Raw genomic sequence first — 106053 nt, 5'->3', positions numbered from 1 at the left:
CGACCTACAAAAACATCATCGAGCCTGAAATTGTAGGTTCGCTTTGAGCTGCAGGGATGCAGTGAATGCCCTTTATGTCGGGAACATTTAAGCGACGAGTCGGACAACAGTGGTTGAATGAAAATCCGCTGTCGACATAAATGTCGACCTACAAAAACATCATCGAGCCTGAAATTGTAGGTTCGCTTTGAGCTGCAGGGATGCAGTGAATGCCCTTTATGTCGGGAACATTTAAACGGCGATGCGGACAACAGTGGTTGAATGAAAATCCGCTGTCGACATAAATGTCGACCTACAAAAACATCATCGAGCCTGAAATTGTAGGTTCGGCTTTAGCCGGACAAGGATGCTCGAATGACAAAAACAAAAAAGCCCGAATCTTTCGATTCGGGCTTTTCCGATATGGCGCGTGTGGAAGGATTCGAACCTCCGACCGCCTGGTTCGTAGCCAGGTACTCTATCCAGCTGAGCTACACACGCTTTAAACTTGTTCAGGCCAATGCCTTCATTGCTCAATTATAATGGGTGAGCGAAATACTTCAAATATCGGGATTCAATAACTGAATGGCGCGTGTGGAAGGATTCGAACCTCCGACCGCCTGGTTCGTAGCCAGGTACTCTATCCAGCTGAGCTACACACGCGCAGATATTTAATATTCAGCATTTCAATGTATCGATTTAACGACTCAATGAAATGGCGGAGAGGGAGGGATTCGAACCCTCGATACCAGTAATAGGTATGGTTCCTTAGCAGGGAACTGGTTTCAGCCACTCACCCACCTCTCCTAAACTTTGGATTTCAACTGTCCTTTCAGACCAGTGTCAGCCCCAAAATGTGGATGCGAAGTTTAATGATTAGTACCGCGAAGTCAAACAATTTTTTGAGGAATTGATTTAGATGCTGGCAATTTAATCAATGCAGTCATTTATTGACCAACTGGTTAATAAACAAACCGTGCGAATTCGAGGGCTATAAGCCCTGAAAATGCAAAAGGCTGGAAGACCAGCCCGCGATGAAGATTATTCTTCGCCCTTGTCAGCGCCCGACTCGTGAGCAGCCAACTGAGCGTTTTTCTCCGCCTGAATGCGCATGTAAATCTCTTCACGATGCACTGATACTTCTTTTGGTGCATTCACACCGATACGTACCTGATTTCCTTTCACTCCTAGTACAGTAACTGTCACTTCGTCACCGATCATCAGAGTTTCACCAACACGTCTGGTTAAAATTAGCATTCTCTTGCTCCCGTTTCCGTTATTCCAATGGAAAATCCGTTTAGCGTTTTCAAAATCACAGCCTCGTCCAGACCGTGATTTTTCCTACCATTCCTTATTTTTTTGTCACTAAAAATCGGTAGTTAATTTGGATTATAGACTATCTTCTAACCATGTCGAGATAGACTTTAGTCCAACAGCCAGATTTTCGGGTTGAGTTCCACCAGCCTGCGCCATATCAGGACGACCACCGCCTTTACCACCAACTTGCTGAGCCACGAAGTTAACCAACTCGCCCGCTTTCACTTGCGCCGTTAAGTCTTTAGTGACGCCTGCGATCAAATTAACTTTGGCATCGCCTTTAACGGCCAGGAAGATGATCCCTGAACCAATTTGGTTTTTCAGATCGTCCACCATGCCACGCAATGCTTTGGGTTCAACCCCCTCTAATTCAGAGACCAGTACTTTGGTACCTTTTATTTCAATTATTTTTGAAATAAGGTCATTACCTGCCTGACTGGCCAACTTTTGCTTCAACTGGTCAATTTCTTTTTCCAGTGATTTTTGCTGCTGGGTTAAGCCTTCTATACGGTCTGCAACCTGAGCAGGATCGGTTTTTAGTTTATCCGCCACTTTGGCGACGGTATCCAAGGCTGCCTGAGTATAGTCCAGAGCTGCTTGTCCGGTGATGGCCTCAATTCGGCGTACACCAGCGGCAATACCGCCTTCTGAGATAATTTTAAACAAGCCGATGTCGCCGGTGCGACTTACGTGGGTGCCACCACATAGCTCTACAGAGAAGTCCCCCATAGACACCACGCGGACTTTTTCGTCATACTTTTCACCGAATAGCGCCATTGCGCCTGAGGCTTTTGCTTCTTCCAAATCCATTAGCTTTGTGTCTAGTGGATTGTTAGCGCGAATTTGCTGGTTAACAATGGCTTCGATTTCTCGTAGCTCTTGTTTGCTCACCGCTTCTAAATGAGAAAAGTCGAAACGGAATTTATCTGGTTCCACCAATGAACCTTTCTGGTTCACGTGGCTTCCTAAAACCTGACGCAAGGCAGCGTGCACCAGGTGAGTGGCACTGTGATTGAGTTTGATGCGCTGGCGACGCTCACTGTCCACCTGAGTAGACACGCTATCCCCTAATTTAAGCCCTGCTTCTGCAATGCCTTTGTGAGCCACCGCTTTCCCCAGTTTAACTGTGTCTTGCACAACAAACTGGCCGTCTTGCAGTTGCAATACCCCCTGGTCGCCTACCTGACCACCCGATTCAGCGTAAAACGGGGTTTCATCCAGGATCACAATACCTTCGTCCCCTGCACTCAAAGATTCAACGGCACTGCCTTCTTTGAACAGCTCAACGATTTTGGCGTTGCCTTGCTCATGGTCGTAACCGGTAAAGTCGGAAACCTGATCCGACTTCAACATGGCGTTGTAATCGGCACCAAAGTTACTGGCCTGCTGCGAGCGTTTTTGCTGCTCAGCCATAGCTTGTTCAAAACCGGCTTCATCTATCTTTAAGGATTTTTCTCGCAATACGTCATTGGTGAGATCTAACGGGAAGCCATAGGTGTCGTATAACTTAAAGGCCAAATCGCCGGGCAAAGTATCCCCTTGCATTTGAGCGATGGCTTCGTTAAGGATATTCATACCGCGATCCAGGGTGCGAGAAAACTGCTCTTCTTCCACCTTGAGTACTTTTTCCACCACCGCTTGCTGTTCTTTCAGCTCCGGGTAAGCTTCGCCCATTTGTGCCACCAGTGACGCCACCAGCTTGTGGAAGAACACGTCTTTAGCACCCAGTTTATTACCGTGGCGCACAGCACGACGAATAATACGACGCAATACATAACCACGCCCTTCATTGGAAGGCATTACGCCATCGCAGATCAAGAAACCACAAGAGCGGATATGGTCAGCGATAACCCGCAAAGACTTGTCTTCCAAATCGCTGGTGCCAACAATTTTGGCAGCATCAACAATCAGATTCTGGAAGATATCAATCTCATAGTTGCTGTGCACATTTTGCAAAATGGCAGAGATACGCTCCAGCCCCATACCGGTATCGATAGAAGGCTTAGGTAATGGCTCCATGGTGCCATCGGCCTGGCGATTGAACTGCATGAATACCAGATTCCAGATCTCGATAAAGCGGTCGCCGTCTTCTTCTGGTGAGCCCGGAGGTCCTCCCCAGATGTGCTCGCCGTGGTCGTAAAAAATTTCAGAACAAGGGCCACAAGGTCCGGTATCACCCATGGACCAGAAGTTATCGGAGGTGGAAATGCGAATGATTTTTTCAGCCGGAATACCGATTTCTTTGTTCCAGATATCAAAAGCTTCGTCGTCTTCCGAGTAAACCGTTACCAGTAACTTTTCTTTGGGCAAACCCAGCTCTTCGGTTAGAAAGGTCCAGGCGAAACGAATGGCATCGGTCTTAAAATAATCACCGAAACTAAAATTACCCAGCATCTCAAAGAAAGTATGGTGTCTGGCGGTGTAACCGACGTTCTCCAGGTCGTTGTGCTTGCCACCGGCACGCACACAGCGCTGAGAGCTAACCGCGCGACTATAACTGCGCTGATCAGAGCCTAAAAAGACATCTTTAAACTGGTTCATACCCGCGTTTGTGAACAATAGTGTCGGATCGTCGTGAGGCACCAAAGAAGAACTGGAAACCAGTTGGTGATTGTGACGTTGGAAATATTCAAAAAAAGCGTTTCTGATCTCAGCCGTGGTTTTGCTCATCGGGCATCCTGTATTAAGTTCGCAAAGTGTATTCGAAATAGGGCGCAAGATAGCATGATTTTAATATTGAATCACCGCCACAAGTGCGGATTTTTAGCTATCCGGGCTGGAATTATTCATCCTCGCTCAAGGCATACTGGATTTGCTCTTCGCTAAAACCCCGTTGCCAGAGGTAGCGCTTTTGCTTTTGACGGGCCTGCCAGTCTTCGCTAGTCCCATTGCGAAACTTGCGCAGCAAGGCGTCTTTGCACAGCTCAAACCAATCGATATCCGCCTCCTGCATGGCTTTGTGACTGTCGCTACTGGCCACCTGGTGTTGGCGCAATTCATCTGTGATACGTCCGGGACCATAAAATTTTGCTACTCTGGAGCGAATGAACATCTGGGCAAAACGCAGGTCAGACTGATACCCTTGAGCTTGAAGGTCAGCAAGCGCAGTTTCACACAACTGAGTTGCAAAACCTTTTTGCAGGAGTTTGCGTAACAACTCCTGCTGGCTGTGCTCTCGACGCGCCAATAAACGGATGGCCGCTTCTCGGATCTGGCTTAACTGTTTGTCGGGAGAATCATCTATTAACAAGCAAAGTAACCTGTTCATGTCATTAAAATTGCAATTTTGTCCTGAAATAGCGCAAATTAACAGGGCGCAGTGGAACAAACTCACCTCTGTCCACTACCCTTTTCTGCGCCATGAGTTTCTGTCGGCGCTGGAATCTTCAGGCTCAGTGGCCGCAGAAACAGGATGGCAACCCTATCACCTTTGGGTAACCGAACAAGAATCTCCCGTTGCCTGTATGCCGTTATATATTAAAACCCACAGCTACGGCGAGTACGTATTCGACTGGGCCTGGGCAGATGCCTACCAGCGCTATCAGTTAAATTACTATCCCAAATTAGTGGCAGCTATTCCCTTTACCCCGGTAACCGGCCCTCGCCTTATCTTTGACTCCCGTGAGGTAAGCGCAGCCCTGACCGAGAACATTATTTGTGCAGTACAACAGGAGTCTCAAAAACTGGGCCTGTCGTCGCTGCACATTTTGTTTCCCGAGGAACGCCACACGCAAGACGACCAATGGTGCCAGCGACAAAGCGTGCAATTTCAATGGCACAATCAGGGCTATCAAGAGTTTGATGATTTTCTGAGCCGCTTTGCCTCGCGCAAACGCAAAAACCTGAATAAAGAGCGCCGCAAAGTACGGGAACAAGGCATAGAGGTTAAGCGTTTTTTTGGTACAACGTTGCAAGCGCAGCACCTGGACTTCTTTTATCAGTGCTACCAGCAAACCTATTTAAAACGCAGTGGTCACGGCGGTTACCTGAACAAAGCCTTTTTTGACAGCTTGTTCACCGATATGGCCGACAACATCATGATTGTGCAAGCCCGGCGCGATGGCGAGGCGATTGCTGCAGCCCTGTATTTTTATGATCAAAACGGTTTGTATGGCCGCTATTGGGGGGCGCTGCAAGAATTCGACTGTTTGCACTTTGAATGTTGTTACTACCAGGGCATTGAGTTTGCCATTGAACAACAATTGCCGTTGTTTAACCCCGGCACTCAGGGAGAGCACAAAATTCAGCGGGGCTTCGAGCCCATTTATTGTCAATCGGAACATTGGCTGGCCAACCCCGATTTTAATCGCGCCATACAAGATTTCGTACGACGGGAACAATTGCAGATTGCACACTACAAAAAAGAAGCGGCGAGTCTACTGCCTTTCAAACAAACACAGTGCAATAAAGCGCAAGCCTGAATGCTCTTTTAAAAAGGGCTACCCATCAAACCAGGTTTCTCGTCTCCAAAGCCCGTCTTAATGAAACTGACCAAGCCATTTTTACAAGCACAAAAATGGCTTAAAACACACAATTGGGTTTGTTTCTGTTTTGTTTCTTTGCGTGAAAATTAACATACCCGCAAATGAACTTAAGATCACTCAATGCAATTCTTCAGCAAAAAAAAACCTAATTATGGAGCATTATTCGCCACATTAAGTGCAATATAGGTAATATTTTAGACCAAAGTCGTATTGTGCATCCTGATTACAAATTGCACTATTTTGTGGGAGCCGATTCACATAAGCAAAACCTTGTGCTAAAGTTCAGGAATCGGTAAATAAACAACTCAACAAATGTCTTAATTGTAGTAAATGTCATGCGCGTAAAAAGTAACAATCCAAAACATCTGGCAAAATCAAAATTGCTACGTCAAATGCGTAAGGACGCGGGACTCACCCAGCAGGAGATGGCGGAGCGACTTTTTATCTCTCGGGAAACGGTAGTGGCTATTGAAAATTGCCACCAGAATACCATTGAAACCATTGAATCTGATCTTCAGGAGAAGTGGTGGGAAATCTGTCGCCCCAGAGCGACCCCCAACACCTATCAAGCCTTTAAAGACTTCGTGCTTAAATCCTTTAGGCTTTAATGCTATTAGCATTCGCTGAAAAAACCCTGTCAGGGCTGGTATTTTCCGCCCTGGTAGTGGGTATTGCTTCCTATTTTGGTCAACCCTTTATATTTGACCCCATTGTCCTGATCGCGATTATCGCGATTGCTTTCTTCTTCAGACGCAATATAGACATACTTACAATCTGTGGCGTATTGATTTTTATCAAAGTTCTTGAAGAACTTATGTGGCGTTTCATAGAAAACACCATTTGGTTCAAAATTCCGTCCTATCTGATATTGGTAATATGTTGTTTAACACTCGGAAGAGGAGCACTTCGAGTTTATGCCTTATCTTTTATCGGTATTGCTATTGCAAGTGAATTGTGGTGGTACGTAACAGATTATAAAGCCCCTTACATTCTGTGGCATTGCTACATGGTCACGGTCTGTGTATTTGTAATTAGATACATTAAAATGCGAACCTTTTGGTTAATAGAAATAAACCCTAAATGGGAAACAAGGCCCATTTTCTTGGACAACCAAGTAATGTTGGTGCAAAGGCTATATTTGGCTTTATACTCACTTGTCACGTTCGAGTACTATATTAGGCACATTCTTGGTTTCAAAGAATTAGTCACTGTTTACAAACTTTATCCTTTCATAGGCTCATGTTTGGCTATTTACACGCTGTACATGATCATCTTACAAAGTGCTATGCACCTTAAAAATATAGAGCTCGACGCTTAATCTGATTCAAAATTGCTCAATCAGCAATAAATCTTCATAATCGCCTTGTGGATCATCTACCACACCTATTGATGTGGGACCTGTCCCACAATTTATTAATTCATTAATATTATGAGGATTTAACGATGAAAAAACTTATCTTAACTGCAATTATTTCTGTATCTCTTTTCTCAGTTAACGCAATGGCCAATGGTACAAAAGGTGGCGACCCTAGGACAATGAGTACTCTTGCGAGCTTTAATGGAACTAAAGGTGGCGATCCTAAGAATGATATTTTCATTATTAGTAGCAACGGTACGAAAGGTGGGGATCCTTTATCTTCTGACAATGGAACCAAGGGTGGTGATCCTGAAACTTCAGACAATGGAACTAAAGGCGGCGATCCTGAGCGTCAAGTTATCACTATGGATTCAGGCTACCCAACACTGTCGGCCTTACTTAGCAAATACTTCTCGTTTTAAGTTTATGATTAGTGCACAGCGAATAAGGCCAGTACGAGCCTGGCACTTATTCCCCGTAGCGAGACAACTCAACTAAATGGCCATTTTATGCAAGAAAAAAATGGGCAAGGACGCCCCCATTTTGGGGCAAAATCAATGTAACACTTAAACGACACTTGAGATAAAACACACAAAAAAGCAGATAATAAAAACAATAACCGCTGCTGTACCTGTCACTTAAGCTTTTCCCACAAAGCCAACACCGCTTTGTCTGGCAAATAGAAGCCCACCTTCGCACCGAGGGTGGCTGTGTTTCCCCTCGCCCGCTGTAGGTTCGACTTGAGCTGCCTTGTAGGTTCGGCTTTAGCTACTATGTAGGTTCGGCTTTAGCCGGACAACAGTGGTTGATTTAAACGCCGTTGTCGACATAAATGTCGACCTACAAAAAAGACATTCACGCCATCCATGGCGCTCAAGCAGGACCTACACTACAGGCATGCAGTGAATGCCGTTTATGTCGGGAACATTTAAACGGCCAGCCGGACAACAGTGGTTGATTTAAACGCCGTTGTCGACATAAACGTCGACCTACAAAAATAGACATTCACGCCATCCATGGTGCTCAATGTCGACCTACAATGGTAAATGCCGTTTATGTCGGGAACATTTAAACGGCGAGCCGGACAACAGTGGTTGATTTAAACGCCGTTGTCGACATAAATGTCGACCTACAAATAAATAGATATTCACGCCATCCATGGTGCTCAAGTCCGCCCCAAAAAAAAAGCAAAGGACCAATGCTATTGGCCCCTCGCTTTTTACTGACTGGAAATTATATTCTAGTACTCTTTGATGCTGATACTGCCGCCAGAGGTATGTAATTTCAGACGCGGACCACCGCCGTTAACCTCACCGCGAATAGATTTTTTCGATACCCGACCATCTACGCTAAAGTCGCTTCTTACCCGGCCACCACTGGTGGAAGCATGTAAGTCCACCTGCATGTCTTCAATCATGCGCACTGTGATGGAGCCACCACTGGTATCAAGCGTAGCGTCGTCCGTTAACTGTTTGGCAAAGGTCGCTGAAATGCTACCGCCTGAAGTATGAGCGTTTAAATCACCGTTAACCGAACCTGTGGTAATAGAGCCACCACTGGTATGCAACTCGACATTGCCATCAATGTCGCCAATCTCAATGCTGCCACCGGACGTATTGGCATCCACCTGCCCTTTTAGATCGGCAATATCAATAGAGCCACCAGAGGTACGCAAGTCCAGGTCATATTCTTTGGGCACGGTAATAATGAACTTAGCGCGAATATTGCGCCCCCAATAATTATCGCCGCGGTCAAAAGTACCGACTACCGATACATCACCGCCAGAAACACTGTGGCTGACTTTAAACTCATCAGCATTTTTACCATCCACTTCTACTTCAATTTCAACCGTGTCACTGTTGTGAGTGCGAATATCTAAGGAGCCGACATCGGTTTTTAACTCTAGCTTTCCGCCCTTGCTCACCTCGTAAGTGTGCTCAACATCCGCAGCAATACTCAAACCTGCAAATAACATTGCACCACATAACGCCAATGCGCCTTTACCCATTCCAGTTACCTTGTTCATCATGGCTGATTTCCCCTTGTTAAATAGCTCATTTGTGATTGTATTAACTTTGTCGCAGGGTAAATCGAAAAAGTTTAAATGGGGATAAAAATTTTTTGAATAAGCGGTTTGTTATTTGCTCGTAACAACCAGGGTAGAAAAAAGATACTGTTTTGCACAGCATTTTTACAACGCATAAAGCCCGGATAAAGCATTGTTTAGTTGAGCAAACGAGTGCGCTAAAACCGGAGTATTTACCGTATTAACAACGACACGTTCAAAGAAATAGATCGCATCGTTTACAACGCGGCGAACTTCCCCGGTAAACCAAAACGGGCCAGATTGGCGTTTTTGTAGTCCTGATCGGTTGTGACCTCTTGCTCGGTAAAATCAGGTGGTAGAAACTCCTGGCTGGCTTCTTCAGAGTTAAACTCCACTTCCAGGGTCATCAGTGGTTCCAGCTCGCCGTAATACAAATCCAGAGATAAAACGTGGCTGAGGAATTTAATATCGTAGCGGCGCTTTTCCACTCGCATGCCCATGGTTAGTGGCCACAAGGTATCAAACTGCTCCTGGCTCAGCGCTATTTGTGTTTCCAGGCGCTTTAAGCCTTTGCCTTGTTTGATGGTCATGGTGTATTTGCCGCCTTTGTCGCGAATGCGGATTTCTTTCTCGCTTTCCAAAGACAAATAGCCCTGTCGAATTTCTTTTGGGGTGCGCGGCTCCAGCAGGCCCTCGGGTATTTCACGGACAATAAACTTTCGTTCTATTTCCCATTCTGAATGCATACTCATAGTACTTACTCCAAGGAAGCCTTAACTTCGTTCCAAAGATTGCGATAGCTGATAAAAGCCGGTCGGTTTTTTGCGAACTCCCCCACAGGGGCGCGATGTTCTCCCATTTTTTCAATATCTGCGGAAAACGGGATACGGCTTTTCAACAGCCGCTTATACTGCTTTTTCAAACGCCCTGCGGCATCACTGTGCATGTGCTTTTGACGCTGCATCATTGATAAAAAAGGTACCAGTCGTTTGGCGGGTAAATTGTTGTCGTTAAAAAAGCTTTCTACCTGAGCCAAGGTTCTCTCCGAAAGTGTCGTGGGGATGACAGGCACTAATATGACATCTGCTGCCCGAAACACATTCTCAGACAACATACTGATAGTGGGCGGACAATCGAGGATCACCAGGTCGTATTCTTTTTTAAAGCCTTTGAGGATCTTAGCCAGACGTTGCTGGGCTTTTGACATGTTACTTAAGTTCACGTCAAAATGGCGAAACGAAAGATGGGCCGGCAAAACGTCCAGGTTGTTATAGTCTGAGCCTTTGATATGCGACAAAAGGTTTTTATAGGTTTCGAAAAAGCGTAAGTTCCAGTCTTTCTTTTTCGCTTTTACCCGAAAATAAAAAGACGACGCCCCTTGCGGATCCATATCCACCAGCAACGTTCTCAACCCTGCCTGACTGGCAAACCAGGCCATGTTAACTGCGGTCGCGGTTTTACCAACGCCGCCTTTCATGCTGTAACAGGCTAATACTTTCATGCGCTTATCTCCTTTTTATTGTTTGATTTGGAGGTGGCAAATAAGGACTGCACCAAATCCGATGTACCAGGCTGGGCAAACTCTGCAAATTTCTTTTCTACCTGTTGCCGCTGCTCCGTTTGTTTTTGTGCTAAAACAAGAATTAATGCCCCCACCGACATGTGTAACTGCTTGTTGGGGCGTGCGGAATGTAAATAGTCATGCAGAGCTTCTTGCTGCACCGAATAATCGTTGAACGCGCCCAAGGTATTTTGCATTTTCTTTAACTTTTTCATGAGTTTGGACAACTCGGCTGAAGGGTAAAGCGGTGCAAAAAAGTCCAGCAAATAACGAAACGTCTTACATTCCAGTCGAAGGTCGTGCACCTGTTCGTCTGGCGTTTCGGGATGAATAATGTCACCTAGTTTCAGAATTTTGCGGTACTTCTTAAGCACGCTCTTATTCACCAGAGCTAACACTGGCTGTTGCGCTTGTGGTGTTGGATTGCTTTCCAGCATGTGGGCAAACCAGGCCTGGCAATTTGCGATTTCTTTACTGTAGGCGCTACTGGACAACCAGGCTTTGAGCTCTTTATAAGTCTTACTGTGTTGCTTGCGGAAGTCATCGAACATGACTGGCAAACCGGCACGCAGCTCCTCGGGTAACATTTGCTCGTAGTCCGCCTGCTGCAATAGGTAAACGTCCAGGTCGCGTGCCGTATTGGTAGGCCGCATAATATCCGCCAGTTGTTGTTTTATTACCTGATGTGCCTCTGCCGGGAAGATGGCTTTCATTAAACTCACCAGAGAACGGGTCTTACGCAATGACACCCGATAATCATGCAGAAACTCAGTGTCTTCCGATTTAGTTAGCACCCCATTTTCATGATTGCGGGCAGTATCAATCATGTTGTTGCACATATTACATACCACCTCTCCCACCGGAGCTTGAGGTGCGATGTTGATTGCAGGTGATGTCGGTATTTGGGGGAGTTGCTCTTTAAAGCACTGCACCAGACAAGCAGTAAAGTACTTGTCGGTTGCTGAAAAGCCAATTTTGGCCAGGGCTTTACGCAAAAGTTTGTGGGCTTTGGCGTAGCCGCGCACTGGTGTTATGCTGACATAAATACCCTTCTCGGTTTGGATAAAAACAGCGCGTACCACACATTTGTGCTCATCATCTCGCAGTTCAAGTTGCTGAATATCGGTTTTAATACGCAGCTGAGTTTCTAGTTTTCTCAGCCCGATCAAACCACTCATCGCAGTTCGCCAGTGGTCCTGCTCAAATTCAGCGGCGAACCCCGGAACAGGCTTATTCGACTGTTTCAAAATTTGGTTGTGAGAAGTGAGCAGTGTTTGCCCGGCAATGCGCACCAGACAGTGCTTAGCCTGGCGAAGGTGTTGATCAAAGTCGTCGTAGAACAACATTAATGAAGGTGATGGTGCAGTCCAATCTTGGCTTAGTTTGGCAACTTTGAGTGACGCAGGTAAATCCACCTCAAGCTCCGTTGGCCAAAACAAACAATCTGTATCGGAATTAAAGTTTAATTTTGATATCACCGTGCAAATACCCCTCCACTAGCTTTTCCAGGATTTTTTGAACTGACGTATCTTGCTCAATAGCTTTTATTTTTAATGCTTTTAAGGTTTTACTGCCCAGACGAAGCGATGTGTTCTTTTTGCCGTCATCGGTTTTATCCTGAGTGACTTTTACTTTCGCCATAAAACTTCCAATTGATAAATTGACAGATCTTGCAATGAGGTGCTTAGTTAACTCGCTGCTGTTGGATGATTTTTGCTCACATTAAACCTATCATGAAATAATGACGTCATTATGTCAATACGTCATCTTTTAACATTCTCATATCGCCCCAAAATAGGTGAAATGACTGGCCGATAGCTGTGATAAACTTGCGTAATTAGGCCAAACCATAATAACTATTCAGGAGATCCGCGTGTCAGAATGGGTGAAACAGGCGATCAACAAAATCGAATCCGATTATCAGCGCTCCGCTGATACCCACTTGATTAAGTATCCATTGCCAAACATCGATGGCATCCAGCTGTATTTAAAAGATGAATCTACGCACCCTACCGGCAGTTTAAAACACCGCCTGGCGCGGTCATTATTTTTGTATGGATTGTGCAATGGCAACATTCGGGAAGGCACCACCATAGTGGAATCTTCGTCTGGCAGCACCGCAGTATCCGAAGCCTATTTCGCACAAATTCTGGGACTGCCTTTTATCGCCGTGGTACCGCAAGGCACATCCGAAGAAAAAGTGGCTCAGATTGAGTTTTATGGTGGACGTTGCCACTTTGTACCGCCTGCGGAAATTTATTCCGCCGCTGCCAAGCTCGCGGAGCAAAATGATGGTCATTACATGGACCAGTTCACTTACGCAGAACGTGCCACAGACTGGCGAGGCAATAACAATATTGCCGAAAGTATCTTTATGCAGATGCAGCGCGAGCCTAATCCTATCCCCGCCTGGGTGGTTGTTAGTGCCGGTACTGGTGGGACATCCGCCACCATTGGGCGCTATATTCGCTTTCAGGGCTACAACACCAAGATGTTAGTGGCCGATCCCAGTAACTCGGTGTTTTACGATTATTTTAAAACCGGAGATGCCTCGCTCACCGCCTACAAGGCCACCAACATTGAAGGTATTGGGCGCCCCAGAGTGGAGCCATCCTTTATCCGTACCGTAGTGGACGACATGAGCAAGGTCAATGACGTCGCTTCCATCGCCACCATGCGCTACGTCAACAAGGTATTAAACAAGGAAGTCGGTGGTTCCACCGGTACCAATCTGTATGCGGCCTTTGCCCTGATTGCTAAAATGCGCGCTGCTGGTGAAACAGGTAGTGTAGTGAGCATGATCTGCGACTCTGGCAGCCGCTACAAAAACACTTATTACAACTCCAACTGGTTAGTGCAAAAAGGCTTGCTTACCGATATAGAAAGCTTTGAGCAACAGCTAGCGGAATTCCACCAAAGCGGACAGTGGAGAGAATTACCATGCTGAGCTATCAACACCACTATCACGTAGGTAACCACGCCGATGTACTGAAACACTGGGTGCTGTTCGAATGCCTGACTTACCTGCAAAAAAAGGACAAACCCTTTGATTACATCGATACGCATTCCGGAGCAGGTATTTATGATCTCAAGGATAGCAAGACCCAAAAATTAAAAGAGTTCGAAACCGGTATCACGCGCTTGCTTGCAAAGCCACTTCTGGCCCTCGCAGACTTTACCCATCTCATGGAGCAATTCGTTGATAATGGTCAATATCCGGGTTCACCTGCCATTGTGGATGCGTTGTTGCGCCGAGGTGACAAAAGCTGGTTGTTTGAACTGCACCCGCAAACCTTTACTGAACTGGAGCAACACTGTGCCCGCAAACGGCAGTGCTTTGTGCGCCAGGAAGATGGCTTTAAAGGGTTAACCGCGCTGTTACCCGTCGCCAGTAAACGGGCCTTAGTGCTGATTGACCCTTCTTATGAACTTAAAGAAGATTATCGCAATGTGGTAATTGCAGCCGAAAAAGCCATTCAGCGCATGCCGCAAACCACAGTATTGATCTGGTATCCGGTGGTACAACGACACTATGTTGATACCCTTGTTACTGGCATACAGGATTCGTCGCTGCGCAATGTAGTGCAAATTGAATTGCGCATTGCCGCAGACTCAGATGCAAAAGGCATGACTGGCTCAGGCATGATTGTCATCAATCCGCCTTGGACATTGGCCAAACAAGCTGAAACCCTATTGCCGGAATTAACTGAAGTACTATCCCCGGGTGAAGGCGACTATGACGTAATTATCTTGGTGGAGGAATAATTCTACCTGAAACTCATTTTCACTTTGGGTGATGCTGATTAAATATTGCACTTTTTCAGCATTGCTCACACAATAACAACAACCTTCATTTCACAAGGATTATGCAGTGTTAGGTAAGTTATTCGCATTCCTCAACCCGGCCCCCAAAAAAGCAGGCCCCCAATATCTGAACCTGTCTGACGATACCGCAGGCCAAGCCGCCACGCCAACAAAAAAGAAAACCACTAAAGCGCAATTAAGTGCCATCGAAATCCTGGAGCGCAAATACGGTGAAATGACCCAAGCGGAGATTTCCGAGACCAGTGAATTCATGGATAAAAAGGATTTTCGCTTTTACGACTATTTGTTGGGTGCATCTGCAAGTACCCGAGAAGTAAATGCCCTGGAAAAGAAAATCCTTGTTGATACCAATAAAATGTTAAGTCGACCAGAGGTGATGGTGCAGCATTTGCCACAATTGCCGCAATCCATTACCCAGCTAAAATCGATGTTGGACAACCAGGATTTTAAACTGGAAGAATTTTCTGAAATTGTAAAGCGCGAACCCGCCCTCGCCAGCCACATGGTCAAGGTGGCAAACAGCCCTATGTACAATCATTCGGGTAAAGAAATCGCCAACCTGGGCCATGCGTTTATGTTGATTGGCGCAGAGGGTGTGAAAGAACACATACTGATGCGTTTTTTCAAACAGCTGCTCAACATTCGCCCCATTTATTTTAAAATGTTTGGCGCTAAAATTTGGGATCACAGTCTGAGTACCGCCATGTTGGCCAAAAAAATCGCTGCGGCTAAAGGACTCAATCAAGAGACAGCCTATCTCAATGGCTTGGTGCACGATATTGGCAAAATCATGATTTTCCAACTCATGGTGAATGCCTTTCGCTCAGCTAATCCTGATGAATCCCCCAATTCCCTGGTGTTTAAAAAACTGCTCAACGACAAGTCCATGCAGATTAGTGTTATGGTGGTGAAAGAGTGGCAAATGCCTGAAGCGATAATTAATAGTGTCACTGATCTGGCATTAAGCCTGAAACGCCCGGTAAAAACCAAAATGGGGCGCGTATTGTACGAAGCCAATCTGGTGAGTGAATTGGTCATGATGCACGAAACCCAGCCTTTGTCGCCAGAGCAGTACCTGGAAATCGCCAAAACCGCTCACTTGAGTGATGCGGCCACCGAGACCCTGTTTAAAAGCGTGGTGGCAGAAGGAAATTAAGTAACAACAGGTAATAATGACCTGTTCAGACTTTGAATTGACGAGCCACTTCGTCTAATGAACCCGAGATATGGGACAATGAAGTAGCCGCATCCTTGGTTTCTTTGCTGCTTTCAGTGACCTGTGTACTCGCTTCCTGGATCGCATCGATGCTATTGCGCATCGCACTTGCATTGCTTTTTACTTCTTGTCCCAAGGAGGCCAGCGCACTGTTTTCATCACTTAATTGAACCACGGTTTGTTGTATCTCATCCAGGGATGACACGGTGTTTTCTGCCAACTCCACCGCCTCAGTAGCCTTGATTTTGTTGGAATCCATAGAGGTTACGGTGGAAGTGATGGAGGAGACAATGGTTTCCAGTATTTTATTGATTTCATGGGTGGAGTCGTGGGTTCTACTGGCAAGTGTTCGTACTTCATCCGCCACCACAGCAAAGCCCCGGCCAGACTCTCCAGCTCTGGCAGCTTCGATGGCTGCATTGAGTGCCAGTAAATTAGTTTGTTCCGCGATTTCAGCGATGGTTTTCACTACTGAACTCACTTGATCGCCAGCATTTTTCAAGCTCAGCAGCATTTCGGCTGATTTTTCTATATCTTGCGCCAAAGCACTGATACTGGTGGAAGTATTGCTTACGCTATTAGCACCGGCATTCACCTGCTCAGCTCCCTTAAGCGCCACATCAGAAGCGGCCTCTGAGCGTCTTGCCGATTCATCAATGCAGGTTTCCAGGCTGCTGATTTTATCTAACAATTCTCGGATGTGTCGGGTGAACAATTGCACCTGTTGTTCCGATACTTCAGCGGAGTGATTTAACTGCTCCACGGAGCCCAGGAGCACGCCTGCCGAGGTCTGAATTTCTTTGTTACCCAAACGAAACGCCACCAGCAATTCGTTAACGCTGTTAGCCGCATCAGCCACTTCATCATCGCTGGTCATAGAAACGTCTGTCGATAAATCGTGTTCTGCCACAATGCGATCCAGCTGAGTGGACAGTGACTTCACAGGTTTGGCTATTTTCTTTTGCGCCATAGTAAAAGAGCCCAGGGTTATGGCCATAATCACCACCACTGAGACAATGATCAAAGTGCGCATAAAGGCAATTTCTGCACTTATACCTTCAGAGGCAAGTTCGGCGTTTTGTTCCGCCTTGCTCTTAACCTGCTCAAGTATGCGTTGTAAATCTTGCATGTTGCTTTGAATGTCACCAAGTGCATCACGCGCGGCATCCCAGTCGGTATTCGATGCGCCCATGATATTTTGCAATCGGGTAACATCAGTCCATATTTTTTGTTTTTCCGCTTGCAACTGATTTAAGTTGGCAAGCCCTGCTCGGCTGATCTCTTTGAGCTTGTCATCAAGAGTTACTTTGAGTTCATCAATTTGACTATTAAAGGTGTTGAGCTCGATGGTCAAGCCGTATAAACCAAAGGAGGCCACTTGCACTTTATTCAATGCGCCGGATGCCGCCTCTGCCGCACTTAAGGTTGGCAAGGTCTGCTGAACAAAGGTTTCCTTTTGGGCAAAGATAATGGAGGATTCACGGTACATGATAAACGCAGTGATCAGTACTACCACTGCAATCCCAATGTAACCTAACATGACCTTTTTACTGATAGAGTTAAATAAATTCATATGCACTTCCGTATATGTCCTGCCATTTTTGGTTTTCCAACTATCTGAAGCTATTCAAGACACAATGAGATAGCAGTTTATCTTATCGCTTAGCTTAAAACTTTCTTGAGCCTTTGTTGCTAGACCCGAGTTTTGGCTTATTCATTGCGTCCTTGTTCTAACAAGGGCATGTCGTTATCAATGATCCGCTCGATAACTGCCATCATGGCATCTTTGTTAAAGGGCTTACTCAGATGATATGTCATACCGGCGTCCCAAGAGGCTTGTTTGTCGGATTCGTAAGCATTGGCCGTCAGGGCAACAATAGGGATAGCCATGCCCATTTCAAAACGGATGATTTTACTGGCGGTTAAGCCATCCATTTCTGGCATATTGATGTCCATAAAAACCATGTCGTATTTGTGATTTTCTACCTGGATAACCGCTTTTTTGCCGTTCTCGACATGGGTGACTGAATGCCCCTCAGATTCCAAAATATGGGCCGCGATCTGAGCGTTGATTTCATTGTCCTCCGCCAATAATATTTTAAGCGCCTGCTTACTTTGCTGCTCTTTGCCACATAATCTGCCCATGGTGGATACAAACATCTGTTCGTTAATAGGCTTGTTGAAAACGGCGGCAAACTCACAGGAAATCTGATCTTTATAACGTCTCAGGTCAGATGCGGCTGAGACCAAAACCACAGGAGGACATTGCTCATGATTGGCTTTAAGTTTATGCACCAGCTGGATGCCATCCAACCCCGGCATGTGCAAATCCACCAAAATAACATTGTATTCCGACAGCTTGTGTTCCTGCTCTAAAAACGCCTCTGCTGAGTCAAAGCAATCACATACGATACTGCTCTGCTGTAACAATAACGACAGGTAGCAGCGACTGCTTTCAAGGTCGTCAATCACCGCAACTTTAGAGCTATTGGCAATCGGTTTTTGCCGCTTTAAGCTGTGTTGGTGTGTGGATTTACTGAGTGGTAAACTCACGGTAAATGTCGTGCCCTGCCCCGGCTCACTTTCTAATTCGATAGTGCCTTCCATTAGCGTAATTAGCTCTTTGCTGATAGCCAGTCCCAGTCCAGTGCCGCCAAACATGCGCGTGGTGGAGCTATCAGCCTGCACGAACTTATCAAATACCTTATCCTGCTGGCTTTTGGTCATACCAATGCCCGTATCGGTTACCACCAGCTCCAGCAGATAGCGTCCTTTAATCACGGATACTTTAGCAGTGACGGTAATTTTACCGCTTTCAGTGAACTTGATGGCGTTGCTGATAAGATTGTTGAGAATTTGCGTAACCCTAACCCCGTCACCGCACACCCAGTCTGGCATAGCCGAAAGTGGAGCGTACTCAAAATCCAGGCCCTTTTTCCCACAGTGAATAACGGCCGGAGCCAGGCAGGTATCCAGCACCCGTGGCAACTCAAAATCATTGCTTTCCAGCTCGATTTTATTGGCTTCAATTTTTGAAATATCGAGAATATCGTTGATCAGGTGCAATAACTGATCACCAGAGGCTCGTGCTTTTGATAGAAAATCCAGACGTTTATTTTTGTCTTCTTCACTACTGGCAAGCTCTATCATGCCAAAGATACCGTTGATCGGAGTGCGTAACTCGTGACTCATGGTGGCCAAAAATTGCGACTTCGCCTTACTGGCCTGTTCTGCCATGAGTTGCAGGCGCTCGGCCTTTTGCTTTTCTTGTTCAATTTCTTGTACCGCACGGATCACTCTTTTTTCCATGGGTTTAAAGATATAAAATAGCTCCAGGGCCAGAATGAACAAGGTAAGCAACCACAACAGTAATTCAATGCGTGTTATCAGGAGCAGCTTTTCATTGGATTCCAGTTCAAATTGACTCACCACGCCATTGAGACGCGCCAACAATAACTCCGTCTTTTCCGATTGAAAAACTTGCGCATTATAGCTTTGCCCATTGGCTGCTTTGCGGGCCTGAATGATGTAGTCCAGAACCGTTTCATGCAGCGAAAACTCCGGCTCTTGTGCAAAATACAGCGCATACAGTTCAGAACTAAAATCCTTACCGGGCTTGGGTTCGTCTTCCTGTCCTAACAAAAACCAGTGATTTTGTTCAAAGCGATCAACGGCCGCCAACAGCTTGGCTTTGGAATCATTTCGCATCTTCTCACTGGCATTTTCATAGACAAATGCTTGATTGATATGCAAGGCAATTTTTTGCGAAAGCATCCGCTGCATACCCGCAATGTTGATGATCTCGGCATCGCCTTTTTGATTCGCCAACAATAACTGAATACCCGCCGCAGAAAGGGTCACCAACAAGGCTATCGCCGACAGCGCTAACAAGTAGCGTTTGCGAATACCCTGTTGTATTTTTTGGTTAAACTGCATCTTCCATATCCCTGTTCGCGGCACATGCGTTTCGCTAATGGCTGCCAGTATTGTGTCAATAATTATCGGGCGGTAACTTTAAATCTATGTGAAAAGCTGAAAAGTGCCAAATCTGTTTACGTGTTTTAACCGCTTCGGATCTGCCTGTTGATTAGCTTTGTCTTGACGAATAGTTAATAATACCTCTGGGGTAAATATCTTTCGGTACTTTCGGAAATACACTTCCTACTTTTCGTCAATTTAACTTATCGCTATTCAGGAATATTCATGATTCGACTTTTTACTGCATTCTTCACCAGCCTGGTACTATCCGCTTGTGTTATTCACGTAGGTCCTGGCAGTTATCGCAACCCCAATGTTGGCGAGGATACGGTGTTTGGTGATATTCAGGTACCCAGTGGTCAAACCGTGGGGAGTTTATCCAGTGTTAACGGCAGTATCAGCGTCAGTTTTGGTGCCAAAGCAGGCCATGTCAGCACAGTTAATGGCAGTATTGAGCTAGATGAAAAAGTAGAAGTAGGCAGCATTACCTCGGTGAACGGTAGTATCAATGGCGGCAAAAATTTGCGTGTTCTGGGGGAAATAGAAACCGTAAACGGCACAATTTCTTTGGCTCGAGACAGCAGCGTTCTGGGAGAGATAAACTCCACCAATGGTGATATCAAGCTTACCGGGGTAAAATTACAAAGTAACCTTGTAACCATGAACGGTAATGTTTCAGTAAAAGCCGGTAGTGTGATTGCCGGTAACATCGTGGTCAAAAGCAATAAAGGTTCAGAGAATAACAATAATAAGCCGCCGGTTATCACTTTGGCACAGGAGGTTAACTTGATGGGCGCCATTCTGCTGGAAAAACCAGCCACCCTCGAATTAGCCAATCCCGAACATCAGGCCAAAGTACAACGTTTGTACTTAAAATAATCGAGCTTTTATCAATATGCGTGGGGTTGGATTACAAAACAAAATTTTTGTGCTGGTGACCGGGTTATTCAGCTTGGTACTGGTGGTAACCTTGTTTAGTATTTACAACGCAGCAAGAAATCAGGCAGAACAACAACTGCAACGTCAGTTTGATGTGGGTGAACGGGTCTTCAGTGAAAAATTACAACTGATACAAGAGCACCTGGATAGCAGCCTGAATACCATTGCCAAAGACTGGGCACTGCGCAAGGCCATAGGGGAAAAGCAAGATACTCGCTCTCTGGAAGCTATCATTGAAAACCATGCCCAAAGAGTGGATGCCAGTCTCATCTGGTTGTTTAAGCCAGATCTGACTTTGGTTGCGCAAACGGGAACGGTCACTGGTCTGGGCTTTCAGCGCGAACAAGCTCAGTTTTTGCGTCAACAACAGGGACTGCGATTAATGTCCTTTGGCGACACCCATTACATGATGGCGATGGCTCCAGTTCGGGCGCCAAAACTAACAGGCTGGTTGGTCACAGGCAAACAGATAGATTCGCAGTTACTGCAGGATTTGCGCACACTGACGTCGCTGCAAATGACCTTGGTCGCCATCGAGGATGATGAGCTTTCCGGATTACTTTCCGCCAGTGATCACGAAGCGCAACTAACAGAGAATCTGATGTTATCCCACATCAGGGCCCAAAAATCTGTATCTGAAAGCTTACTTATTCAAACTATCGGTACGGTTAAGCTGGCCAGTCACCCTATCCCTTTAGGGCAAGCATTAAATCGCCACTATTATTTGCTGCTGCACGATGACGCCGATGCGCTGTTAAAGCCACTAAATGCTTTTTTTGTGGATGTTATTCCTTGGTTTGTTATCGGTATCTTATTGGCGGTATTAGGTTCACTGGCTATTGCCCGAGGTATTACCAGACCCGTGGCCACCCTGTTGGCTTTAGTGAAGAAAGTAGCAGGCGGTCAATATCACCAAAAAATATCTATTTCAGATAGTGGTGAATTGGGCGAACTGGCTAAAGAGTTTTCTCACATGCAAGTGGCCGTGATGGACCGAGAAAAAAAGATTACTGCCCAGGCACAAGAGCTGGCTCGTGCCAGTCAAGCTAAGTATGAAGCCGCTATTGCACGCCAGGAACAGCAAGTGGCAGAAGCGGCCAATCAGGCCAAAAGTCAATTTTTAGCCAATATGAGTCATGAGATTCGCACTCCTTTGAATTCCATCATCGGTTACTCTGAAATGCTTAACGATGAGCAATTGCAGCCGCAACAAAAAAACAGTGCGGCGCGCACAATCAATGTCTGTGGGCAACACCTGTTGAGCATCATTAACAATGTTTTGGATGTGTCTAAAATTGAAGCCAATAAGGTTGAACTGGAATGGTTGAGCATTGACCTTGTAGCTTTTACCGAAGAAATTAAAACCATCGTAATGCAAGCCGCCAGTGCCAAAAACATTGAGGTTCAACTGCTCTATGAATTGCCGTTACCCAAAGTATTTGTAGCCGATCCCACGCGACTGAAGCAAAGCCTTGTGAACCTCAGCAACAACGCCATCAAGTTCACTGAACAAGGCAGCGTAACCCTTAAAACAAGCTGGTTAAAAGACCAACAACAAATAAGGTTTGATGTCATAGATACCGGCATTGGTATGACCGAGGAGCAGCAAAGCCGTTTGTTTTCCGCTTTTTCTCAAGCAGATCAAAGCACCACCCGACAACATGGTGGTACCGGGCTGGGTTTATACATTAGTAAAGAGTTTACTGAACTAATGGGCGGAGAAATCCAGGTGAACAGCTCTCCGGGCAAAGGCAGTACCTTTAGTATTACTCTGCCCTGTCGTGACACCGAAAAAGCCGAGCTTATAGAGCAGGAATCAGAGTTAATGGCACTGCAAGGCAGTGATAGCGTGAATCAGATTCAAGTACCGCAATTGCAAGGCGAGATATTATGTGCCGATGACAATGCCGACAATCTCCGCCTGGCTGAGTATCTAATCGGTAAGACTGGAGCGAATCTCAGTACCGCAGTGAATGGCGAAGAGGCATTCAATAGCGCAATGGTGGAAGACTTTGATTTGATCCTGATGGATATGCAAATGCCTGTGATGTCTGGCGTTGAGGCCACTGAAATTCTGAAAAGTGCTGGCTGTGTGGCGCCCATCGTGATGCTAACCGCCAACGTAGATGCACAAAGCAAACAACAGATAGACGAATGTGGCGCCGATGATTACTTCCCAAAACCCATTGATACAAACAAGTTTTATCAAATGCTGTCACGCTACCTCAAACCTGGTGATAGCGCCGCAGAAGCCATAAACCAAATTGATGAAACCGAGTTACAACAGCTGCGCATGCAATTTATTGCCAGCCTGGCGGACTATAAAGCCCAATTGCGTGCGGCACTGGCTCAATCAGACAATTCAACACTAGCTTCCTTGTGTCATCAAATTAAGGGCAATGCCCCTATTTATGGTTTACAAAAACTTGCCGACTTAGCCAAACAAGCAGAAACTACGCTATTGCAATCCGAGGATGCTCACACAACTGAGCAACTTGTTGCGCAGCTCATAAAGGAAATAGAGGTAATAGATGGATAAATACAAGTCACTATCTGTGTTAATTGTGGATGATGTTGCCAATATGCGCAGCTTTCTCACCAGCTCCCTGCGATCTATTGAGGTGCAAAACGTGCGCGACGCATCAAGCGCTAAAGCAGGCATGCAGATGTACGAAGAAAAGCGTCCTGATATCTTATTTTTGGATTTGGATATGCCGGGTATCAGTGGCATGACGGCATTGCGTTCGTTGAAACAAAAAGATCCTTCGGCCTTTGTGGTGATAGTCAGTGGTGAGAGCCAGGTGGACAACGTTAAAGAGGCCCTGAAGTTAGGTGCAAAAGGCTTTGTTGTTAAACCTTATTCCATGCAAAAAATCATGGGGATGTTAGATAAAGCGCTGGACGCAAAACAGAAAAGAATGAAACGATAAGAAACACTTTACTGTGGTGTTAGCCGTAGCATCGGAGTAGCATAAGCACAATCATTGTGGCAATGTTCCAACTGATATTCTCACGACAGCTGCAATCAATATTTGGACACAGAAAAAGGCATTTTTTTTATCTTATGAAGTACCCTCACTTTTTCCTGGCATCATTGTTTTTCGTCGCTCCAATGACAACTTATGCCTCCCCAGACTTAACCAAGCAGTACCCGGAAGTCACTGAAACGGTATTCGCTAAATGCAAAGCTGATTTTGCTCAAAAAGCACTGGCAACCGGGGTTACCAAGCAAACGGTGGATAGCGCTCTCGCTGCAGCGCAATTGCAGCCCAATGTGATTAAATACGACCGTAACCAACCGGAATTTGTGCGAACCTTCCCAGACTATTTGAGTAAGCGAGTGAATGACTGGCGTATCAACAAAGGTCGGGAGATGCTCAAACAACACAATGCACTACTGCAAAAACTAGCAGCCCAATACGGTATTCCCGCCCATTACCTGGTGGCTTTTTGGGGGCTGGAAACCAACTTTGGCCAGTACAAAGGCAAAATGCCCATCATAGGTTCACTGGCAACCTTAGCCTGCGACGAGAGACGCGCCGAATTTTTTACTAAAGAATTGCTTAAAGCCCTGCAACTGATAGACAAAGAAAGTATCGATCATCAACAAATGGTGGGCTCCTGGGCTGGTGCAATGGGCCATACTCAATTTATGCCCAGTGCCTACCTGCAGTACGCGTTAGATGGTGACAACGATGGTAAAGCCGACTTGTGGAATAGTGTGCCCGACGCCCTGACATCGGCGGCTAACTTTCTCAATAACCTGGGTTGGCAACCGGGCTTTCGTTGGGGACGTGAGGTTCAACTACCAGCAGAATTTGATTACACCTTAATCGGTCGTAGCACCAAAAAAACGCTGACTCAGTGGCAAGAGATGGGCATAGCAAAGGCCGATGGCAGTGCCTTAGGCAGTGCCGACATCATGGCCTCGTTGCTGTTACCCGCCGGTCATGAGGGACCTGCGTTCATTGTTTACGATAACTTTGCAGTCATCATGCGTTGGAACTTTTCAGAATTTTACGCCATTGCGGTAGGTCACCTGGCGGATCGCCTTATCGGCGCTGGTGACCTTGTTCAGCCTCTACCTGAGCTCCCCGTATACTCCATCAAGGATATGCAAGTTTTGCAAACCAACCTCAATAGTCTGGGTTTCGATGTTGGCAAGCCCGATGGCATCTTGGGTCCTGCCACCCGAAGCGGTATTCAGAGCTTCCAACATGCTCACAACTTAGTAGCAGATGGTTTCCCCTCTCCAGGTGTTGTTGAAAAAGTTCAGCAAATGGCTGGGGCACAAGTTCTGAACTAGGCTGCGATCTCGACCAAAGTATTAAGGATTGTCACTGGATATCAGCGCCGGATGCCATTAAGCTGGTATCAGTAGTTTTAATGGTTGCCAATATCGCGTGTACAAACTTTTCTGCTGGGTACTACTTTGTTGCTGTCAGGCGAGCCTGGCAGCACAACAGAACATTGAACTGGCGTTTGGCCAGACAGGCTATGATTTCACCCCATTAATCGAACAATTCCAGCGTGAGACAGGGATTAAAATCACCACGGCCCCGCAGGAAAATTATGATTTAAAGGCTGAACTGATAAAGCGTAGTGGGAAAAAACGCTTACCCGATGCCTTTATCGCACCAGCTGATTACACAACCATACAATCCATCAACCTGATCACCCTAAACGAAGATTGGCTGATACCTGAAATTTCCGCAGAATCTTTGCAAACCGTTAGCCAAAACGGTGATATCGTGGCGGTACCCATAATCGCAGGCAACCACCTGGTGATGTATTACAACCGCGGCGCAGTGGAAGCTCCCGCCAGGACCATGTCGGAATTATTGCAGCAACGTCAAACATTGCCCGACAATATGCGCTTAATTAGCTGGTCATTTAATGGCATGTATTTTCTCATTCCCTTTTTAAGTAGTTTTGACGCATTACCTATTCAAGATGGTCAACTGCGTATGGGGACACCCATGATGGCCAAAGCGATTAAATACTATTGGCAGTTGCCAGAAAGCGGCCTGGCGCAGCCCACTTGTAGCCATGACTGTTATCCCCAGCAATTTAAAGAAGGCAAATTTGCTTACGTGATTGATGGAGTGTGGAATTTTCAGCAATACCAGCAAGCCTTGGGAAATGACCTGGGCATCGCTCTACTACCTGCGATCAATGGTCAAGCCATGCGCCCCTATTTTAGTGCTCATGTATTGGCAATCATCGCCAAACAATATTCCAACGCGCAATTACAAGCGCTGCAACAATTTGCCAGATTCTTACAATCAGTAGACGCGCAGAAATTTATGTGGGATTCCGCCAGAGCTATTCCCTCTAACAATGAGGCTTTAAAGCGAATCGTTGCCACTGCTGACGATAATACCCGGATGTTGATTAGGCAACTGCAGAATGCCAATCCAATTCCCAATTCGCCGCATATGTCGGTGGTTTGGGAAGCGATGTCGAAAGGATTTAACCGCTATGGTGCGCAAATAATGAGTGCAGAGGAATCTGCGCAACTCATGCAGCACCTGGCAGAACGAACCATAGCACATCAGCGATGAATCAAACGCAGCTGCCATCCTATCACCACACCTTGTTGCGCTATGTCGCAGTCTTTATCTGTATCCCGGTGCTGGTTTTGTTTAGCTTTATTTACATTAATCTGTTTAATGAGAACCTGGAGAACGCGCAAACCAAAATAGCGCAACACGGTGGCGCAATAACCTCAGAGATCCGCGCTAAACTCTCAGAATTGCGCAATCAGCTATACAAAGTGGCTGGTAATCGCGCGGTATCAGAAGTCCCCGTCAACATTCTCTATTCACAAAACGCACAATATACGCTAGAGCAATTAGTAGAAAACAACTCACTAGTGAGTGCAGCATTTATTCAGGATGATGAAGGCTTTATCATCGAAGGTTGGCCTATTACTTCGTTGGGCATGCGCTCTGGAGCACTGAAAACCAATACCAGGTCAGCGATGCTAAGTTCCAGACAACGAGCAGAAGCGCAGCTTTTTTGGCTGCTTCCCGAACAATATTCTACCGGCCCCAGCAAAAAGAATAGCGACTCAAAAGCAGAACGGAATGCGCATTTGCTGATTTATGCGATGCCACTGTTTGCTGAAACAGACTCAATTATTACACCTTACATAGCCACAGGAACGCTTAATGTGGTGCTTGATTTAGCGCAACTCAGTCGGCATCAATCACATACGGTCGAGACGGATAAACACAACCTGGAGTTAGTTGCCAACGGCTTTGTTTTATTCGAACAGGCAGCCTTGGCCATTAAAGATACTATGGCACAAACCTTTGATACCCAATTGCTGGTACAGCATAATACCGGGCAGATCCCATTGGAAATGACCCTGCAGTACGACCGCGAAAAGCTAACGGCTGATTTCTGGTGGCAAACTTCCGTTCAGGTTGCACCTTTGCTGCTATTTATTCCAATCATGGTGTGGGGCCTGTATCGTTTTACCCGAAACTTTAATCAACCCGTTAACCAGATGGTTGAGATGTGCCGGCAGCTGGTGTCAGGCAATTATAACGTCGCTCCGCAATCAGCCAATTACAGAGAGTTTGACCTGCTGTTTCGTCGTCTGGACAACATGGCGCAGACCATATCAGAACAAATTAAATCATTAGAGTCTGCCAGAAGTCGTGCAGAGCAGTCTGAACGCGTAAAAACCCAGTTTCTCGCCAACATGAGCCATGAAATAAGAACCCCGATGAATGGCGTATTGGGCATGTTGCAGCTCATGGAAGCGGGACAGCTTTCTGATGAACAAAAAGAGCGCCTGAATATTGCCAAAACTTCAGCGCAAAATTTACTTCAAATTATCAATGACATTTTAGATATTTCAAAAATTGAAGCCAACAAGATCACCATTGAACAAATCCCATGCAATGTCGCTCAATTAGTTCAAGTTCAAACCGATAGCATGCAAGCCCAAGCTGAAAAGCAGAACAATGTATTAAGAGCTTTGATTAAGCCGCCTTTTCACTGCGACTGGCTGACAGATCCCACACGGCTCGGCCAAATATTAACGAACTTGCTATCCAATGCGCTGAAGTTTACCCGAGATGGCAAAGTGATGATTATTCTGGCGCAACCAGACGATAATTGCTTTGAAATCACGGTGAAGGACACAGGCATAGGCATCAGTCAGGAAAAACTCGGCACCTTATTTCAACCCTTCCAACAAGCAGATAGCTCCACCACCCGCGAGTACGGTGGAACCGGGCTAGGTCTGAGTATTAGTAAAAACTTGTGTGAGTTAATGGGCGGTGAGCTAAAGGTAACTAGCGAACCCGGTAAAGGCTCAACATTTACTGCCACCATTGTTGCTGAACCTATTTTAGATAACGGTGAACAGCAAGATACCAATGTCAGTGAAGTTCACAATACGGCTATTACAAATGACAACCCGCTTAACGCTGCAAAAAAGGTAGCCGTGATTGCTGAAGACAACGAGATCAATCAGGAAGTATTAAAGGCGATGCTGCAAAGCTTTGATTTGGAATTACATCTCGCCAGTAACGGCCGGGATGCCGTCGCGCTTGTGGAGTTTTTAAACCCAGATATTGTATTGATGGATGTCCACATGCCCCACATGGATGGTGTAACCGCAACGAAAACCATCCGCGAACGTGGACATACCATGCCGATTATCATGCAAACCGCTAACGTTATGACTGAAGATGTGAAAGATTATCTTGCAATGGGGGCAAACGATGTCGTAGCTAAGCCGATTGTGCAGAAAGAACTCGCAGATACATTAAATAAGTGGCTGTAAACCGTGTCCTGAAAACCATTCTTTATCAGGGTGTGATTAGCTTCTCACTTTGAGCCTCAGCGGTGCTAAGCACGCGTATATGGACCACCTCTTCTTCCTGGCTACCAACATCAAATTCTATTTGATTGTTAAACCTGATACTCACTGGTGCGGCCAGCGGCATATCCTCGCTATTCAGGCCAAATTTGACTCTTTCGATTTCCAGATCTGATGAACGCAACACATACTGCATTTGATTGCCAGGACGACGTACCGCAACATCTGCTTTGCCATCGCCATCATAGTCTGCCACGATGGGGATATCATATTGATTGAGTCCAAAACGAACTTGCACTATTTTTCCATCGGTGGAGCGCAATATATACCACTTAAACTCCGACGGACGCCTTACCGCCAAATCAGTTATGCCATCGCCATCATAATCAGCAGGCACCGCGATATCTTCATCTTGTAATCCGAACTGATAACGCAATATGTCTCCAGAAAGACTGCTCAAGATATACCAGAATTTATTGGCATTTCTTCTCACTGCAATATCTGCTTTGCCATCGCCATCGTAGTCTGCCGGGATTGGTATGTCTTCAGCCTGTAAGCCAAAATTGTAACGCACCACCTTATGATCTGATGATTGTCGGATAAACCACTCTTGCGAAGACGGTCTGCGTACAGCGAAATCGGTGACACCATCGCCATCAAAATCCGCCGGTACAGGAATATCCTGTTCCTGCAATCCAAAATTAACCCGCATTAATTCTGCACCTGATGAAGGACGCACATACCAGATTTTATTAGACGCACGTCGCACCGCCACATCAGCGATACCATCACCATCAAAATCGCCGCTGACAGACACATCATCGGGATCGCGCCCTAGCTCAATACGCTGTATTTCGCCATCAGATGAGTTTTTAATATACTGCAGCGCATTGCTGCTGCGTCGCACACCAATATCGGCCTTGCCGTCACCATCGTAATCATAAGCCACAAAGTTGCGAGCTGGGGTGCAACCGGAAGAGATTGTGCTATCCAAAGGCGCACAATCAAATTCGTTTAAGACACCATCGTTATCATTGTCAGGATCCTGATTGTTACCAATTGTATCGTTGTCGGAATCCTCGTATTCAGCAGCATCATAAGGAAAGGCATCTTGTTCGTCAGGCACGCCATCAGCATCAATATCGCCAGCATTTGAGGCATCGAAAGGCAACGCATCGGCAATATCGTCAATACCGTCGTTATCATCATCGGTATCAAGCAAATTACTCAGTCCGTCTGCGTCAAAGTCCTGCAGATCACTGTCCAGCTCAACACAGTCGCCGTGCAGAAACAGTTGCTCAATTTGCCAACTCTCCAGCACCGCTTCATCCTGACAGCTTAAATTGGTCACAAAAAACTGTAAAAACACCAGTTGCTCGCTTAAATGAGCGATATCTGTTACATCCTCGATTTCTGAGTAGCGAAAATCCAATGCAACCACCTCTCGCAGATTGTTAAATCCTGCCAGGGAAGGATCCTCAGTATTGTTGACGGAAATAAACTGTAATCTTGGGAAGTTTTGCAGCCCCTGCAAATTTTCTACATCAGCCCCAGGACAATTTATCTGTTCAATCTCTTCATTGCTGGTCCACCCAAGACTTTCTTCTTCGTCTTCCTCGAGGCATTCCTGAATCGCGTCGTCCAGCATCTCCACCGCATCATTAGCTGGCAGGGTAACCGCTTCGTTGTGAATTAACGACACGCGTCTGGCAACATTATTCAAGGCACTGACGGCATCCGCCCCCGACTCTCCATCTCCGGTTTCGCCACAGGCATAAGTTTCCAGACAAATCAGTTCTGGTGAGGAAAAATAGGGTACCGCAACCGCGTCGCCAAATGCTTGAGGATAAGCCATCACCGTGCTAAATCCGTCATCAACGCCATAACCACGCCCCCAAGTATATACAGTGCCCTCGCCATCTTGCTCGACAGCGTGATCCAGGCCCAGGTTGTGACCGATTTCATGGCCTAAAGTATCCGAGCTACAAAGTTGGGTATTACCGCTGTCAAAGCGAGTATTGGCAGCAACGACATTAACGGCAAAACGATAGTTAAATACCTGTTGAGGATCGCCATTCAACCAACTTTTGCCACACAAACCAGAGGGTAATTCATGGACCAAAACACTGACGATATCCGCGCCAGAGTCCAGGCGCGCTTCCCAAACCTCTTCCAATAGCGCTTCATCAATCTCGCCATAAGTGCTGTCGTCCGCAGTGCTTTTTGCTAGATTATCCAGGATTTCATCGGCGCTGTATTGCTCAAGAGGCACAGCAATTTGGTCGGCAACTTGCAGCTCAATGTTGATACCACTGGCACTGTAGATTTCATTGTTGATGGTCACGAGTTGCTGAATATATTCATCAACGGAAATTTGATTATCTTCCAGTTCATCACTGGTAACGAACAGCACCTTTAATACAGCAGGACTTGCAGTGTCTTCGCTGTTCTGCGGCTTTACAGCAACAGGATTTTTGCGCGGTATAAACAAGGGCAAGTCAGACGCTTGCGAGCTGTGTTTGGTGTCTGAAATATCCGCTGCCCAGCGCATTTCTTTTTGTAAGGTGTTGTTGTGCAATCGCCACAGGCCATTTGGCGTAGGCAACCATGCAGAAATCCCTGATGCAGAGACAAATAGTTTGCCATCGGGTAAGGTTTGCGCCGTGTCTTGAGTCAGTGTCCAGGTACTGCCGGAAACGGATGCTTCTTTATGGGAAATCCGCACCCTATGCTCACCTTGTGGCGTAACAATTTGGACCTGTTGACCTTCGGTAATGTTGGCCAACACCTCAACATTCAATGCCACACTGGCGGCTAAGGGAGCCGTTTTCTTCTGCACGTCAGATTCAGACGGATTGGAAAGGCGAGATTGATTATCCTGCCCCGGGTGCGGCTTAAGCGCAATAATTCGCCACAGGCTATAGGGTTCACCTTGCAGTGCCCATGCACTACTACTGCAAACTGCGCAAATCCAGATTGTGACGAATACGTATTTAACGGACATTACCTATTTTTTCATGGGCTTTTAAATGGAACGCTTAGCTTAGAGGATTTATTCCCGCTGATTTGCAGCTACTAAGCGGACAAGCGGCTATTATAGCCTTATCGGCTGGAATTTTGGCCAAAAATTATGTTCTGTTAGTTATCTCTGACAATACAGGTAGTTGGTCCTGACCTGATTTCCCGGTTTTGCGCTGGCTAGCCCCCGCCATATTTACAGTCACCGGGAATAAAACATCGCGTTGATTCACTTTTCCTCATAAGGTCTCAGTTAACGTCACATTTATAACAACCTTCTTAACCAAAAAAAATAACCCTACTACCTATAATGTTTTTATTAGAAAACATATAGGTGTGGAACAAGGTGAAACTGCAATCAAAATTGGCCATAGTACTTGCGGAGCTGTTACTCATAGGCGATGTGTGCGCAACAAACTACGACTATGACGGTGATGGCATAGCCGATGTGGCAGTGCGCAGAGCGGCGACTTCGTACTGGTATGTAAAAAACACCGGTGATGACAATTTTAACTCCGATGCACAAGACGGTATCCAACGGGTGCAATTTGGCCTGCAAAGCACTGACATTCCGGTTCCGGCTGATTATGATGGAGATGGCATTACTGATTTTGCGGTACGCCGTCCCTCAAACTACACCTGGTATGTGGTAAATTCTTCCGGTGACAATACCAACTCCTCAAAAGGAGATGGCATACAACGACAGGTTTTCGGTAAAAGTGAAGAGGATATCCCTGTTCCTGCAGACTATACCGGTGATGGCATTGCAGACTTTGCTGTTTGGCGAGAATCCAATAACACCTTGTATGTGCTTAATTCCGACGATAGCAATTACAACTCCACCCGCGAAGATGGTGTGCAGCGCATTAGTTTGGGCCAGGCAGGTGACGTTCCGGTGGTGGGTGACTTTGATGGTGATGGTATTGCAGACCCTGCCGTCTGGCGCCCTTCAACACTGACATGGTACATCATTAAGAGTACCGATGGTGTAACCGATACCATTGTCTATGGCGAAGATGAGAACGATATACCAGTCCCTGCCGATTATGACGGTGACGGAATAACCGACATTGCTTACCGCCATCCGGCTGATTACACCTGGCACATTCTGCGTTCCAATGACGGCGGTGAAGCCACACGAACCTTTGGCAGAAATGAGAATGATATCCCGGTACCCGCGGATTACGATGGTGATGGCCGCGCCGATGTGGCGGTGCGACGCGCTTCTAATCAATACTTTTACATTCGCAATAGTAGCGACAACGACATTCAACGCATTAACTTTGGTAGACAAGAAGATGATATCCCGGTTAATGCGCCGATTAATGAAGTCATTAAAAAACTAGAAGAGGTGTTGGGTACCGATTCTAGTGACGATGACTCCGATGACGATAGTGGTGATAATGGCGATTCTGGCAACAGCAATAACGCGCCAACAGCCAACGCTGGAGACGATCAAACCGTATTAGTTGGCAGCACGGTATTGTTAGACGGCTCTGCCAGTTCCGATGCCGACAATGATACCTTGAGCTACTCCTGGAGTTTCACATTACGCCCGGTCGATAGCAGTGCATCACTGGATAATGATGCAATCGCTGAACCTTCATTTATTGCCGATGTAAGCGGTGTTTACACCTTGTCACTGGTGGTTAATGATGGCACCACCGACAGTAACACAGATACAGTCACCATTACGGTTCAAGAAGCACAGAGCAATGCACCAGTGGCTGACGCAGGCGACGACCAAACCGGCACAGTTGGCGATACCATAACACTAGACGGTAGTGACAGTTATGATGCCGATGGTGATTCTCTTTCCTACGCCTGGTCATTCGATTCTCGTCCTTCTGGCAGTAGCGCGCAGCTGAGCAGCACCAGCAATGTATCGCCGAGTTTTGAAGCCGATGTTGCAGGAAACTACGTGCTCTCTCTTGTGGTCAATGATGGCTCGCAAGACAGTGACGCAGATTCGGTTACCATCACTGTCGCCGAAGCCAGTAGTAACGTCATTGATATGAGTTTGTTTTCCAATGTCGAAAGTGAACTGGTGGACTGTACACTTGAAGATCAAACTCGCACCACCTGCTATCAAATCACCGTAAGTTCTGCCGACAGTAATTTTGATACCGAAGGCCCTTATTGCCCTGAAACCACCGATGATGTGGGTGGACTAGGTGTCTACGACGGTGATACCGAACCCGGCTTTCAGCAAATGAATGGCACCCTGTTCACCAATATGGAAGCTGACGGCTACGATATCGTGCGTAACAATGGACGAATTCGCATACAGACCAGCATTGGTGCCGGTAAAAACAGCGCTTTCTCCTATTGCCTGGCGATGGAAGAAGCGGACGACTTAACCATGACTTACACCATCCCGGCAGAGCCCGTGTTACTGGACAGCGGCACTAATGAGATATCGTCAATTGAGTGGGTGGGTATTTCACTGGCTGGCGCCCCCATTGTGGGTGAGCCACCTTCCGTTGTGGAAAACCGCGGTAACATTCCATCACTCAGTCCTTGTGGTGGCCATCCTGACCCTTCAGGCTACTACCACTGGCACATGGTGCCACAATCGGTGAATACCGTACTGGAAGCCTATGACATTAACGAAAATACCTGCGTGAATGTGTCACAAGACAACAGTGCACTGCACGGATTCGCCAAAGATGGCTTCCCCATTTATGCCTCACATGACGAAGACGGTGAGTTGCCGGGCGATCTTGATGAATGTAATGGTCACACTAGTACCACGGCAGAATACCCATCTGGTGTTTACCACTACCACGCCTCCCCTGAAACGGCACCTAACATCCCAACTTGTTTGAAAGGCGTTGCCGCCTCTAACAGTTATCAGGTGGAATAAGATAGTGAAGCAAGGAAGCATAAAAACTGCGCTGAACTCCCGTTGGAGTTCACTGGCGGTATTGGGATTATTGTTATTGTTCTGCACGAATGCGACAGCACATAATGCCAATCTTTCTACCTTTCGCTTCGTTCAAGGTGAACAAGGTTGGACGCTGGAGGCCCACGTTGCCAGGCACACGCTTGATTATGGTTTTGCGCAAGCGCATCCTGACAATAGAGCGGCTTCAGCACACTCGCTAAAGCAATGGTTTATTGCTCAGTTACAAAATTCAATAACCATCAGCGATTCGTTAGCTAACCTGGTTCATTTGCAATTGGAAGAGGTTTCAATGGGTGGTCATCAATGTGTGGCTCTTTTTAAGCTCAGTGGCTTAATCCCCTCCCCTGAAGAGTTACATGTGCGTATTGACAGTTTTTCAGATAACCCTGATCACACCAATATTGTGCGAGTGTTTCACCAGTCCGAAAAATTTGATGGCAAGCTCAGAAAAATGAAAAAGGCGCTGAGTCAGCGCAACAGCTACCAGCACGTATTCGTGCTGGCGGAGAATTAACTCATCTTGCGTATTACACTATCTGGTGCGATACGCATAATGCGCTGTAGTATTGCCCAAGGCCATGAAGGCACATAACTGTTCGCTTTTTCTTGATTGATGGCTTTAACCATAGCCCGGCAACCCGTTTCGGTATCCACGATAAAGGGCACCTTCTCCACCTTTTCGTTGATTTCACTGCGAATAAAACCTGGATGTACGCAACTCACTTTGATGGGAGTATTGAGCAAATCCAGCCGGATTCCTTCAGACAAGGAGGTAATAGCGGCTTTAGTCGCGGCATAAACCGTCATGGCACGACGGAAGCCGCGCACCGCACTGATAGAAGATATGGTCACCAGATGGCCACTGTTTTGCTCTCTGAATATTTCTACCGCCGCTTCACATTGCGCGATTGCTGCCACAAAGTTGGTTTCTGCCGTTTGTTTGTTGGCGTAGAAATAACCCGTACCAATGGATGCGCCTTTGCCCATTCCAGCATTCACGATAACGCGATCCAGACTGCCCATGTCAGCTTTGAATGCTTTAAATGTCTCAAATACGGCATCGTGATCGTTCACATCTAACGGACGCAAAAATACCTGAATATCCGGATTAATTTTCAGGAGTTCCATTTTTAACTCTTCCATGCGCTCCACTCGGCGAGCACACAGCGCCAGATTGCAACCCTGTTTGGCAAATTCAACGGCCATGCCTTTGCCCAAGCCGGAACTTGCGCCAGTGATCAGGATGTTTTTTCTATTGTTCATGGATGGTATCTCTTATTATTTGTAGGTGATCATGTGGCGCAGCGCAGACGTCTCAAAATGACTGTGCTCGTTTAGTGTCGACAGGATAACCCGATTCGGGGTTTTTACCACCTTGCTAATGCCGCAATTGGCCAACGTCCAGTTCAGGTTGAGCATCTGTGCATCAGGTAAGTTCAGCAGGTGCTGTGCGATAGCCGAAATGGGCCCACCAGAGGTAAACACCACCAGTTGTTGACTATTTTCGCACTGTGCCAACGCCGATTGCAGTGCATTTTTAACCCGGATTTTAAACTGTGACCAGGTTTCCGGGTAGTCATCGTTGTGCAGCTCGCTTTGCCAGCGAGCAATAGCTTTTGCAAACAAGCTGGCAAATTCTTTTTTGGGATCCTCAGACTGCGCCAGGAATTGGCGAGTACCACTGGCTGTGGCCAGTTGTGGCTCTAGTGCCGCAAGCACCGCCTGATGATCGTATTCGTTCCAGTCTGAGGATTCGATGCATTCTATTTGGGCGAAGTTACCCGCAGCCAACCCCTGATCCCGGGTTTGCTTGTGCCTGAGCATAGTACCACTTAGCACAGAATCGGGTTTTCCGATTCGCCCAAACAAAGCTTTTCCCATTACACCCGCCTGCTGCTCACCCAAGGAAGATAAGGCATCGTAATCTTCTTTGCCGAAACTGGCCTGGCCGTGTCTTATCAGGTAAATGCTGGCCATTAGCGTTTTTGCCTTTTAATGGCTTTTTTACAGCGCCACAATAGATAATGTACGAATATCCAGAATTGTTTATAGGCCGGATTGCGGGTTTGTTTGTGGTGATAGCGATAATAGATTTGCTGCACTATGCCCGCCAGGCGAAACAAACCATACACCTCGTAAAAGATGAAATCGTCGATTTCGATTTCCATTTTCTGGCAGTAATAGCTCACCACTTCATCGCGACTTAGCATGCCAGCTAAATGGGTGGGTTGACGGCGAGTTTGCTGCGCCAGAAAGTCATCATCTTCCTGCACCCAATATGCCAGTGTATTGCCTAAATCCATCAGAGGGTCGCCCAAGGTAGCTAACTCCCAGTCAAGCACGCCCAGAATGTTGGTTGGGTCGTTTTCGTCTAATACTACGTTGTCAAAACGAAAGTCATTGTGGGTGATACAGATGTGCTCTTTTTCCGGCATGTTGTCCTTAAGCCACTGCATGACAAATTTTCCCGAAGGCACATTCCAGGTTTTTGCCTTTTTATAGCGATGGCTCCAACCTTCGATCTGTCGTTGCGTATATCCTGCCCCTTTACCTAAATGCTCCAGGTCCGCGGCTTTGTAGTCCACCTTGTGTAATTCAATCATGCAGTCCAGTACGTTCTTGCACAGGGTTTGCGTGGTGGCTGCGTCGAGATTCAGGCCTCGAGGCAAATTCTTACGAGGGATAATTCCGGTGAGTTTTTCCATGACGTAAAAATCAGTGCCAATGACTTCTTCGTCTTCGCAGTAACCCAACATCTCGGGAACATAGTGATAAACTGGCTTTAACGCTTTTTGCAGGCGATATTCACGCCCCATATCATGAGCACCTTTAGCCTTGGTGCCCGCCGGAGCACGGCGCAAAATAAGTTCGCGGTTGTCATAGCTCAAACAATAGGTCCAGTTGGATGCACCACCGGAATATTGAGTGATACCCGGCGTGCCTTGCAGCCCATCGATGTGGGCTTTAAGCCAGGCATCCACTCTAGCTACATCGAGTTCTTCACCCGGTCGTACTTCATTGGCTTTATCCAACAAAGACGCCGCCGTTGACGCTGTGTTACTTGTCATTTTTTTTGCCCTGCAGTACGTCGGAATTTTTGCGTGCCTTTGGCCATCATTTTCAGGTAATAGCCTGGAAACAGACGCTTCAATAAATTAGCCTTGCGCCCTTCTGGATGAGTCAAAATCATAAACTGTTGTTTTTGTACCGCCTTGAAAGCCGCGTCTGCCACATCATCGGCGCTGATATTAGAGCGGTCCAACAATTTAGTCACTACGGCTTTCATGGCTGGATTACCGCTGCGCACCGACTCATCTAAATTGGTTTTGAAAAAGCCGGGGCAAAGTACACTGACACCAATGTTATCGTCTGCCAGTTCCAGGCGCATGGTTTCCGAAAAACTCACCATGGCAGCTTTGCTGGCGGCGTAGGAGCCTAGCAAAGGTACAGTGGTAATACCTGCCTGAGAGGCTACATTCAAAATGTAGCCCTGACTTTCCTGTAACAAGGGCACAAAGCTTTGCAGCATTCGTACCGCTCCAAATACGTTGATGTCCATCACCCACTGCCATTGCTCTATGCTTTCCTCGTGCAATGCACCTGCGGTCGCAACACCGGCATTATTGACTACCAGATCCAGCCCACCAAACTGCGTAACGATGGCCTGTTTGGCACTGTCAATATCAGATTCTGAGGTGATATCGCAATGCTGATAAAAGGCTTTAACCCCAATAGTTTGTAATTCAGCGACCACGGCTTCACCACGCTCCTGATGAATATCGGCAACACAAATATTGGCTCCTGCGTTGGCCCAGCGCAGTGCAATGGCCCTACCCAAACCGGATGCGGCCCCGGTGACTAAAACACGTTTTTGCATGTTAACCCCTACTTATACTTTGCCAACTCCAGACGAGACACCATGCCCATGTGGACTTCATCGGGGCCGTCAGCCAGGCGTAAACTGCGCGCCATTACCGAGAAACCGTACAATGGTGTATCACCAGAAACCCCCATCCCGCCGTGCATTTGGATGGCCATATCCACAACCGTTTGCAACATATTGGGCACCACCACTTTAATGGCAGAGATTTCGGTCATGGCTTTTTTAACACCCAGATTATCAATTTTCCAGGCAGCGTTAAGGGTTAATAATCGCGCTTGTTCTATCAGCATCCTGGCCTGAGCCACACGCTCCAGATTACCACCCAATTTGATTAACGGTTTGCCAAAAGCTTCGCGACTGGCACCGCGTTTTATCATCAGCTCCAGCGAGCGCTCTGCAGCTCCAATAGCGCGCATACAATGATGAATACGCCCCGGCCCCAATCGTCCTTGCGCAATGGCAAAACCTTTACCTAAGCCCATGATGATATTGGCTTTAGGCACTCGCACATCCGTAAAAGACATCTCGCCATGACCATAAGGAGCGTCGTAATCCCCACAAGCCGTTAACATACGTTCTATTTTTACTCCCGGCGCATCCAGGGGCACTAAAACCATGCTGTGTTGGCTGTGCTTTTCAGCACTCGCATCTGTCAGTCCCATCACGATAGCGATTTTTGCATCCGGATGACCAAGTCCTGTGGTCCACCATTTTCGACCGTTGATCACCACTTCATCGCCGTCTTGGGTAATACTGGCTTGCATATTTGTGGCGTCGGAAGAAGCCACATCCGGCTCCGTCATACCGAATACCGAGCGGATTTCGGCAGCTAATAAAGGCGTTAACCATTGGGCTTTTTGGGCCGCACTGCCAAAGTGATAGAGCACTTCCATATTGCCGGTATCAGGTGCATTGCAGTTAAAAATCTCTGCACCGAATAAACACTTGCCCATCTCTTCTGCCAGCGGAGCATAATCAACACAGCTCAAACCTTGTCCCAGTTCAGCATCAGGCAAAAACAGATTCCACAGACCTTGTTCTTTGGCTTTTTGTTTGAGTGCCTTAATCTCACCGGGCACCTGCCAGCGTGTCCAATCGCCGTGGCCATTGATTTCATGGTTTTCACGCATAATTTGCGCTTCCACTGGAAAGACATGCTCCTGCATAAAAGCACGCACACGTTCTAAATATTGCTGACAAAGTTCACTGTGTTCAAAGTTCATGATGATTACCCGATTAAGCATTTGATAAGGCCAGTGTATACAGCTCAAAAAATTGAATGAAGTGAATATTTTTAAGCTCTCACTATGAATATTATTCACAACACTTATACTCAATTTGAACTAAATCACTTTGGATTTGTATGTCAGACAAACGCATTCATAAGCTAGACCTTAATCTTCTGCGCATCTTTGAAGCCATGTATTTCGAGCGCAATATGACCCGCACAGCAGAAACCTTATATCTGACGCCTTCTGCGGTAAGCCATGCCATGAAACGCTTGCGTGAAGCTTTGCAGGACCCCTTATTTGAGCGCCAGGGCAGTAAAATGGAGCCTACTTCGGCCTGCCTGAGAATCGCCCCGCAAATTCTGGAAAACCTGAATAGCCTGAGAAAATCATTACAACAGTTCAGCGCTTTTGACCCTTACAAGGCGGAGCAACAGTTTACTTTGGCAGTGCACGATGCGCTTGAGCCATTGTACGTTCCTGCCTTGTTTCAGTTATTGGCTGAAACCTCAGAGGGGTTGGGTTTGTCTTGTATCAAGCTTGAGCGACAGCAACTGCAGCGTCAACTGGGCAGTGGCCAGGCAGATTTGGCAATAGATGTGGCCATGCCACTGCAACGCCCTATTAACCACTGTCGACTGGCGTCAGACCGATTTGTGATTTTGATGAAAAAAAGCAGTCAGTTTAATGGGCAGCTTACACGCCAAGACTACACCACTGCGCGGCACCTGACTGTTTCGAATCGCCCTACCGGACGGGTAATTGAAGATATTACCCTACAACAACAAAGTATTAACCGTAAAATTGCTATCCGCTGCCAGAGCTATCACACTGCGAAGGCGATTTTGAAAGACCAGGATTTTTTATTAACGGTACCGGAACTCATCGGGCGCTCGTTACTGGACGAAGAACTGCAGATTCAGGCCATGCCCTTTGATGTGCCGAACATCGACATACATCTTTACTGGCACGAAAACGCGGCAAACGACAGCGCTATTAACTGGTTAAAAGATAAAATAATCGGATTGAGTAGTAGTTGATATTTAATTTAAAGCCGACAACTTTAATTACCTCCCAAAAGCGATTGGAGAATGACTGCTTTGATGGCTCACTGAGTAACCAATTATGACCAAGAAAAATGGACCTTCAGGCAGCATTACAATGTATATGTTTCTTAATACCAAAATGACAGGCCGTAAGTAATGACTTCCTTTGCTCTGAAAATGAACGAAAGAATACTACTGCATACTTGTAAATACTCTAATTCACCAGTCCCACAATTGATTGCATATTAATGTAAATATAAATCACAAAAAGTAATATCAGTGAAACATTTACAGCACAAAATGGTTAAAATTAAACACCAATAGTGTAATGTAATCATGTGTAGGACAAAATATTTAAAGTTGATGAGTTTGGTTTTACTGTGGACTTTGAGTGGGACAACGTTAGCATCAAATGCTATTGATGATATTTTACAGTCCGGACTAGTCGATGACGCTTTAAAAGAATATCTACTTAGAAATACTCTCAAGAAGGACGAAACTATCGATGTGTTAGTTGGCATCGAGATAGATAATGACGAACCAAGCTTCACAGATACAACTGAAGAATACGAATTATAAAATCATGTAGTCAAATACAAGGTAAAGCGCAACAACAAATACCTTAGCGAAAATGAAATAAACGACTACCTGGTCAGCAAAAACCAATCAAGAAAGCTTGTTCGGGAAAAAAGATTAAAACGACTGCAATCCACTGCCGATAGATTCAACCAAAAAATGAACTGGTTGCACGATGAAACCATCAACCAACAAATAAGCGAAGGTAAAAGAACCCTTCAACTCTCTCTAACAACCAAAGAAATAAGTAAAATCTTACAAAAAGCAGATAGTTATCTGCTGGGTATAGAATTGTATGCTCAAAACCGGGACACCATAGCCAGTGCTATGACTTCGACGGACACTATAAATGCCTACGACACCAATGCTTATCCGAATGCACTTGGTCAAAATGTCGGAGTGTATATGACCGAGTCAGGTTGTGCAGAAGAAGGTTTTAACAACAACTTTTTGCAAGGGTATTCTCGGCTCTCCGGAAATCGCACTGATCATGCAGAGAACGTTGCTTCTATATTCCGGCATGTTTCACAACATAGCTATTTGTATTGCAGGGGCAGCGCTGTTCTGCCATTTCACTCAGATCTGGATGGCGTGGGCGGAAACCCTCACATATATGTGGCCACCAGATCCAATGGTGTATCGGGAAGCTTCTCATACTCACTACTAGACAGAGACTGGGACAATTTGGTATTTGAAGACAATGTAATAACTTTTCTTTCTGCAGGTAATGAAGGTTTGGGGACAGATGAAGTTTTATCACCTGCAAAAGCGTACAACGTAATTACGGTCGGAAACTACGATGACAGCAACGATATTATCGCCGCCAACTCAAGTGCTGGAAATTCCATATTAGGAAATCAAAAAACCGAAGTGGCCACTCCAGGAGTCAGTATTTCTGCTGGAGGACACACTCTCTCTGGCACTTCAATGGCGGCACCACATGTAGCAGGTATGACCGCAAACTTGCTTTCTTATATCAATAAGCTTTCGAGTATTAAGCCAGCAATGTATAAATCCTGGATTTTATCTGGTGCGACGAAAATTATTGGAGGGGGCTACAATGCAACGGGTGTAGGGGGGATTGATTTTGTCGATACAATCAACGATGTTGACTTAGGAACAGCAAGCTATCCTTCATCACACTTTCCTCGAAACGGTACTTTCAGTTTGCCTCAAACTATTAAAAATACCACTCCCAAAAATAACAGAAGGGCGGTAAGAGTCTCAGTAGTAGTTTCATGGCTCAATGATGGCGACCATGCCTATGCAAATAGAAACAATGGCAACGCACTTGGAAAAGATTTTGATGTTTTTATTTACAAAGGAACAAGTGTGGAACATAACAGTCAAGATAGGCTCAATTCATTCGAATCGATTCAATTCACTATTCCTGCCACTTCAAGCAACAGCTATCGCGTAGAATTAAGAGCTATTTCTGATAGTGATGTGAATACAACAGTTGATATCGGCTACGCAATCAACTACGAAACATTGTAAGGAATGAGTGCGGTATGAAAATCATGAAGACTGGCTCACTATATTTTGGTTTATTTTTACTTTCTGCTTGTAGCAGTGACATTGAACTCAATGAGCCGCTACCTCCTACAGGAGATAATTCTCAAACGGAGGCTGTCGTTTTCAATAATATTCACTGTCCGGAGGTGGCCTCTCAATCAGGAATTGAAGAGACTAGCGAGACAATAATACAAGACCAAAATAACTTTTTACACTACCTTGAAATTTCTGATTTGGACAATGAAGAAGACACACCTGAGATCAATTTTGAAATTGAAACTGTGATCGCATTAAATATGGGGAGCCAGCCTACATACGGATACCAAATTGATGTATCAGAAGTATTTAGTTCAAGTGATAATACCATCGTATCAGTGAGAACGGTCTCACCATCTGAGGGTTGTGCCGTAGATACTGCCATTACCTACCCCTATTGCATTATCAGCATTCCCAAAACCGAGAACAACATCGTATTTGAATACAGTGAAATAGCTGAATGTAATTAGCCTTATGAAAACTATGTTGTCGCGAGAGCTGCTGCAAGACATTTTATATTAAATATTAAGCAAACCTATGGTTTTTACATCAAAGAAATATTAAGCAATATGTTCTGGTCCCAAGGTTCAAAAGGAGGCTTAAATCCACTCAAGGGCACTATGAAGAGCTAGCAAAAGGGCACAACCTGAGTTGTGCCCCCCCAATTCAATGATTGATTAATGCGACTTAGCTGAAATACGCCGCTAAGTCATCACTGCCACCAATATGCTTCCCATCGATAAACACTTGGGGTACTGTTTCGCGGCCTGAAATGGCTTTCAAAGAAGTCAAAGAGGCGTTCTGACCTAGCACGATTTCTTCATAACTAAAGCCTTTTTCAGTTAATAACGCTTTTGCCTTTGCACAATAAGGGCAGCCAGGTTTAGTGATGATGGACACCGGCAAAGATACCGCCGCTTCCGGATTAATGTGCTTCAGCATAGTATCAGCATCCGACACTTCAAACGGGTCGCCTGGCACATTTGGCTCAATAAACATCTTTTCTACAACACCGTCTTTTACCAGCATCGAGTAACGCCAGCTGCGCTTGCCAAACCCTAAGTCAGCTTTGTCCACCAGCATTCCCATGCCGTCGGTAAACTCACCGTTGCCATCGGGGATCAGGGTAACATTGTCGGATTCCTGATCCTTGGCCCAGGCATTCATAACAAACGTATCATTTACCGACAAACAAACGATCTCATCAACACCATTGGCTTTAAACGTCTCAGCCAACTCGTTGTAACGCGGTAAGTGAGTAGATGAACAAGTGGGCGTAAAGGCTCCCGGCAGTGAAAATACCACGACGGTTTTGCCACTGAAAATATCATCACTGCTGCGCTCAACCCATTCGTCATTTTGACGCATTTTAAAAGTAACTTGTGGTACCTTTTGACCTTCTCTATTCTCTAACATGAAGTGCTCCTTTGATTTGTAAGATATACAACGCACTGGTTTGCGTCTCAACTGGATACAATAATAGTCACCTGGTGATTTAATTCCAGTGATTAGAATCTATCCACCTAATCGTTTTTAACTATTCAACACAAGGATATGGATATGACTGCACTGGTAATTGGTTGTGATGAGTTTCTGGGAGCAGAGTTAACTCAACAACTGCTGTTCGCCGGGGAGACCGTTACTGGCCTGTCTTTGTTTCCGTGGGAGCAAAGTGAAAAACGCACAGCTCGTCTGCAAACCATTGAGCAAAACAGCAATGCCAGACACTTTATCTACGGTGGTAACTTAGGGAGTTTGAGTGATGATATCGAAACCCGGCTTGCCAGAGTACAGAAGGTTTACTTCTTACCGGAATTTAATGCCGAGATTGAGCACCAGGAATTTATCTTACACCTGACACTTAAGGTATTGAATCTGTGTGACATGATCCGCCCGGCTCACTTAGTATTTGGCTCTCACTATTGTATTTACCGTCCTTCAAGTGAACCAATCTGTGCCGACCATACAGCAACGGATCATCCGGAAAACATTTCAGCGGCCATTGTAAAAGCGATTGAGTCGTTATTGCATGGCTTTTGTGCGCAAAAGCAGTTGCCCACCACTGTGATGCGCATATTTGAATTATATGGTGCTGAGGCATCAGAGTTGAATCTGGTACAACAACTCAAAAACAAAATTGAGGCTGGAGAGTCCTGTAATCTGAAAGAGCTACAAAACCATTGGCTGGATTATGTATTTGTCAAAGATGCTGCCAAAATCTTAAACAGAGCCATGGAGCACAACGCTCGCCCAACTAAAAGCTGGCAACCCCAGCCAGGGTCACTGAGTTCCAGCTCTTCCCCCTGGCACATTTACGATCTGGGTACGGGTCAAGCTACCTCGATGAAGACGCTAACAACCATGATCGCACAAACCTTGGGGCACCCTGCGCAAACCATCAACCATTACAACTACCTAAATAGCGGCTGGGTTGCTGACACTGCACCACTAAAAATGCACATGGGGTTGCAGGCTCGCACCCCACTTGCAAACGGATTAAAGGAACTTTAACGCTCTTTGATGCGATTGATAATTTGGGTGGTAGACACGCCATCTTCAAAATTGAGGACTTTGACTTCACCGCCATTGGCAATAACCTGTTTGCCACCCGCAATATCCTCAGGACGATAATCGCCCCCCTTGACCAAAACATCAGGTAATAATTCACTGATCAAGCGCTCTGGCGTCGCTTCGGTAAACTCCACCACCCAGTCTGTTGACGCCAATGCCGCCAGCACCGACATGCGGCGTTCGACGTTATTCACGGGGCGTCCTTCTCCTTTTAACTGTTTTACCGAAGCGTCACTATTGACTGCAACAATTAATCGGTCACCCAAGGCTGCAGCATTTTCCAGATAAGACACATGGCCGGCGTGCAATATGTCAAAGCAACCATTGGTCATCACCAGCCGCTCACCTCGGCTTTTTGCTTCTTGCACAACTATCTTTAACTGAGCTTGTGACATTACACCCGTACCAACGGCCTGGTCTTTGCGCACGGCTTGCCTTAATTCTTCTACATTGACCGTGGACGTGCCTAATTTAGCCACCACCACTCCGGCCGCTGCGTTCGCCAATATACAGGCATCTCTGGCAGTGCAGCCTGCCCCTAATGCTGCTGCCAACGTCGCTACCACCGTATCTCCAGCACCAGTAACATCATACACTTCATGGGCTTTAGCTGGCAGATGGAACTCGGTTTTGCCTCGCTCGATGAGTGTCATCCCCTGCTCAGAGCGGGTCACCAATAAGGCTTGCAACTGTAAATCCTCAATGAGTTTTTGGCCGCGTTCGATGATCTCTTGTTCCGACTGACACTCACCCACGATAGCTTGAAACTCTGACATATTGGGTGTTAATAATGTGGCGCCGCGATACTTGCCAAAATCACTACCTTTGGGATCAACGATAACGGGTTTATTGGCTTTTCTGGCTGCCTGAATTAACTGCTGTGGATCACTCAAACAACCTTTTGCATAATCGGACAACACCACTGCGCTGCATGCCTGCAAGCGTTGCTCAAAAGCGGCTTGCAATGCCGATTTGTCCACCTCGTGAAAACTCTTTTCAAAATCCAATCGAATTAATTGTTGATTGCGACTAAGCACCCGCAACTTGGTAATGGTATCTTTACCGTCGATGGCCTGAAAAGAACAATCTACCCCTACTGAATGCAGCGCAGTTTTTAGTGTTTCATGGGCCTCATCATTACCGCATAAACCTAACAAAGCCGTGTTCGCTCCCAATGCTGCCATATTCAATGCGACGTTCGCCGCACCACCGGGACGCTCTTCAATACCGTCAATTCTGACAACGGGCACCGGGGCTTCTGGCGAGATTCGACTGGTTGGCCCCACCCAATAACGGTCTAACATCAGGTCGCCAAGAATTAAAATGGATGAGTGACTAAAATCTGGAATTTGCATCAATGAACTTACAATTAACTGGAAAACGTCTGTAGTTTAGTGGATTAGCGCACCAATACCAATGCTTGCCTTTCAGGAAGCGTTGCGTTGCTCGTCAGATATGCTGTTTCGCAATTGAATTTTTTGCGGGCGAGCCAGATCATCCAGCATAACTTTGTTACCTCGATAAGTGTGTTTAAGTGTTTTTTGCACCCACAGAGGTAAATCAGCGCTGAGTTGATAACAATGAAACAACTGCTTCTGACGGAACACCACCAGCTGATTCTTACTCAGTAGCGCCATGTGGCGACGTATTTGGTTGTCGGTGCTATTCAGTACACGGGCAATTTCCGTAGTGCACAATTCCCCTTCTTGCCAAAGTAACAACACTACCCGCAACCGAATTGGGTCGGCCAAACATCGGAATAACTGTTCAGTTTTCATGACCCTGAAAAACTTAATCACACTTGGATAAGAATTTTGACCCCAAAATATTAATACTGCGTGACAATTTAAAGACAATTTATGACAGGTATCGCGTTAAACTTTAATTGATCAACCCCAATAATATCAGTGCGATCCCCACACTTAGTGACAACTCAATGCTAGCAACACCAATATTGTGTTGTTGATCTATCTCTTGCACCAAATTCACATTAGACAAAATAAACAATCGCGCAACGGTGACCAGGGCGGTCAATATCAGCGTTATAGTTAAGCCGACAATTAGCCAGCCTGTTAAGTTACTGACGTAGCCAGAAGGGTTATACTCCAGCAGGCTACTGGCGACCGTCACAGCTAAAGCCGTTCCCAATAAATGCCCGGAATGCTGAATGGCGAGCGCCAACTGCCCTTTGGTTAGGGACGCTTGCAGTGAACCACTGCGGTTATTTTCTCTAAAGCGTCGCTCGTAGATTCGGGTCATGGCCAGCAAAATAGTTTGTGACACCAAAAAACCGGAAAAAATCGCGATAAAAGCATCGGCGTCAAAGCCACTTACCCAGATTAATACACTTTTGATGATAATTGCGGTGGCTATGGAGCTAGAGGCATCCACCAGCGCGATTGAGGTGTTGCGATCTTTAATGTGAAAATCTTTATCCAGACGGTTTAGCACTATTTTATCGTGAGCATAGCGACCTATTTTGATCAACAAAATCCCCACGGTTCCAAACACTAACATGGTGACAATGGAACTCTCAATATTGCCCTTGCTGGAAGTTTCTACCGCACCGGACAATACAATCGCCAATGCCATCATGCGTCCGGCAACACTGATCCCATAGGCGTAATTATCATGATTGGCTCGACCTCTGTTATCCGTACCGCCCTTCAATAACCGTCCGGAAATCCAGCGCAACATGGTTAGTAGCAAAATGGCGATGACCATATCGGCCACAAGAAACATCCACAAGTCTGGGGATACCGGGATAAGATTAACCAATGCAGACATAAATAATCGGTTACTTTCGCAATTTTAACTAAAGTTATAGTACATTAAGCTACATTAAATCAAAGCTTTATCTATCTTTGCTATGAGTAATCCGATCACTAGCCTGCTACCGGGCCAACTCCATAAAACAGGCGAGGCTCATGTTGAAATGCTCATTGAGCAACATGGTGAACAAGTCTGGCAAAGCTTGTCAGAATCTTGCCAAAAGAAACTCCAATGTGTATTCGCCCTGAGCGACTTTGTTGCCAGGCACCTCATTCATCACCCCCAATGGATTCAGGCCTGCCTCGATGCGGATTTGTCGCTGGATTTCTACAATGAACTGGAAGAGCAGTTACAAGATGTGACAGACGAAGCCACATTGCATAAAAGACTGCGCCATTTTCGCCACAAAGCGATGGTGAGTATCGCCATTGCCGATGTATTGAATTTGCAGTCGATTGAAAGCTCACTTAACCAGGTTTCCCGCCTGGCAGATGCGTTGATCATGCAAGCTTATCAATGGCTATATCGCCATTTTTGCACCAAGTACGCCACGCCTATGCGCAATGGTAAAGCACTACCAATGTTGATTTTAGGCATGGGTAAACTGGGTGGCAAAGAACTCAACTTTTCATCTGATATTGATTTGATATTTGCCTACCCGGAAAATGGCGAACTGCACTATCGCAATAAAAGTATGGAGTTCCAGCAATTTTTTACCAAGCTGGCACAAAAGCTTATCGCTGCATTACATCAAACCAGCGTTGATGGGCAGGTTTTTCGGGTAGACATGCGCCTGAGACCTTTCGGTGAAAGTGGACCACTGGTAGCCAGCTTCGGTGCACTGGAAACCTATTACGAACAACAAGGGCGGGAGTGGGAACGCTATGCCATGGTAAAAGGCAGAGTGTTAAATCCCAAATGCGAATTCAGCGAAGAGTTGCAAACCATATTGCGGCCATTTGTTTATCGTCGCTATATTGACTTTAGTGTGCTGGAGTCTTTGCGCAAAATGAAACAACTGATCCGCCAGGAAGTGCGTCGGCGCAATCTCACCACCAATATCAAACTGGGCAGTGGCGGCATTCGAGAAATTGAATTTATCGTGCAAAGCATTCAGCTAACTCGCGGTGGCAGGGAGCCAGCACTGCAGGAAAGACATTTGCTGTCCCTGCTAAACACCTTCCTGGTGCAGCAAACCTTGCCACAGCAAGATGTTGAGATACTGCAATCTGCCTATCTATTTTTGCGCAAACTAGAGCATTGCCTGCAACAGTTTGACGATCAACAGACCCAGGAACTACCAGATGATGAATTGAGCCGGGCCAGGTTAGCCTGGATTATGGGTTGTGAGAATTGGCTAACCTTGGTCACTAAAATTAATCACATTATGGCAAGTGTGGCTGAACAGTTCGATGCACAAATAGGCGACAGTCCAGAAGATGAAGAAGAACAACAAACACCGTTAAACGATTTGTGGCACCTGGATCTGGCACAGGATGAAGCACTGCGACTTCTGTCTGAATTAGGCGACATTGCCGAAACCGAAAAACTCTACCAACAAATTCTCTTTTACAAACAAGAATTCTTAAAAAAACCCATCGGCGCGCGCGGCAGGGAATCACTGGATTTGTTGATGCCCAGATTGTTGAACGCTTGTCTGAAACACTGTAGCCACTCAGACACTGACAATGCCAACCTCATTGACCGGGTATTGCAAATAATCAGCGCCATCCTGAAACGAACCGCCTACCTGGAACTGTTGTTAGAAAACGAAGGCGCTATGATGCAACTCATTCGCCTCAGCAGTAAAAGTGAATGGGTGGCAGAGCAACTGCATCGCTTTCCCTTATTGCTGGATGAATTGTTAAATCCTCAAGCGTTGTACAACCCCACCCCATTAGCTCAATATCCAGATCTGTTGCGTCAGTCGCTGCTGCGCATTCCAGAGGAAGACCTGGAGCAGCAAATGGAAGCCCTGCGCCAATTCAAGTTGAGTCACCAATTGCGCATCGCCGCTGCTGATTTGCAAGACACCTTACCGGTAATGAAGGTCAGTGATCATCTGACTTGTCTTGCCGAAACTATCATCGCCGAGGTATTGAATTCCGCATGGCATCAAATGACCGAGAAATATGGTTACCCCGAATGTGCCAATGATGATCACAGACGCTTTCTGGTGGTGGGTTACGGCAAGTTGGGCGGTATTGAATTGGGCTATAGTTCAGACTTGGATCTGGTTTTTCTGCACGATTGTAATAGTACTCAAGACACCAGTGGTCCCAAACAAATCGATTCTCGCCAATTTTATGCCAAGTTAGCGCAGCGCATTATGCACCTGTTTAACACTAAAACGGCATCAGGCGAACTATATGAAGTGGACATGCGTTTGCGTCCATCTGGTAATTCAGGCTTGTTGGTTTCCAATATTGAAAGTTTCCTGCAATACCAGTTAGAAGAAGCCTGGACGTGGGAACATCAAGCACTGGTGCGCAGCCGGGCAATAGCCGGAGACGAAGCATTAAAGTCGCGTTTCAATGCCATCAGACACCAAATATTGCGCCTGCCAAGAGAAGAGTCTGAATTGCTGAAAGACGTAGCACAAATGCGCCATAAAATGCGGGAACACCTGGATAAAAGCTCCGCTCAAATGGTAGATATTAAACAAGGTCAGGGCACCATTGCCGATATCGAGTTTTTGACTCAATATTGGACCTTATTACACGCCTGTCGCTTCAAGCAGATAGCGGTTTGGTCCGACAACGTGCGCATTATCGAGGCATTGAACAGTTGTGAAGTTATTGACAAAAGCTGGTGTCAGAAGCTCACAGACGCTTATCTTGCGCTGCGCAACCTTGCCCACCAAAAAGCGCTTGAAGGCCGGGAAAATTTGCTCAGCGCAGATCAGTTAAAAGAACACAGAGTCAATGTTATCAACATCTGGAACCGGGTGTTTAAAGACGCATAGGAAAGACGGGGGTTAGCGCGGTATTAACTAGGCCGCGCTATTGTACAATTGTCTTGTAAAAATGGCGTGTTTTCATCGGTAATGACGAGAGAGCGTTGTTTAGGGCAAACGTAAGCCAATACCTGACCACTAAAGTTGCTGTCCACCGCTTTGGCTATCTGATATAGCGAGCCCACCAGAGTATCTTCCATTTGAAACTGGTTTTTCACAATAAAATCCTGATCAAGCTCCCAGATCACCTGCATCCCTTCACTTTGAGCATAGTTAGTAATGGCTTCGCGAAGCGTAGAGCCCGCCGAAAAAGTACGGTATCGGTGTTCACCTACCCAACGACCTTCCACGGGCGCACTCTGCTGAGCGGCCATTTTATTTAAACGATTTTGCAGTGACTCGGACTCTTTGTTGAGTTCCACCACAAAATCGCCCTGGTCTTCTTCATAAGGCTTACTTTGCGACATGCGATGCTGCGCATAAAAGTCGCTCAAGCTGTTATTTATATTTTTCTTTTCTGCATGTTTGGCCTGCTCAGCTTTTTCGTTTTGATTGTTAATCAACAACGCGGCACCGATAATTAAAACAATGGCAAAACCCAATTGTTTGGCCCAAAACATTGCAGGTGAAAAGTTTTTCTTCTTCGCCATGACAGTGAAAACCTAATTTATTCCGCTCAATTTATAACCACATTCCGGCTAATATACCAGAATTTAACATTAATATCGGTAAATAGTTCACAAACTAAAATATAGATAACGGAGCTATTCTAAGAATAGAGTGATGGAGCTTCAGGGTCAGGCCGCGTTTTGAAGCGTTTGTGCATCCATAAATACTGCTCTGGCGCCAGCATCACCATTTCTTCCACCCGCTTGTTAATCCTTGCAACATCGGCCTCATCGTCTCCCGACGGAAAATTCTCCAATCCCGGCCATATCTTTATCTTATAGCCTTCTTTTGAAGATATGGATTGAATAAACACTGATTCACAATCACTGTTATTGAGAAATAGCATTGAGCCAAGGGTTGTTGAGGTATCAGGAACATTAAAAAACGGCACAAAAACCGTCTTGTTGCGACCGTAGTCCTGGTCCGGCAAATACAAACTCAACTCGCCTTCATCAAGAGCCTGAAACATCCCTTTGACATCGCGTTTGTGGATCATGTACTTGTTGGAGCGGGCTCGCCCATGATATTGCAAATATTCCATTAAATCATTGTCGTGTTTGCGGTAAAACGCCACACATGGCTGATAAAAACCCAGTCCACGGCAGGCGAATTCCAGGCTCAAGCAGTGGATGGCCATACCGAACACGCCTTTACCTTTCGCTTTTATCGCTTCGACATGTTCAAATCCTTCCACGGTGAGCAGCCTTTTAACCCGCCAGTCCGGCCACCACCACCCCATGACGGTTTCCAAAATCGCCATGCCCGAGGCCGTGATATTGTCCTTTAACAATTGTTCCTGGCGTGCTTTGTCCCAATCAGGAAAGCACAATTCAATATTACGCCTGGCGATAGCAATGCGCTTTTTACCCAGCAGCGCCAGAAGCTTTCCTAACCCGGCACCAATTTTCCTGACCAATGGATAGGGTAAACAGGTAAGCAAATATAAAAGACTGAACCCAAACCAGATAGGCCAAAACTTTGGTGCCAAAAAACGCCATTCAAATTTCGGGGCTTCGATAATTTTCAATACAAAATGCTCATTTTTATTATATCGCTGTGATCTTACTGCAGAACACACCATTGCCCAAGTAGCGCAACCAAATTATGGGATCTGACCAGTGGGGTTTGCGTGATAACGGATTAGATAATAAAGTATGTAGTAACTTCCTGATTTCTTTTACGAGACAATAAGCTTGAGCAACTCCACACATAGGAGCGAGGCGGCATTCCGTGCCATGGTAGACCTCGCAGCAGCCGGGATAATGGAACTCACCTCGGAAGGGGACGTGCTCTACGCGAATAAAGCCTGTCAACGCCTGTTTGGCTATTCCCTTGAAGAACTCACTGAGCTCAACCTGGTTGAACTGATACCGGGTAACTTCTTGCAAGCAGGGGATCCTCTGTATCAGGACTTTATGCAGAACTATTCTGCAGATCGCATTTTTGAAAGCGCCAGTCTGACTGCATTTCGCAAAGACGGCGAAGTGTTTTTTGCTGCCATCGGAGTAAGTGAAGTCAGTGACTCTGGCAACATCATTATCACCATCAATGAATCCGCACGCCTCAAGTCTGCCGAACAAAATCTGGTGGAGCTGAATAAAAAATTCATGGTAGCCACCGAGGCCGCTGGAATTGGTATCTGGGAGTTTGATTTTGAGACTGGAGAGTTACAATGGGACGAGCAAATGCATCGTCTCTATGGGGTTGTTGAGCGAGACTTCAAAGGCACCTACGAAGATTGGACTGCCAGGCTGCATCCCGATGATATCGGCCCCACCGAAGCCATGTTCAACTACAGTGTGGAGCAACAAACCAAGTTTGATACCAGCTTTCGCATTACAACCCCAACAGGTGAAGAGAAGTACTTAAAAGCTTATGGCCATGTGATCTATGACGAGAAGAACACACCGCTGCACGCAATCGGCGTTAATTACGATTTAACGGATCGCTACACGGCGCAAAAACGCCTGATTGAGAGCACCGAAGAAAACGCCATGTTAGCCAAGTTAGCTCAGGAAACCGATAACGCCGTTATTCTCACCGACGCTCATCAAAACATTACTTGGGTAAACCGCAGCTTTGAGAAAATCTCGGGGTACAGTTATGAGGAAGTTGTAGGTAAAAAGCCGGGTATATTTCTACAAGGTGAAAGATCCGATAAAAAAGTGGTTGAACGCATGAGCAGTGCGGTGCGCAACGGCCACGGTTTTAACGAGGAGCTGATCAATTATCACAAAGACGGCAACCCCTATTGGTTACGCATTAACTGCCAGCCCTTATATCGAGATGGCAAACTCACCGGTTTCATGGCTCTGGAAACCGACATCACAGAGCAGAAAGAAGCAGAAATTAAGATTACCAACCTGAACAGGCTGCAAAAAGCGGTGTTGGATAGTGCCAACTTGATGCTGATATCTACCGACACAGATTTTAACATCAAAACCTTCAATCGCTGTGCTCAAGAACTACTGGAATACGATGAAGCTGAAGCGGTGGGTAAATTAAATCTGGCCGATTTTTTCGATCCTCAAGATCTAATGTACGGTGCCCAAAAGCTTGGCAGAAACCTCGACTCTGTATTCGAGCCTGATATCACTTCGTTTTTGAACAAAGCCAAACAAACCGGTAGTGCTGAGCAGGAATGGCAATTGCTGACTAAAGGACAGAAAGCCTTCCCTGCTATGTTGTCAATTACCCCCATCGAAGATGATTCGGATAACGTCGCGGGTTATCTGGCTATCGCGCGTGACATTTCGCAATTAAAACTCATGGAAGCGGAAAAGCAGCGTAACCAGGACCTGATGGAAACCACGGGTACCATGGCAAAACTGGGGGGCTGGGAGCTCAATCTCAAAACCAACGAGCTATACTGGTCCAAAGAAGTGTATCGCATTCACGAGATCCCGGTTGGGCAAAAAGTCGAGCTCAATGAAGTTATTTATTTTTACGCGCCTGAAGCCCGGCCTATCATCCAACGTGCCATCGAAGATGCTATCGCCGATGGTAAGTCTTGGGATTTACAACTGCCCTTTATCACCGCGCGCAATCGTCGTATTTGGGTAAGGGCAGTAGGTTTTGTGGAGTATGTGCACGGGGAGCCTATGCTGCTGCGCGGCGCATTTCAGGATATTACCCAACTCAAGCGCGCTGAAGAAAAAGCTAAGGAAGCCAGCCGCACCAAGAGCGACTTTTTGGCTAACATGAGCCACGAAATCCGTACCCCCATAAATGGTATTTTGGGCATGAATGATTTGTTGCTCAAAACTGACCTGGATGAAAAACAACGGCATTACGTCAGTCTGGCGCAATCTTCAGGCCAATCTCTGCTGCATTTGATAAACGACATTTTAGACTTCTCTAAAATAGAAGCTGGTAAACTTGAACTGGAAGAAATTCCTTTTGATATCTACAAGTTGGTGGGAGAGCTGGCAGATACCTTCGCGCTACGAGCTCAGGAGAAAAACCTGGAACTCATCTGTATCGTTGCCGACAACGTACCGCAATTTATTCGTTCCGACCCCAGCCGGATAAGACAAATTATCAATAACCTTTGCAGTAATGCCCTCAAGTTCACTGAATCAGGGGAGATCATACTCAAGGTATCAGAAACCGGATTGAACAAGCTACATTTTGAAATAATTGATACGGGAATAGGAATACCTGAAGAAAAGCTCAACAACCTGTTTAATAAGTTTGTTCAGGTTGATGCCTCCACCACACGCAAGTTTGGTGGCACCGGGCTAGGCTTAGCGATATCCAAACAGCTTGCAGAAATGATGGGCGGCGCAATAGGTGTCAACAGTCAGTTAAATGAAGGTTCTAATTTCTGGTTTAACATTCGCTACGGGGAAGCGCTAGAAGAAACCCCTGACTCCGCTTTAATTCCACAACTTACGGGTAAATCAGTGCTATTGGTGGAGGATAACCAAACAGCGCAGAACTGGTTTGCTTCCATCATCGAAAAAACAGAAAGCGACTTACTCAGTGCGGAAAATGCCCCAACAGCGATCAAATTGTTAAGGCAACAGGCTCAGGAAAAAACGCCTGTTGATGCCGTCTACATCGATAAAAAACTGCCTGGCATGCAAGGGCATCAATTGGCAAAAGCGATTCGCAGCGACAAGAATTTACCGCAACCCAAAATCGCCCTGCTGGTAGCTGTTGGTGATAACCTGCCCAATGAGGAGTTACAGGCACTGGATATTACCCACCAGTTCCACAAACCGGTTAAACGCCCCACGCTACTGCACTCACTAGCTATTCTATTCGATCAAGTTCCTGAACATGATGAACGTGCCGATACGATCACCGAAACCGTGGAATCAAAAACCGCAGGCGAAATGCGCATTCTGTTGGTGGAAGACAATTATATTAACCAACAAGTGGCCGTGGAAATGCTTAAAACCCTCGGCTATATGGTGGATGTAGCTGAAAATGGTGAAGAAGCCTTGCAAACCCTTAATACCGCGATTGAGCCCTATGATGTGATCTTAATGGACTGTCAAATGCCGGTAATGGATGGCTATGAGACCAGCCGGGCCATTCGCATTTCCAATTCCGACAACTACAGAAATGACATCCCTATTATCGCGCTAACGGCTCATGCCATGACTGGCGATGCGGAAAAATGTCTGGATGCCGGTATGAACGGTTATCTCACCAAGCCCATATCAAACCAGGCACTGCAAGATGAATTAGCGAAATGGGTGACTGCCTGACATAGAATAAACGATCTGAAGCCGAGTAAACTCCACAGAACGGGTTCCCAAGCTTCAGAGCTTTTTCTCTAGTACTCAGTAGTTAATACTGTTGTTGGATATTAATTAACTTTTTATAAAACTGTTCAAAGTGCTCCTGACTTTCATAGTCAAAATGGTATTGATTGTGAAAACCAAAACTCAGCGATACCAAGGCATCACTTAAATACAGTGTGTAACCATCAAAGTCGGTTGATGCCTTTACTCCATCCAGAAGGTGCCCTTCTTCGGTTTGTTGACCGTTCTGGCGAATTTTGTCAAATACGGTCAAAATCAATTTACTGTCAATTTCGTTTTTCACTATGTCGCACTCTGCTAAAAATTGTATCGATACCCCAGCTGAACCGAATTGCTCTGAATATCATTGTTACCGCGGATATGTTCCACCTGGAAACGCACTTGCCCTCGGTAACCGACAAAAAAGTCGAAGCCAGCGCCTACAATACCAGCGATAGCAGTATCGTCGTAATCACACTGAGTTATCGAGCCATCTGATACCGCCAATACTCGCTGTTCACCATCATCACAGCCATGCTCACTATCGTATTGATTGCTGGTTTCGTAAGTCATGGCCATCACCCCTAACTTGTAAAACAATTCACCGCTTTGGCCGGTAGCCTTACCCAAAAATGATAAGTACAGTCCAGAAGCATCGGCACCAGAATCAAGCTGTACATCATTAGTACTCAATGGCTCTACGGGTGGTTCAAAATCAGCAGCAATTAACTTATATCCCACTTCTGCATACCACTGGGGATGAATCTCAGTACCAAATGCCAGTGAAAACCCGGGGTCAGACGCGCTGCTATCCGCTATCGAGACATCGTTAAATTCTGGTGCCAGTACCAGATAATTTTTTTCCAATAAATTTGCATAGCTGTTGGAGTGAAATGCGCACATCAGCCCTGCAAGTACTATTAATGTTATTCGAAGCTTCATTCTGTTTCCGAAATCTTTACGCAATTATTCATACTCTAGTGGTTTGCAATAGGTTCTGTCCAGCAACGGCTCAATTCATGCTGCACTGCTTGTTCAATATTTGCTAATATCGAAAGCTAATCTGATTTAGCACAGCAAGATAATAAATAAAAATGGCGCAACTGTACTTTTATTATTCCGCAATGAATGCGGGCAAATCCACGACTCTTCTGCAATCGGCATACAACTACAAAGAGCGAGGCATGTACGTGGAGATCTTTACCGCAGCCCTGGATGATCGCTACGGCATAGGCAAAATTACCTCTCGTATTGGATTGCAGTCAGATGCGCAATTATTCAGAGCTGATACTGACCTGTGGCAGGCGATTAATGACAGGCAGCAAAACAAAAAAATTGATTGTTTATTATTTGATGAGGCGCAGTTTTTGAATAAACAGCAAGTGAAAGATCTGACACGCGTTGTGGATGAACTGAAAATCCCGGTTCTGGCCTACGGTTTGCGCACCGATTTTTTAGGCGAAACCTTTGAAGGCTCCCATTATTTGATGGCTTGGGCAGACAAGTTAGAAGAACTGAAAACCGTTTGTTATTGCGGGCGAAAAGCGAATTTTGTGGTGAGAAGGGATGAAAATGGCACGCCTGTGACTCAAGGAGAGCAGGTTCAGGTGGGCGGCAACGACAGTTACGAATCTTTGTGCCGAAAACACTTTAGCGAACTTGTTTGGCAAGCTGACAACTGAAATCGATAAGCTCAGGGTAAAAGTCTAAAAACAACTGCTTGTATAACGCCTGATTGGCTTGTAAGAAATCATAGCTTTCTCTTGCAAATACAATGCGATTGCCAAGTCGCTGCTCAACACCATGAAAGGCCCTCAGACAAGTTTGCTCGTGTTGGTAATGTGCCAACCACCTGTCTTGCAATAAACTCTGTTTAACGCGATTAAAGCGCTTATCCGGCAATTCCATATCTGCCAACTGCTGATAAAAGTCCTGCAAAACGGTGTCGATTAAACACGGAGGAAAACGCTCATTGTTTAATAGCAATAGATGATCAAACCAGATATCCAGGCAAATCCCGGCGGTTCTGCGCAATGTGGCAGGGAAACTCTGCTTTGCTATTCGTATTTTTGCGTGGGCATCAGTAAAAGAGTCCACTTTGCGATGGATTTTAATGCCCTGCTGAATTGGCTCAGGTAAATGTATTAATACACTGCCCCGCACAAAATCCCCTGCAAAATTGCCTACCAATGAGGTTTCGGTAATGGATGCCAGATGGATATGCGCTAAATAGTTCATAGGTAATATAAATTTACAAATACCCAACGGGCACGTATTGTTTTCGTTTACTGTTACTATCAGACTGAAAGAAATTCTTTGCCGGGTCAACAGGGAGTCAAAACAAGATGCTAAACACCAAAAAAACATTCACCCTCAGCACTGTCAGCTTACTGCTTAGCATAAGCGCCATGTCAGCTTCGGCAAACGCAGCACAAACTAAGGCAGCAAAACTAATATCGGAAACTTCCCCTGTGTTCCCTTTTGAATACCGCAAGGATGAAATAGAAGGCTGGGTGCAATTAAGTTACGTGGTCAATGAGCAAGGTAAAGTGACAGACGCCCTGATCCACGACTCAACGGGTCATGCCCTGTTTGAGCAGTCAGCCTTGGAAGCCGTGCAAAATTGGCAATACCAACCTGCCAGTAAAGATGGAGAGCCTGTTACCCAAAGCTTTAATGCCGTCACTCTCAATTTTCGACTGGATAACAGCAACAATTACGATGACAACGAGCGTCGTAGTGACGTAAACAAACGCTTTTTGTCGCGCTTTCAAAAAGGCATGAATGCTATTGAAAAAGGCGACCTGAAGGACGCCGCCAGAAAAATCAAACAGCTGCGGGAAAGAGATAAACGCAAGTGGATCGAGAGCAGTTACCTTTGGGTTTTGGAAGGCTATTATTTTGAGAAGCAAGGCGATACCGTAAATGCCGCTAAATCCTTTGCCAAAGTCATGAATAACGGCAATGACGTGTTACCTCGGGCCGTGTATGTTGAGGTACTTAAAAAAGCCTTTATCGCCAATATCATGAACAACAATCTCTTTGAAGCAGTGGCGGTGTATCAAACTTTTGAAAGCTTTGCCGCTGACAATGAAGCCTTGAAAAATCTAACTCCTTACTATCAACAAGCCAGAGATTTTCTGGCCGGAGAGCAACCACTTGAAGTGGTTGGCGTTCTACCACAGGTCGGGCTTTGGCATCACAATATCAGTAAATCAGAATTGCTGCTGGCCAGTGCCGAAAATCCGTTGGATGCGGTGCATTTAAGATGTGACCATCAACAAATTGAATACCAGAAGGTAAAACAGCAATCCATCAACATTGAGTCCGGCTGGGGTCAATGCGTTGTCTATGTAGAAGGAACTGCCGGGACCCAGTTTCTGGTTACCGAATTGTAATAACAAACAATACTCTGCGCGCCCACAGGCGCGCGAGTAGCTTATTTTTGAGGTAGTTTGAATACTGAAGTGGCATCCTGAATGCGATGCAAAATCTCGGACAACACTCGAGAAGCATCCTCCATAACAGTAGCTTCATGCTGAGATTGATCACTGTGCTTATTAATCTCGTGCAATCCACAACTTACATCATTAGCTTCTTGCACCTGCTGCTGTGCCGATTGGGTGACATCATTATTGAGTTTGCTGATATTTTCAAAAGCTTGCCCCAATGATTCCATAAAAGCCTGCGCTTCACGAGTTTGATCGAGACTAATTTGCGCTTTATCTCGACCGTCCAGCATGGCATTTACGGCTCCGTCTGTGGCATTTTGTAAGTCAGCAATGGTGCGGGAGATTTGAGTCGTAGATTCCTGAGTTTTAGTAGCCAAACTGCGCACTTCATCAGCCACCACGGCAAAACCACGTCCGTTCTCTCCTGCCCTAGCAGCCTCTATAGCGGCATTGAGCGCCAACAAATTGGTTTGCTCAGCGATACCGTTGATGACATTAACAACATTACCGATATCATCAGAATCGCGTTTCACTTGCTCTATTATTTCCGTGGCACTGTTGGCAGAATCAAACATGCTTTGACTATTGCGCAGGTTCTCACCGAACATCTCAATACCCTTTGTCGCCTCCCGAACCGAATCTTTAACGAAATCATTGGCTTCATTCACAGAATTAGAAATCCCTTCACTGCTGGTGAGCATCTTATCCATGTTACCTTGTAGCGCATTGCTCTCTTCCATTTGCTGCTCAAGGGATTCCTTAATCTTGTGAAAGGCATTGAATAAACTATCGATTAACTTAGTGAGTTCCTGTAAATCTGACAGTATACCGCTCACCACGCCGCCTAAATCCCGTTGGATCAGTACAAAGCTATGTGTCAACTTGCCTATCTGATCATGACCATCCACTTCGGTTTTATGGGTAAAATCTCCTTTGGCGATTTCAGTGGACAAAAACGTCACTCGATTCAACGGGCGAATCAAGCGGCGCTCCACAAAATAAACAAAACCGCCAATACTCAATACTGTAGCGAACACGGTCACTAAAATGGTAATTAGCTGGGTATTCTCGGCATTTTGGCCGATTTTTTCTCGACTTTTAGCCACATCCTTTTCAGCTTGTAACAAAGCTTCTTTCAAGAGCTTGGTAGGTGCCCTATCAATGCCCTGTACTGATTTATCAGCAGTATCAATATCTTTGTCACTATCTAAAAATGCGCGATAACCTTTTTGGTAAGCCGATAACATTGGAGGGTAAGCATCGGCAAATTCATCCAGACTTGCCCAGGAAGGATGAGTTTTAGGCATCTCTCTCAACAAACCTTCATACTGACTTTTAATGGTGTTGCCGTGTGTTTGGAAACGAGACCAGTACTTGTTAAGTTGCGCCGGATCCTTGCCGCGAATGAGAGTATTTTTCCACTCCTGTACCTGTGTTTTAAAGGTCAGATTCATTTCAGACAGAGCGATCATATAGCGAACATTATTATTGACGGTAGAGGAATAACCATCGATAACATTATTTAGAGAATAAAATCCCCAGGAAACAGACAGCAAAATAACCGTCATTGCGGAAACAATAATTAACAACATTTTGTTGCGGATATTGCTGCGAATTAAGTGGAGCATAAAACCTCGCTGCATCAGTACCAAGATGAAAAGGTGGATACAGCGACACAAGCTGACACCCAGACAAAATCAAATGCCGCATTGGATAACAGCCTTGTTACAGAAATATGACTCAATTCTGTTTTGTGACTAAATTACTTATTATAAACAATAACTTAATCGAATTATCACAAAATATCCGCCTGGTCTTGCTTAAATAACGACTCCAGATCTTTTCGGTTTTGTTTACTGCGTTCAACCGCGTCTTGAGCAGAAACGGGATTTTGAATACTGCGCTGCAATATTTCTTCATCGTGATGTTTAAATACTTGTACAAAATAATTAGCCTGTGCTGTACTGAAACCATACTCCTGTAATACACGTGTGGCGGCGTTGAGACTGCTATCAAAAACTTCTCGAACAATGTGGCTAATACCCAACTTATCAAATTCAGCAGCATTCATGCGATTGCGCAATCTGGCGACAATCTTGATATGGGGATATTCTTCCCTCACCAAATGCGCAATCTCCAGCGCTTTTTCTTCATTATCCACCGCAATTAGCAATACTCTGACTTGTTCTATTCCCGCTCTTTTTAATATATCCAGGCGCGAGGCGTCACCAAAATACACCTTATTGCCGAACTTCTTAACAAACTCAATGTGTTCCGCATCAGTGTCCAGTGCGGTAAACGGGATATTATGCGCTCCTAATATACGCCCGGTGATCTGCCCAAATCGACCGAATCCAGCAATCAATACCTGCGGATGGTCGTCCTGTACATCGGATTCATACACATTGGGACAATTCTTACTGTTAAACCACAAACTGTGCAAGATCACTAACGGTGCGGTCATTGCCATTGATATACCCACAATAAGAGTTACTTGATCAGCCACTACTTGTGGTACCAGCGCAGTAGCCGAGGCTTGTGCCATAACAACGAAAGCAAATTCACCGCCCTGAGAAAGCATCAACGCAATGCGCATGGAATCGGTACTAGACTCTTTCGAAAGTTTCAAAATGGTAAATATTACAGCCGTTTTCAGTACCACTAATGCCACGGCACAACCGACTATAGTCAATGGCTGCGATACTAATAGACTCAAGTCCAGATTCATGCCGATTGCAATGAAAAACAAGCCTAACAGCAAACCTTTAAATGGCTCTATTTCTGTCTCCAGCTGATGTTTGAAACTGGAGTTGGCCAGCAGCATACCAGCCACAAATGCCCCCATGCCCATGGAAAGCCCGGAAGCTTGCATACCTACGGCCGTTGCCATCACAATCAACAGTGCAGCGGCGGTCATGACTTCCTCACTACCATAGCGAGCCAACAAGCCCAAAAACGGATTGATCAGATAACGCCCCGCCACCAGTACAATGGCGATAGCCAGCACACTCATCCACCATGGTGGCGCGGCGGCCGAGCCTGAGTCAGATAAGGCTGCCACCAGTAAAAGAATGGGAATAACCGCCAGATCCTGCATTAACAACACAGAAAAGCCTTTTTGTCCCGGAGGGGTTTTGAGAATGCGATGCTCGCTCATCAATTGTATGGCGAACGCGGTGGATGACAAGGCTACAGCCAGTCCCACGACAATTGCCACATTTACCGAAAAGCCAAATATCAGCATGGCAGCAAATATCAAGGCGGCAGTGATGGCCAGTTGTCCACCGCCGGTGAACATAATCTGATTACGCATGCGCCAGAGTTTTTGTGGCTCCAGTTCAAGACCGATGACAAACAGCAACAAGACCACACCCAGCTCGGCAAAATGCAAGATAGTGTCTGGATCGGAAACCAAATTAAGTGCCGAAGGACCGATGATCAACCCCGCTACCAGATAGCCTAAAATCGCCCCCAATTTCAACCGTTTAAAAATCGGAACCGCTACTACTGCGGCTCCAAGAAATACCAGACCTGTTGTTAATGTTGCCATAATTTCAACTTTGTTTTTGATTTGAGCCGCAACTTAACAAATCGCGACCGCTAAAGACCAATGATAAATTTCTATGCTAGCCATCTAAATTTCACGACATCCCAATGCCAAATCCGGGCGCCAAGCGCATATTTTCCACATCAATCAGCGTTTCGGGATTGGCCAAAGCCAGTTGACAGCCTTGCCCTTTTATTCGGTGATCTCCCGAGCAATCCACTTGCCATTGTCTTAACACGTAACTTGCCAGTGCCGCTCTTACCTTAAGGAGCAACTCTCCATTCACCATGTTATAGTCCATCTCCACCGCTTGCGTCTGACTGATTTCAGGATGCGGAATCAAATGCAAATCCACCATAGTGTTCCACTGTTTATCTTCACCGCTTTGCTCATAAGGCGCACTCACTTCTTCCAGTTCAGTAATGGTGGTAAAACGCGTGCAGACAAAATCGCGGAATTCCTGATGATGGCGATCAAAAGCGCGCACATGCCAACGATGACCATTGTTCACCATTGCATGAGGTACTAACTCCCGTTCTGTTTCGCCTGAAGATACCGAGACATAACCGCATTTGATAGCTTGTTGATTGGTAATGGCGCGCATCAAACCGGCGATTATGTCAGGATTGGGATGAATTAAGCGCACCGCGTCCAGACACACTTCGCTAGATTCCACCAAGGTTGAAATACCGTTACCAAAACCCTGACAAAGCTGGTGCAAAATAGCCTCAGGATCCTGTTGAAACACCGGTACGAAATCAGCGCAGCGATAATAGCGCTTATCGGTGTGATTCAACGCTAAGTTGCCCGGAGCCAGCTCTTTGTAGGCCGCAAAGTCACGGGTACTGGCAGCCAGGCCGGTTTTGAATCGTTCCGTCAGTTCGGCCCTGGAGATGTGCCCAAAGTATTGCAAACTAAAATCAATAAAAGCCAATCGCTCTCGCGCACCGTGATTTAGTAACTCAAGATTGTTAATGTCGTTTGTCATCCCAATACCCTCAAAAGCAAGATTTAAAACCACACTAACATGCAATCATAATGATGTCATCATTTTGATTGCATTATTTTAACCGTATTTTTTATTGGTTATCTTTTTGCCTATGTGATTGTTTCAGTAACACAGCCAAGGGGGACTCACTTTTTGCGTCCAATTCCGGGTTGGCGAACATAACAACATAGCAATCAGGAACAATGTTGCTTTGAATTTCAGCATAAACGCGAAAACGTCTCTCGCCATGATTTTTAGTTTGAATATCCACTTCTAAAGAAATACTCGTATTGCCTTTTTCGCAAGCTTCCTGGAATAACAACTCCCACTGTGATTCCACCACTTTTCTGTATAGGGGATCTGGGTACGCTAGTTGCCACCAGCTGTTCTTGTCCGGGATTTCCTCTTGGGTATACCCTATCTCTTTATTAAACGCGGGATTGATATAGCAGACAGCATGATTCACAGAATCACCCTGTGCTTTTACCAGTAACAAAGGCGTTGTAATCGCATCTAAAAGGTCTGTCATTTCACTGCTTTTTAGCAACTTGCTCTCCGGGATTTTGCATTTCAAATCACCTCGATATGTGGCTTCAAATAAGTATAGGCTAAGGTTTAAAAATACTACGACTTGCAGACACCAAAAGCACGAAACAACTGTAAATGTACCTGCACCAGGGCTTTGATATCCCGTTGATATCCACCACCAATGACAGCGGCCACTGGTACACCGAATTGTTCACAGTATCGCTTTACCAACCTATCACGTTCAAAAACCCCATCAGTGGAGATATTGAGATGCCCTAAATCATCATCTTGGTGAATATCTACCCCGGCGTCATAAATCACCGCATCGGGTTTAAACTGTCTAAAAGCCAGGTGTAAAGCTTCGTCCACCACTTCCAGATAAGCCGCATCAGACATGCCTTTAGGTAATGGAAAGTCCATATCAGAATGCTGTTTTCGATAGGGAAAGTTCTTCTCGGCGTGCAAGGATACGGTAAAAACATCGGCTTGATGTTGCGCAAGCTTAGCGGTGCCGTCACCTTGATGGACATCACAGTCAAAAATTAACACCTTATCAATATTTGGTGACTGCAACATCTGCAGCGCCGTCAGATATAAATCATTGAAGATGCAAAACCCGGAACCGAAATTTGCAAAGGCATGGTGATAGCCGCCAGTTAAATTCAGGGCAAAGCCTTTTTGCAGCGCGATTTCGGCGCACAATAAGGTACCACCGACCGCAGTAAGGGTTCTTTGTACTAACTGTTGTGACCAGGGAAAGCCAATGCGCCGCATGGCTTTAGCATCCAGCTCCCCCGAGGTAATACTGTCCACATAACCGGGCTCATATACTTGCTTTAGTGCCTCAATGGCAACCGGTTGAGGCTCTACAAACTGTTGTGCTGGTACCCCACAGCGGTGCAATTCATCATGAATCCCTTGATATTTTTCAATGGGAAAACGGTGCTTAATAGGGAGATTTAGTTGGCTGTAAATTGGGTGGAAAACCAGTTGACTCATAGGCTGCCGCAAACTCAATAGCGTGTGTATATATGAATATTTAATGACATTTGATCTGTTGCCATTAACCATCCACACAAATAATGTTTTACTTCTGACATAGAGTATTTGATATCACAGCCATAAAAATGAGTAAAATCGGATCCGTATTTAGCGAGATATTTCGCATTAAAGATGAACTAAAACTGCAGTTACACCTGTTGGAAATGGAATCCAAAGACGAATGGAAAATGCTGTGTGATAAATTGCTTCAATTGGAAAAGTCTTTTGAACAGGATGTTACCCACCTGGGTGAGCGAATAGGACAAGCTGAAGAAGACTTTTATGTGGGCAATGAGCAAGAAATTCAGCAGCTACTGAATGAATTTAAGAAACTTAAGCAACAAACCGACTCAAAATCCTGATGCAACAAAGCATTTTCAGCTTTCTTTTCAGGATCCCAAAAGCGGGATTGCGTCGCGATTTCGCCGTCTCGAAAATGGGACAAACAAGAGTAACTCGATCTTAAAAGTATAATTTTTCCTAATAATATCAACCCCTTAAAAGTTTGGCACGAAACCTGTAATTAACTCTCTAGTAAGCCATTATGGCTGTAACCTAAGAGAGTTAAATGTGGACAAAATTCGTAGCAAACCATCAGCTTCATTAAAGAAACGATTATTACCTGCCGTAGCAATCACCTTGGTTGGATTTGTTTCCTACATTGCATGGTCAATGTCTTCCGAACACAGCTACTCTGCCCGACTTGCGAATTTGAGTATTGGCAGTGTTGAGCAAGGTGAACTGAGTATTTCAGTAAAAGGGACGGGGCTACTGGTTCCGCAACATATCCGTTGGGTGGCTGCCAATGTTTCCGGTCGCGTTGATGCTATCTATCGCAAACCCGGCGCCGAACTCAAAGCAGGCGATGTGATCCTGCGTCTCAGCAATCCAGAGCTAGTGCAAGATGTTGAAGAGCTGAAATGGGAGTTAGAGGCCGAGGCGGCCCAGAACCGAGCGCTTGAGGTTGACCTGGCTTCTCGGGTATTGGACCAGGAAGCTCAAGTACTGGCGGCTGAAATGGATTACGAAAGTGCCCGCATCAAACTTGAGGCAGAAAAAACCTTGTTAGATGAGGGCAATGCCACCGTCTCAAAAATCGACTACCAACGCTCACAGCTAGCAACACGACAATTTCTCAATCGCTGGAAGATAGAACAGCAGCGCCTGGAGCAGCTAAAAGAAAATAAAACTGCACAACTGGCTGCCGCAGCGGCTCGCTTAAATCGCTTGCATAAAATTATGACTCGCGCCGAAGAGCAAGTTCAATCACTAACGGTGAAAGCACCTGGTGATGGCGTATTACAGGCTTTGCCACTGGAGCCCGGACAACAAGTCCTGCTGGGCAGTAACATGGCCAAAATTGCCGATCAGGATGCGTTAATTGCAGAGTTGCAGATTGCCGAAAGACGTATTCGCGACGTCAGACCAGGTCAGGTTGTGACTATTGATACCCGACAGTCACAAATTAACGGCACCGTGATCCGGGTAGACCCGGCTGTACTTGATGGCACTGTCCAGGTGGATGTGGCCTTCACCGACGCCTTGCCGAACGAAGCAAGACCTGACCTTTCCGTAGATGGCACCATTTTTACCGCGAAGCTAGCACAAACACTGCATGTAGGGAGACCCTACCTGGCGCAAAACAGCGGCAGTGCCGCTATTTTTAAGCTGAGCTCCGACCAACGCAGCGCAGAAAAAGTCACAGTACAATTCGGTATCGGCTCCAGTGAACAAATTCAGGTGCTATCCGGATTACAGCCCGGCGATCAAATCATTTTGTCTGATAGCAGCCAATTTCAACATTTAAATCAAATCCGTATTCAATAGCACCAGCCAAAGGAATCTATATTATGAATCACCCGCTTATTACACTTAGCAATATCAAAAAAATCTTCTTTACCGACGAAATAGAAACCCACGCTATCAGTGACTTGTCACTGCGTATCAATCAGGGCGAATATGTCTCTATTTCAGGACCTTCAGGTTGTGGTAAGTCCACTTTGTTGTCGATTTTGGGATTGTTAGATACGGCCACCGACGGTCAATACACGCTGAACGAGCAACAAGTGGTAAAACTCACTAAGAATCAAAGAGCCAAAATTCGCAACCGTGAAATTGGCTTCATCTTTCAATCCTTCAATTTGATTTCGGATTTGTCCGTAGCTGAAAACGTAGAGTTGCCATTAACCTACCGCGACGACTTAGATGCCAGCTCCCGTAAGAAAATGGTTCAGGAAGCGCTGGAAAAAGTGGACATGAGTCACAGAGCGAAGCACTTCCCTGCGCAATTGTCTGGTGGGCAGCAGCAACGGGTAGCCATCGCCCGCGCAATTGCGGGTAACCCTAGCATTATCCTGGCGGACGAACCCACCGGTAACCTCGACTCCAAAAATGCTGAAATCGTGATGAACCTGTTAGACAACCTGCACCAACAAGGTGCCACTATTTGCATTGTCACTCACGACCCGCGCTCAGCCGAGCAAGCACAACGCCGTATCGAAATGTACGATGGCAAAGTCGTCGATGACAAAATCACCCATTCCAAACAACCGACAGCAGCATAGGTATCGCCATGAATTTATTCCACGACTTAAAGTATGCCGCGCGGTTGATGTTAAAAAACCCGGGGTTTTCGGTGCTTACCATTTTGGTGATGACCATAGGCTTGAGTATTTGTATGTACAACTACTCCTTTATCCATGGCGTCATGCTCAAAGACCTGCCCTTTGAAAAGGGGGATAGAATGTATGTCATCAATACCGTGCAAAATGGCACGGAATACAATGGAGGCAGTGTCTACGTTGCTGATTACCTGGTAATGAAGGAGCAGCTACAAGGTGTTGAGATGAGTGGCGCCTATTATTACAACAACGTCAATGTTAGCGGCACAGGACGTGCAGTTCGCTACCGCTCCATTGTTACCGAAGCCAACGTGTTCGATTTTACCAGCGTACCCGCTATGACCGGACGGGTTTTAAATAGCCAAGACACCATTCCGGGTGCCAATCCGGTAGCAGTGATCAGTTATGACCTGTGGCAAAACTTTTATGGTGCTAAGAGCAATGTTCTGGACAATAAAATCGACATCGATGGTCATGCCCATCAAGTGATTGGCGTGATGCCTCCAGGCTACAAGTTCCCGGATGCCGTAGATATCTGGCTGCCAATGCAACTGCAAATGTCCGATGTTAAACGCGGTGAAGGCCCGGCACTGGAAGTATTTATTATTCCAGAAGAAGATACTCCAGTCTCCCAGATCAACGCTCAGCTAAACAACATATCCCAACGTCTGGCACTGGATTTCCCCGAGACTAATTCAGATCGTGGGGCAATGGCAAAAACCTATAGAATGGCCACCATGGGCAACGGAGCCATGATCATCATCTCAGTGTTGCTCACCGCTGTCGGTTTTATTCTGATTTTGGCCTGCACCAATGTGGGCAATTTACTCCTTGTTCGCGCTAACGAACGCGCTAAAGAAACAGCTGTTAGAGTGGCTCTGGGTGCACCTCGTTGGCGATTAATCTCGCAAATGATGTGGGAGAGCTTGCTCGTGTGTTTGATTAGTGGCGTATTCTCCGTATTGCTGGCTGCTTGGGGACTGGAAATAAGCCAGGGTATCATGGCCGGTGTCTACAATGGTCCTCTGCCCTTTTACTGGACCTTCGAAATCGACAGCCATATTTTGCTGATGTCGGTGCTCATCGTACTGACCACAGCCGTACTATCGGGTTTAGTTCCGGCACTAAAAATCAGTAACGGTGATTTTAACAGCTGGTTGAAAGACGGTACACGTGGCGCACAAGGCAAAAAAGCCGGCAAAGCCAGCAACATCTTGGTCACCATGGAGATAGCTTTATCTTGCTGCTTACTTACCATCGCTGCCATTATGGCGGTAGGTGCTAATATCGTCACCAAGGCTGATTATGGTGTTGATTACCAAAACAAATATTATGCCCGCATCGAATTAACGGAAATGGCCTATCCCGAGGATAGCGATATTTTACAATTTTATCGTAACTTTATTGAAGATATGAAGGCCCAACCGGAAATCGCTGACGCCTCACTGGCAGGCAATGTACCGGGCAGATACACCGGGTTTACCGGGATTTTCATCGAAGGGATGGACGCCTCCAAGGTCAGCGAATATCCAAGGGCAAATGCCACCAGTATGATGCCTGGTATGCTGGAACAACTCAACGTCTCCCCTCTTGCAGGGAGATTATTTGAAGCATCAGACAATGACAAAGCGCAACGGGTTGCCGTGGTCTCAGACACCTTCGCCAAACAACATTACGGCAGTATTGAAAATGCTTTAGACAAGCGCTATCGCTTTGCTTCTGATGACGCCAAAACCTGGTACACCATTGTAGGAGTGGTTCCACACATGATCTTTGGCCAACCTTATGCAGGCAATAAAGAGCGTCCGGCGGTGTTAACTTCAGCATTGCAAGACACGCAGCGCTATATGGCGGTTATTGCTACACCATCAGGTACACTCAGTGCCAGCGATCTGGGTCCGGTAGTGCAAAGAGCATTATTTAGCCAGGATCAAAAAATGGCGGTATATCGCGAGTCAACTTACGCAGCTGAAATCAAACAAAACACCGCTGGCATGTTGTTTTTAGCGGACATCTTCAAGTTGATGGCGTTGGCGGCTGTAGCGCTAGCAGCAAGTGGTATTTACGGTGTAATGTCGAATGCCATTGAACAAAAAACCCATGAGTTTGGCGTGCGTCGCGCCTTGGGTGCCACTGATGAGTCAGTAGTCAGGCTAGTGATGAGAAAAGCTGCCATGCAATTGTTGATCGGTGCGCTAATTGGTGCCCCGCTGGCCTGGCTCATTGGTAATCAAATGGTTAGCCAATTCGCCACCAACTCCATCTGGATTGATGTTATGTACGGGGCTATGCCAATGCTAATTGGTGTGATCGTGCTGATTTCCGCATGGTTTCCTGCCAGAAAAGCAGTTAAATTTGAGCCCAGCGCAGCTTTGCGCTATGAATAAAGCATAGTGTTTTTATGACATTTGCCGCTCTGAAAACAGTTTCAGGGCGGTCATCTCTATCACCAACTGAATTGCGGAATACATGGAAAATACAAACCTGGCTGGCGCTACCATTTCAGTGTGCGACGATGATCCTGTGGTTGTCACCACCCTGCGACTGGTATTAGAAAAACAGGGATTTAAAGTGCTCAGTTCAACTAACCCGGGAGAATTACTGCATCAATTACAGCATCAGGATATCGCCTTGATCTTAATGGATATGAACTTTCATTCTGATACCACCTCGGGCAAGGATGGCATCGCCCTGCTGGAATCCATCAGGGAAAGGGATACGGATACCCCCGTGGTGATCATGACTGGATGGGCAAGTGTTGAGCTCGCCGTATCCAGTATGCAAAAAGGGGCGAATGATTTCATTCAGAAACCTTGGGAAAACACCCGTCTGCTATCCATCATTAATACCCAATTGAAACTGGCGCAAAGTCACCATCAAACCCTGTCGCTGCAACAAGAAAACAAAATACTCAGAGCGGAGTTGTCCGGTTACGACAGTGAAGGAATGATCATTCATTCGAAAACCATGCAGCAGTTTGTAAAGAAGTTGGAGCAAGTGGCCAAAACCGATTCCAATCTACTGCTGACCGGAGAGAATGGCACGGGTAAAAGTATGTTTGCCCACTGGGTTCATGAGCACTCCAATCGCAACAAACAACGCTTCGTTGAAGTCAATATGGGGGCTATCACCGAAGCGCTATTCGAAAGCGAGATGTTTGGCCACAAAAAAGGGGCTTTTACCGATGCCAAAGCAGAGCACATAGGCCGCTTTGAACTGGCTAACCAGGGCACCTTATTTTTAGATGAAATTGCCAATCTTCCGCTGTCACAACAAGCAAAACTACTGCGAGTTCTGGAGTCTCAACAGTTTGAAAAAGTGGGCAGTACCCTGACTCAGCACAGTGATGTACGCGTTATTAGTGCCACTAACGCAGTCGTTGAGACACTCATTCAACAAGAGTTGTTTCGCAGCGATTTGTTTTACCGACTCAACACCGTACAATTAGAAGTGCCCCCCTTGCGCGACCGCCACGAAGACATAGTGCCACTGGCCCATTATTTTGTTTCTAAATTTGCTGCAAAGTACAAAAAAGTCATTGCGCAAATAGACAACAAGGCACAACTGTCATTGCAAGAATACCACTGGCCGGGAAATATCAGGGAGCTGTCTCACGTAATAGAACGCGCGGTTATTTTTGCCGAATCAAAAACCCTGCAGAACAATGATTTAACCTTGCCAGATACGCCCCTTGCGGTAAGCGAATCTAAGCATTTAATTCAAAATAAGAATAAAGCAATGCCGACGATGGCGGAAATTGAACAGCAAGCATTACAGCAGCGCTTAACCGTTTTCTCAGGCAATGCTAACGAAGCAGCCCAATCATTGGGATTGAGTCGCAGCGCCTTTTATCGCAGACTGGACAAATACAAAGATTAAAACCAAATATCTTGAATAATCCGCAGCTTAACTTCGAAGAAAAACTATTTAGCCTTGTTGCAGGTATTGGCCTGTTGTTAACGATTGTAGCGACAATTGCAATGTGGCAGGCACAGACCTCCATTTACCTTATGAGTCTGGTAATTATCATAATGCTCAGCCTGGTGATAATGAGCAGTTGCTGGATCAAGTATCAAGTCACTACTCAATTTTATACCCTGGCCAACCTGCTGGAGGCCGTCTCCGAAGGCGATTATAGCTTGCGGGGTAAACAAGCAAGGAAAACCGGCGCGTTGGCGGAACTGACTCGCCAAATAAATAGGCTTTCGGATACCCTCACTGTGCAGCGCCACGAGGTCAAAGAAAGCCAGCTTTTATTGAGCAAAATAATCTCGCATATTGATGTGGCGGTATTTGCCTGGAATGAGCAAGGTCTTATCTCTCTGGTAAATCCGGCAGCCTGTGCCCTGTGCAAACAGACCGATGGTGACTTATTAAACAGCGACATAGCGGCCATTGTGCCGGACTCATTCCGGTCTGCAAAAGGGGGAGTACTAGAACATGATTTTGCTGGAAAACAGGGGAAATTTCATGTGTTCAGCGACCATTTCATGGAACAAAATCATCGTCACACCCTGCTTTTCATTAATCATGTAGAAGCCTTATTGCGAGCCGAAGAGCTTAAAGCCTGGAAAAACCTGATAAGGGTTTTAAGTCACGAAATCAATAATTCTCTGGTTCCCATTCAATCACTCAGTGAACTGATGTTGCAAGACCAAGTAGTTCAGGACAATCCCTCTCTTAAAGAGTCTACCGAAATAGTCTCCGAGCGGGCTCGCAGTCTTTCGACGTTTATTTCTGCCTATAAACGTTTAACTCATACCCCAAAACCCAAGTTACAGGCATTGTCCATTGCGGAACAACTTCGCAAAGTAACGCTATTGTTTCCAGAGCAGAAATTTTCAATACAGTGTGAGTTAGAAAGCCCTGTGCAAGCTGATGCCATATTACTGCAACAGCTACTGATAAACCTGGTAAAAAATGCCATTGAAGCGCAAAGCATTGCCAATGTCGAAGCGGCTATTGAAATCAAAGCTGCCATAAACAGCGATATGGCCAATATCCTCATTCGCGACCATGGTAATGGCATCAATAACCCTGAAAACCTGTTTGTGCCTTTTTATAGTACCAAAGTTGACGGCTCAGGCATTGGTCTGGCTTTAAGTCGCCAAATCATCGAAGCGCATCACGGCCAGCTCAAACTGCAGAACCACCCCGAGGGCGGCTGTGAAGCCAGACTCAGTCTGCCATTGACAACTGACGGCAAGTAGCTTGTCTTTCGGTTGATAACCCGGGTACAATTTCCTTTTATCTCAATGAATCAGGAGTCCTGCCTTGGCCAGACCACGTAGCTTTTGCGAACAACAAGTCATTAATGCCGCGATGAATGCATTCTGGCAGCATGGCTATGAAGCAACCTCTATGTGTGACCTGGAGAATGCCACAGGACTCAAGCGTATCAGCATCTACAATGCTTTTGGCGATAAAGAAGGTATGTTCCTTGCCGCATTAGATATGTATCACGAGCAAGGTAAACAGCTTTTTCAAGAGGATGTTCCCAAAGCAGGACTGGATGGCATTGAAATGCTATTTGACAAAATCAGCAGTAAAAGTGAGTGCGATAGTCCAAATCATTGCGGTTGTCTGATGGTCAACGCTCTGCTTGATATCAATAAATCTAGCCCGGCTATCAAAGACAGGTTGTTGCGCTTTAAAAATCAGGTTGAGGGGGCTTTTCGCAAAGCATTACAAAATGCTCAAGAACAACACGTCATCTATGCCGACAACGATATTATCGACAAACGTGCAGAATATCTGTGTGGCTGTTTATGGGGCGCAATCGCTACTATTAGAATTGAGCAAGAACCAACAGCGGCGCGTGCTATGGTAGCAATTATTAAAGAGACCATAACTCAATGGCGCAATCCGAGCTAAAATAAGCGCTGTTACATACCTGGATTTGCCTGCTGCGATTACATTACATAAGCACCTAAATCGTGCAAGGCGCACTAAAATCATCCATTTCCAGCGACTTAAGGTACCAGCCACTCCTCAGCCAAAACTCCTATCCAACTGATTTATAACACCTTTTTATAACATATAAATATTGGCACAGTACTTCCTTATACATTGCCATAATTCGTTCATCGGATTGTGGGAGGCACGAAGTCGGGGTCAGCTTCGGAACAATAAAAATAATAAGCCTCCCTGTTCTTTCTCAAAGATATTTTCAACGCGAGTTGAGGAATACCAAAATGAGCGCACAAAAAATGCCTGAAAAGGTCACTCACATCAGCCGCAACTCGCAATTTCGAGGGGCACAGTCATACATGTCCGGCGTATCGGATACCAATCAGGAACAAGTCGCTGAAGTAAAACATCAACAAGAGATGGAAATCGGGGCAGTTCAGGAAAAACTGTTAATACTGATCAATGAACTTGAAGAGCTCCTGGACGAAAACAATTAATTCCGATAATTAATAACCGAACCTGAGAGATTAAATCAATTCCAACCATTCAAAAATTAGTTATAATGCAAGGGTAAATAATAAACCCTTTAAATATATTTTTGTGGGACGCAACCCTCATATTACATTCAATTACAATTAACCTTTTAGATTATTTGATATGTACGAAATATCGTACATACTTTTCAGTACAGGCATACAACACCACATTATTCCTGAAGCTAAATTTAGAGACATCACGCACGATATATTAAATATCAAACGGATTTTTTGGGGGTGTTCGTGAATAGCAAGGTGAGCAGAAAACTTAAAATTCTGATTGTAAACCAGAACATGGCAGCGCGCAGCGAGCTCAAAACGATGCTTGCCAACCTCAATCAACCTGACGTCGATTTAATGAAAGATGGAAGAGACCTGGTTGGTCGCGAGCAGTCCTTCAAATACGACCTCATTTTCATTCGAGAAGACCTGGGTTACAGCCTGACGGGTGTTAATTTAGTACGATATTTAACACGCTCAAATTTGGTTCCCAAGTGGTGTAAGTTCGTAATTTTAACGGACAACGCTCAAAGCATTTGCGCCAATCCAATATTTCGTCATTTGCGCACCGAGGTATTGGAGTTTCCTCTAAACTACAAAATGATTGAGAACTCCATTAATGCCACTATTGAATCTTTGGATATTTTTCAAAGTATTTTGAAGAATTTGAATCAAATTTCACCGAGCGTTTTAATTAAAAATATCAAGAATATTGATCCTGGCAAATTTGATCAAACACACAAAGATGAATTGTTAGAGTTAAAAATAAAATTATTATTACAAGGCCGCAGACCTGATCTGGCCTGGAGTATTTCTGAAAAAATTGCTTTGAGTTCTGATCGCGTCAGAGAACAACTGTTTATCAGCTTTAGTGTCGGTGACAAAAAGCAATTCCTGGATACTCTGGACAATGCAAACGGCTCTGAAATTTTGCGCAAAGGCTGTATCTATTATCAAGCCTTATACAACTTGTTTAACGAAGAGCCGGAGTTGGCTTTACGCCACTTTGAAAAGTTAGAAGAAAACACCCTTCATCCCAATGAGATTGAAAGCCACGCCCTGCTTTTGCAAAAAGTCCAGGGCCTCACCAAAGCAATTAACTATTTGGATGACAAAGAAGCGATAAAATGCGACGGCTTTGACTTGAAAAACAGCATCTCTTTGATCCGTCTGCTTTGTTATTCTATGGCCTTGTTAAGCGGCAATACTGACGGTCTGTCCGCCACCAAAATACACCAGCGAATGATCGATATTATTCGCAACAATACTTGGGCTAAAGGCTCATTTAAATACAATATTTACAAGCCTTTTATCTTGCTGGGTCTTGCCGCCCTGCAAGGCAAGCAATTGCTGTCTAATTTTGAGAAACTTTACGATCTGCGTCACCAGTTGGATGTCAAACAACTTAACATTCTGCTGTTTGTGGCACACAAATACGGCTTGGACAATCAAGCCATCGAAGTACACAAAATGTTGGAACGCAATGCCGCAAGATTGGAAATCAGCCCGGAACTAATAAGCTTTGAGATAACCCACTCAGAAGTCATGGCACGCACGCTGGACAGAGCAAAACAAAAGCAGCGCTATCTGCTATTAGCTGATTTGCACAGTAAATCTGGGCGTGTCTATCGAGCACTCAGAAAATACTATAAGAGCCATCAATTATTTGGCTCTGATGACAGTGAAAAACTGAAGATGCTAGGCATTATGCACGAGTTGGGATTGAAAAATTATTGGAGCTTTAAATCCATCCAGGTACTGGAAGGGATACAGAGTCAAAAGCTAGACAAAGACCAAAAAGCACTCATGGGTAAACTAAAAAGCTCTGCTTGATGGCAGAGCTTTAGCAGGTGATCACAGAGCGTTAAGCGGTGGTATTAATATTTTGCCCGACATTTCCTGTAGCAGGTGGTGTTTCGCGATTTTCCTGCAAGGTAGCTTCCTGTTGCTGTTGAGTCTGACGGGTTACCTGCTCTGTCTGATTCGGCGACGACCCTTGAATTGTCGCCAAGCCTTCTGCGATACCTGATGGTGCACCGACTTGCATAACCTCCCCCCTTTTCCTAAGTGCTCAACCACTATTGGATGAACGTTGCAGATAGTATTAGTATGAATTTTAGCCAATCAAACGGATAATTTCCACCCTTGTGGTTACAAGGTGATTTTCAATCCATCCCAAGCCGCGACAATATCAAGTGATTGCTGATTTTCCTGAGTGATCAAAGATAAAAAGCTGTGCGCCTCTTCCAGATTCTGAAATATCTCATCATCACTGTGGATGGGATCGTGATGAAACAAACACAGCTGTTTCGCGTTGGCCCTCAAACAAAGCTCCACTCCCATTAAGTTACTGGAGTGCCCCCAATCTTCTTTTAAGGTGACTGATTCTAATAAACTGTACATGGCATCAAAAACCACTAAATCCGCGTCTTTGATAAATTGCACAAAACGATCAAGCTCTTTTTGATCCTCAACTTTGTGTTCCGAATCGGTAGAATAGACAATGCTCTTGCCCGCTTTATTGAATCGATAACCGTAAGAATCGCCTTCATGAAGTTGCAAAAGCGCCTCTACTTCATAACCGTTAACATGCACTGTCTGTCCGGGATTAAAAACGTGAAACTCAATATTTGCCGCTAAGTTGTCAAAATTAACCGGAAATCCCGGTGAGCCGTGTTGCGCTTTTATGGCTTGCTCCAAGACACTATGACAGCCATAAATCTTTATCGTATGTCCCGGCAGATAGGCAGGCGTAAAAAAGGGAAAGCCCATAATGTGATCCCAGTGCAAATGAGACATAAATATATGGAATGTTTTACTGCGCTGTAACGCCTCATCCTTAAGGTAATACCCTCCAAACTCTCTGAGTCCGGTGCCCATATCACACAGCAGATAGTCCCCTGTGCCATCATCGATCTCAACACAACTGGTATTGCCACCAAAACTGAAGACATCAGGAAATGCCAAACTATCCAGAAACGGCTCAATATCATCGTATTGAGCTACTCTGGCATCAACCGCCTTAATCAAAACCTGTTCCAATCTTGCTCTAACATCGCGGGCATTGGGTGCCACAGGAATAGAACCACGTGTTCCCCAAAACTTCACTGCTGGCATAATCCCCCCAGATTGCTGATTTAATACGGTTTTGCTATTTGCAATAGTGATGGCAGAATACCACAATTGCTATTGGCAAAAGGTCTAATACCAATAGAAGGTATAATAAAAAGGTAGCCTGGATTGAGCTAGAGGCCGAATCAGAGAGAGCATTTACCATGGAAAACCCACAAAATACCGTGCCGGATAGCACCCAATCATCCCAAAACGATGAGCATTTACGGCTACCTCTGAAAGATGAAGGTTTAACACTTTTCGGTACGGTAAAGCTCAAGCTAAACGAGCTTACCCTGCCCTTACGCATGCGCTTTAAGCGAATATCTGACTGGTTCAATGGCAAATTCAAAGACCTGTCTTTTTCTCAGTGGTGCTATTTTCTTGCCGCCATAATGCTACTCAATTTTCTGAGCGAACCACAGGACGATGAAGATTATTGGTTAGTAGTGGGTGTCATTGCCGGTGTAGGGTTGTTAAGAGAGCTCTGGCAGACCTTTATGCGCATCTGGGAACACACTTTGGGCAAAGGTGTCTTATTCGTTCTTTATGCCTCAACCGCTAACATCGCCTTGGCCGTATCAGCACTAAAAATAAATAGTATCTCCGGTATTGAACCCCAAACGTTCGTATTTACCATGGGTTTTACCACCATGCTTATGCTGCCCTTTTGGCTCTTACTGGCTTCCGTATTTTTCCTCGGTTCTGCCATTGTATTACTGAGCCTATGGTCTTCACTAAGCTTTGTTCTTCGTATTTTCCGCATCAAGTTAAAAACCCATTGGGAAGATAAGTCTTTTGCAGTACTGACTATGTGGATGCGCATATTTTTCATTCCTTTCCTGATGGTTGTGTTATTTAAATTTTTAGAGCCCTACGCAGAACAAATCAATGTTTTTGATGATTTCAATCCCACAGAAAACCTGGCCACCTTGTCAAAAGAAGAGTTGTTGAATATTGCCAGTGCGGTTCGCAACCAAGAGCAAACCCCGTTAACCGAAGAACAACAAGCGCTAATCGACGAGTCTGGACTTTCCTCTATTGAAATTGGCATGCTGCGCAATATGTCGGAGCAGGACCTGGCTAATTTATCCGAGTCGCTTCAACCGGGCCAGCTGGGAGAGCTGATACGCCGGGCGCAAACAGAGGACAACACTGAAGAAAATTCACAGGTATTTTCTATTAATTTCGGTGACAGGGGCAGCGATAGCAGCAGTAAAAATGATATAGCTGCCTCTGACGATAACACTTCAGCAAATAGCACAACAGAAACTGCGGACGCAGCGAGTGAAGAGGATACTGAGGAAGAGAAAGAACGTTCCAGAACCTTAGATAAGCTCATAGCCACCTTTATCTACCAGTTTGAAGCCTATCGCTACTCAGCTTGCCGCAAAGAAGCGAATCAACGCGTACTCACCATCGATGAGAACACTATCTTTGTGGTGGAAAAAGACAAAACTCAGGAGCTGGGCTACAAATTCTCGGTTGCGGCTTGTGTACCGCAGTGGTCAGATGAATAAGCTATTCATCTGACAAAACTCAGCGAGCAGTATAGCGATGTCCTTCCTGCACACCACACTCTTGGGCTTGGGTATTGTTGAATACCACTGGTACGGTTTGACCACAAGGCAGTTTGTTGTATGCGGGGGGTAAATTTGGCCCACATTGCTGCACATCAAAGTGCAAATGAGGCCCACCACTTTGGCCGGTATTGCCACTTAAGGCGATAACCTGCCCAGCCTCAACCATCTCGCCTAATGAAACTAACACCCCGTTATGCGTCAAATGAAAATAACGGGCAACCGTACCATCTTCATGCCGAATAAAAACAAAGTTCTCTTGCAGGTCGACGCCATTATTGTCTTTAAACTCTTCGCGCACGGCCACCACTTCTCCGGCGCGTGAGGCCACTATTTTGGTTCCGATTGGCATGGGGAAATCAATGGCATACAAGCCTACACCGTGATTCGACTTGCGATAATGACTGGTGGCGGCGTACACCTCAAAGGTTTCACCTTTTTGATAGGGTAACTTATATAGGGATTCTTCCTGCTTGGCATATACATCGCAGTTAACCTCGGGGGTGGCGTAGCCACAAGCACTTAGACCACAGGAAAGTAGCAAACTTAATATCTGTTTCTTCATAAAAATGATACTCCTTATACCGCTTAATAAGTCGCAAACATTTATGAAAGGTTTAAATGCCACTCAGAAAACTAAAATCCGTCTCACCACCGGTTTTTTACCAACCATTGCAACGGGATAGCCACTTTGTCTGAGTTTGCTCGTTCCAGTCTGAACTCTCAGCGGCTATTAAATGATAACCGGGATATGCAGCTGCCGTCATACAGGCATGATTGGGTAATATGCGCACCCGACTACCAATGGGGAATTCATCGACACAGAAGCCTTCGGGCAACTGCACTACCCCATGCTCCTGGTTAACCTGATTAACGCAAATAACGTCCTTGAACTCTCCACCATCAAGATTGAGCAATTTGCCATAGCCATAATCCTTTGTTTGCCCCTGGGTACTGCGATCCTTGGATAAGGCCAATCCCCCCGCATCCAGAAAAATACGATTGCTTTCCGGTTTGTGAGACGTCACTGTAGCCAATACCGAGAGAGCAATATCTGCTTGAGTACAAGCGCCAAGCTGCGCCTGAAACAAGTCAAAAAACACAAACACACCGGGACGGATCTCACTAATACCATCAAAATGGTCCGCGGCCACAACAGTGGGTGTCGATCCCAAAGATAAGTTGTTGCAAGTTATGCCATGCTGCTCCAGATGGGATTTAGCCAGTAGCACCGCTTGCCTTTCCTGAATCGCGTGTTGTTTGACTTGCTGCCAGGAAGCACAATCATAGGAACCACCACCGTGGGTCATTAGTCCCCAAAACTCAACTTCAGGGGCGTTGTGCAACATCTGAGCAACCGCAGGCAACATGTCTGAATCAGGAGTTAACCCCGCACGATGACCGTCACAATCAATCTCAATCGCCACGGCAAACTCAGCATTGTTTTGTTCACTCCATTTTACCAAAGCATCCGCTACTGCGATGGAATCAAGAATAACGACTAAGGCAACGCCTTGTTGGCGTAATTGAGCCACACGGGCAAACTTATCAGGTGAAATACAAACAGCGTACATCAGGTCCTTAAACCCTTGCTCTGCGAAGTATTCCGCTTCCTTTAAGGTCGATACGGTAAGCGCCGTTTCCACACCATTAAAACCCGACATAATTTGCGCGCACTTGGCGGTTTTAGCATGAGGTCGGAGACGAACATGGTTTTGCTCGGCTTTGTGCAGCATGGCGCCAATATTGCGCTGCATTGCTTGCTCATCCAACAATAAACACGGCGTTTGCAATTGTGAGAGTGTCGTCATATTGCCTCACGCTCTATTAGTGATGATGTTTGTGAATAGGTTGTCTTTTGTGCTTATCACCGGGGCTGACCGTGACAGTCATCACCAGGTTTTGTGCATCCTTTGTTGTAAATATCACATCAAATGTCATGCCTTCCTGAAGCGGCTTTTGCAGCCCCATCAGCATGATATGCTTGGCTCTGGGAGCCAGTTCCAGCTTTTCACCAGCAGCAAGTTCGAGTGGAAAGTCAAGCTGACGCATTGAGGCCATATCGCCCTTCATATAGGTCTCGTGTAATTCTGCGCTAACGGCAATCTCTGGGGAGATTTGAAGGCCGGTAATGGAGATAGCTTGCTCTGAACTATTGGCAATAACGCCATACGCTGCGCCCATCTTAGCCATGGCAAATGTTGGCGTTGCCCAGGCTTTTTCCGCCACCAAAGATTGTGCCTGAACAAAGCTACTCAACATCAGGCTCAAAAGACACCACAGCGTTGCTTGTTTCATTTCCTTCCTCTTTTAGTTTTTCGATTTATTAATATGTTTTAATGCTTCCCGCAAACTCAACCCTGACAAATCAGCGCGATGGGCTTGAACAAAGTCCAACACCCAAGAGGGGTTGCTTTTACTGTACTCGCGCAATACCCAACCAATAGCTTTGCGGATAAAAAACTCTCGTTCTGATGCCAACATCAAGATGGTTTCTGACAACAGGTTAACATCGGTTAGTTGCTTGTGCTTCAGGTGAGCAATTAGCGAAGCTCGACGAAGCCAAAGATTATCCGCCACTCGCCATTTTATTAACCAGCTTTGCAATTCTGGCTGGGATTTTATCAAAAGCCCCACCAACGATGTGGCGATCCAATCCACTGTATCCCAATTTTCAGCTGTGTCTAACAAGGATTCATACAAGGGCATCTGTTCGCTGGTGCGAAAGTTTTTGCCATGCTCTGCCACTTCCAGCGCCTGATATTGCATTTCCCGATGACTACCGTGCCACAAAGCCAAAATCGCTTCTCGATATTCATCTGCATCTCTGACAGGAAACGCTTTAATGGCTTGTTTAAACAGCTGTTTTCTCAGCGGCGCTGGAATGCCAAAAAAAGCTTGTTGGGTTTTCATGTACGCCTGCATTTTGACGGCTCTTGCAGGGTCTGCATGGGCTTGCAACTGTTGAATCAAGCGTTCCGTCAGTTGCATTACTTCAGGGTTTCCAAAGGTAATGTGTTATCTGCGCCCCATTCCGACCATGAACCATCATAAACACGAATATTTTCAAAGCCTGACTCGTGAGCAGCCAAAGCGAGAATACAGGCAGTAATGCCTGAGCCACAAGTCATCACCAAGGTGTGCTGCCTGGTTACATCGAGGTCGCTAAATAGTGTTTTAAGCGCCTCTGTCGGTTTGAGTTTACCGGATTCCACCAGACTGCGAAAATGCAGGCAACTGGCACCAGGCATGTGGCCGCTGCGCACGCCTTTGCGAGGCTCGGCCTCTTCACCATTGAATCGAGGGGCTGAACGGGCATCCAGGATCCTGAACTGCTGCGAGTGCAAAACAGGCACAATTTCCGTTGCACTTATGAAGCTCTGAGATTCAGGCAAAGCGATAAAATCCCCTTCCTTTTCCGCTGTCGTAAGCTCAGAAATGGCCTCACCTTCGGCCTTCCAGGCCGGTAGTCCACCGTTTAGAATCTTTACCTGTTGATGACCCATTGCTCTGAACATCCACCATGCGCGCGGTGATGAATACAACCCCATGTTGTCATAAATGACAATTTCTGAATCGCGATTAATACCTAGCTTCCTTGCTTCTTTCTGAAACAATTGTGCATCGGGCATGGTATGTGGCAATGGATTGTGCTGGTCAACAAACACCTGCTCAATGTCAAAGCGCAATGCGCCGGGAATAGCGCCCTGCTGCATATCATTGCTAACCCCTGGTAACGGAGCCACCATACTAGCATCAAGCAATACCAACTTGGGGTTATTTAGTGCAGACTTTAGCTCTGCTACAGATATCAGAACAGTCATTGTGTTGTCACCATAGAAACGGAAGCCGAAACAGGATCCTGCGATAACCCCGAAAAGCGGTAATGGTATGTCATCGGCTCAGCTGAAATCGGATATAACTTGCCAGTAGCCCCCAAACTCACCTGGTCGCCCGCTTTTAGAGTCAGTCCACGCCGCTGGAAATCTTTTATCAACCAAAATAACACTTCTAACGGATGCCCCATTAACGCCTGAGCATCCGTCTTTTGGAGCACCTCACCCTGGTCGTTGCTAAACACGGTTTCTATGAAAGGGATTTGATGGTAAAACTCATCGTTGTTTTGCACTTCAATAGCGTCTCCCATCAAGGCCTTAGTAGCAGCTATATTGATAGCCACTAAACCTTTGCCCGTAACAGGCTCTTCAGGCGCTAACTGCATCGCAACTAACTCAATAAAGGGATGAATACTGGCCACATACTGCAATGTATCTCTGGCACTGGTGGCCTGCATAATGTCATCGTGAGCAATCACCACCATAAAATCTGGTTCAATCAGAGTACGATACCCATAATCTAGTGGCACCTTGCTATCATTAGGGATAAACATTTTGTCCAGCAAAACGCCGGTGGCAGGTGAAGGTATTTTAAAGCGTTGTTGACCCGCCTTACTGGTAAACCCCACTTTATAACCTGCAATATCGCCAAGTTGCTTTTTCAGTAACTCGACGTATTGATTTTGACTGCAATAGGCTTCAGCTAGAGTGTTAATTCCCGAAAGGCCAGACACAGGGCTTACGGGATACCCTGATACCAGCACACTTACTTTTTGTGGTGACAGACAAGCTGCCTGAACCAGAGAACTAAACCACAGACAAATAAATGCTGATACCTTCAACACAATCAACTATCCCTTAGTCACTTTTCTGTTTATTGAGCACTCGCTCTTCCAGAAAACGCATTACATCTCGCCAGCTGAGAATCCCTACAAGCATATTTTTATCCAAAACAGGCAAGCAGGATATTTTATTTTGATTAAACAGCATAACCGAACGCATTACCGGCTCATTGGCATCAATAGACACAACCTTACGAGACATAATCTGGTGCACCTTTTTATTCATGGTTTCCAGATCTCGTGAAGTTATGGCACCACTTTTTACATGCGGACTGACGGTTTTTAAATAGTCCCTATCTGAGATCACACCACGCAACTCTCCCTGGTCGAGCACCAACACGTGATGGAAGCTATTTTTATCGAATACACGCTTTACCGCCCACATGGTCTCATCCATGGAGATACACACTGGTTGTGCGCTCATAATGTCTTTAACTTTCATAATAACCAGATAAGGTTTTTTATTAGATTCAAGCGGTTGTAGTGAGGAAAGTCAATGAGAATTTGAAGGAGACAAAAGAATGAGGGGCACAACTATGCGCCCCTTTACAACTTAGTTTTTGACAACGGCGTTGTGATATACATTTTGCACGTCATCACAATCGTTTAGCATATCCATGAACTTCTCAAAAACCGGGACATCATCGCCTTCCACATCTACACTGGTTTGTGGCACAAAGCTGATTTCTTCCACTTCAAAGTCAATGTCAGATTGGTATTCAGTCAAGGCATTACGCGTTTTTGCGTACTCGGTATGAGGTACAAATACAGTGATTTTGCCCTCATCGCTCTCTACGTCGGCGACATCCACATCGGCTTCCATCAGGTATTCCAATACCGCATCCTCATCATCGCCAGCAAATACAAAAACGCCGTAATGATCAAACATGTGGGCAACCGCACCCGGGGCACCAATTTTTGAATTAGTTTTAGTGAAACAGTTACGTACATCTGTGATAGTACGATTGTTGTTGTCTGTCAGGCAGTCCACAATCACCATGCAGTTACCGGGACCAAAGCCTTCATAACGGGCTGGCACAAAATCTTCACCGGCACCGCCCACGGCTTTATCAATGGCTTTTTCGATGACGTGGCTGGGAACCTGATCTTTTTTGGCTTTATCAATCAACTGTTTTAATGACAGGTTAGCCGCAGGATCTGGGCCGCCATTTTTGGCACAAACGTAGATCTCTTTACCGTATTTAGAATACACCTTGGTTTTTGCTGCCGCCGTTTTGGCCATGGCGACTTTACGAACTTCGAAACTTCTTCCCATGTTAAACTCTGTCTATTTTCATTTATTTGTTTTGTTAAGGTAGTGGCAACCACAGGTCGCTGGTCGGCTACCCATGACTCTCATTGGACATATTATGCACGTCCAGATTAGTTAATTCATCTTCTGAGCTTTGCCCTTTAGCGCCGTCATTTCTGGCCTGGTCCAGGCTTTCGAGATACTGCTGGGTCACATCTCCAGTAATATAATCGCCATTAAATACCGACATTTCAAAACTGTTAATGGCCGAATTTTCAGCACTTACCGCTTGACGCAAGTCTTCAATGTCTTGATAGATTAAACCATCAGCTTTGATAGATTCGCAGATGTCATCCACTTCCCTGCCATAAGCAATTAACTCTGTAGCCGATGGCATATCAATTCCATAGACATTGGGGAAACGTATCTCAGGTGCAGCAGAGGCAAAATACACCTTTTTAGCACCTGCTTCACGCGCCATTTCGATAATCTGTTCAGAGGTGGTACCGCGCACGATAGAGTCATCTACCAACAATACGTTTTTACCTTTGAACTCAGATTTAATGGCGTTGAGTTTGCGACGCACCGATTTCCGGCGCTGATTCTGACCGGGCATTATAAATGTACGACCGATATAACGATTTTTAACATACCCCTGACGATAGGGTAAATCCAGTTCCTGGGCAATTTGCAGGGCAATATCAATGGACGTTTCCGGGATAGGGATAACCACATCAATATCAAAATCAGCCCATTGTTGTGCGATTTTTTGTCCCAGCTTTTTACCCATATTGACGCGCGAAGCGTAAACGGAGATTCCGTCGATAAAGGAATCCGGACGGGCAAAATAAACAAACTCAAAAATACAAGGCACATGTACCGGATTTTCAGCACATTGTTGCGTGAATAACTGACCTTCTTCCGTGATGTAAATCGCTTCACCCGGTGCGACATCGCGTATGAACTGGAATTCTACTGAATCCAGCGCCACACTCTCCGACGCCACCATATATTCATCACCTTTTTCAGTGGTGCGCTTACCTAACACCAGCGGACGAATACCATGGGGATCTCTGAAAGCCAGCATACCATTACCAATAATCGCAGCAACGACAGCATAAGCGCCTTTCACTTTGCTATGCACACTACTAACTGCTTTGAATATATCCTCCGGCTGAAGCACTAGCCCTTCTGCTTGTTGCAACTCATGAGCAAGAATATTGAGTAGCAACTCAGAGTCAGAGGTGGTATTGATATGGCGTTTAGCCAGTTGCAGAACCTCTTTCTGCAGTTCAATGGCATTGGTCAGATTGCCGTTGTGCGCAAGCGCAATACCATAAGGTGAATTAACATAAAAAGGCTGCGCTTCGGCAGAACTGGAGGAACCTGCAGTTGGATAACGCACATGCGCAATTCCCAGGTTTCCGGTTAAACGTTGCATGTGCCTGTTGCGGAACACATCTCTGACTAATCCATTAGCTTTACGCAGGTGAAACATACTGTCGTCAACAGTAATCATTCCCGCCGCATCCTGGCCACGATGTTGTAATACAGTTAACGCATCAAACAATTCCTGAGCAACAGAACTATTACTAACAATGCCGGCTATTCCGCACATATTGAGATCCTATACAGTGGGGCTAATAAAACTTGAGGAGTTCTGCAGATATTCGAAAAACCATTCGATAATAAAAGCGAACTCAGGGATAAGCACTGAGCTTTTCCACCAATCTTTTCCGGGAGCAGGTGTAAAGGCGTCCATAAAAAATAAAACGGCGCTACAAATCAATACCCCTCTTAACATGCCAAAAACCAAACCAAGAGCACGGTCCGTGCCGGTCAGTCCGGTGAACACCACTAAACGGGAGATGAGGTAATTAATAATCCCTCCCAGCAATAACGTGGTCACAAAAAGAATGGCAATGGCCACCGCATTTCTGATGATTTGGTCTTGAAACCAGGTGATGTATACAGCGAGATCGGCGTAAAAGAAGCTGGCCAGCAGAAACGCCGAAAACCAGATAGCGAGGGAAATGGCTTCTTTGAGAAAACCTCTGAGCAAGCTTATTATCGTTGACAGGGCCACTACGCCGAGAATAGCGAAATCAATCCAATTCATTATCATCATTTTTTGCTACGGGGAGTGCATGTAAGGAGAATACACTCAAATCGGCGCGCATTTTATCAAAGCCAGAAAGGGATGTCTTGTTTTAATCCACGGTAAAGGGCGTGAGACGTCCTTGCAGCCCTGTTACTTCTTTTAAGTGAGGAATGGCAACTTGCAATTTAGCCTCATCCAGATCTGGTCCCACAAACACTTTCGTTAAAGTACCGGAGCTGGTGCGAATGGGCCGGGTAAAGGCGCGATAGCCTGCCTGTTCTAGCTTCCGCAGCAAATCCTTGACATTTTTGCTGTGCTTAAAGCTCCCCAATTGCACAACCCAACCAGCTTGAACTTGCTCTTTTTTGGGCTCCATCACCGTCTGACCGGAACCTGAACTATTATCTACGGAAACTTCTGGTGTTTGCTTGTCAATGACTTCAGCCGCGTTTATTGATTGGTCTGGGGTGTCGTCTAATGCTTGCTCTTGCACAATTTCCACTTCCCGGGTTACTGCGTCTCTCACCTCTTTAAAGGGAAACTCTTCGGAGTTGGAAAACGTTTTCATGGGAGGACGTTCAGGAATTGACTCGAAGCGATCCTGACTGTGGCGTTTTTCACCATCTAAAATTTCGGGAAGAAAAATAACGGCCAAAGCCACAATAATAATAGTGCCGACAAGACGATTTTGAAATGCGGTTGCCAAGGTAAAGTTTCCTGCTTGCTAATAATTATTCAGGCACACCGAAACAGCAAATGTTTTAGCTGCTCTGGGTCAACGCCTGCTTGATTTCGGCAACAGTATAGAACGATCCAAAGCCTATGATAAGGTCTTGAGGATGAGACGCTGCATTTTGTGCGGCAGTGACAGCGTCTGCAATGGTTGCGCAAGTCACTATTTCCTGGCCAAAATCGGCGAGCGCAGATTCTAGCATTTCAGCTTGAGCGCTGCGAGCACAATCCAGTGGTGCAATTATCCATTGGGCAGACACATCTTTAAATACCGAGAGACTGGCTTTGGAATCCTTATCCGACAGCATCCCCAATATAAAAATAAGCTTTCGATAAGGGATACCCTCAAGTTGTTTACGCAGATAGCTGGTTGCCTGAGGGTTGTGAGCGACATCAACCACTATTCGCTTATCTTCGCTCAACGGTTCCATACGACCAGGTAACGTAGTGGTGTTTAACACCTGGCGAATTTGTTCATCTGTTAGCGACCACTTTAAAAGCCGGCTGGTAAACAAGGCCGTCGCTGCATTTTGAATTGGCAGCTTGCCTGGCGGTAAACTTTCAAGAGAAAACGCCGAACCATTGCAACTGCCGCTGAACTGCCAATGTCGCTCAAATTCGGTTACCTTAAAATCTACATCCCGGCGAAAAAGGTTTGCTTTAGTTGCAGCAGCATGTTGTAACACTGAGTCAGGAATATCGAGTTCACCAACCACACAGGGGATTTCGCGACGCATAATCCCCGCTTTTTCATAGCCCACTAATTCTCGTGTATCGCCAAGCCACGCTTGGTGGTCCAGATCAATTGTAGTGATCACTGACACATCAGGTTGCACAATATTAACCGCATCCAGTCGCCCGCCTAAGCCCACTTCCAGAAGGATCACATCGGGTTTTGCTTCTGCCAACAGATACAACGCCGCCAATGTGCCAAATTCAAAGTAAGTTAACGAGGTATCCCCTCTTGCCTGCTCTACCTGTTTAAATGCGTGACAGTGCGCGGATTCATTCAACATCTGATCGTTGATGCGCACTCGCTCGCGATAATCACTAATATGCGGCGAGCTATACACCCCGGTAGTTAAGCCACTAGCCTGCGCCAACCTCTCCAGAATTCGACAGGTAGACCCTTTGCCATTAGTTCCAGCTACCATAATGACAGTGCTGTTTTTGAGGCACAGTTGCAAAGTATTGTAGACGTTAGCGACCCGTTCCAATCCCATTTCAATTTGGGCGGGGTGGATCGCTTCAAGGTATTGAAGCCAGCCCTGAAGATCTTCGGGCTGACGTGCAGAAGTTGTCAAAGTTAGTTAAGCCTGAACAGGGTTTTCTGAAGTGTGGTGTAACTTGTCCAGTAAACCATATAACTTTTGACGCATGTGACGTCTGTCAACGATCATGTCAATGGCACCTTTTTCCAACAAGAATTCACTGCGTTGGAAACCATCTGGCAAAGTTTCACGCACGGTTTGCTCGATAACGCGAGGACCCGCAAAACCAATTAAAGCGCCCGGCTCTGCTACGTTAACATCGCCCAGCATTGCTAAACTGGCAGAGACACCGCCCATAGTGGGGTCAGTCAAAACTGAGATATAAGGCAAGCCTTTATCACTCATTTTCGCCAATGCCGCGCTGGTTTTAGCCATTTGCATCAAGGATAACAAGGCTTCTTGCATACGTGCTCCACCACTGGCAGAAAAACAAATAAGTGGCATATTGTGGGCCAGACAGGCTTCAACACCTTTGACAAAACGCGCGCCAACTACCGACGCCATGGAACCGCCCATAAAACCAAATTCAAAAGCTGCGGCCACTACGGGTTTACCGCACAACTTGCCCTGCATAACCACCATCGCATCTTTTTCATTCGAAGCTTTTTGCGCAGCGGCGATACGGTCTTTGTAGCGTTTGGAATCTTTAAATTTTAATACGTCTTGCGGCTCAAGGTCGGAGCCTAACTCGGTACGTCCACCTTGATCTAAAAAGTGATTTAACCTGGCTCGTGCGCTGATGCGCATGTGGTTGTCGCACTTGGGACACACCTCAAGTTGTTTTTCCAGTTCCACTTTGTACAGCACTGCATTACATTTGCCGCATTTAGTCCAGATCCCTTCTGGAACGTTACTTTTTACGGCGGATTGGGTCTTGGGCAGTATCTTTTGGATCCAACTCATTGAATTCAGTTCTCTCACATTTTAATTAGCAAGATGAAAGCTAACAGGCAATTTAAGCACTTTTAAAGTGGATTTATCGCCAAATATCTACACTTTCACCGAACATGTTTATTTTGTTTGTGCGCTTTACCACGCGATATTGCCGCATTCTAACAGCAATTGAAAGACCATGTGGTCTAAGATGTTATGAACGTCGCCGAAAAACCAGAAATTAGAGCTGCTCTAACCCAGCTGGTCTGGCAAGAATAGCGGCCCAAGAGGCATTTGAGGAATCCCCCATTCTTGCGGGTAATCAACGGCAACGAGATATAAGCCATTAGGTTTAGCCGTGGCTGCGGCCTGCGTTCGGTCCTTACGGACCAACAGCTCAGCTATCCACTCAACAGACTCCTCGCCACTTCCCACCTTCATCAAACTACCTGCTATATTACGCACCATGTGATGTACGAAGGCATTAGCTTTAATATCAATAATGACATAATCGCCCTGTCTTGTGACATCAATATGATGAACATTGCGAAATGGTGTTCTGGATTGACATAGCGAAGCTCTAAATGCCGAGAAGTCTTGTTCGCCAATTAAACTTTGTGCAGCAGCGTGCATACGGTCAGCGTCCAGTGGATGGTAGTGATGCGTGACACCGCCATAGAATATGCCTGAACGCAACCTGACATTATGGATAATGTAACGATAGCGCCTTGCTGTGGCAGAGAAGCGCGCGTGAAAATCGTCAGAAACCGGTTTGGCCCATTTAATGGCAACTGTATCAGGTAAATTGGTGTTGCCGCCCATGCTCCAGGCTTTGTCTGGCCTGTCAACTTGAGTATCGAAATGCACTACTTGATTACTGGCATGCACACCGGCATCAGTGCGTCCAGCACAGACCACATCTATTTTATGTTGCGCGATGTGCGATAACGCTTGTTCTAATTGTTGCTGAACACTGTCAACGTTACGCTGGCGCTGCCACCCGAAGTATGCAGCCCCGTTGTATTCAATGCCTAATGCGACTCTAGCCATAATAACCGGGTTAGTAGAAAAAACGCTGCATGTTAAAAGAAACGCCGGGAACTTTCAAAGCTAACGTTTCAATTGAGTCAGAATATCTTGAGCTTCTTGTTTTTGCTCAGCCGTTCCCGTTTCGATGACTTCATTCAATAAGATTTCCGCCGACTCTGCATCATCTATCTCCAGATAAGCGTGGGCAAGATCTAACTTGGCATTGATGCCTTGGTCTTTGTCGACATCAATCACGTCTTCGTCAGAAGCAACACCGGTAAACTCTTCAAGGTTAATATCGATATTCAAATCCTTTTCAGATAGCGGTGCCTCATCCTCCTGCAAGCTTTCTTCCAAAAGCGTTTCTACATCAAGAAAATCGTCATCAACATCTAATTCTGCCTGTTGCTCTTGTGCTTCTTCTGCAATTTCTTCATGCAACACATCTTCGTCGTCACTGAGTAATGCCGCCAAATCTAAGTCTGGATTTTCGGGAAAGTCCGGCTCTTTCTCAACGCTATCTTCTGTCTCCAGATCATCTTCTAATGCCGCGTCTATGTTACCCAAGATGTCGTCAAAGCTGGTATTTTCTAATTCACTGAGAGCGGCTTCGTCATCATCGGCCAATTCAGGCAAAGTATCATCACCAGAATCCGCCAGCGCATGCGCTAGCTGCTCAAGGTCCTCATCTGAATCATCGGAACCAAACACATCTTCCAACTCTGACATCTCGGTAGATGTATCTTCAGGTTTCTCAGGGGCCACTTCAGATTCGCCACCAAAAGAGGGAATATCATTAAGGTTATTTTCAGACTCTGATTCTGAAGATATCTCAGCATCATCAAGGCTGTTTGCTTCTTCGATACTGTCTTCTTTTTGCTCTGCCCAGTTGTCCAGGCTGATGTCGTCAAGATCAGACTCCTCGTCCTCACCTAACCACTCACCCAGTCCGGGTAAATCGTCTAGTGCACTGTCAGGATTCGATTCATCTTCCTGATCTGGCTCGTCAAGCAGCTCTGGAAGTTCATCATCATCCAAAAGATCATTTTCATCACCTTGCTCAAGAAACGCTGATTCCAGGTCGTCATCTGTTAATCCATCATCATCGGTTAACTCTTCACCATCACTCTGAGGTTCTTCAGACGACTCTTGTTCGGCATCCAGTGATTTTGTCTCTAGCTGTTCAGATTCTACTGATTCAACAGATTCTTCTTCTGGTGTTAGCTTCAGATCTTGTAGCGAAACATCTTTGCGCGTCTCTTCAACATCAAAATCTACACTGGTGTCTTTGTAACCATAAATTTCGTCGATATCATCGATATCGCTTTCTGGATTGGCTCTTTCTTCTGCCCCTTCAGAGAACTCTGCCAGTGCTTCATCAAAATCATCGAGTTCCCCTTCCTGGCTATCAAACTCCTGCTCCGCATCAGAATCATCTAACAACGCTTCCAACTGGCCCTCTTCATCCAGCTCTTCAGACAAATCTTCAACATCAGTCAGACTGTCTTCCAGCGAATCTTCATCCAGCAAGTCTGTTTCCGGTTCCGCCAGTTCCGGCTCGGATGACTCTTCCACCAGAGTTTCTTCAACCTGCACTGGCTCTTCTGCAAGCTCAGGCTCTTCTGCCAGTTCAGGCTCTTCTACCAGTTCAGGATCTTCTGCAAGCTCTGGCTCTTCTGCAAGTTCAGGTTCTTCTGCAAGTTCAGGTTCTTCTGCAAGCTCAGGCTCTTCTGCAAGCTCAGGCTCTTCAGCAAGCTCTGGCTCTTCTGCCAGCTCTGGCTCTTCTGCAAATTCAGGCTCTTCTGCAAATTCAGGCTCTTCAGCAAGTTCAGGCTCTTCTGCCAGCTCAGGCTCTTCTGTAAGCTCTGGCTCTTCTGTAAGCTCAGGCTCTTCTGTAAGCTCAGGCTCTTCTGCAAGCTCTGGCTCTTCTGCAAGCTCAGGCTCTTCTGCAAGCTCTGGCTCTTCTGTAAGCTCTGGCTCTTCTGTAAGCTCTGGCTCTTCTGCCAGCTCAGGCTCTTCTGCCAGCTCTGGCTCTTCTGTAAGCTCTGGCTCTTCTGCAAGCTCAGGCTCTTCTGCAAGCTCAGGCTCTTCTGCCAGCTCTGGCTCTTCTGCAAATTCAGGCTCTTCTGCAAGTTCAGGCTCTTCTGCAAGTTCAGGCTCTTCTGCCAGTTCAGGCTCTTCTGCCAGCTCTGGCTCTTCTGCCAGCTCAGGCTCTTCTGCCAGCTCAGGCTCTTCTGCCAGCTCAGGCTCTTCTGCCAGCTCAGGCTCTTCTGCCAGTTCAGGCTCTTCTGCCAGCTCAGGCTCTTCTGCCAGCTCTGGCTCTTCTGCCAGCTCTGGCTCTTCTGCAAGTTCAGGCTCTTCTGCAAGCTCAGGCTCTTCTGCCAGCTCAGGCTCTTCTGCAAGCTCAGGCTCTTCTGCCAGCTCAGGCTCTTCCGCCACCTCAGGCTCTTCTGCAAGCTCTGGCTCTTCTGCCAGCTCTGGCTCTTCTACCAGCTCTGGCTCTTCTGCAAATTCAGGCTCTTCTGCAAGTTCAGGCTCTTCTGCCAGTTCAGGCTCTTCTGCAAGTTCAGGCTCTTCTGCAAGTTCAGGCTCTTCTGCCAGTTCAGGCTCTTCTGCCGGCTCAGGCTCTTCTAACAGCTCAGGCTCTTCTGCCAGCTCAGGCTCTTCTGCAAATTCAGGTTCTACCGGTGCGCCTTCAATATCGGTCAGACTGTCGTCCAGCGAATCTTCTAGCAGCTCTGGCTCCACTGGCGCTTCTTCAATATCGGTCAGACTGTCTTCCAGCGTATCTTCGTGCAACAAGTCTGTTTCTGGTTCAGCCAGCGTATCTTCTACCAGCGTTGGATCTTCTGTTGCGTCTTCAATATCAGTCAGACTGTCTTCTAATATTTCGTTCTCAGACTGCGCTGATTGAGGTTCATCGTCGAGTAATTCCGGCTCTAATAGATCACCCTGAGGCAAATCAGAGAAATCCGGCAATGAATCAGATTCATCAACCGTAGACTCTTTACCTACTGAACTGAATGCATCTTCCGTTAATTCTGGAATATCCTCTAAAGACAACTCATCGGTTTCTTCTTCGAACGCTTGAGTTTTCTCTTCTTCAGGTTCAGTTCCAGCACCAAAATCATCTGAAGCAATATCCGGGATATCTTCAAGTGATAATTCACCAGAGAATAAACCATTTGTTTCAGCGTCTTCATCAGCAACCTGGCCATCTATCTGTTCACCATCAGTCGCGAGGGAGTCTAATAAATCGTTATAGTCCTCGTCGGTGATATCATCTATTGGGTAGCTGGGTTTGGCTTCTGCTTCTGCTTCTGCTTCTGCTTCTGCTTCTGCTTCTGCTTCTGCTTCTGCTTCTGCTTCTGCTTCTGCTTCTGCTTCTGCTTCTGCTTCTAAAGAATCATCTGAATTTGACGGCTCATCAAGAAGTTCATCAGTGACTTCGGCTTCGCTATCTTCATCGCTATCAACATCATAGCCTTGTTCGATAACATCATCAGCAAGATCGGCAACTGTCTCAGTGTCATCCTCGACTTCTGCAACAAACTCATCCTGTTCTGCCATAAGGGATTCAGGATCTGTTTGCGCGTTATTTTCTGGCTCATCTATAAGCGAAGATTCATCTGTAAAGTCCTCACTTTCGTCGTTCTGTCCAGGCAGATTTTCAGCTAAAACATCAGGTTCGTTATCAAGCTCACCGTCATCTGATGTGGCAAGTTCATCTGGTTCTGCAGAACCTTGAAAATCATCCGGCTCTTCCTGGCCTGGCTCATCGGTTTCGGGCTGAATCTCTTCTTTTAGTTCTGGCTGAAGCTCTGCTTCAATTTCTGACGGAGCCTCTGTTTCAATGTCATCCACTAAACTCTCTAGTTCAGCGTCGTCGGGTAACTCGAATGATTCAGCACTGCTGTCTTCTGATTCAATGGCATCCTCTGACTCAATGGCATCTACACCGTCATCAACTGAATCAAGCTCTTCAAAACCTACATCTTGCAGCTCTGCGGTATTATCTATTTCGGTATCTGTAGTTTCATCGGGGTCAGATTCAGAATCGCTATCCGAATCCCCTTCCATTCCCAGTTCGGCAAGTAGTTCATCAGCAAGGTCATCCTGTGCGTTCTCAGCTTGCGAAGGACTATCCTCGCTAATTTGCTCACTATCTTCATCTGCAACACCGAGCTCAGCTAACAACTCATCGGCTAATGAGTCCTGATCAATGTCATCTTCATCTTGGGTTTCCGCTTCCATTTCTGCCAACAGCTCGTCAGCAATATCATCTTGAGTACTGTCCGGCTCCTGGTTCATGACTTCAGGATCTTCAACACCCAATTCTGCTAATAATTCATCGGCGAGGTCCATCTGCCCGGAATCATCGTCAGCAACTTCCTCAATACCCAACTCGGCAAGGAGTTCATCAGCCAGCTCATCCTGTAAAGACTCTACGTCAGTATCCGGCTGATTGGCTACCATGGCATCCAGTTCGTCTTCGGGTGCTTGCAAGTCATCTTCATCTTCAGCAAATAAGTCGCTGGAGACGTCATCTAAATCACTTTCATCCAGCAAACTGTCTGCAAGATCTGCTTCATCGGAGAAGGATGAATCTTCAAAGTCGTTTTCGTCTCCAAACTCTGCATCATCCCCAAAGGCGACATCATCTCCAAATGCAACATCATCGCCAAATGCTGTTTCTGGCTCTTCTATCGCAACATCAGGATCACCCGGCGCCTTACGTGGCGCATTTTGTAATACTTCCGTCAGCTCTTCGGTAATGTTATCCAGTTGCTCGTTTTGTTGTTCGATGCTGTCTTCTAACTTTTCAACCGCCTCATCGGTTAACAAATCTTCATCTGCAATGCCCAGAACTTCTTCGGCATCGAAAGGTTCTAGCTCTTCAGCATTTTCTTCCGCAACGGGTTCGGGTTCTGGTTCAGGTTCGGGTTCGGGTTCAGGAGTTTCTTCTGTGATTTCTTCAGCAGTTTCTGTTTCTGCAGCCTCTTCCAAAATACTGTCGATATCGGGTTGTTCATCTGCGTCAAGTTCTTCATCAAGGCCGCTATCGAAATCTTCAACCTCGGGCTCATCTAACTCCGCAAATTCGTCCAGAATGCCATCCACGTCGTCTTCGGCTTCAGACAATTCAACGGCATCATCGTCTGATTCATCAGATGCGAACAAATCATCCAAATCACCTTGGTCCAACAACCCGCTATCTGAATCACCGAAATCGTCATCATCGCCGCTCAACAGGTCGTCATCCATGTCAAGGCTACCCATCTCTTCTTCGAGTACCTTGTCTAACGAATCATCCAGCTCTTCTGCAAATTCATCTTGTAGGAGGTCGTCATCACCAAACAGATCATCATCTGCCCAATCATCGTCCCCTAATTCATCCGTACTATCTGAGCTCAACTCATCCAATACATCTGATTCTTCTACGGCTTTTGAGGCCATTTCAGGGGCAGGTGCAGGAGCGGCAGTTTCAATCGCTGGCGCTTCGTCGCCTTTGCGCCGTAATAAGAACATCGTCAATCCACCCAAAACTGACAAGGTGAGCAATAACGATGAGACAATAATAAAGATATCTGAGGTCAAAAATGACAAATCTAGCGATTTCTCTTCCTCAGGTTTAGGCGTCAACAATTCCAGCATTTCTTGCTGGATTTGTAGCATTTGAGATTGTTCAACCTGGTCTTGGCTGGCGCGCTCTCGCAGCTGGTCGATCTCTTTGTTTACCGTATCCAGTCGATCAAATATTTTGCGATTTTCGTCTAACAATGACTCTACGCTAGTTATTGACTCAGCAAACTGTTGTCTGATGGCATTAAACTGCGCTTGTTGCTCTTCATTAATGCGGTTGAGACGGGATTCAATTTCAGTTTTGGTTTCCGCCAGATCATCGCGATTAACCAGTTTGACTGGTGGCTTAAGGTTAACCAGGCTTTCACCGGGTTTATTTTCCGGAGACCATGCATCGTCATCTTGTTCAGATTTGATTTTTGCATTTGTGGCATCGATTCGAGCGATATACCGCTCTGAGGGTAAGCGCAACATGGCGCCATTTTTCAGGGTATTAAGGTTTTCAGTGGCAAAGGCATCTTTATTTAATTCATAGATGGCCACCATTACCTGATAGATGCTTAGGTTTTTGTTCTGACGATAGCGATCCGCAATGCGCCACAGAGTATCGTCGGAATCAATCGGGCCATAGGTAGCGCCAGAATATTGTTCTGTGGAATTTTTTGCGCCTCGCAATTCAATGAGTCGATCGTTTGGCTGCTGAGCAAAGGAAGTGAAGGAGCTCAGGCAAGTGAGCATCAAAAAAACCACTAAACTGGAAACGCCAAGCCCTTTACGCGCCTGGATTTGCCCGGTTGCCCTTGTGTTAGAATTGTATCCTGATTGAATATTACGCACTTAAGTATTTTGCCGTCTTGATTTTATAATTTCGTCAATTTTTTGTTGTTAGTTGTATGACTTCAGCCAAAAACAGGGTCAACCAACGTTTGGCTGCAAGACTTATACCAGAGGTATTTCCATATCTAACTATAAACCAGATACAGTGAGCAAGCCAATTCCCCTCTAGCCACTGATTAAACATCACCGATAATACAGTATTCACCGTGTGAGGACAGCAAAAATCAGATTTAATCCCGCTTATTGCTGGTCATCGGCGCAGATGGAAAAAACTTAAATAAAATAGGCAGTTGCGATGGAGGATTATATACCCAAGCTACCTCAAGATGCCAGCTTCAGAGCTATCACAGCGCTTTCAGTACAAGGCGCACTTGAGAAGGAATGTCGGCTACCTTTCAAACAAGTGCAACACAGTAATGGAAGCGCTGTGAAGCTCCCGAAGGGCGGGGCCTAAAAGCATTTATGCTGCGTTAAATTGTATCGACGTGAGAACAACCATGCCTTCTACAATTTGCCTTGCCTAAATCCTTTTATTCTCCCGCTGAAGTCGAGTATCTTGAGGTAGTTTGGGTATAACTAAATAAGCGGACCAGCGATAAACCGCTGGCCGAAAATAGAAATTATAGATAGTCGCGGATAAGTACTTCGGCTATCTGAATGCTGTTAGTGGCAGCGCCTTTGCGTACGTTGTCTGAAACAACCCATAAATTCAATCCATTGGGATGCGTAATATCCTGACGTACCCGTCCAACAAACACCTCATCTTTACCGCTGGAGTTGCCAACTTGAGTAGGAAAGTCTTCACGATTTTCCATTAGTACAACACCTTCAGCCTCTTTCAGAAGCGCTTTCACCTGCTCCACATCCATAGGCTGCTGCGTCTCCAGGTGCACAGCTTCACCATGACCATAAAACACAGGTACTCGCACTGCTGTGGCATTCACAAGGATACTCTCGTCGCCCATGATTTTTTGGGTTTCCCAGCTCATTTTCATTTCTTCTTTGGTGTAGTCATTGTCCATGAACACATCAATCTGAGGAATACAATTAAAAGCAATTTGACGACTAAAGCTTTCCACTTTTACTTCTCGACCGTTTAACAAATCAGCCGTTTGTTTGGCCAATTCATCCATGGCAGATTTACCAGCGCCCGAAACAGATTGATAAGTAGACACGTTGATACGCGTGATACCAAAATGATCATGAATAGGCTTGAGCGCCACCAGCATGCCGATTGTTGAACAGTTAGGGTTGGCGATAATATTGCGATTTCTAAAATCAGCAATAGCGTGAGCATTAACTTCTGGCACTACCAGTGGGATATCTGGCTCATAGCGAAAATGTGAGGTGTTATCAATCACCACACAACCTTGCTCGGCAGCAATGGGAGCATATTTCGCCGAAATACTGCCACCCGCTGAGAAAAAGCCGATTTGTACCTGGGTCCAATCAAACGTATCCGCATCTTGTACCGTAATCTCTTCACCCTTATAGGTAATGGTACTACCTGCGCTACGTGCGCTTGCTAAGGGATAAAGATTGTTGATTGGAAACCCACGTTCTTCGAGAATTTCAATCATGTTTTTGCCCACCAAACCAGTGGCACCTAATACGGCAACATCAAATGCGCGAGACATTTACTTCTTACTCCAATTGTTTATGTTTGGTCGCCTTTTGCGACGTTTCGAAAACCAAGCCCGTAGATTGCCTGTGTCAGCAAAGAATTTCCAGTATTTACTTGCACACTAGAAAATTCTCTTCGAATACCATAGTGTTTTCGGCTATATCTGAAAGATTTGTCATCATTTACTTGCGTTTTAAACAGGAAACTATCTTGTTCTATGGCATAAACCTGACTTATCAAGTCATGTAATTGCACTTCCGCTGAGCGCTCGCTTTTTGCTAATTCCAGCCAGGACTTCCCGGAAAAAGAAACTTCAGGCAAATAATCCCACATACTCTTTTGCGGCCAGCCAAATTGCTCTGCGGCAAAGTTGTATATCATATCTGTCCCGCGAGCCTTTCCTTCCAGGGTATGGCCAGCAATATGCTGGGTAGCGATATCAGTGCGCTGAGCCAACTCAAAGTCAATGTCAGGTTCATTTTCCCAAACATCAAATAGGGTAAAAAAAGCTTTGTTACTTTGCAGTACAGACTTTAAAGCAAAATTGTCCACCACTTCACCACGACAGGCATTGACTAATATTTGCTCAGGCCTGAGGGTTTGTAAACGCTGCTCGTTGAACATGTGATGGGTGGGCCACTTTCCAGTATTAACAAACGGCACGTGCAAACTAATAATGTCGCATTCAAGTATTGCCGACAGTGGCACCATGTCACGGGGATCTCCTGCCGCTTCCAGTGGCGGATCACAAAGCTGCACCTCTAAACCAAGATGCACGGCTCTTTCCGCCAGCGCTGTGCCGACATTGCCAGCCCCAACAATACCTATGCGCTTGCCTTGCAGCTTGATATTCTCCTTTGCGGCCAACCACAATAAACCTGCAATCACATATTCAGCGACGGCAATGGCATTGCAGCCTGCTGCGGAATAAGCTTTGATGCCTCGCTCTTGCAGGTAATTCAGATCCATGTGATCAGTGCCTGCAGTCGCCGTCGCCACTAGTTTTAATAGCTTTGCCAGGCTTAACAGCTCTGGTGTCACTTTGGTGGTGGAACGAATAAACAAGGCCTCGACATCGGTCAGGTCTGCAGCACTGAGTTGGTTGCCTGCAAAGTAAGTTACTTCGGCGACATCTTCAAAAAACGCCTCACCGTAGGTAAGGGTATCTTCACAAAATACTTTCACTGAAACTATCTGATTGTGGGAAAACGCGAATTATCGCATGTCAGATATATAAAAAAAAACCCAACCAGTGCGTTTTTGACGACTGATTGGGCCTGATTCAATTAGATTTTCTGGTCAGATTATAAATCTGATATCTCCGCGGTATTGCCATTAAAATCAAACTTGTTAATTTTGCCACACTGCGCAAAGTGATTGTTACTGCTGTAAGGCGCACCACTTTGGGAAATATCGCTCTCCCAGCCCTGCCCGTTTTTGACAAAGGCCTTCACTTCAAACCAACCATTTACCGCTTTGCTGCAGTCCATTTGCACATCTAACATCCAATAGTGCTGTCCCCAAAGATTGAGCGGCTCTTCACCATAGCCATCAACAGCTACCGTTTTTACTGCACCCCATGAGGAAGGCCAAACATCCGTTGTCCAATCCATTGCGGTTCCCTCAGCATAGCTATCCTGCGCTGACTCCGCGCCATACCAGTCAAGGTAAAACTCGTTTGACTTCCAGGGGGCCGTTGTGGCATTGCGCAAATTATTGTGGGTAATGGGCATGGCACACTCGAAATTTGTTGTCTGGCAATTTCTTCCAAGATTATTGTTGGCATAATCGTGGTCGATTCCGCCTCGGATAAACATATCCTGACCACTAGCCGTTTGTGCCTGAATGAAAATCACTGTGCGTTGCCAGTCTTCATTACCTCCCGTTGAGGTAATCTTGCTGTTCTGGTGAATGGCAAATGCATCCCAGGCGGCAAGATTAGTGTTTATGCTACCATCACCATTAACGGTAATAGTCTCACCAGAACAACTACTGCCATCTTGAGACAACTCGCCTTTTAGTACATTACAGTACACGCCCGCAGTCATCTGTGTGCTAAGGGCAACATTCATGGTGTAGTCTTCTTTGTTGATGGCAACATGTCCGGCACTACCGCGACCAAAAGCAATTTGATTATTGCCGTTGTCCCACCAATCAGTCACGTTCCAGTTATCATTCACGTTATTTCTGAAATCAACACCACCAGCAATATAGCTCCAGCGATGTTCACACTTCCAATCGCTGCCGTAGCACTCCAATGTGCCGTTGTTATGCACCGGCACTGAAGGGCCGCCAGCATCGGTATCACCGTGAAAATCATAGCTGGACATTACTTTGGGATAACCGTAGGGCCAGGCCAGCATGAAGACATTAGCCAGGTCGTAAAGTCGACCATCTTCGAACGTAATGACATTGCCTGCTCCGCCATGACCGCGCTGATTATCGTGGTTATCTACAAATACCACCGCTTGATAGCTAGGCAGAAAGCCCCAGGCTTCGCCAAAGCTGCTTAACCAGGACAATTGCCCATTGCGAAAGGTATTGCCCAATTGAGTACTGTACTTAAATTCAGTTACCAACCCGGTTCCCGTATATTCAGCAGCGCTTACCGCTTCACCACCTTGATCTATGACTTCCTGAAATACCAAAGGTGAACCGTTAACTTTGGACAATACCCCCTGAATATCACCGACTGACATGTGTTTTGAAGCATCAAAGCGAAAGCCGGCAACACCAAGGTTAGTCAGATAATTGAGATATCCCGCCAGCGTGTCTTGGACATAAGTTGCACTGGTATTCAGATCCGGTAATCCCACCAGCTCGCAGTTCTGCACTCGCCAACGATCATTGCCATAATCCTCCGGATTAATGGTACACGTATCGTGAAAATCCTGCGGGCCATAGACTGAATATTGCTTATTGCCGTAGCTGTTACCAGCTACACCTGTACCGCTACCCGCAGCCATGTGGTTAATCACGGCATCCACATAAATCTCCACGCCTTGAGCGTTACAACGGGATATCATGTCAACAAATTCAGATTCGCTGCCGCCCCGACTTTGGATCTGATAGCTGACAGGTTGATAGCGAGTCCACCACTGGTTCCCCTGAATATGCTCATTCGGCGGTGATACCTGAACTGCAGCATAGCCATTTGGACCGAGAAACGTTTCGCACTCATTGGCTACGTCTGACCAACTCCATTCAAAAAGGTGCACAAAGGTCGTGGGAGCAGAGACTGCAGGAGCACTGAGTAAAGTTGCAGCAACGCCAAGCGCCAGCGTCGATTTAAGGGATTTCATTTTGCCTCCAATTTAATTTACACAAGGTTAACATTCGATTAACAAGCTACGTCTTGGGTAAATTAAATTCCAATTGAATACGTATGCACCTCGCACTGCATACGTATGCGTGGAATGGTTTATACACAGGGGGTAAAAGCGTCTATTGAAAGTTTGCGTCGGCTCTTTGATCCAGATCAGATCATCTATAGCTTGCCAGGTTTATTCTGGTCTCAGAAACAAAAATCAGGAGAAAAACCATGTTAAGTTTATTATTCAACGATCCAGTCGCTTGGGGTTCTTTGTTGGGATTAACTATTGTAGTTGCACTGTGTGGTTATTACGTGTACCTATTTATGCACAACACCAATCACGACCTGTAATTATCTCATTTTATTCGCAATAAAACCGGTGAACACTTCTGTCACTCGCTGCGGGGATTCTATTTGGGGATAATGCCCCACTGGCAGCGAGTTGGTTGGTGCATCAGGTAATAACTGCTGCCAACGCAGCCGCATGTGTTCACCAGAGATGGGATCATGGCGTCCATTGATAAATAGCATTGGCACCTTTGTGGATTGCATGGCGGCAAGCCAGTCCTGCCTGCGTTGCTTGCGCTCATCGATGTATTGCAGCAAATAAGGCATGGCCTTTACACCATTATTGATTATAAGCAGTTGCCACAGCGTTTCAATTTCGTGTTTTTTCGGGGGGGTCTGCGGTCCGAAAATACGCTTAAAACTGCGCTCCAGGCTGCGCGCATTTAAAAACTTCACAGCCCAAGGTCCGATAACACTTTTCAGCAATTTTTGGGTCAGTAAAGGTCGGTGACTTTCGCTAAACACCCCTCCGTTAAGAAAGGTTACTGAACTCAATTGAATCGCAGTTTGCTCTGTTTCCACCAAATGCAGTAACTCTTGCGCAACTGAGTCACCATAATCATGAGCTAATATATGGCATTGGCTAATGTTCAGGTGTGCGAGTAAGGCCAGATAAAACCTCGCTTGTTCGACGAGTGTATAGCCATAAGGTGCTGGCTTATCGGAAAGACCGAAGCCCAACATGTCCATCGCCACCAGGTGATAATCCGACGATAGTTCAGCCCATTGATGGTGCCAATCCCAGCTAGCGCTAGGGAAACCGTGAATAAATAAAATAACAGGCTTACCCGGAGCTTGATGCTGCCACCAGGCGAGGCGATAACCATTCAGTTCCAGATATTTTGCCTTATTCTGGTATTCGTTTAGCGTTGTATAGGGCATCAGATGTCAAGCCAGTAGCTAATGACGAAATGAAGGATCAATGCGATCCAGCTTGCGCAAAATTCCGGGCCAGGCCAGCCCCCCTCCTGCGGCTTTGGTCACTTCAGAAGCTTGCGCTTTAATACCTGCCAATATTGACTTAGGAATGGTTTTCAGCGGTTGTCCCGTGGACTGAGCCAGTAGTTGAATTTCACACGCTCGTTGCAATACAAACATAAACAAAAACGCATCTGCAACGGTTTCGGCGCAGGTTAGTAAACCATGATTGCGCAGTATCATAAAATTATCACTGCCCAAGTCTGCCACCAGTCTGGCCTTTTCATCGGGATTGAGTGCGATCCCCTCATAGTCGTGATAAGCCAAGCCAGATAAGGGAAATAAAGACTGCTGGCTCAATGGCTGCAAGCCATTTTCTAAGGCAGAAATGGCTACACCGGCATTGGTATGTAAGTGCAATACGCAATGAGCATCTTCCCTAGCTTCGTGTACGGCACTGTGAATATTGAATCCAGCAGGATTGATATCATGATCCGACGCCATGATTTTATTACCTTCAAGATCCACCTTAACCAGGTTAGAAGCCGTTACCTCTTCGAACAACATGCCATAAGGATTAATCAAAAACTGCGGTTCAGCATCGGGAATGCGGACTGAAATATGGGTGAAAATTAAATCGTCCCAACCATAGTGAGCAACGATGCGATAGCAAGCCGCTAAATCCACCCGCAACTGCCACTCGGCAGCACTTACTTGTTGTTGAACTTTTGACATATTCCTATCCCCTGCTCTGGTATCAGTTCACTATAGACTATAAGCTAAAGGGGCAACTGTCGTTTTGGCGACATTTTTTGGAGTACCCCTCAATTGACACCTGACGTTACCGCCAATTTACATAAAAACCCTTGGTTCAGCTCGCTTCCAACGCATTTGCAAGATGCCATCATGGCGCATGCCAAACTAAAGCAACTCAATGCCCAGGCGGTACTACACACCAAGGAGCAAGCACCCAACGGCCTGTTTTTTGTTCACTCAGGTAAAGTGCGCATTAGCAACTTTACTCCGGAAGGAAAAGAAGTGGTGTTAACTTGGCTCACTTCAGGTGACTGGTTCGGCGAGATATCCAGTTTTGATAACTTGCCTCGTACTCATTGCGCAACCGTTGATGAAGCCGCTACGATTTTAACTATTCCGCACAGTGTCTTTGCTCAACTTTGCGACAGGCACCCGGAAATGTATCGTTATTTTATCCCTATTTTCTGTCAGCGTATGCGCGCACTGTTTGAAATTATTGATGAAGCCCGTACGCTTCCCATCAAATTGCAATTGGTTAAGCGCTTACTGCATCTTTACAGTACATTTAATGGTGAAAATGGCGACTTAGATGTTTCACAAGAGTCACTAGCACTCATGTTAAACACCACCCGGCAGAGCGTAAATCGATGGCTGAATGAATTGCAATCGGAAGGGTTAATTCAATTGGCCTATAACAAAGTAATGTTGGAACCCAAAATATTGCAGAAATATCTGCACAATCAATTAAATCCGAAGTGTTATTAAAAAATAATCAGAAAAGATCACAAATCCTCAGTTTTTGCACATTTATAAGCCCCCCCGTTTGCTAACCTTGTATATAGATAAAACAAGTTTCTGTTTTGCGGCTACCTGAAAAAACAGAGTAGGCTTGAGCCGCTCTCTTTTCTGATTTTCTTGGTAACCGTCAGCAGAATTTGACCCGGTTAC

87 protein-coding genes and 3 tRNA genes are annotated in these 106053 nt (G+C 45.9%); 35 read left to right on the top strand and 55 right to left on the bottom strand.

Features of this window, described 5'->3' with window-relative positions; all coding sequences use genetic code 11:
* Window positions 1–403: 403 nt before the first annotated feature.
* From ACXAGP_RS13965 to ACXAGP_RS13940, 6 genes are all read right to left on the bottom strand, one after another.
* Window positions 404–480 (bottom strand) — tRNA-Arg (locus ACXAGP_RS13965).
* A gap of 85 nt (window positions 481–565) precedes the next feature.
* Window positions 566–642 (bottom strand) — tRNA-Arg (locus ACXAGP_RS13960).
* A 53-nt stretch (window positions 643–695) separates the two neighbouring features.
* Window positions 696–786 (bottom strand) — tRNA-Ser (locus ACXAGP_RS13955).
* 234 nt (window positions 787–1020) lie between these two features.
* Window positions 1021–1236, bottom strand: a complete 216-nt coding sequence (csrA, locus tag ACXAGP_RS13950; RefSeq protein WP_338293326.1) for a carbon storage regulator CsrA — start codon at window positions 1234–1236, stop codon at window positions 1021–1023.
* Window positions 1237–1368: 132 nt separating this feature from the next.
* Complete coding sequence (alaS, locus tag ACXAGP_RS13945) at window positions 1369–3966, bottom strand: alanine--tRNA ligase (protein WP_475262120.1); 2598 nt, start codon at window positions 3964–3966, stop codon at window positions 1369–1371.
* A 112-nt stretch (window positions 3967–4078) separates the two neighbouring features.
* Window positions 4079–4564 (bottom strand): regulatory protein RecX, encoded by a 486-nt coding sequence (locus ACXAGP_RS13940; protein WP_475262119.1) that lies wholly within the window; start codon window positions 4562–4564, stop codon window positions 4079–4081.
* Between ACXAGP_RS13940 and ACXAGP_RS13935 the strand changes: the two genes are divergently transcribed.
* From ACXAGP_RS13935 to ACXAGP_RS13920, 4 genes are all read left to right on the top strand, one after another.
* Complete coding sequence (locus tag ACXAGP_RS13935; protein ID WP_475262118.1) at window positions 4563–5717, top strand: GNAT family N-acetyltransferase; 1155 nt, start codon at window positions 4563–4565, stop codon at window positions 5715–5717. The two genes, ACXAGP_RS13940 and ACXAGP_RS13935, sit on opposite strands and share 2 nt — an antisense overlap.
* Before the next feature lie 398 nt (window positions 5718–6115).
* Window positions 6116–6388, top strand: coding sequence for a helix-turn-helix transcriptional regulator (locus ACXAGP_RS13930; RefSeq protein ID WP_229529074.1), 273 nt, complete (start codon window positions 6116–6118; stop codon window positions 6386–6388).
* Window positions 6388–7098 carry a hypothetical protein gene (locus ACXAGP_RS13925; RefSeq protein ID WP_475262117.1) on the top strand — a complete coding sequence of 237 codons (711 nt, stop codon included), beginning with the start codon at window positions 6388–6390 and terminating at the stop codon, window positions 7096–7098. The genes ACXAGP_RS13930 and ACXAGP_RS13925 overlap by 1 nt, the downstream gene beginning before the upstream one ends.
* A 125-nt stretch (window positions 7099–7223) precedes the next feature.
* Window positions 7224–7559: a hypothetical protein gene (locus ACXAGP_RS13920; RefSeq protein WP_475262115.1), complete on the top strand. Its 336-nt coding sequence runs from the start codon at window positions 7224–7226 to the stop codon at window positions 7557–7559.
* An 818-nt stretch (window positions 7560–8377) separates the two neighbouring features.
* Here ACXAGP_RS13920 and ACXAGP_RS13915 read toward each other — a convergent pair.
* The 5 genes from ACXAGP_RS13915 to ACXAGP_RS13895 form a co-directional block, all read right to left on the bottom strand.
* Entirely contained in the window at window positions 8378–9166 is a 789-nt protein-coding gene (locus ACXAGP_RS13915; protein WP_475262114.1) for a DUF4097 family beta strand repeat-containing protein, read from the bottom strand.
* Window positions 9167–9441: 275 nt separating this feature from the next.
* Window positions 9442–9936, bottom strand: coding sequence for a CYTH domain-containing protein (locus ACXAGP_RS13910; protein ID WP_475262112.1), 495 nt, complete (start codon window positions 9934–9936; stop codon window positions 9442–9444).
* Window positions 9937–9941: 5 nt separating this feature from the next.
* The gene (locus ACXAGP_RS13905; protein WP_475262111.1) at window positions 9942–10685 is read right to left on the bottom strand and encodes a ParA family protein; all 744 of its coding nucleotides are present in this window, start codon (window positions 10683–10685) and stop codon (window positions 9942–9944) included.
* Entirely contained in the window at window positions 10682–12223 is a 1542-nt protein-coding gene (locus ACXAGP_RS13900) for a CHAD domain-containing protein (RefSeq protein WP_475262109.1), read from the bottom strand. Before ACXAGP_RS13900 ends, ACXAGP_RS13905 begins: the two co-directional genes overlap by 4 nt.
* On the bottom strand, window positions 12201–12386 hold the full coding sequence (locus ACXAGP_RS13895; protein ID WP_475262108.1) for a hypothetical protein: 186 nt from the start codon (window positions 12384–12386) through the stop codon (window positions 12201–12203). The genes ACXAGP_RS13900 and ACXAGP_RS13895 overlap by 23 nt, the downstream gene beginning before the upstream one ends.
* Before the next feature lie 232 nt (window positions 12387–12618).
* Between ACXAGP_RS13895 and ACXAGP_RS13890 the strand changes: the two genes are divergently transcribed.
* The 3 genes from ACXAGP_RS13890 (at window position 12619) to ACXAGP_RS13880 (ending at window position 15726) form a co-directional block, all read left to right on the top strand.
* On the top strand, window positions 12619–13692 hold the full coding sequence (locus tag ACXAGP_RS13890) for a PLP-dependent cysteine synthase family protein (protein WP_475262107.1): 1074 nt from the start codon (window positions 12619–12621) through the stop codon (window positions 13690–13692).
* Entirely contained in the window at window positions 13686–14510 is an 825-nt protein-coding gene (locus tag ACXAGP_RS13885) for a 23S rRNA (adenine(2030)-N(6))-methyltransferase RlmJ (protein ID WP_475262106.1), read from the top strand. Before ACXAGP_RS13890 ends, ACXAGP_RS13885 begins: the two co-directional genes overlap by 7 nt.
* Window positions 14511–14616: 106 nt before the next feature.
* Window positions 14617–15726, top strand: a complete 1110-nt coding sequence (locus ACXAGP_RS13880; protein WP_475262105.1) for an HDOD domain-containing protein — start codon at window positions 14617–14619, stop codon at window positions 15724–15726.
* Between the two features lie 25 nt (window positions 15727–15751).
* Here the strand turns inward: ACXAGP_RS13880 and ACXAGP_RS13875 are convergent, their stop codons facing one another.
* Window positions 15752–17359, bottom strand: coding sequence for a methyl-accepting chemotaxis protein (locus tag ACXAGP_RS13875; protein ID WP_475262103.1), 1608 nt, complete (start codon window positions 17357–17359; stop codon window positions 15752–15754).
* A 137-nt stretch (window positions 17360–17496) separates the two neighbouring features.
* Complete coding sequence (locus ACXAGP_RS13870; protein WP_475262102.1) at window positions 17497–19722, bottom strand: response regulator; 2226 nt, start codon at window positions 19720–19722, stop codon at window positions 17497–17499.
* Window positions 19723–19989: 267 nt separating this feature from the next.
* Here ACXAGP_RS13870 and ACXAGP_RS13865 point away from each other — a divergent pair, with 267 nt between their 5' ends.
* The 6 genes from ACXAGP_RS13865 (at window position 19990) to ACXAGP_RS13840 (ending at window position 28507) form a co-directional block, all read left to right on the top strand.
* Window positions 19990–20643 carry a DUF4097 family beta strand repeat-containing protein gene (locus tag ACXAGP_RS13865; protein ID WP_475262101.1) on the top strand — a complete coding sequence of 218 codons (654 nt, stop codon included), beginning with the start codon at window positions 19990–19992 and terminating at the stop codon, window positions 20641–20643.
* Window positions 20644–20659: 16 nt separating this feature from the next.
* Window positions 20660–23242, top strand: a complete 2583-nt coding sequence (locus tag ACXAGP_RS13860; protein ID WP_475262100.1) for an ATP-binding protein — start codon at window positions 20660–20662, stop codon at window positions 23240–23242.
* Window positions 23235–23633: a response regulator transcription factor gene (locus tag ACXAGP_RS13855; protein WP_475262099.1), complete on the top strand. Its 399-nt coding sequence runs from the start codon at window positions 23235–23237 to the stop codon at window positions 23631–23633. Before ACXAGP_RS13860 ends, ACXAGP_RS13855 begins: the two co-directional genes overlap by 8 nt.
* Before the next feature lie 182 nt (window positions 23634–23815).
* Entirely contained in the window at window positions 23816–25009 is a 1194-nt protein-coding gene (locus ACXAGP_RS13850) for a lytic murein transglycosylase (protein ID WP_475262136.1), read from the top strand.
* A gap of 97 nt (window positions 25010–25106) precedes the next feature.
* Window positions 25107–26267 (top strand): sugar ABC transporter substrate-binding protein, encoded by a 1161-nt coding sequence (locus ACXAGP_RS13845; protein WP_475262098.1) that lies wholly within the window; start codon window positions 25107–25109, stop codon window positions 26265–26267.
* A complete protein-coding gene (locus ACXAGP_RS13840) occupies window positions 26264–28507 on the top strand; it encodes an ATP-binding protein (RefSeq protein WP_475262097.1) in 2244 nt (747 codons plus the stop codon). Before ACXAGP_RS13845 ends, ACXAGP_RS13840 begins: the two co-directional genes overlap by 4 nt.
* 25 nt (window positions 28508–28532) lie before the next feature.
* Here the strand turns inward: ACXAGP_RS13840 and ACXAGP_RS13835 are convergent, their stop codons facing one another.
* Window positions 28533–31547 (bottom strand): FG-GAP-like repeat-containing protein, encoded by a 3015-nt coding sequence (locus ACXAGP_RS13835; RefSeq protein ID WP_475262096.1) that lies wholly within the window; start codon window positions 31545–31547, stop codon window positions 28533–28535.
* 360 nt (window positions 31548–31907) lie between these two features.
* Here ACXAGP_RS13835 and ACXAGP_RS13830 point away from each other — a divergent pair, with 360 nt between their 5' ends.
* Window positions 31908–34427, top strand: coding sequence for a PKD domain-containing protein (locus ACXAGP_RS13830; RefSeq protein WP_475262094.1), 2520 nt, complete (start codon window positions 31908–31910; stop codon window positions 34425–34427).
* 4 nt (window positions 34428–34431) lie between these two features.
* Complete coding sequence (locus ACXAGP_RS13825; protein ID WP_475262092.1) at window positions 34432–34983, top strand: hypothetical protein; 552 nt, start codon at window positions 34432–34434, stop codon at window positions 34981–34983.
* On the opposite strand, the gene ACXAGP_RS13820 is transcribed toward ACXAGP_RS13825, so the two are convergent.
* Genes ACXAGP_RS13820 through ACXAGP_RS13800 form a run of 5 tightly spaced genes read right to left on the bottom strand, consistent with a single transcriptional unit; the run spans window position 34980 to window position 39575 of the window.
* On the bottom strand, window positions 34980–35732 hold the full coding sequence (locus tag ACXAGP_RS13820) for an SDR family oxidoreductase (protein WP_475262091.1): 753 nt from the start codon (window positions 35730–35732) through the stop codon (window positions 34980–34982). The two genes, ACXAGP_RS13825 and ACXAGP_RS13820, sit on opposite strands and share 4 nt — an antisense overlap.
* 15 nt (window positions 35733–35747) lie before the next feature.
* Window positions 35748–36446 (bottom strand): histidine phosphatase family protein, encoded by a 699-nt coding sequence (locus ACXAGP_RS13815; protein WP_475262089.1) that lies wholly within the window; start codon window positions 36444–36446, stop codon window positions 35748–35750.
* Entirely contained in the window at window positions 36446–37537 is a 1092-nt protein-coding gene (locus tag ACXAGP_RS13810) for a phosphotransferase family protein (protein ID WP_475262088.1), read from the bottom strand. Before ACXAGP_RS13810 ends, ACXAGP_RS13815 begins: the two co-directional genes overlap by 1 nt.
* A complete protein-coding gene (locus tag ACXAGP_RS13805) occupies window positions 37534–38346 on the bottom strand; it encodes an SDR family oxidoreductase (protein ID WP_475262087.1) in 813 nt (270 codons plus the stop codon). The genes ACXAGP_RS13810 and ACXAGP_RS13805 overlap by 4 nt, the downstream gene beginning before the upstream one ends.
* Before the next feature lie 8 nt (window positions 38347–38354).
* Window positions 38355–39575, bottom strand: a complete 1221-nt coding sequence (locus tag ACXAGP_RS13800; RefSeq protein ID WP_475262086.1) for an acyl-CoA dehydrogenase family protein — start codon at window positions 39573–39575, stop codon at window positions 38355–38357.
* 140 nt (window positions 39576–39715) lie between these two features.
* On the opposite strand from ACXAGP_RS13800, the gene ACXAGP_RS13795 reads away from it, so the two are divergent.
* The 3 genes from ACXAGP_RS13795 (at window position 39716) to ACXAGP_RS13785 (ending at window position 43224) form a co-directional block, all read left to right on the top strand.
* Complete coding sequence (locus ACXAGP_RS13795; protein ID WP_475262085.1) at window positions 39716–40621, top strand: LysR family transcriptional regulator; 906 nt, start codon at window positions 39716–39718, stop codon at window positions 40619–40621.
* A gap of 741 nt (window positions 40622–41362) precedes the next feature.
* Window positions 41363–42700 carry a S8 family serine peptidase gene (locus ACXAGP_RS13790; RefSeq protein ID WP_475262084.1) on the top strand — a complete coding sequence of 446 codons (1338 nt, stop codon included), beginning with the start codon at window positions 41363–41365 and terminating at the stop codon, window positions 42698–42700.
* Window positions 42701–42714: 14 nt separating this feature from the next.
* Window positions 42715–43224, top strand: coding sequence for a protease complex subunit PrcB family protein (locus tag ACXAGP_RS13785; RefSeq protein WP_475262083.1), 510 nt, complete (start codon window positions 42715–42717; stop codon window positions 43222–43224).
* Between the two features lie 217 nt (window positions 43225–43441).
* Here ACXAGP_RS13785 and ACXAGP_RS13780 read toward each other — a convergent pair whose 3' ends face one another.
* Window positions 43442–44170: a glutathione peroxidase gene (locus ACXAGP_RS13780; RefSeq protein WP_475262082.1), complete on the bottom strand. Its 729-nt coding sequence runs from the start codon at window positions 44168–44170 to the stop codon at window positions 43442–43444.
* A 144-nt stretch (window positions 44171–44314) separates the two neighbouring features.
* Here ACXAGP_RS13780 and ACXAGP_RS13775 point away from each other — a divergent pair, with 144 nt between their 5' ends.
* Window positions 44315–45265 carry an NAD-dependent epimerase/dehydratase family protein gene (locus ACXAGP_RS13775; protein WP_475262081.1) on the top strand — a complete coding sequence of 317 codons (951 nt, stop codon included), beginning with the start codon at window positions 44315–44317 and terminating at the stop codon, window positions 45263–45265.
* Here ACXAGP_RS13775 and hldE read toward each other — a convergent pair.
* The 3 genes from hldE to ACXAGP_RS13760 all read right to left on the bottom strand — a co-directional run bounded on the left by hldE (window position 45262) and on the right by ACXAGP_RS13760 (window position 48112).
* Complete coding sequence (gene hldE, locus ACXAGP_RS13770) at window positions 45262–46680, bottom strand: bifunctional D-glycero-beta-D-manno-heptose-7-phosphate kinase/D-glycero-beta-D-manno-heptose 1-phosphate adenylyltransferase HldE (protein ID WP_475262080.1); 1419 nt, start codon at window positions 46678–46680, stop codon at window positions 45262–45264. The two genes, ACXAGP_RS13775 and hldE, sit on opposite strands and share 4 nt — an antisense overlap.
* Before the next feature lie 72 nt (window positions 46681–46752).
* Window positions 46753–47103: a helix-turn-helix domain-containing protein gene (locus ACXAGP_RS13765; RefSeq protein ID WP_475262079.1), complete on the bottom strand. Its 351-nt coding sequence runs from the start codon at window positions 47101–47103 to the stop codon at window positions 46753–46755.
* 103 nt (window positions 47104–47206) lie between these two features.
* Entirely contained in the window at window positions 47207–48112 is a 906-nt protein-coding gene (locus ACXAGP_RS13760) for a DUF350 domain-containing protein (RefSeq protein WP_475262078.1), read from the bottom strand.
* 82 nt (window positions 48113–48194) lie between these two features.
* On the opposite strand from ACXAGP_RS13760, the gene glnE reads away from it, so the two are divergent.
* A complete protein-coding gene (glnE, locus tag ACXAGP_RS13755) occupies window positions 48195–51062 on the top strand; it encodes a bifunctional [glutamate--ammonia ligase]-adenylyl-L-tyrosine phosphorylase/[glutamate--ammonia-ligase] adenylyltransferase (RefSeq protein WP_475262077.1) in 2868 nt (955 codons plus the stop codon).
* Between the two features lie 23 nt (window positions 51063–51085).
* Here the strand turns inward: glnE and ACXAGP_RS13750 are convergent, their stop codons facing one another.
* Window positions 51086–51703 (bottom strand): toxin co-regulated pilus biosynthesis Q family protein, encoded by a 618-nt coding sequence (locus ACXAGP_RS13750; protein WP_475262076.1) that lies wholly within the window; start codon window positions 51701–51703, stop codon window positions 51086–51088.
* 119 nt (window positions 51704–51822) lie between these two features.
* Window positions 51823–52743 carry an LpxL/LpxP family Kdo(2)-lipid IV(A) lauroyl/palmitoleoyl acyltransferase gene (gene lpxL, locus ACXAGP_RS13745; RefSeq protein ID WP_475262135.1) on the bottom strand — a complete coding sequence of 307 codons (921 nt, stop codon included), beginning with the start codon at window positions 52741–52743 and terminating at the stop codon, window positions 51823–51825.
* Window positions 52744–52915: 172 nt separating this feature from the next.
* Here lpxL and ACXAGP_RS13740 point away from each other — a divergent pair, with 172 nt between their 5' ends.
* Complete coding sequence (locus tag ACXAGP_RS13740) at window positions 52916–56440, top strand: PAS domain S-box protein (protein ID WP_475262075.1); 3525 nt, start codon at window positions 52916–52918, stop codon at window positions 56438–56440.
* Window positions 56441–56522: 82 nt separating this feature from the next.
* Here ACXAGP_RS13740 and ACXAGP_RS13735 read toward each other — a convergent pair whose 3' ends face one another.
* Window positions 56523–56780: a DUF3081 domain-containing protein gene (locus ACXAGP_RS13735; protein ID WP_475262074.1), complete on the bottom strand. Its 258-nt coding sequence runs from the start codon at window positions 56778–56780 to the stop codon at window positions 56523–56525.
* Window positions 56781–56794: 14 nt separating this feature from the next.
* On the bottom strand, window positions 56795–57418 hold the full coding sequence (locus ACXAGP_RS13730) for a hypothetical protein (protein ID WP_475262073.1): 624 nt from the start codon (window positions 57416–57418) through the stop codon (window positions 56795–56797).
* 152 nt (window positions 57419–57570) lie between these two features.
* Here ACXAGP_RS13730 and ACXAGP_RS13725 point away from each other — a divergent pair, with 152 nt between their 5' ends.
* Window positions 57571–58158 carry a thymidine kinase gene (locus ACXAGP_RS13725; RefSeq protein ID WP_475262072.1) on the top strand — a complete coding sequence of 196 codons (588 nt, stop codon included), beginning with the start codon at window positions 57571–57573 and terminating at the stop codon, window positions 58156–58158.
* On the opposite strand, the gene ACXAGP_RS13720 is transcribed toward ACXAGP_RS13725, so the two are convergent.
* Entirely contained in the window at window positions 58127–58714 is a 588-nt protein-coding gene (locus ACXAGP_RS13720; RefSeq protein ID WP_475262071.1) for an acyl carrier protein phosphodiesterase, read from the bottom strand. The two genes, ACXAGP_RS13725 and ACXAGP_RS13720, sit on opposite strands and share 32 nt — an antisense overlap.
* A gap of 107 nt (window positions 58715–58821) precedes the next feature.
* On the opposite strand from ACXAGP_RS13720, the gene ACXAGP_RS13715 reads away from it, so the two are divergent.
* Window positions 58822–59874 (top strand): energy transducer TonB, encoded by a 1053-nt coding sequence (locus ACXAGP_RS13715; protein ID WP_475262070.1) that lies wholly within the window; start codon window positions 58822–58824, stop codon window positions 59872–59874.
* A gap of 41 nt (window positions 59875–59915) precedes the next feature.
* Here ACXAGP_RS13715 and ACXAGP_RS13710 read toward each other — a convergent pair whose 3' ends face one another.
* From ACXAGP_RS13710 to ACXAGP_RS13690, 5 genes are all read right to left on the bottom strand, one after another.
* On the bottom strand, window positions 59916–61556 hold the full coding sequence (locus ACXAGP_RS13710; protein WP_475262069.1) for a methyl-accepting chemotaxis protein: 1641 nt from the start codon (window positions 61554–61556) through the stop codon (window positions 59916–59918).
* A 167-nt stretch (window positions 61557–61723) separates the two neighbouring features.
* Window positions 61724–63478, bottom strand: coding sequence for a monovalent cation:proton antiporter-2 (CPA2) family protein (locus tag ACXAGP_RS13705; RefSeq protein WP_475262068.1), 1755 nt, complete (start codon window positions 63476–63478; stop codon window positions 61724–61726).
* Between the two features lie 91 nt (window positions 63479–63569).
* Window positions 63570–64463, bottom strand: a complete 894-nt coding sequence (locus tag ACXAGP_RS13700) for a WYL domain-containing protein (protein WP_475262067.1) — start codon at window positions 64461–64463, stop codon at window positions 63570–63572.
* Window positions 64464–64554: 91 nt separating this feature from the next.
* Window positions 64555–64992 (bottom strand): PAS domain-containing protein, encoded by a 438-nt coding sequence (locus ACXAGP_RS13695; RefSeq protein WP_475262066.1) that lies wholly within the window; start codon window positions 64990–64992, stop codon window positions 64555–64557.
* 95 nt (window positions 64993–65087) lie between these two features.
* Entirely contained in the window at window positions 65088–65990 is a 903-nt protein-coding gene (locus tag ACXAGP_RS13690; protein ID WP_475262064.1) for a histone deacetylase family protein, read from the bottom strand.
* A gap of 128 nt (window positions 65991–66118) precedes the next feature.
* Between ACXAGP_RS13690 and ACXAGP_RS13685 the strand changes: the two genes are divergently transcribed.
* The 9 genes from ACXAGP_RS13685 to ACXAGP_RS13645 all read left to right on the top strand — a co-directional run bounded on the left by ACXAGP_RS13685 (window position 66119) and on the right by ACXAGP_RS13645 (window position 76932).
* On the top strand, window positions 66119–66394 hold the full coding sequence (locus ACXAGP_RS13685) for a hypothetical protein (RefSeq protein ID WP_475262063.1): 276 nt from the start codon (window positions 66119–66121) through the stop codon (window positions 66392–66394).
* 208 nt (window positions 66395–66602) lie between these two features.
* Window positions 66603–67859 carry an efflux RND transporter periplasmic adaptor subunit gene (locus tag ACXAGP_RS13680; RefSeq protein ID WP_475262062.1) on the top strand — a complete coding sequence of 419 codons (1257 nt, stop codon included), beginning with the start codon at window positions 66603–66605 and terminating at the stop codon, window positions 67857–67859.
* Window positions 67860–67882: 23 nt separating this feature from the next.
* The gene (locus ACXAGP_RS13675) at window positions 67883–68596 is read left to right on the top strand and encodes an ABC transporter ATP-binding protein (protein ID WP_475262061.1); all 714 of its coding nucleotides are present in this window, start codon (window positions 67883–67885) and stop codon (window positions 68594–68596) included.
* 8 nt (window positions 68597–68604) lie between these two features.
* Window positions 68605–71040 carry an ABC transporter permease gene (locus tag ACXAGP_RS13670; protein ID WP_475262060.1) on the top strand — a complete coding sequence of 812 codons (2436 nt, stop codon included), beginning with the start codon at window positions 68605–68607 and terminating at the stop codon, window positions 71038–71040.
* An 82-nt stretch (window positions 71041–71122) separates the two neighbouring features.
* The gene (locus ACXAGP_RS13665) at window positions 71123–72532 is read left to right on the top strand and encodes a sigma-54-dependent transcriptional regulator (RefSeq protein WP_475262058.1); all 1410 of its coding nucleotides are present in this window, start codon (window positions 71123–71125) and stop codon (window positions 72530–72532) included.
* Window positions 72533–72543: 11 nt separating this feature from the next.
* Window positions 72544–73863 carry a sensor histidine kinase gene (locus tag ACXAGP_RS13660; RefSeq protein WP_475262057.1) on the top strand — a complete coding sequence of 440 codons (1320 nt, stop codon included), beginning with the start codon at window positions 72544–72546 and terminating at the stop codon, window positions 73861–73863.
* 64 nt (window positions 73864–73927) lie between these two features.
* On the top strand, window positions 73928–74527 hold the full coding sequence (locus ACXAGP_RS13655) for a TetR/AcrR family transcriptional regulator (protein WP_475262056.1): 600 nt from the start codon (window positions 73928–73930) through the stop codon (window positions 74525–74527).
* A gap of 320 nt (window positions 74528–74847) precedes the next feature.
* Window positions 74848–75060, top strand: a complete 213-nt coding sequence (locus tag ACXAGP_RS13650) for a hypothetical protein (RefSeq protein WP_475262055.1) — start codon at window positions 74848–74850, stop codon at window positions 75058–75060.
* A 294-nt stretch (window positions 75061–75354) separates the two neighbouring features.
* Complete coding sequence (locus tag ACXAGP_RS13645) at window positions 75355–76932, top strand: response regulator (protein ID WP_475262053.1); 1578 nt, start codon at window positions 75355–75357, stop codon at window positions 76930–76932.
* Window positions 76933–76963: 31 nt separating this feature from the next.
* On the opposite strand, the gene ACXAGP_RS13640 is transcribed toward ACXAGP_RS13645, so the two are convergent.
* Both ACXAGP_RS13640 and ACXAGP_RS13635 read right to left on the bottom strand, forming a co-directional pair.
* A complete protein-coding gene (locus tag ACXAGP_RS13640) occupies window positions 76964–77146 on the bottom strand; it encodes a hypothetical protein (RefSeq protein ID WP_475262052.1) in 183 nt (60 codons plus the stop codon).
* Window positions 77147–77250: 104 nt separating this feature from the next.
* Window positions 77251–78216 carry an MBL fold metallo-hydrolase gene (locus ACXAGP_RS13635; RefSeq protein WP_475262051.1) on the bottom strand — a complete coding sequence of 322 codons (966 nt, stop codon included), beginning with the start codon at window positions 78214–78216 and terminating at the stop codon, window positions 77251–77253.
* A 158-nt stretch (window positions 78217–78374) separates the two neighbouring features.
* Here ACXAGP_RS13635 and ACXAGP_RS13630 point away from each other — a divergent pair, with 158 nt between their 5' ends.
* Window positions 78375–79730, top strand: coding sequence for a hypothetical protein (locus tag ACXAGP_RS13630; RefSeq protein ID WP_475262050.1), 1356 nt, complete (start codon window positions 78375–78377; stop codon window positions 79728–79730).
* Window positions 79731–79749: 19 nt separating this feature from the next.
* Here ACXAGP_RS13630 and ACXAGP_RS13625 read toward each other — a convergent pair whose 3' ends face one another.
* The 18 genes from ACXAGP_RS13625 to ACXAGP_RS13540 all read right to left on the bottom strand — a co-directional run bounded on the left by ACXAGP_RS13625 (window position 79750) and on the right by ACXAGP_RS13540 (window position 103072).
* Window positions 79750–80355 (bottom strand): M23 family metallopeptidase, encoded by a 606-nt coding sequence (locus ACXAGP_RS13625; protein ID WP_475262049.1) that lies wholly within the window; start codon window positions 80353–80355, stop codon window positions 79750–79752.
* 97 nt (window positions 80356–80452) lie between these two features.
* On the bottom strand, window positions 80453–81601 hold the full coding sequence (locus tag ACXAGP_RS13620; RefSeq protein WP_475262048.1) for an alanine racemase: 1149 nt from the start codon (window positions 81599–81601) through the stop codon (window positions 80453–80455).
* 16 nt (window positions 81602–81617) lie between these two features.
* Entirely contained in the window at window positions 81618–82088 is a 471-nt protein-coding gene (locus tag ACXAGP_RS13615) for a copper chaperone PCu(A)C (protein ID WP_475262047.1), read from the bottom strand.
* Window positions 82089–82100: 12 nt separating this feature from the next.
* Window positions 82101–82781, bottom strand: coding sequence for a DNA alkylation repair protein (locus ACXAGP_RS13610; protein WP_475262046.1), 681 nt, complete (start codon window positions 82779–82781; stop codon window positions 82101–82103).
* Window positions 82781–83614, bottom strand: a complete 834-nt coding sequence (locus tag ACXAGP_RS13605) for a sulfurtransferase (RefSeq protein ID WP_475262045.1) — start codon at window positions 83612–83614, stop codon at window positions 82781–82783. Before ACXAGP_RS13605 ends, ACXAGP_RS13610 begins: the two co-directional genes overlap by 1 nt.
* Window positions 83611–84471 (bottom strand): 2-keto-4-pentenoate hydratase, encoded by an 861-nt coding sequence (locus ACXAGP_RS13600; RefSeq protein ID WP_475262044.1) that lies wholly within the window; start codon window positions 84469–84471, stop codon window positions 83611–83613. Before ACXAGP_RS13600 ends, ACXAGP_RS13605 begins: the two co-directional genes overlap by 4 nt.
* A 13-nt stretch (window positions 84472–84484) precedes the next feature.
* Window positions 84485–84892, bottom strand: a complete 408-nt coding sequence (locus ACXAGP_RS13595; protein WP_475262042.1) for a CBS domain-containing protein — start codon at window positions 84890–84892, stop codon at window positions 84485–84487.
* Window positions 84893–85021: 129 nt separating this feature from the next.
* Window positions 85022–85744 carry a YebC/PmpR family DNA-binding transcriptional regulator gene (locus tag ACXAGP_RS13590; protein ID WP_475262041.1) on the bottom strand — a complete coding sequence of 241 codons (723 nt, stop codon included), beginning with the start codon at window positions 85742–85744 and terminating at the stop codon, window positions 85022–85024.
* 67 nt (window positions 85745–85811) lie between these two features.
* Window positions 85812–87338, bottom strand: coding sequence for an amidophosphoribosyltransferase (gene purF, locus ACXAGP_RS13585; protein WP_475262039.1), 1527 nt, complete (start codon window positions 87336–87338; stop codon window positions 85812–85814).
* A 9-nt stretch (window positions 87339–87347) separates the two neighbouring features.
* A complete protein-coding gene (locus ACXAGP_RS13580; protein WP_475262037.1) occupies window positions 87348–87839 on the bottom strand; it encodes a CvpA family protein in 492 nt (163 codons plus the stop codon).
* Window positions 87840–87930: 91 nt separating this feature from the next.
* Complete coding sequence (locus ACXAGP_RS13575) at window positions 87931–88527, bottom strand: SPOR domain-containing protein (protein WP_475262036.1); 597 nt, start codon at window positions 88525–88527, stop codon at window positions 87931–87933.
* A gap of 55 nt (window positions 88528–88582) precedes the next feature.
* On the bottom strand, window positions 88583–89857 hold the full coding sequence (gene folC, locus ACXAGP_RS13570; RefSeq protein ID WP_475262034.1) for a bifunctional tetrahydrofolate synthase/dihydrofolate synthase: 1275 nt from the start codon (window positions 89855–89857) through the stop codon (window positions 88583–88585).
* Between the two features lie 6 nt (window positions 89858–89863).
* Entirely contained in the window at window positions 89864–90727 is an 864-nt protein-coding gene (gene accD, locus ACXAGP_RS13565; protein ID WP_475262033.1) for an acetyl-CoA carboxylase, carboxyltransferase subunit beta, read from the bottom strand.
* Between the two features lie 222 nt (window positions 90728–90949).
* Window positions 90950–91747, bottom strand: a complete 798-nt coding sequence (gene truA / locus ACXAGP_RS13560; protein WP_475262032.1) for a tRNA pseudouridine(38-40) synthase TruA — start codon at window positions 91745–91747, stop codon at window positions 90950–90952.
* Window positions 91748–91807: 60 nt separating this feature from the next.
* A complete protein-coding gene (locus ACXAGP_RS13555; RefSeq protein ID WP_475262030.1) occupies window positions 91808–98146 on the bottom strand; it encodes a FimV/HubP family polar landmark protein in 6339 nt (2112 codons plus the stop codon).
* Between the two features lie 620 nt (window positions 98147–98766).
* A complete protein-coding gene (locus ACXAGP_RS13550; protein WP_475262029.1) occupies window positions 98767–99783 on the bottom strand; it encodes an aspartate-semialdehyde dehydrogenase in 1017 nt (338 codons plus the stop codon).
* Window positions 99784–99803: 20 nt separating this feature from the next.
* Window positions 99804–100955 carry a 4-phosphoerythronate dehydrogenase gene (locus ACXAGP_RS13545; RefSeq protein WP_475262028.1) on the bottom strand — a complete coding sequence of 384 codons (1152 nt, stop codon included), beginning with the start codon at window positions 100953–100955 and terminating at the stop codon, window positions 99804–99806.
* A 119-nt stretch (window positions 100956–101074) separates the two neighbouring features.
* On the bottom strand, window positions 101075–103072 hold the full coding sequence (locus ACXAGP_RS13540) for an alpha-amylase (RefSeq protein ID WP_475262027.1): 1998 nt from the start codon (window positions 103070–103072) through the stop codon (window positions 101075–101077).
* Between the two features lie 239 nt (window positions 103073–103311).
* On the opposite strand from ACXAGP_RS13540, the gene ACXAGP_RS13535 reads away from it, so the two are divergent.
* On the top strand, window positions 103312–103434 hold the full coding sequence (locus ACXAGP_RS13535) for a hypothetical protein (RefSeq protein ID WP_475262025.1): 123 nt from the start codon (window positions 103312–103314) through the stop codon (window positions 103432–103434).
* On the opposite strand, the gene ACXAGP_RS13530 is transcribed toward ACXAGP_RS13535, so the two are convergent.
* Together ACXAGP_RS13530 and ACXAGP_RS13525 are read right to left on the bottom strand one after the other, a co-directional pair.
* Complete coding sequence (locus ACXAGP_RS13530; protein ID WP_475262024.1) at window positions 103435–104313, bottom strand: alpha/beta fold hydrolase; 879 nt, start codon at window positions 104311–104313, stop codon at window positions 103435–103437. It lies immediately after the preceding gene.
* 18 nt (window positions 104314–104331) lie between these two features.
* The gene (locus ACXAGP_RS13525) at window positions 104332–105084 is read right to left on the bottom strand and encodes a class II aldolase/adducin family protein (RefSeq protein WP_475262023.1); all 753 of its coding nucleotides are present in this window, start codon (window positions 105082–105084) and stop codon (window positions 104332–104334) included.
* A gap of 93 nt (window positions 105085–105177) precedes the next feature.
* Here ACXAGP_RS13525 and ACXAGP_RS13520 point away from each other — a divergent pair, with 93 nt between their 5' ends.
* Complete coding sequence (locus tag ACXAGP_RS13520) at window positions 105178–105870, top strand: Crp/Fnr family transcriptional regulator (protein ID WP_475262022.1); 693 nt, start codon at window positions 105178–105180, stop codon at window positions 105868–105870.
* The last annotated feature ends 183 nt before the right edge of the window (window positions 105871–106053 follow it).

The organism is Planctobacterium sp. AWM4_229 (assembly GCF_056160305.1).
The sequence above is the reverse complement of the archived record's forward strand: the minus strand, read 5'-3'. Positions and strand labels throughout refer to the sequence as shown.

What these genes read in the sequence shown, in the direction of transcription:
- csrA (WP_338293326.1), bottom strand. Translation starts at nt 1,236, where the DNA reads ATGCTAATTTTAACCAGACGTGTTGGTGAAACTCTGATGATCGGTGAC.
- alaS (WP_475262120.1), bottom strand. Translation starts at nt 3,966, where the DNA reads ATGAGCAAAACCACGGCTGAGATCAGAAACGCTTTTTTTGAATATTTC.
- ACXAGP_RS13935 (WP_475262118.1), top strand. Translation starts at nt 4,563, where the DNA reads ATGTCATTAAAATTGCAATTTTGTCCTGAAATAGCGCAAATTAACAGG.
- ACXAGP_RS13940 (WP_475262119.1), bottom strand. Translation starts at nt 4,564, where the DNA reads ATGAACAGGTTACTTTGCTTGTTAATAGATGATTCTCCCGACAAACAG.
- ACXAGP_RS13930 (WP_229529074.1), top strand. Translation starts at nt 6,116, where the DNA reads ATGCGCGTAAAAAGTAACAATCCAAAACATCTGGCAAAATCAAAATTG.
- ACXAGP_RS13925 (WP_475262117.1), top strand. Translation starts at nt 6,388, where the DNA reads ATGCTATTAGCATTCGCTGAAAAAACCCTGTCAGGGCTGGTATTTTCC.
- ACXAGP_RS13920 (WP_475262115.1), top strand. Translation starts at nt 7,224, where the DNA reads ATGAAAAAACTTATCTTAACTGCAATTATTTCTGTATCTCTTTTCTCA.
- ACXAGP_RS13915 (WP_475262114.1), bottom strand. Translation starts at nt 9,166, where the DNA reads ATGATGAACAAGGTAACTGGAATGGGTAAAGGCGCATTGGCGTTATGT.
- ACXAGP_RS13910 (WP_475262112.1), bottom strand. Translation starts at nt 9,936, where the DNA reads ATGAGTATGCATTCAGAATGGGAAATAGAACGAAAGTTTATTGTCCGT.
- ACXAGP_RS13905 (WP_475262111.1), bottom strand. Translation starts at nt 10,685, where the DNA reads ATGAAAGTATTAGCCTGTTACAGCATGAAAGGCGGCGTTGGTAAAACC.
- ACXAGP_RS13895 (WP_475262108.1), bottom strand. Translation starts at nt 12,386, where the DNA reads ATGGCGAAAGTAAAAGTCACTCAGGATAAAACCGATGACGGCAAAAAG.
- ACXAGP_RS13885 (WP_475262106.1), top strand. Translation starts at nt 13,686, where the DNA reads ATGCTGAGCTATCAACACCACTATCACGTAGGTAACCACGCCGATGTA.
- ACXAGP_RS13875 (WP_475262103.1), bottom strand. Translation starts at nt 17,359, where the DNA reads ATGAATTTATTTAACTCTATCAGTAAAAAGGTCATGTTAGGTTACATT.
- ACXAGP_RS13870 (WP_475262102.1), bottom strand. Translation starts at nt 19,722, where the DNA reads ATGCAGTTTAACCAAAAAATACAACAGGGTATTCGCAAACGCTACTTG.
- ACXAGP_RS13865 (WP_475262101.1), top strand. Translation starts at nt 19,990, where the DNA reads ATGATTCGACTTTTTACTGCATTCTTCACCAGCCTGGTACTATCCGCT.
- ACXAGP_RS13860 (WP_475262100.1), top strand. Translation starts at nt 20,660, where the DNA reads ATGCGTGGGGTTGGATTACAAAACAAAATTTTTGTGCTGGTGACCGGG.
- ACXAGP_RS13855 (WP_475262099.1), top strand. Translation starts at nt 23,235, where the DNA reads ATGGATAAATACAAGTCACTATCTGTGTTAATTGTGGATGATGTTGCC.
- ACXAGP_RS13850 (WP_475262136.1), top strand. Translation starts at nt 23,816, where the DNA reads ATGACAACTTATGCCTCCCCAGACTTAACCAAGCAGTACCCGGAAGTC.
- ACXAGP_RS13840 (WP_475262097.1), top strand. Translation starts at nt 26,264, where the DNA reads ATGAATCAAACGCAGCTGCCATCCTATCACCACACCTTGTTGCGCTAT.
- ACXAGP_RS13835 (WP_475262096.1), bottom strand. Translation starts at nt 31,547, where the DNA reads ATGTCCGTTAAATACGTATTCGTCACAATCTGGATTTGCGCAGTTTGC.
- ACXAGP_RS13820 (WP_475262091.1), bottom strand. Translation starts at nt 35,732, where the DNA reads ATGAACAATAGAAAAAACATCCTGATCACTGGCGCAAGTTCCGGCTTG.
- ACXAGP_RS13815 (WP_475262089.1), bottom strand. Translation starts at nt 36,446, where the DNA reads ATGGCCAGCATTTACCTGATAAGACACGGCCAGGCCAGTTTCGGCAAA.
- ACXAGP_RS13810 (WP_475262088.1), bottom strand. Translation starts at nt 37,537, where the DNA reads ATGACAAGTAACACAGCGTCAACGGCGGCGTCTTTGTTGGATAAAGCC.
- ACXAGP_RS13805 (WP_475262087.1), bottom strand. Translation starts at nt 38,346, where the DNA reads ATGCAAAAACGTGTTTTAGTCACCGGGGCCGCATCCGGTTTGGGTAGG.
- ACXAGP_RS13800 (WP_475262086.1), bottom strand. Translation starts at nt 39,575, where the DNA reads ATGAACTTTGAACACAGTGAACTTTGTCAGCAATATTTAGAACGTGTG.
- ACXAGP_RS13795 (WP_475262085.1), top strand. Translation starts at nt 39,716, where the DNA reads ATGTCAGACAAACGCATTCATAAGCTAGACCTTAATCTTCTGCGCATC.
- ACXAGP_RS13790 (WP_475262084.1), top strand. Translation starts at nt 41,363, where the DNA reads ATGAACTGGTTGCACGATGAAACCATCAACCAACAAATAAGCGAAGGT.
- ACXAGP_RS13785 (WP_475262083.1), top strand. Translation starts at nt 42,715, where the DNA reads ATGAAAATCATGAAGACTGGCTCACTATATTTTGGTTTATTTTTACTT.
- ACXAGP_RS13780 (WP_475262082.1), bottom strand. Translation starts at nt 44,170, where the DNA reads ATGTTAGAGAATAGAGAAGGTCAAAAGGTACCACAAGTTACTTTTAAA.
- ACXAGP_RS13775 (WP_475262081.1), top strand. Translation starts at nt 44,315, where the DNA reads ATGACTGCACTGGTAATTGGTTGTGATGAGTTTCTGGGAGCAGAGTTA.
- hldE (WP_475262080.1), bottom strand. Translation starts at nt 46,680, where the DNA reads ATGCAAATTCCAGATTTTAGTCACTCATCCATTTTAATTCTTGGCGAC.
- ACXAGP_RS13765 (WP_475262079.1), bottom strand. Translation starts at nt 47,103, where the DNA reads ATGAAAACTGAACAGTTATTCCGATGTTTGGCCGACCCAATTCGGTTG.
- ACXAGP_RS13760 (WP_475262078.1), bottom strand. Translation starts at nt 48,112, where the DNA reads ATGTCTGCATTGGTTAATCTTATCCCGGTATCCCCAGACTTGTGGATG.
- glnE (WP_475262077.1), top strand. Translation starts at nt 48,195, where the DNA reads ATGAGTAATCCGATCACTAGCCTGCTACCGGGCCAACTCCATAAAACA.
- ACXAGP_RS13750 (WP_475262076.1), bottom strand. Translation starts at nt 51,703, where the DNA reads ATGGCGAAGAAGAAAAACTTTTCACCTGCAATGTTTTGGGCCAAACAA.
- ACXAGP_RS13730 (WP_475262073.1), bottom strand. Translation starts at nt 57,418, where the DNA reads ATGAAGCTTCGAATAACATTAATAGTACTTGCAGGGCTGATGTGCGCA.
- ACXAGP_RS13725 (WP_475262072.1), top strand. Translation starts at nt 57,571, where the DNA reads ATGGCGCAACTGTACTTTTATTATTCCGCAATGAATGCGGGCAAATCC.
- ACXAGP_RS13720 (WP_475262071.1), bottom strand. Translation starts at nt 58,714, where the DNA reads ATGAACTATTTAGCGCATATCCATCTGGCATCCATTACCGAAACCTCA.
- ACXAGP_RS13715 (WP_475262070.1), top strand. Translation starts at nt 58,822, where the DNA reads ATGCTAAACACCAAAAAAACATTCACCCTCAGCACTGTCAGCTTACTG.
- ACXAGP_RS13710 (WP_475262069.1), bottom strand. Translation starts at nt 61,556, where the DNA reads ATGCTCCACTTAATTCGCAGCAATATCCGCAACAAAATGTTGTTAATT.
- ACXAGP_RS13705 (WP_475262068.1), bottom strand. Translation starts at nt 63,478, where the DNA reads ATGGCAACATTAACAACAGGTCTGGTATTTCTTGGAGCCGCAGTAGTA.
- ACXAGP_RS13700 (WP_475262067.1), bottom strand. Translation starts at nt 64,463, where the DNA reads ATGACAAACGACATTAACAATCTTGAGTTACTAAATCACGGTGCGCGA.
- ACXAGP_RS13695 (WP_475262066.1), bottom strand. Translation starts at nt 64,992, where the DNA reads ATGACAGACCTTTTAGATGCGATTACAACGCCTTTGTTACTGGTAAAA.
- ACXAGP_RS13690 (WP_475262064.1), bottom strand. Translation starts at nt 65,990, where the DNA reads ATGAGTCAACTGGTTTTCCACCCAATTTACAGCCAACTAAATCTCCCT.
- ACXAGP_RS13685 (WP_475262063.1), top strand. Translation starts at nt 66,119, where the DNA reads ATGAGTAAAATCGGATCCGTATTTAGCGAGATATTTCGCATTAAAGAT.
- ACXAGP_RS13675 (WP_475262061.1), top strand. Translation starts at nt 67,883, where the DNA reads ATGAATCACCCGCTTATTACACTTAGCAATATCAAAAAAATCTTCTTT.
- ACXAGP_RS13670 (WP_475262060.1), top strand. Translation starts at nt 68,605, where the DNA reads ATGAATTTATTCCACGACTTAAAGTATGCCGCGCGGTTGATGTTAAAA.
- ACXAGP_RS13665 (WP_475262058.1), top strand. Translation starts at nt 71,123, where the DNA reads ATGGAAAATACAAACCTGGCTGGCGCTACCATTTCAGTGTGCGACGAT.
- ACXAGP_RS13650 (WP_475262055.1), top strand. Translation starts at nt 74,848, where the DNA reads ATGAGCGCACAAAAAATGCCTGAAAAGGTCACTCACATCAGCCGCAAC.
- ACXAGP_RS13640 (WP_475262052.1), bottom strand. Translation starts at nt 77,146, where the DNA reads ATGCAAGTCGGTGCACCATCAGGTATCGCAGAAGGCTTGGCGACAATT.
- ACXAGP_RS13635 (WP_475262051.1), bottom strand. Translation starts at nt 78,216, where the DNA reads ATGCCAGCAGTGAAGTTTTGGGGAACACGTGGTTCTATTCCTGTGGCA.
- ACXAGP_RS13630 (WP_475262050.1), top strand. Translation starts at nt 78,375, where the DNA reads ATGGAAAACCCACAAAATACCGTGCCGGATAGCACCCAATCATCCCAA.
- ACXAGP_RS13625 (WP_475262049.1), bottom strand. Translation starts at nt 80,355, where the DNA reads ATGAAGAAACAGATATTAAGTTTGCTACTTTCCTGTGGTCTAAGTGCT.
- ACXAGP_RS13620 (WP_475262048.1), bottom strand. Translation starts at nt 81,601, where the DNA reads ATGACGACACTCTCACAATTGCAAACGCCGTGTTTATTGTTGGATGAG.
- ACXAGP_RS13615 (WP_475262047.1), bottom strand. Translation starts at nt 82,088, where the DNA reads ATGAAACAAGCAACGCTGTGGTGTCTTTTGAGCCTGATGTTGAGTAGC.
- ACXAGP_RS13610 (WP_475262046.1), bottom strand. Translation starts at nt 82,781, where the DNA reads ATGCAACTGACGGAACGCTTGATTCAACAGTTGCAAGCCCATGCAGAC.
- ACXAGP_RS13605 (WP_475262045.1), bottom strand. Translation starts at nt 83,614, where the DNA reads ATGACTGTTCTGATATCTGTAGCAGAGCTAAAGTCTGCACTAAATAAC.
- ACXAGP_RS13595 (WP_475262042.1), bottom strand. Translation starts at nt 84,892, where the DNA reads ATGAGCGCACAACCAGTGTGTATCTCCATGGATGAGACCATGTGGGCG.
- ACXAGP_RS13590 (WP_475262041.1), bottom strand. Translation starts at nt 85,744, where the DNA reads ATGGGAAGAAGTTTCGAAGTTCGTAAAGTCGCCATGGCCAAAACGGCG.
- purF (WP_475262039.1), bottom strand. Translation starts at nt 87,338, where the DNA reads ATGTGCGGAATAGCCGGCATTGTTAGTAATAGTTCTGTTGCTCAGGAA.
- ACXAGP_RS13580 (WP_475262037.1), bottom strand. Translation starts at nt 87,839, where the DNA reads ATGAATTGGATTGATTTCGCTATTCTCGGCGTAGTGGCCCTGTCAACG.
- accD (WP_475262033.1), bottom strand. Translation starts at nt 90,727, where the DNA reads ATGAGTTGGATCCAAAAGATACTGCCCAAGACCCAATCCGCCGTAAAA.
- truA (WP_475262032.1), bottom strand. Translation starts at nt 91,747, where the DNA reads ATGGCTAGAGTCGCATTAGGCATTGAATACAACGGGGCTGCATACTTC.
- ACXAGP_RS13550 (WP_475262029.1), bottom strand. Translation starts at nt 99,783, where the DNA reads ATGTCTCGCGCATTTGATGTTGCCGTATTAGGTGCCACTGGTTTGGTG.
- ACXAGP_RS13540 (WP_475262027.1), bottom strand. Translation starts at nt 103,072, where the DNA reads ATGAAATCCCTTAAATCGACGCTGGCGCTTGGCGTTGCTGCAACTTTA.
- ACXAGP_RS13535 (WP_475262025.1), top strand. Translation starts at nt 103,312, where the DNA reads ATGTTAAGTTTATTATTCAACGATCCAGTCGCTTGGGGTTCTTTGTTG.
- ACXAGP_RS13530 (WP_475262024.1), bottom strand. Translation starts at nt 104,313, where the DNA reads ATGCCCTATACAACGCTAAACGAATACCAGAATAAGGCAAAATATCTG.
- ACXAGP_RS13525 (WP_475262023.1), bottom strand. Translation starts at nt 105,084, where the DNA reads ATGTCAAAAGTTCAACAACAAGTAAGTGCTGCCGAGTGGCAGTTGCGG.